The 115343-nt window shown below is 42.5% G+C and carries 110 protein-coding genes, 9 tRNA genes, 6 pseudogenes and 2 riboswitches (1 of these 127 running past the window's edge); of the genes and pseudogenes, 34 read left to right on the top strand and 91 right to left on the bottom strand.

Annotation, left to right across the window (positions count from 1 at the left end):
* From ACFSCZ_RS19765 to ACFSCZ_RS19720, 10 genes and pseudogenes are all read right to left on the bottom strand, one after another.
* On the bottom strand, nt 1-829 hold the 5' portion of the coding sequence (locus ACFSCZ_RS19765) for an amidohydrolase (protein ID WP_380776784.1). Its footprint begins 797 nt before the window's first position; only the first 829 of its 1626 coding nucleotides appear in the window; the start codon lies at nt 827-829; its stop codon lies beyond the left edge, outside the window.
* 54 nt (nt 830-883) lie between these two features.
* The gene (locus ACFSCZ_RS19760) at nt 884-1162 is read right to left on the bottom strand and encodes a hypothetical protein (protein ID WP_380776782.1); all 279 of its coding nucleotides are present in this window, start codon (nt 1160-1162) and stop codon (nt 884-886) included.
* A gap of 29 nt (nt 1163-1191) precedes the next feature.
* Nucleotides 1192-1770 (bottom strand): NADPH-dependent FMN reductase, encoded by a 579-nt coding sequence (locus ACFSCZ_RS19755; protein WP_380776780.1) that lies wholly within the window; start codon nt 1768-1770, stop codon nt 1192-1194.
* A gap of 53 nt (nt 1771-1823) precedes the next feature.
* Nucleotides 1824-3263 carry an NAD-dependent succinate-semialdehyde dehydrogenase gene (locus ACFSCZ_RS19750; protein WP_380776778.1) on the bottom strand — a complete coding sequence of 480 codons (1440 nt, stop codon included), beginning with the start codon at nt 3261-3263 and terminating at the stop codon, nt 1824-1826.
* A 28-nt stretch (nt 3264-3291) separates the two neighbouring features.
* Nucleotides 3292-4380, bottom strand: coding sequence for an LLM class flavin-dependent oxidoreductase (locus tag ACFSCZ_RS19745; RefSeq protein WP_380776776.1), 1089 nt, complete (start codon nt 4378-4380; stop codon nt 3292-3294).
* A gap of 358 nt (nt 4381-4738) precedes the next feature.
* Nucleotides 4739-5374, bottom strand: a complete 636-nt coding sequence (locus ACFSCZ_RS19740) for an ABC transporter permease (RefSeq protein ID WP_380776774.1) — start codon at nt 5372-5374, stop codon at nt 4739-4741.
* Between the two features lie 15 nt (nt 5375-5389).
* Nucleotides 5390-6289 (bottom strand): glycine betaine ABC transporter substrate-binding protein, encoded by a 900-nt coding sequence (locus ACFSCZ_RS19735; protein WP_380776772.1) that lies wholly within the window; start codon nt 6287-6289, stop codon nt 5390-5392.
* Nucleotides 6290-6308: 19 nt separating this feature from the next.
* Entirely contained in the window at nt 6309-6974 is a 666-nt protein-coding gene (locus tag ACFSCZ_RS19730; protein WP_380776770.1) for an ABC transporter permease, read from the bottom strand.
* Nucleotides 6975-8114 carry a betaine/proline/choline family ABC transporter ATP-binding protein gene (locus tag ACFSCZ_RS19725; protein ID WP_380776768.1) on the bottom strand — a complete coding sequence of 380 codons (1140 nt, stop codon included), beginning with the start codon at nt 8112-8114 and terminating at the stop codon, nt 6975-6977.
* A 1166-nt stretch (nt 8115-9280) separates the two neighbouring features.
* Nucleotides 9281-9560 (bottom strand): annotated as a pseudogene (locus ACFSCZ_RS19720) (glutamyl-tRNA reductase); the annotation flags it as partial.
* 250 nt (nt 9561-9810) lie between these two features.
* On the opposite strand from ACFSCZ_RS19720, the gene ACFSCZ_RS19715 reads away from it, so the two are divergent.
* Entirely contained in the window at nt 9811-10212 is a 402-nt protein-coding gene (locus ACFSCZ_RS19715; protein ID WP_380776766.1) for an NADPH-dependent FMN reductase, read from the top strand.
* 809 nt (nt 10213-11021) lie between these two features.
* Here the strand turns inward: ACFSCZ_RS19715 and ACFSCZ_RS19710 are convergent.
* From ACFSCZ_RS19710 to ACFSCZ_RS19700, 3 genes are all read right to left on the bottom strand, one after another.
* On the bottom strand, nt 11022-11156 hold the full coding sequence (locus ACFSCZ_RS19710) for a hypothetical protein (protein WP_380776765.1): 135 nt from the start codon (nt 11154-11156) through the stop codon (nt 11022-11024).
* Nucleotides 11157-11376: 220 nt separating this feature from the next.
* A complete protein-coding gene (locus ACFSCZ_RS19705; protein ID WP_380776763.1) occupies nt 11377-11712 on the bottom strand; it encodes a hypothetical protein in 336 nt (111 codons plus the stop codon).
* 90 nt (nt 11713-11802) lie between these two features.
* Nucleotides 11803-12504: an EAL domain-containing protein gene (locus tag ACFSCZ_RS19700; protein ID WP_380776759.1), complete on the bottom strand. Its 702-nt coding sequence runs from the start codon at nt 12502-12504 to the stop codon at nt 11803-11805.
* A gap of 72 nt (nt 12505-12576) precedes the next feature.
* A riboswitch (cyclic di-GMP riboswitch) is annotated at nt 12577-12661 on the bottom strand.
* 685 nt (nt 12662-13346) lie between these two features.
* On the opposite strand from ACFSCZ_RS19700, the gene ACFSCZ_RS19695 reads away from it, so the two are divergent.
* On the top strand, nt 13347-13736 hold the full coding sequence (locus ACFSCZ_RS19695; protein ID WP_380776757.1) for a sporulation protein: 390 nt from the start codon (nt 13347-13349) through the stop codon (nt 13734-13736).
* 37 nt (nt 13737-13773) lie between these two features.
* Entirely contained in the window at nt 13774-14058 is a 285-nt protein-coding gene (locus ACFSCZ_RS19690; protein ID WP_380776755.1) for a YkvA family protein, read from the top strand.
* Nucleotides 14059-14405: 347 nt separating this feature from the next.
* On the opposite strand, the gene ACFSCZ_RS19685 is transcribed toward ACFSCZ_RS19690, so the two are convergent.
* The gene (locus ACFSCZ_RS19685) at nt 14406-15233 is read right to left on the bottom strand and encodes a serine/threonine protein kinase (RefSeq protein WP_380776753.1); all 828 of its coding nucleotides are present in this window, start codon (nt 15231-15233) and stop codon (nt 14406-14408) included.
* 649 nt (nt 15234-15882) lie between these two features.
* Between ACFSCZ_RS19685 and ACFSCZ_RS19680 the strand changes: the two genes are divergently transcribed.
* Complete coding sequence (locus ACFSCZ_RS19680) at nt 15883-16488, top strand: DedA family protein (protein WP_380776751.1); 606 nt, start codon at nt 15883-15885, stop codon at nt 16486-16488.
* 521 nt (nt 16489-17009) lie between these two features.
* Here ACFSCZ_RS19680 and ACFSCZ_RS19675 read toward each other — a convergent pair.
* Nucleotides 17010-18932 (bottom strand): SEC-C metal-binding domain-containing protein, encoded by a 1923-nt coding sequence (locus ACFSCZ_RS19675; protein ID WP_380776750.1) that lies wholly within the window; start codon nt 18930-18932, stop codon nt 17010-17012.
* Between the two features lie 250 nt (nt 18933-19182).
* Between ACFSCZ_RS19675 and ACFSCZ_RS19670 the strand changes: the two genes are divergently transcribed.
* Entirely contained in the window at nt 19183-19965 is a 783-nt protein-coding gene (locus ACFSCZ_RS19670; protein WP_380776748.1) for a TIGR00266 family protein, read from the top strand.
* 432 nt (nt 19966-20397) lie between these two features.
* Nucleotides 20398-21339 carry an alpha/beta hydrolase gene (locus ACFSCZ_RS19665; protein WP_380776746.1) on the top strand — a complete coding sequence of 314 codons (942 nt, stop codon included), beginning with the start codon at nt 20398-20400 and terminating at the stop codon, nt 21337-21339.
* A 317-nt stretch (nt 21340-21656) separates the two neighbouring features.
* On the opposite strand, the gene ACFSCZ_RS19660 is transcribed toward ACFSCZ_RS19665, so the two are convergent.
* Together ACFSCZ_RS19660 and ACFSCZ_RS19655 are read right to left on the bottom strand one after the other, a co-directional pair.
* Entirely contained in the window at nt 21657-21737 is an 81-nt protein-coding gene (locus ACFSCZ_RS19660) for a putative holin-like toxin (protein WP_380776848.1), read from the bottom strand.
* Nucleotides 21738-22414: 677 nt separating this feature from the next.
* Nucleotides 22415-22858, bottom strand: a complete 444-nt coding sequence (locus ACFSCZ_RS19655; protein ID WP_380776744.1) for a GNAT family N-acetyltransferase — start codon at nt 22856-22858, stop codon at nt 22415-22417.
* A gap of 110 nt (nt 22859-22968) precedes the next feature.
* Here ACFSCZ_RS19655 and pdxR point away from each other — a divergent pair, with 110 nt between their 5' ends.
* Both pdxR and ACFSCZ_RS19645 read left to right on the top strand, forming a co-directional pair.
* Entirely contained in the window at nt 22969-24381 is a 1413-nt protein-coding gene (pdxR, locus tag ACFSCZ_RS19650) for a MocR-like pyridoxine biosynthesis transcription factor PdxR (protein WP_380776743.1), read from the top strand.
* Between the two features lie 64 nt (nt 24382-24445).
* The gene (locus ACFSCZ_RS19645; protein ID WP_380776742.1) at nt 24446-25186 is read left to right on the top strand and encodes a MerR family transcriptional regulator; all 741 of its coding nucleotides are present in this window, start codon (nt 24446-24448) and stop codon (nt 25184-25186) included.
* Between the two features lie 33 nt (nt 25187-25219).
* Here ACFSCZ_RS19645 and ACFSCZ_RS19640 read toward each other — a convergent pair whose 3' ends face one another.
* The 12 genes from ACFSCZ_RS19640 to ACFSCZ_RS19585 all read right to left on the bottom strand — a co-directional run bounded on the left by ACFSCZ_RS19640 (nt 25220) and on the right by ACFSCZ_RS19585 (nt 35360).
* Nucleotides 25220-25936, bottom strand: coding sequence for a hypothetical protein (locus ACFSCZ_RS19640; RefSeq protein WP_380776741.1), 717 nt, complete (start codon nt 25934-25936; stop codon nt 25220-25222).
* Complete coding sequence (locus ACFSCZ_RS19635; RefSeq protein WP_380776740.1) at nt 25936-26688, bottom strand: hypothetical protein; 753 nt, start codon at nt 26686-26688, stop codon at nt 25936-25938. The genes ACFSCZ_RS19640 and ACFSCZ_RS19635 overlap by 1 nt, the downstream gene beginning before the upstream one ends.
* Entirely contained in the window at nt 26660-27571 is a 912-nt protein-coding gene (locus tag ACFSCZ_RS19630) for an ABC transporter ATP-binding protein (protein WP_380776738.1), read from the bottom strand. Before ACFSCZ_RS19630 ends, ACFSCZ_RS19635 begins: the two co-directional genes overlap by 29 nt.
* A complete protein-coding gene (locus ACFSCZ_RS19625) occupies nt 27568-27951 on the bottom strand; it encodes a GntR family transcriptional regulator (RefSeq protein ID WP_380776736.1) in 384 nt (127 codons plus the stop codon). Before ACFSCZ_RS19625 ends, ACFSCZ_RS19630 begins: the two co-directional genes overlap by 4 nt.
* A gap of 631 nt (nt 27952-28582) precedes the next feature.
* Nucleotides 28583-28876, bottom strand: a complete 294-nt coding sequence (locus ACFSCZ_RS19620) for a hypothetical protein (RefSeq protein WP_380776734.1) — start codon at nt 28874-28876, stop codon at nt 28583-28585.
* A gap of 171 nt (nt 28877-29047) precedes the next feature.
* Nucleotides 29048-29650 carry a hypothetical protein gene (locus ACFSCZ_RS19615; RefSeq protein WP_380776732.1) on the bottom strand — a complete coding sequence of 201 codons (603 nt, stop codon included), beginning with the start codon at nt 29648-29650 and terminating at the stop codon, nt 29048-29050.
* Nucleotides 29651-29954: 304 nt separating this feature from the next.
* The gene (locus tag ACFSCZ_RS19610) at nt 29955-30746 is read right to left on the bottom strand and encodes an ABC transporter ATP-binding protein (protein WP_380776730.1); all 792 of its coding nucleotides are present in this window, start codon (nt 30744-30746) and stop codon (nt 29955-29957) included.
* A 12-nt stretch (nt 30747-30758) separates the two neighbouring features.
* Nucleotides 30759-31523, bottom strand: a complete 765-nt coding sequence (locus ACFSCZ_RS19605; protein WP_380776728.1) for an ABC transporter permease — start codon at nt 31521-31523, stop codon at nt 30759-30761.
* Nucleotides 31524-31533: 10 nt separating this feature from the next.
* Nucleotides 31534-32535, bottom strand: a complete 1002-nt coding sequence (locus ACFSCZ_RS19600; RefSeq protein WP_380776726.1) for an ABC transporter substrate-binding protein — start codon at nt 32533-32535, stop codon at nt 31534-31536.
* A 219-nt stretch (nt 32536-32754) separates the two neighbouring features.
* A complete protein-coding gene (locus ACFSCZ_RS19595; RefSeq protein WP_380776724.1) occupies nt 32755-33984 on the bottom strand; it encodes an ABC transporter permease in 1230 nt (409 codons plus the stop codon).
* A complete protein-coding gene (locus ACFSCZ_RS19590; protein WP_380776722.1) occupies nt 33977-34918 on the bottom strand; it encodes an ABC transporter ATP-binding protein in 942 nt (313 codons plus the stop codon). Before ACFSCZ_RS19590 ends, ACFSCZ_RS19595 begins: the two co-directional genes overlap by 8 nt.
* A gap of 130 nt (nt 34919-35048) precedes the next feature.
* A complete protein-coding gene (locus ACFSCZ_RS19585) occupies nt 35049-35360 on the bottom strand; it encodes a cupin domain-containing protein (protein ID WP_380776720.1) in 312 nt (103 codons plus the stop codon).
* 64 nt (nt 35361-35424) lie between these two features.
* Here ACFSCZ_RS19585 and ACFSCZ_RS19580 point away from each other — a divergent pair, with 64 nt between their 5' ends.
* Entirely contained in the window at nt 35425-35748 is a 324-nt protein-coding gene (locus tag ACFSCZ_RS19580) for an MGMT family protein (RefSeq protein ID WP_380776718.1), read from the top strand.
* 185 nt (nt 35749-35933) lie between these two features.
* Here the strand turns inward: ACFSCZ_RS19580 and ACFSCZ_RS19575 are convergent, their stop codons facing one another.
* Nucleotides 35934-37160 carry a M20 family metallo-hydrolase gene (locus tag ACFSCZ_RS19575; RefSeq protein ID WP_380776716.1) on the bottom strand — a complete coding sequence of 409 codons (1227 nt, stop codon included), beginning with the start codon at nt 37158-37160 and terminating at the stop codon, nt 35934-35936.
* 191 nt (nt 37161-37351) lie between these two features.
* On the opposite strand from ACFSCZ_RS19575, the gene ACFSCZ_RS19570 reads away from it, so the two are divergent.
* On the top strand, nt 37352-38311 hold the full coding sequence (locus ACFSCZ_RS19570; protein WP_380776714.1) for a nuclease-related domain-containing protein: 960 nt from the start codon (nt 37352-37354) through the stop codon (nt 38309-38311).
* A gap of 643 nt (nt 38312-38954) precedes the next feature.
* Here ACFSCZ_RS19570 and ACFSCZ_RS19565 read toward each other — a convergent pair.
* The 3 genes from ACFSCZ_RS19565 to ACFSCZ_RS19555 are packed head-to-tail and all read right to left on the bottom strand — an operon-like array spanning nt 38955 to nt 41841.
* Nucleotides 38955-39689, bottom strand: coding sequence for a LutC/YkgG family protein (locus ACFSCZ_RS19565; RefSeq protein WP_380776712.1), 735 nt, complete (start codon nt 39687-39689; stop codon nt 38955-38957).
* Entirely contained in the window at nt 39686-41104 is a 1419-nt protein-coding gene (locus tag ACFSCZ_RS19560) for a LutB/LldF family L-lactate oxidation iron-sulfur protein (protein ID WP_380776710.1), read from the bottom strand. Before ACFSCZ_RS19560 ends, ACFSCZ_RS19565 begins: the two co-directional genes overlap by 4 nt.
* A 17-nt stretch (nt 41105-41121) precedes the next feature.
* The gene (locus tag ACFSCZ_RS19555; protein WP_380776708.1) at nt 41122-41841 is read right to left on the bottom strand and encodes a (Fe-S)-binding protein; all 720 of its coding nucleotides are present in this window, start codon (nt 41839-41841) and stop codon (nt 41122-41124) included.
* Nucleotides 41842-42250: 409 nt separating this feature from the next.
* Between ACFSCZ_RS19555 and ACFSCZ_RS19550 the strand changes: the two genes are divergently transcribed.
* Together ACFSCZ_RS19550 and ACFSCZ_RS19545 are read left to right on the top strand one after the other, a co-directional pair.
* Complete coding sequence (locus ACFSCZ_RS19550) at nt 42251-43396, top strand: MFS transporter (RefSeq protein WP_380776846.1); 1146 nt, start codon at nt 42251-42253, stop codon at nt 43394-43396.
* Nucleotides 43397-43440: 44 nt separating this feature from the next.
* Entirely contained in the window at nt 43441-43707 is a 267-nt protein-coding gene (locus tag ACFSCZ_RS19545) for an alpha/beta-type small acid-soluble spore protein (protein WP_380776706.1), read from the top strand.
* 53 nt (nt 43708-43760) lie between these two features.
* Here ACFSCZ_RS19545 and ACFSCZ_RS19540 read toward each other — a convergent pair whose 3' ends face one another.
* The 8 genes from ACFSCZ_RS19540 to sigW form a co-directional block, all read right to left on the bottom strand.
* The gene (locus ACFSCZ_RS19540) at nt 43761-44615 is read right to left on the bottom strand and encodes a DUF4097 family beta strand repeat-containing protein (protein ID WP_380776704.1); all 855 of its coding nucleotides are present in this window, start codon (nt 44613-44615) and stop codon (nt 43761-43763) included.
* Entirely contained in the window at nt 44602-45168 is a 567-nt protein-coding gene (locus ACFSCZ_RS19535) for an HAAS signaling domain-containing protein (protein ID WP_380776702.1), read from the bottom strand. The genes ACFSCZ_RS19540 and ACFSCZ_RS19535 overlap by 14 nt, the downstream gene beginning before the upstream one ends.
* Nucleotides 45165-45485, bottom strand: a complete 321-nt coding sequence (locus ACFSCZ_RS19530; protein WP_380776700.1) for a PadR family transcriptional regulator — start codon at nt 45483-45485, stop codon at nt 45165-45167. The genes ACFSCZ_RS19535 and ACFSCZ_RS19530 overlap by 4 nt, the downstream gene beginning before the upstream one ends.
* A gap of 159 nt (nt 45486-45644) precedes the next feature.
* Nucleotides 45645-46994: a phosphoglucosamine mutase gene (gene glmM / locus ACFSCZ_RS19525; protein ID WP_380776698.1), complete on the bottom strand. Its 1350-nt coding sequence runs from the start codon at nt 46992-46994 to the stop codon at nt 45645-45647.
* 60 nt (nt 46995-47054) lie between these two features.
* Nucleotides 47055-48296, bottom strand: coding sequence for a CdaR family protein (locus tag ACFSCZ_RS19520; protein ID WP_380776696.1), 1242 nt, complete (start codon nt 48294-48296; stop codon nt 47055-47057).
* Complete coding sequence (gene cdaA, locus ACFSCZ_RS19515; protein ID WP_380776694.1) at nt 48289-49107, bottom strand: diadenylate cyclase CdaA; 819 nt, start codon at nt 49105-49107, stop codon at nt 48289-48291. Before cdaA ends, ACFSCZ_RS19520 begins: the two co-directional genes overlap by 8 nt.
* Nucleotides 49108-49558: 451 nt before the next feature.
* Nucleotides 49559-50176: an anti-sigma factor family protein gene (locus tag ACFSCZ_RS19510; protein WP_380776692.1), complete on the bottom strand. Its 618-nt coding sequence runs from the start codon at nt 50174-50176 to the stop codon at nt 49559-49561.
* Nucleotides 50177-50193: 17 nt separating this feature from the next.
* Nucleotides 50194-50757, bottom strand: coding sequence for an RNA polymerase sigma factor SigW (gene sigW / locus ACFSCZ_RS19505; RefSeq protein ID WP_380776845.1), 564 nt, complete (start codon nt 50755-50757; stop codon nt 50194-50196).
* Nucleotides 50758-50922: 165 nt separating this feature from the next.
* Here sigW and ACFSCZ_RS19500 point away from each other — a divergent pair, with 165 nt between their 5' ends.
* Nucleotides 50923-51087 (top strand): Spo0E family sporulation regulatory protein-aspartic acid phosphatase, encoded by a 165-nt coding sequence (locus tag ACFSCZ_RS19500; protein WP_380776690.1) that lies wholly within the window; start codon nt 50923-50925, stop codon nt 51085-51087.
* Nucleotides 51088-51253: 166 nt separating this feature from the next.
* On the opposite strand, the gene rocF is transcribed toward ACFSCZ_RS19500, so the two are convergent.
* The 8 genes from rocF to ACFSCZ_RS19460 form a co-directional block, all read right to left on the bottom strand.
* Nucleotides 51254-52153: an arginase gene (rocF, locus tag ACFSCZ_RS19495; RefSeq protein WP_380776688.1), complete on the bottom strand. Its 900-nt coding sequence runs from the start codon at nt 52151-52153 to the stop codon at nt 51254-51256.
* Between the two features lie 376 nt (nt 52154-52529).
* A tRNA-Ala gene (locus tag ACFSCZ_RS19490) sits at nt 52530-52602 on the bottom strand.
* A gap of 22 nt (nt 52603-52624) precedes the next feature.
* Nucleotides 52625-52697 (bottom strand) — tRNA-Lys (locus ACFSCZ_RS19485).
* A 1-nt stretch (nt 52698) separates the two neighbouring features.
* A tRNA-Gln gene (locus ACFSCZ_RS19480) sits at nt 52699-52773 on the bottom strand.
* Nucleotides 52774-52840: 67 nt separating this feature from the next.
* A tRNA-Tyr gene (locus ACFSCZ_RS19475) sits at nt 52841-52925 on the bottom strand.
* 22 nt (nt 52926-52947) lie between these two features.
* Nucleotides 52948-53023, bottom strand: a tRNA-Thr gene (locus tag ACFSCZ_RS19470).
* Between the two features lie 18 nt (nt 53024-53041).
* A tRNA-Val gene (locus tag ACFSCZ_RS19465) sits at nt 53042-53117 on the bottom strand.
* 235 nt (nt 53118-53352) lie between these two features.
* Nucleotides 53353-53427, bottom strand: a tRNA-Glu gene (locus ACFSCZ_RS19460).
* A 227-nt stretch (nt 53428-53654) separates the two neighbouring features.
* On the opposite strand from ACFSCZ_RS19460, the gene ACFSCZ_RS19455 reads away from it, so the two are divergent.
* Together ACFSCZ_RS19455 and ACFSCZ_RS19450 are read left to right on the top strand one after the other, a co-directional pair.
* Nucleotides 53655-53750 carry a YjcZ family sporulation protein gene (locus tag ACFSCZ_RS19455; RefSeq protein WP_380776686.1) on the top strand — a complete coding sequence of 32 codons (96 nt, stop codon included), beginning with the start codon at nt 53655-53657 and terminating at the stop codon, nt 53748-53750.
* Between the two features lie 233 nt (nt 53751-53983).
* Nucleotides 53984-54151 (top strand): hypothetical protein, encoded by a 168-nt coding sequence (locus ACFSCZ_RS19450; protein WP_380776684.1) that lies wholly within the window; start codon nt 53984-53986, stop codon nt 54149-54151.
* Nucleotides 54152-54335: 184 nt separating this feature from the next.
* Here ACFSCZ_RS19450 and ACFSCZ_RS19445 read toward each other — a convergent pair.
* The 6 genes and pseudogenes from ACFSCZ_RS19445 to ACFSCZ_RS19420 all read right to left on the bottom strand — a co-directional run.
* Nucleotides 54336-55557 (bottom strand): annotated as a pseudogene (locus ACFSCZ_RS19445) (transposase); the annotation flags it as partial.
* A gap of 194 nt (nt 55558-55751) precedes the next feature.
* Complete coding sequence (locus ACFSCZ_RS19440) at nt 55752-58019, bottom strand: N,N-dimethylformamidase beta subunit family domain-containing protein (protein ID WP_380776682.1); 2268 nt, start codon at nt 58017-58019, stop codon at nt 55752-55754.
* A gap of 3 nt (nt 58020-58022) precedes the next feature.
* On the bottom strand, nt 58023-58418 hold the full coding sequence (locus tag ACFSCZ_RS19435; RefSeq protein WP_380776680.1) for a N,N-dimethylformamidase alpha subunit family protein: 396 nt from the start codon (nt 58416-58418) through the stop codon (nt 58023-58025).
* Between the two features lie 477 nt (nt 58419-58895).
* Nucleotides 58896-59012 (bottom strand): annotated as a pseudogene (locus tag ACFSCZ_RS19430) (SPOR domain-containing protein); the annotation flags it as partial.
* A 45-nt stretch (nt 59013-59057) separates the two neighbouring features.
* Nucleotides 59058-59615 (bottom strand): N-acetylmuramoyl-L-alanine amidase family protein, encoded by a 558-nt coding sequence (locus tag ACFSCZ_RS19425; RefSeq protein WP_380776678.1) that lies wholly within the window; start codon nt 59613-59615, stop codon nt 59058-59060.
* A gap of 38 nt (nt 59616-59653) precedes the next feature.
* Nucleotides 59654-59740 (bottom strand): phage holin family protein, encoded by an 87-nt coding sequence (locus tag ACFSCZ_RS19420; protein ID WP_380776843.1) that lies wholly within the window; start codon nt 59738-59740, stop codon nt 59654-59656.
* Between the two features lie 323 nt (nt 59741-60063).
* Between ACFSCZ_RS19420 and ACFSCZ_RS19415 the strand changes: the two are divergent.
* A pseudogene (locus tag ACFSCZ_RS19415) lies at nt 60064-61062 on the top strand (site-specific integrase).
* A gap of 125 nt (nt 61063-61187) precedes the next feature.
* Here ACFSCZ_RS19415 and ACFSCZ_RS19410 read toward each other — a convergent pair.
* From ACFSCZ_RS19410 to ACFSCZ_RS19400, 3 genes are all read right to left on the bottom strand, one after another.
* A tRNA-Thr gene (locus ACFSCZ_RS19410) sits at nt 61188-61260 on the bottom strand.
* A 1-nt stretch (nt 61261) separates the two neighbouring features.
* Nucleotides 61262-61336, bottom strand: a tRNA-Asn gene (locus ACFSCZ_RS19405).
* 124 nt (nt 61337-61460) lie between these two features.
* Entirely contained in the window at nt 61461-61691 is a 231-nt protein-coding gene (locus ACFSCZ_RS19400) for a hypothetical protein (RefSeq protein WP_380776677.1), read from the bottom strand.
* Nucleotides 61692-61824: 133 nt separating this feature from the next.
* Between ACFSCZ_RS19400 and ACFSCZ_RS19395 the strand changes: the two genes are divergently transcribed.
* Nucleotides 61825-62574 carry a polysaccharide deacetylase family protein gene (locus tag ACFSCZ_RS19395; protein WP_380776675.1) on the top strand — a complete coding sequence of 250 codons (750 nt, stop codon included), beginning with the start codon at nt 61825-61827 and terminating at the stop codon, nt 62572-62574.
* An 82-nt stretch (nt 62575-62656) separates the two neighbouring features.
* On the opposite strand, the gene ACFSCZ_RS20190 is transcribed toward ACFSCZ_RS19395, so the two are convergent.
* From ACFSCZ_RS20190 to ACFSCZ_RS19380, 3 genes are all read right to left on the bottom strand, one after another.
* Nucleotides 62657-63025 (bottom strand): hypothetical protein, encoded by a 369-nt coding sequence (locus tag ACFSCZ_RS20190; protein ID WP_465270192.1) that lies wholly within the window; start codon nt 63023-63025, stop codon nt 62657-62659.
* Nucleotides 63026-63060: 35 nt separating this feature from the next.
* Entirely contained in the window at nt 63061-63267 is a 207-nt protein-coding gene (locus ACFSCZ_RS19385) for a hypothetical protein (protein ID WP_380771685.1), read from the bottom strand.
* Nucleotides 63268-63506: 239 nt separating this feature from the next.
* Nucleotides 63507-64196 (bottom strand): KinB-signaling pathway activation protein, encoded by a 690-nt coding sequence (locus tag ACFSCZ_RS19380; RefSeq protein ID WP_380776671.1) that lies wholly within the window; start codon nt 64194-64196, stop codon nt 63507-63509.
* A gap of 148 nt (nt 64197-64344) precedes the next feature.
* Between ACFSCZ_RS19380 and gerD the strand changes: the two genes are divergently transcribed.
* Nucleotides 64345-64935 carry a spore germination lipoprotein GerD gene (gerD, locus tag ACFSCZ_RS19375; RefSeq protein WP_380776669.1) on the top strand — a complete coding sequence of 197 codons (591 nt, stop codon included), beginning with the start codon at nt 64345-64347 and terminating at the stop codon, nt 64933-64935.
* Between the two features lie 47 nt (nt 64936-64982).
* Here the strand turns inward: gerD and ACFSCZ_RS19370 are convergent, their stop codons facing one another.
* The 7 genes from ACFSCZ_RS19370 to ACFSCZ_RS19340 form a co-directional block, all read right to left on the bottom strand.
* Nucleotides 64983-66047, bottom strand: coding sequence for an Mrp/NBP35 family ATP-binding protein (locus tag ACFSCZ_RS19370; RefSeq protein WP_380776667.1), 1065 nt, complete (start codon nt 66045-66047; stop codon nt 64983-64985).
* A 334-nt stretch (nt 66048-66381) separates the two neighbouring features.
* Entirely contained in the window at nt 66382-67092 is a 711-nt protein-coding gene (gene cwlD, locus ACFSCZ_RS19365; RefSeq protein WP_380776665.1) for an N-acetylmuramoyl-L-alanine amidase CwlD, read from the bottom strand.
* Nucleotides 67093-67425: 333 nt separating this feature from the next.
* Nucleotides 67426-69570 carry a bifunctional diguanylate cyclase/phosphodiesterase gene (locus ACFSCZ_RS19360; protein WP_380776663.1) on the bottom strand — a complete coding sequence of 715 codons (2145 nt, stop codon included), beginning with the start codon at nt 69568-69570 and terminating at the stop codon, nt 67426-67428.
* Between the two features lie 348 nt (nt 69571-69918).
* Complete coding sequence (locus ACFSCZ_RS19355) at nt 69919-70662, bottom strand: YqjF family protein (RefSeq protein ID WP_380776662.1); 744 nt, start codon at nt 70660-70662, stop codon at nt 69919-69921.
* A 106-nt stretch (nt 70663-70768) separates the two neighbouring features.
* Complete coding sequence (locus ACFSCZ_RS19350) at nt 70769-71491, bottom strand: amino acid ABC transporter ATP-binding protein (RefSeq protein WP_380776660.1); 723 nt, start codon at nt 71489-71491, stop codon at nt 70769-70771.
* Nucleotides 71488-72150, bottom strand: a complete 663-nt coding sequence (locus tag ACFSCZ_RS19345; RefSeq protein ID WP_380776658.1) for an amino acid ABC transporter permease — start codon at nt 72148-72150, stop codon at nt 71488-71490. Before ACFSCZ_RS19345 ends, ACFSCZ_RS19350 begins: the two co-directional genes overlap by 4 nt.
* A gap of 124 nt (nt 72151-72274) precedes the next feature.
* The gene (locus tag ACFSCZ_RS19340; protein WP_417774584.1) at nt 72275-73051 is read right to left on the bottom strand and encodes a glutamine ABC transporter substrate-binding protein; all 777 of its coding nucleotides are present in this window, start codon (nt 73049-73051) and stop codon (nt 72275-72277) included.
* 1008 nt (nt 73052-74059) lie between these two features.
* Between ACFSCZ_RS19340 and ACFSCZ_RS19335 the strand changes: the two genes are divergently transcribed.
* The gene (locus ACFSCZ_RS19335) at nt 74060-75256 is read left to right on the top strand and encodes an MFS transporter (RefSeq protein ID WP_380776654.1); all 1197 of its coding nucleotides are present in this window, start codon (nt 74060-74062) and stop codon (nt 75254-75256) included.
* Nucleotides 75257-75687: 431 nt separating this feature from the next.
* Here ACFSCZ_RS19335 and thpD read toward each other — a convergent pair whose 3' ends face one another.
* Nucleotides 75688-76581, bottom strand: coding sequence for an ectoine hydroxylase (gene thpD, locus ACFSCZ_RS19330; protein WP_380776652.1), 894 nt, complete (start codon nt 76579-76581; stop codon nt 75688-75690).
* A gap of 466 nt (nt 76582-77047) precedes the next feature.
* Complete coding sequence (locus ACFSCZ_RS19325) at nt 77048-77755, bottom strand: Crp/Fnr family transcriptional regulator (protein WP_380776650.1); 708 nt, start codon at nt 77753-77755, stop codon at nt 77048-77050.
* A gap of 153 nt (nt 77756-77908) precedes the next feature.
* Between ACFSCZ_RS19325 and ACFSCZ_RS19320 the strand changes: the two genes are divergently transcribed.
* The 5 genes from ACFSCZ_RS19320 to ACFSCZ_RS19300 are packed head-to-tail and all read left to right on the top strand — an operon-like array spanning nt 77909 to nt 81061.
* Nucleotides 77909-78271: a hypothetical protein gene (locus tag ACFSCZ_RS19320; protein ID WP_380776648.1), complete on the top strand. Its 363-nt coding sequence runs from the start codon at nt 77909-77911 to the stop codon at nt 78269-78271.
* 20 nt (nt 78272-78291) lie between these two features.
* Nucleotides 78292-78579 (top strand): hypothetical protein, encoded by a 288-nt coding sequence (locus tag ACFSCZ_RS19315; protein ID WP_380776646.1) that lies wholly within the window; start codon nt 78292-78294, stop codon nt 78577-78579.
* Nucleotides 78580-78594: 15 nt separating this feature from the next.
* On the top strand, nt 78595-80091 hold the full coding sequence (locus tag ACFSCZ_RS19310; RefSeq protein WP_380776644.1) for a sodium:solute symporter family protein: 1497 nt from the start codon (nt 78595-78597) through the stop codon (nt 80089-80091).
* Nucleotides 80092-80112: 21 nt separating this feature from the next.
* Entirely contained in the window at nt 80113-80547 is a 435-nt protein-coding gene (locus tag ACFSCZ_RS19305; RefSeq protein ID WP_380776642.1) for a hypothetical protein, read from the top strand.
* A complete protein-coding gene (locus ACFSCZ_RS19300) occupies nt 80540-81061 on the top strand; it encodes a cucumopine synthase-related protein (protein WP_380776640.1) in 522 nt (173 codons plus the stop codon). The genes ACFSCZ_RS19305 and ACFSCZ_RS19300 overlap by 8 nt, the downstream gene beginning before the upstream one ends.
* A gap of 165 nt (nt 81062-81226) precedes the next feature.
* Here the strand turns inward: ACFSCZ_RS19300 and ssuE are convergent, their stop codons facing one another.
* Both ssuE and ACFSCZ_RS19290 read right to left on the bottom strand, forming a co-directional pair.
* A complete protein-coding gene (gene ssuE, locus ACFSCZ_RS19295; protein WP_380776638.1) occupies nt 81227-81778 on the bottom strand; it encodes an NADPH-dependent FMN reductase in 552 nt (183 codons plus the stop codon).
* Nucleotides 81779-81944: 166 nt separating this feature from the next.
* On the bottom strand, nt 81945-82610 hold the full coding sequence (locus ACFSCZ_RS19290; protein ID WP_380776636.1) for a carboxymuconolactone decarboxylase family protein: 666 nt from the start codon (nt 82608-82610) through the stop codon (nt 81945-81947).
* A gap of 159 nt (nt 82611-82769) precedes the next feature.
* Nucleotides 82770-82879, bottom strand: a riboswitch (SAM riboswitch).
* A 411-nt stretch (nt 82880-83290) separates the two neighbouring features.
* Between ACFSCZ_RS19290 and ACFSCZ_RS19285 the strand changes: the two genes are divergently transcribed.
* The gene (locus tag ACFSCZ_RS19285) at nt 83291-83605 is read left to right on the top strand and encodes a DUF3784 domain-containing protein (protein ID WP_380776634.1); all 315 of its coding nucleotides are present in this window, start codon (nt 83291-83293) and stop codon (nt 83603-83605) included.
* Nucleotides 83606-83907: 302 nt separating this feature from the next.
* Here ACFSCZ_RS19285 and cotE read toward each other — a convergent pair whose 3' ends face one another.
* Complete coding sequence (gene cotE, locus ACFSCZ_RS19280) at nt 83908-84453, bottom strand: outer spore coat protein CotE (RefSeq protein WP_380776632.1); 546 nt, start codon at nt 84451-84453, stop codon at nt 83908-83910.
* A gap of 450 nt (nt 84454-84903) precedes the next feature.
* Here cotE and ACFSCZ_RS19275 point away from each other — a divergent pair, with 450 nt between their 5' ends.
* Nucleotides 84904-85332 (top strand): hypothetical protein, encoded by a 429-nt coding sequence (locus ACFSCZ_RS19275; protein ID WP_380776630.1) that lies wholly within the window; start codon nt 84904-84906, stop codon nt 85330-85332.
* A 175-nt stretch (nt 85333-85507) separates the two neighbouring features.
* Here the strand turns inward: ACFSCZ_RS19275 and ACFSCZ_RS19270 are convergent.
* Nucleotides 85508-85582, bottom strand: a pseudogene (locus ACFSCZ_RS19270) (CotG/ExsB N-terminal domain-containing protein); the annotation flags it as partial.
* Between the two features lie 186 nt (nt 85583-85768).
* Here ACFSCZ_RS19270 and ACFSCZ_RS19265 point away from each other — a divergent pair.
* From ACFSCZ_RS19265 to ACFSCZ_RS19255, 3 genes are all read left to right on the top strand, one after another.
* Nucleotides 85769-86860, top strand: a complete 1092-nt coding sequence (locus ACFSCZ_RS19265; RefSeq protein ID WP_380776628.1) for a CotH kinase family protein — start codon at nt 85769-85771, stop codon at nt 86858-86860.
* 158 nt (nt 86861-87018) lie between these two features.
* Entirely contained in the window at nt 87019-88296 is a 1278-nt protein-coding gene (locus ACFSCZ_RS19260; protein WP_380776626.1) for a splicing factor U2AF large subunit, read from the top strand.
* Between the two features lie 76 nt (nt 88297-88372).
* Complete coding sequence (locus ACFSCZ_RS19255; protein WP_380776624.1) at nt 88373-89038, top strand: DUF2642 domain-containing protein; 666 nt, start codon at nt 88373-88375, stop codon at nt 89036-89038.
* 54 nt (nt 89039-89092) lie between these two features.
* On the opposite strand, the gene ACFSCZ_RS19250 is transcribed toward ACFSCZ_RS19255, so the two are convergent.
* Nucleotides 89093-90451: an arsenic transporter gene (locus tag ACFSCZ_RS19250; RefSeq protein ID WP_380776622.1), complete on the bottom strand. Its 1359-nt coding sequence runs from the start codon at nt 90449-90451 to the stop codon at nt 89093-89095.
* A gap of 577 nt (nt 90452-91028) precedes the next feature.
* Nucleotides 91029-92621 (bottom strand): amidohydrolase, encoded by a 1593-nt coding sequence (locus tag ACFSCZ_RS19245; protein WP_380776620.1) that lies wholly within the window; start codon nt 92619-92621, stop codon nt 91029-91031.
* A 187-nt stretch (nt 92622-92808) separates the two neighbouring features.
* On the opposite strand from ACFSCZ_RS19245, the gene ACFSCZ_RS19240 reads away from it, so the two are divergent.
* Nucleotides 92809-94101: a S8 family peptidase gene (locus ACFSCZ_RS19240; RefSeq protein WP_380776618.1), complete on the top strand. Its 1293-nt coding sequence runs from the start codon at nt 92809-92811 to the stop codon at nt 94099-94101.
* A gap of 39 nt (nt 94102-94140) precedes the next feature.
* On the opposite strand, the gene ACFSCZ_RS19235 is transcribed toward ACFSCZ_RS19240, so the two are convergent.
* Entirely contained in the window at nt 94141-94323 is a 183-nt protein-coding gene (locus ACFSCZ_RS19235) for a hypothetical protein (protein ID WP_380776616.1), read from the bottom strand.
* A 237-nt stretch (nt 94324-94560) separates the two neighbouring features.
* A complete protein-coding gene (locus tag ACFSCZ_RS19230) occupies nt 94561-95178 on the bottom strand; it encodes a YczE/YyaS/YitT family protein (RefSeq protein ID WP_380776614.1) in 618 nt (205 codons plus the stop codon).
* Between the two features lie 455 nt (nt 95179-95633).
* Between ACFSCZ_RS19230 and ACFSCZ_RS19225 the strand changes: the two genes are divergently transcribed.
* Nucleotides 95634-96146, top strand: coding sequence for a CarD family transcriptional regulator (locus ACFSCZ_RS19225; RefSeq protein WP_380776612.1), 513 nt, complete (start codon nt 95634-95636; stop codon nt 96144-96146).
* A 44-nt stretch (nt 96147-96190) separates the two neighbouring features.
* Here the strand turns inward: ACFSCZ_RS19225 and ACFSCZ_RS19220 are convergent, their stop codons facing one another.
* The 6 genes from ACFSCZ_RS19220 to ACFSCZ_RS19195 all read right to left on the bottom strand — a co-directional run bounded on the left by ACFSCZ_RS19220 (nt 96191) and on the right by ACFSCZ_RS19195 (nt 101919).
* On the bottom strand, nt 96191-96628 hold the full coding sequence (locus tag ACFSCZ_RS19220) for a MarR family winged helix-turn-helix transcriptional regulator (RefSeq protein WP_380776610.1): 438 nt from the start codon (nt 96626-96628) through the stop codon (nt 96191-96193).
* A 151-nt stretch (nt 96629-96779) separates the two neighbouring features.
* Nucleotides 96780-97592, bottom strand: coding sequence for a squalene/phytoene synthase family protein (locus ACFSCZ_RS19215; RefSeq protein WP_380776608.1), 813 nt, complete (start codon nt 97590-97592; stop codon nt 96780-96782).
* Nucleotides 97593-97862: 270 nt separating this feature from the next.
* Nucleotides 97863-98912 (bottom strand): MFS transporter, encoded by a 1050-nt coding sequence (locus ACFSCZ_RS19210; RefSeq protein ID WP_380776841.1) that lies wholly within the window; start codon nt 98910-98912, stop codon nt 97863-97865.
* Nucleotides 98891-99124: a hypothetical protein gene (locus tag ACFSCZ_RS19205; RefSeq protein ID WP_380776606.1), complete on the bottom strand. Its 234-nt coding sequence runs from the start codon at nt 99122-99124 to the stop codon at nt 98891-98893. Before ACFSCZ_RS19205 ends, ACFSCZ_RS19210 begins: the two co-directional genes overlap by 22 nt.
* A 193-nt stretch (nt 99125-99317) precedes the next feature.
* Nucleotides 99318-100607 (bottom strand): ArgE/DapE family deacylase, encoded by a 1290-nt coding sequence (locus ACFSCZ_RS19200; RefSeq protein WP_380776604.1) that lies wholly within the window; start codon nt 100605-100607, stop codon nt 99318-99320.
* A gap of 16 nt (nt 100608-100623) precedes the next feature.
* Nucleotides 100624-101919 carry a Zn-dependent hydrolase gene (locus ACFSCZ_RS19195; protein WP_380776602.1) on the bottom strand — a complete coding sequence of 432 codons (1296 nt, stop codon included), beginning with the start codon at nt 101917-101919 and terminating at the stop codon, nt 100624-100626.
* Nucleotides 101920-102161: 242 nt separating this feature from the next.
* Here ACFSCZ_RS19195 and ACFSCZ_RS19190 point away from each other — a divergent pair, with 242 nt between their 5' ends.
* A complete protein-coding gene (locus ACFSCZ_RS19190; protein WP_380776600.1) occupies nt 102162-103610 on the top strand; it encodes a sigma-54 interaction domain-containing protein in 1449 nt (482 codons plus the stop codon).
* A gap of 316 nt (nt 103611-103926) precedes the next feature.
* Here the strand turns inward: ACFSCZ_RS19190 and ACFSCZ_RS19185 are convergent, their stop codons facing one another.
* The 7 genes from ACFSCZ_RS19185 to hsdR form a co-directional block, all read right to left on the bottom strand.
* A complete protein-coding gene (locus ACFSCZ_RS19185; RefSeq protein ID WP_380776598.1) occupies nt 103927-104919 on the bottom strand; it encodes an LLM class flavin-dependent oxidoreductase in 993 nt (330 codons plus the stop codon).
* Nucleotides 104920-105115: 196 nt separating this feature from the next.
* A complete protein-coding gene (locus ACFSCZ_RS19180) occupies nt 105116-105532 on the bottom strand; it encodes a MarR family winged helix-turn-helix transcriptional regulator (protein WP_380776596.1) in 417 nt (138 codons plus the stop codon).
* A 368-nt stretch (nt 105533-105900) separates the two neighbouring features.
* Complete coding sequence (yiaA, locus tag ACFSCZ_RS19175) at nt 105901-106371, bottom strand: inner membrane protein YiaA (protein ID WP_380776594.1); 471 nt, start codon at nt 106369-106371, stop codon at nt 105901-105903.
* Between the two features lie 205 nt (nt 106372-106576).
* Nucleotides 106577-106867 carry a DUF3219 family protein gene (locus ACFSCZ_RS19170; RefSeq protein ID WP_380776592.1) on the bottom strand — a complete coding sequence of 97 codons (291 nt, stop codon included), beginning with the start codon at nt 106865-106867 and terminating at the stop codon, nt 106577-106579.
* A 499-nt stretch (nt 106868-107366) separates the two neighbouring features.
* On the bottom strand, nt 107367-108824 hold the full coding sequence (locus tag ACFSCZ_RS19165) for a restriction endonuclease subunit S (protein ID WP_380776590.1): 1458 nt from the start codon (nt 108822-108824) through the stop codon (nt 107367-107369).
* A complete protein-coding gene (locus ACFSCZ_RS19160; RefSeq protein WP_380776588.1) occupies nt 108817-110289 on the bottom strand; it encodes a class I SAM-dependent DNA methyltransferase in 1473 nt (490 codons plus the stop codon). The genes ACFSCZ_RS19165 and ACFSCZ_RS19160 overlap by 8 nt, the downstream gene beginning before the upstream one ends.
* A gap of 3 nt (nt 110290-110292) precedes the next feature.
* Nucleotides 110293-113532, bottom strand: a complete 3240-nt coding sequence (hsdR, locus tag ACFSCZ_RS19155) for a type I restriction-modification system endonuclease (RefSeq protein ID WP_380776586.1) — start codon at nt 113530-113532, stop codon at nt 110293-110295.
* Between the two features lie 410 nt (nt 113533-113942).
* On the opposite strand from hsdR, the gene ACFSCZ_RS19150 reads away from it, so the two are divergent.
* Both ACFSCZ_RS19150 and ACFSCZ_RS19145 read left to right on the top strand, forming a co-directional pair.
* The gene (locus ACFSCZ_RS19150; RefSeq protein WP_380776839.1) at nt 113943-114875 is read left to right on the top strand and encodes a lysozyme inhibitor LprI family protein; all 933 of its coding nucleotides are present in this window, start codon (nt 113943-113945) and stop codon (nt 114873-114875) included.
* A 180-nt stretch (nt 114876-115055) separates the two neighbouring features.
* Nucleotides 115056-115343, top strand: a pseudogene (locus ACFSCZ_RS19145) (IS21 family transposase); the annotation flags it as partial.

Raw genomic sequence — 115343 nt, 5'->3', positions numbered from 1 at the left:
CTGCAAAAAAAGGGTTATTGCCATTTAAGTAATCGGGAAGGCCGTTTAGGGCTTCTTCAAAGTCTGCCGTTCCGGGCACATGGACGTATACACCAATACGAAGCGGGCTGTTTATTGCAGCCAAATTGCGCAAACTGTTTTTTGTATGACTGATTTCAAATAAACTCGTAACTCCCCTGGCCAGAAAGTCATTCTGAATACAATGCATGTAAGCTCTTTGTTGTTCTTCTCTTGAAGGTTCCGGAATACCTAGCAGATAATGTTCAACATCTCTTGTGACTCCATTAGGTTCTCCTTGTATATCACGCTCGATGATTCCTCCGGGAGGATCAGGTGTGTCCCGTGTAATATTCGCCAATTCTAACGCCTTAGAATTCAGAATTGCCATATGGAAACTTGGTCGATAAACAATTGGATGCACTGTACTTATGGCATCAAGGTCTTCCTTGGTTGGAAATCTATTTTCTTCCAACAAGCTATCTTGAAAATTTACTCCCTGCGCTACTACCCATTCTCCCGGGGGAAGAGATGCCACTCGTTCTTTTATTTTTCGTTGAATCTCAACAATACTCTTGACTGTGGGATATCTGCAATCTACATTGATGTAACGAGAAATGGCCGTTACTTCCAAATGAGTATGAGCGTCCACAAACCCTGGTAGTACGGTTGCGCCGCCAAGATCATAAACGTTGCTGAAGTTTTCCGCTTCTGATGCATTGCCTACCCAGGCAAATGTGCCATCAGTTTCATCAACGATAAAAGAATCGGCGATTGGTTCAGAAGAATTGAGTGTATAAACCTTGGCATTTTTATACAAAACTTTTGTCAAATTGCTCAACTCCTTTTAAAATATAGACATGTTATTATAGAGTGATATGTTTATTTACGAGCACTTTGTTTCTTCCCAATAAGAGTCCAACTCGGCGGATAAGCCCCCGTGGCCAAATTTCCGATACCTGCGGATGTTTTGATTACTTTGTTCCAACGAAGCGAGGAAATCTAAAATAACTTTTCTTCGCTCTAAAATATTTATTATTCCTTTCGTATAAAACCAGTCATCAATCGTGTTATACACACCTCGGTTTATACCATACAGTTCTTGGCAAAGCTGAGAAAACCTCAAATCATTTAAATGGATTTCTTTTTCCTTAATAAGGGCCATTTGAACACTCTCCTTTTTACGTTATCCGATCATGAACTTTCATACAAAAAGGACAGGGCTTGGTTTTTATTTTTAGTTTTCAGAGCATTATGCATGTATACTGCTTGATGGGCTAAATTACTGATTCGTTGCATCAAATCTGGGTCAGAAATTTGCTTTTGGTCGTTGAAATGGGAATCGTGCGCATATACATAATCTGGAACAACATAAGCTCGGTAATAACCAGCAATAGGTTTTAATTGATTTTCAATTACCAAGTAGTGTTGATATGTTCCGCCTGTAGCGACAAAACCCATCACTTTGTTCCGAAACGCTTTAACCGGAACTAGGTCAAATAGATTTTTCAAGGCACCCGAGAGGGAACCATTAAATATTGGTGTTCCAATAATGAAAAAGTCAGCAGAAGAGACAATATCTATTACTTTCTTTGTATCACCCGTGTATAAAGCCGGATCACGCCCATCGCAAAACTGAACATCATATTCACTTAGATCCAATAACTCAACATCAACGTCCAGATTTTGCGCTTTTACTTCATCCAATACTCTTTGTATAACTATTTTAGTTTTTGAACCTGTTACCGTTCCGGAAATACCCAAAAGTTTCATGCTTTGGCCCTCCCTTTGTAATGTCTGGGTGTTGTTCATTAAAGAACAAACTGTTAAATTTGTACTGATATATACTTGATTTGAGTATATTCTTCTACTCCGTAATAGCCACCTTCGACGCCGAAGCCGCTTTGTTTCATTCCTCCGAATGGTGCTTGAACTGCTGCTACGCCTGTATCGTTAATGCCGACTATCCCATATTCCAGCGCTTCACTTACGCGAACTGAACGTGCCAAATCCCGTGTGTAGAGATATGCGGCCAGCCCATATTCACTATCATTTGCTTTCTGAACAACTTCTTGCTCATCATCAAATACCCAGATAGGAAGCACAGGTCCAAACGTCTCTTCACTTTGGATTATTGCATCGTCAGATACATTTGACAGAATAGTAGGTTGATAGAAAGCACCTGTCTGTTCCCCGTTCATCCCCACAGTACAGCCGCCTGTAATCACTTTTGCCCCTTTGGTCAATGCATCATCCACTTGAGATTGAATATGATCTATAGCTTTCCGGTTAATTAAAGGACCGACTTCCACGCCGGAATCAAGTCCATTACCAACTTTTAAAGCGGCTGCAGCTTTTGCAAGTTTAGATGTTACTTCTTCTGCGACCGACCGTTCTACGTATAATCGATTTACACATACGCACATTTGACCTGCATTACGAAACTTGCTATTCATTACACCTTGCACGGCGGCGTCCAAATCTGCATCAGAGAATATAATGAGCGGCGCATGTCCTCCCAATTCCAAAGATAACTTTTTCACCTGATCCGCTGCATCGCGCATTAACAGTTTCCCAACAGCTGTAGAACCGGTAAAGGAAATTTTCCGAACAGTGTTATTACTCATCAATTCTCCAGAAATTTCACTCGCACTACCAGTTACAAGGTTCACAACGCCTTTAGGAATTCCCACTTCCTCGAAAATCTCCATAATAGCAACAGCTGTAAGGGGTGTATAGCTTGCTGGCTTCACTACCACAGTACAGCCGGCTGCAAGGGCAGGACCGATTTTTCGGGTAATCATCATCGCTGGAAAATTCCAGGGCGTTATTGCTGCACAAACACCCAAAGGCTGACGAATGGCTAACATACGCTTATTACTGCTTGATGCAGGAATGGTTTCTCCATACACACGTTTTGCTTCTTCTGCATTCCAAAACAAATAGTCAGCTGATATTGCGATTTCACCAAGGGATTCGGCTAAAGGTTTTCCCTGCTCATGCGTTAACAACATTGCGAGTTCTTTTTGTCTATCCATCATCTTTTTTCCGACTGCCATAAGATAATCAGCACGTTCTTTTGCAGGCAATTGGGACCATAATGAAAAAGCTTCTTCTGCAGCTGCAATTGCCAGACGAGTTTCCGATGCACCTGCATCAGAAACTCTCCCAACGATTTCGGCTGAAGCTGGATTTTCAACGTCTATCCATTGATTTGTTTCGGACGTTATCCACTCACCATTGATAAAAAGCAACCCTTCTTTCATTCTCTTTCCTCCCACGCATCTGTATTCATTAAGCTTTAACAGGACCTTCGAGCGATTTACTTGAACTAAATTCTGGAATCAAGGATCCTAAGCGGCCCAAAGAATTCATTACTTTTTCATGATCACTTCCAAATTGCATGTTTGCCATGAACATAGTGACCCCTTTTTCCTCATAATATTTTAATTTTTTTCGTGCACCATCGATATCAGTCAAAATCGGATCATCGTATCTTTCAGCCAGTTGATCGAGAGCAATATCAATTTTTGCTGGAATTACTTTTCCTTTTTCAACGAGCGTGTCTGCTTTATCGACCCGAAAATCTAAGCCGCCCGTCTCATAAAAAGCCATAAATACTCCCCATTGTTCCATCAAAAGATCCAGTTCCTTCTCGGCAGTCTCGCGGTCCTTTTCAACAAATATTTTTCTTAACACACCAAACTCTTTGGGTTTTGCGCCTGTCTCAAGTAAGCTGTTTTTATAGTGATTGAGAGTATATTCGAAGTCGCTCTCAGTAGAAAATGATCCATACAAAGGACTTGTAAAAACATTAAATCCACGTTCGGCCGCATTACGAAATCCTTCAGGTGTTTGAGCTCCTACCCATATAGGTGGATGGGGCTTTGTGAGTGGTCTAGGCATCGTCGTTGTTTCAGGAAAACTGAAAAATTTACCACTATGCTTAATATCTTCTTCTTGAAGCGCCTTCAATAAAACATCTAAAGATTCGTTCATCATTTCTCTACTATCTTTGATATCTACTCCTAATCGGTCAAACTCGTATTTATTTGCTCCTCTGGCTACCCCTAATTCAATCCGCCCATTACTAATGTGATCGACAAGAGCAAGCTCCTCTGCAAGCGCTAGCGGATGATACCAAGGCATTACAACTACTGCTGTAACAAGGCGAATTTTTTTCGTGTGATTCGCAATGTGAATAGCAAGTGACAACGATGATGGATTCGTAATAAAGTTGACAAAATGATGCTCCGGTATAAATATGGCGTCGTATCCCAACTCTTCCGCGTATTGGCAAAGTTGAACCGTTTCATCCAGCATTTCATGATAGGGTTTGTTTGTATCTGGGTAATACATTGATAAAAAAAGACCGAATTTCATAATATTAAAAGCCTCCTAAAATTGATTTCTTTATGCTTTAAAATTACCATAATGACATTTGTACTTTTTGGTTAAATTTATTTGATTTCATTCTACAAAAAGTATAAATAAGATACATGCTTGTAGAATAGGTCCGTGGGCATAATACCTGTTGACAAACACGTCCATGTTAAAATTCAGGGTAATGAGGGCAAAGGCGACAAAAGATGGCATTGTTAATTAATCCAACGCGAGTGAGTTAATATAGAAAAAAAGTATCCTACATTTTATGCAGGATACAGTAGGTTATCTTTTTTAGTTAGAAATCCAATATATTTATTACATTTTTCCTTCTCATCCATAGAGAACATTGTACGTACTATCGATACTCCAATTTCTTTTGTGCTTTCCCTAACAGGTAGTCGACGAATATGGCGAGACTTGCGGCAACCAAGGAACCACTGTATATTTTCATAGGATCCCGTAAATTGATTCCAGAATAAATAAGTCTCCCCAACCCTTCACCTCCAACGAATGGCGCGAGTGCCGCGACACCGATACCAATTACAGTCGCTATACGGACACCAGCGAGGAGAAAAGGTAAAGCCAATGGCAACTGTACTTTAATGAGAAGCTGAAATGGCGTCATTCCCACTCCTACCCCTGCCTGATTAATGCTAGGGTCTACCCCTTTTAGTCCAATATATGTATTACGAATAATTGGTAACAGGGAATATAGGAATAAGCCAATAACAACCGTATTAAATCCCAGGCCCAAAAAAAGCATTAATATTGCCAAAAGTGCGAGACTTGGAAACACTTGAATAGTGTTAGCAATTGCCAAAATTATGGAGGCCAACCGATCGTTTTTTGCACAGACAATACCCAACGGAATGCCTACAGTTAAGGCTAGGATCATACCGACGATGACCATGAGAATGTGATCGTATGTTAATAAAAGTATATTTGCCCAATTTCCCTCAAGGTATTGTAAGAGCACCTGCATATTCTCCATGCACTTATTCCTCCTCTATTCCAGCAAGCCTTGCTCTTTCAAATAATTCACAGCCACTTCTTCAGGATCTTTTCCTTCAATATCAACCTCGCCGTTTAAGCGTTGGATTGTATCTAAATCAATCCGACCAAGCAATGGTTCAATCGCATCAGCTATTTCTGGATACTCATCAATTGTCTCTTGCTTAACTACCGGACTGGCATCGTACGGAGGAAATAAACTTTTATCATCTTCTAAAATAACTAGATCATAAAGTCGAATACGTGCGTCTGTTGAATAAGCGACAGCAATATCAACATCTTCATTTTTCACAGCATCATAGACAAGACCGATTTCCATAGGTCTTACTTTACCAAATTCAAATCCATATTTTTCGATAAAAGCATCATACCCGTCATTTTTACGCTCCTTCCAATTTGTATCAAATGCAGCTGTCATATCCCCAGCAATGTCTTCTAAATCAGATATAGTTTTAAGATTATATTTTTCAGCTATATCCCTACGTACTGTAAATGAATAATCAATTGCGAAACCCAGCGAATCAAACCATTTAAAGTTAAATTCTTTACCAAAATCCCTTTTCGCCTGCTCTAGCGTGGCCTCGTCACTTTCAGGATTTTCAACACCAAAATATGACTCAAGTGCCGTTCCCGTGTAATGAGTGGACATTTGTATTTCATCTTTATCCATCGCCTCGATAATTACTGGGCTTGTGGGTAGATCTGGTTTAATAGTAACGGATATATCCGTTGAATCTTCAATGAGTTCCTTATACATATGTGCTAAAATTTTCACTTCTGAAAACGTCTGTGTTCCAATCGTTATTGAACCACCAGAACCACTAGAACTTTTTGATCCGCACGCCGAAAGTAATACTAAAACCAACAGTAAAAAGACAGTTGACACTTTTCTCATAATTTGACATGTCTCCTTTTCAAATAATTTGTTGTTGTTCGGAATGACTTTTTTTAATTAAAGATTTTTCCAATAAACTGAGGAGAAAATCAGCAATAAGTGCGAGCGCCATAGACAATACAGCTGCGGCAAGGATGAGCGGCTTATCGTAAACACCCAACCCGCTGACAATCAATTCACCTAGACCACCGGCACCTATCAACGTAGCTAGTGTCGCCCAATTAATGATATACACGGTCGTCAGCCGGATACCCGACATGATATACGGAAACGCAAGAGGAAATTCAATTTGAAATAACCTTTGCATAGGGCTGTATCCCATGCCGATGGCAGATTGAATAATACCCTCATTAATCGATTTAAAACCCGCATATGTGTTACGTAATATAGGTAGGAGTGAGTATAAAAATAGGGCAACAATCGCCGGTAACATACCCACTCCCAGGAGCGGGAGAAGCATGGCCAACAGGGCTAGGCTCGGAATCGTTTGAAAAACATTTGTGATCATAAATGTAGTGGAGTGAATCCATTTTACTTTGGTTCTTGTCAAATACATACCAAGTGGAATAGAAACAAGACATCCGAGAAATACTGCAACTAAGGTTATTAATATATGTTCACCGAGTGAGACAATAAGATCCTGCGAACGTTCAACAAATACCGATAAATAGCCGTAATCCTTCATTTATACAACCACTCCGCTTCTCACGGGGGGATAAATATCACCTAAATATTCGATAATACTTTCTAATGTGATCAAACCGTCTAATGTACCATCATCCTTAACAACTGGTAAATACGAATATTGAAAGTCATTCATTGCTTTTAGTGCCTTTGGTAACAGTGTTTCTGAGTCAACAATATGCCTAAAAGGATGTATAATATCACGCACATGCTGATGTTCACTTTCAAACGACCGTACCACGTCAAAAATAGAAATATAACCTTGTAGTTTGTTGTCTTCATTGACCACGATAAGCAAATATAAATACTTACTCTCCATTATTTTCATTGCTTTGGATATACTGCAGTTTGGAGAAACCGTGATCGTCCCTTTCACCATAACTTCACTAACTGTCGGAATGTCATGGATTTGTTTTAGACGTTTTTGACCGATGAAATTTTCAACAAAATCATTGACTGGTCGTCGTAAAATTTCTTCCGGAGTTCCTTGCTGGACAATTTCTCCATCTTTCATCAGTACGATCTTATCAGCAATCTTTATAGCCTCATCCATATCATGGGTAACAAAGATGATTGTTTTTTTTATTTCTTTTTGCAGACGAACAAGTTCATCCTGCAATTGTTCACGGCTAATTGGATCAAGAGCACTGAACGGCTCGTCCATTAGGATAATTTCTGGCTCCGCAGCAAGTGCTCTAATGACACCGATACGTTGTTGCTGGCCACCGCTTAATTCTGAAGGATAACGTTCCCTATAAGTTTCTGGGTCCAATCCAACAAGATCCAATAAGTCATTGACACGATTTTCAATTCGGTCTTTCTCCCATTTCAACAACTTCGGAACAACACCAATATTTTTTGAAATGGTCATATGTGGAAATAAACCTATATGCTGAATCACATAACCAATGCTTCTTCTCAACTCAACTGGATCTAAACTGGAAATGTCCTTGCCATCTATAAATATGTTCCCTGTAGATGGATTCAATAGGCGGTTCATTAATTTCATAGTTGTTGTTTTACCGCATCCACTCGGACCAATTAAAGCTGTGATTTCACCTTTATTACAAATTAAATCGATATTTTTCAAAGCATTATAGCCGTTATCAAACGTTTTAGTGATTCCTGTAAGTTTAATCATACGTTTGCAATCCTTCCTAGAAAAATACTATGGTCACTACTACTACCAACAATCACAGAAGATACTGTTATACATTTTCTTTTTACCACCTTTGACAGATGCCCCTCCTTATTTTAATACCCCTAGAATGGTAGATTACAAATCACTGTTGTGCAGCAAACCATACCTCGTTTCTATCCTCATCAATTATTACGATACCAACAACAAACCATTTAGTTTTGTCTGAAATAGCATCAACTATTGTTTGTAACATGCTGGAAGAATCAAAATCAAAGTTTGGCATGATTGAAATTTCTGATAATGTGAGAAGTTGTTGTTTACTCAGAATTTCTTTTGATCTTATTAACGTAGGACTTAACATTTCTTATTTAATACTTATATTATTTAAGGGCATTTCATTAATATCTTTTGGTGGAGAATGATCAATTTAGGGGACTTGTTAAAGAAATTAAATACTAGTTCGACTGCATTGCGATAGCCTTCAGGTGTTTGAGCACCTATCCATATAGACGGATCAGGTTTTGTTAGCGGTCTTGGCATTGTCGTTGTTCCAAAAAGTTAAAGTATTTACGGTTTACCACTATGTTATATCTTTCTCCTGAAACGCTTTCAATTATATGTCTAAATATTTATTCATAATTTTTCTATTATCTTTTATTTTTTACTCCCATTAAGTCGAACTCATATTTGTTTACTCTTCTAGCTATTCCTAATTCATTCCGACCATTAACTAATGTGGCTGACAAGAGCAATCCCCTGGGCAAGTGTTAAAGGATGCTAACAAGGCCACACAACAAATGCTGTGCGTATTTTTTGCGTGATTCGCAATAGGGTAGCTAGTGATAGTGCTGATGGATTTGTGACCAAATTACAAAATAAAGTGATGATGGTATAAATTTGGCATCATTTACTAACTCTCCCCGTAATGACATAGTGAACCTTTATACCTTGGACTTCATAGTAAGGTTTGTGTGTCTGGATAAAACATTGATAAAAAAAGACCAAACTTCATAGTATTAATAACCTCCTAATACTTATTTCCTTGTGACTTCAATTTATCAAAATGGTAATCATACTTTTTTGTCAATTTAGTTAATATTTTTACTACAAAAAGTATGGGTGTATAGCAAGCACAAATGCCTTCAATGTTGCTGCATATGAAATAACCTCAATAGTAATTCAGACATTTCTCCTGCTCCAAGAACGAGTATAGAAATATTTTTTTAGAGATGTAAAAGTCTCCTTTGCTACCTCTACTGCAGCATAACTCACTGAAACTACTCTAGACTCTATTTCTGTTTCACTATGCGCCCTCTTTCCAAGGATATCTGCTTTTTTAAACGAATGATTAAATATAGTCCCAGTTGTGCGTTCCATTTGGGCTAGCAAAAAGCTCCTTCGAACTTGTCCTAAAATTTGCGTTTCCCCTAAAACCTTTGAATCAATTCTGTTAAACCATTGAAATTACAAGTAGTTTTATTTTAAAATAAATTATCTCCATTTTGAGATAATAGTAGGCGCAATATTACTTATTGCCAAGTTATTTAGGTATCCCGCTTTGTTACCTTTATCTATTGTAATAATGATAACAGCAATCCTTTTTTTGATTGTAAGTAATATCACGTATTAAATTAAAGTATTTCTTTTGCCAATTTATCTCGAATTTTCAAAATAAAAAGAAGGATGGATAAATAGCATGACTAAAGTTGGTATTATCGTTGGTAGTCTTCGTACAAGTTCTTTTTCAAAACAAGTTGCTGATAACGTAGCACCTTTATTCCCAGAAGGATATGTAACAGAGTTTGTTGAAATCGGCCACCTACCATTATTTAACCAAGATTATGAAGGAGATCTCGGAACTCCTGCAGAATATACAGAATTCCGTAATACAGTCAAAGAATTAGACGCGGTATTATTTGTAACACCTGAATATAACCGTTCAATCCCAGCTGCATTAAAAAATGCCCTTGATGTAGCATCTCGCCCTTATGGAGAAAGTGTTTGGAATGGAAAACCTGCAGCAATCATTAGCCAATCTCCAGGTGCTCTTGCTGGATTCAGTTCAAACCATAACTTACGTCAAGTACTTTCATTTTAAATATGCCCGTTGTTCAACAACCAGAAGCATATATTGGTTCTGTACATGAATTATTAGATGAAAATGGTAAGCTGAATGAAGGAACAGTAGAATTCCTACAAGGTTTCGTTAATGAATTCGTTGAATTAATAAAGAAATATTAATAAGGTATGGAAAGTTGGAGTGTTGTGCAGAACATACTTGCCAAAACTCCAACTTTGTTTTTATTGCAGGTTAACTGGCGGGATAAATATTCATTATAAATTTTTCCCTTCAATGGAAAATCGTTTTGGTTCACTGCCATGGACCAGCTTTCCAAAAGGGCCACATAAAAAGCGAATTCCAAATGGAGGAATTCGTTTTTTGTTCACCTATACGATCTGTTTTTCTTCTTCTTCCTCTCCCCAGCATTCACACCAAATAATATCTAAAAGCTTAGGCCATTCTGATATACAAATGACCATGAACACATACGGGCATTTCCTAAAAGAAGCTGACCAGACTGTTGCAAACAACTTGATAATCTATTTCCATAGTCGCCTTGGGGTTTGCTGGGGCTTATTGGGGTTTGTTTTGGGGTTTAACTTCTGCATATGAACCCCAATTCCATCAAACACATAAAATACACATCTACAATTTGTTAATATATCAACGTTTTCATAACCAAAACTGTTATAAAATAATCCATCTTTCACCATGGGGTGCTAGGAGTCGCAGGTTCAAATCCTGTCATCCCGATAGTACAGATAAGCGCCTAACCCTTCGTCATCAAGGGGTTGGGCGCTTTTTCATTGTTTTTAGCACAAAGATCTTTAAACATATCTTCAAGCCTATTGCTCCGTGCTGATTTTTAAATGAAATACTCCCGCTGCATGATAATATATCCCTCGGGTACTGAAATCCTCCCGATCTGGCCAAACTCTCGGTCGATCGTACCCGGCGAGAAGATGAAACTCATCTAACAATTCAATGCCTCCCGGCTTATTTATATCCTCACCTAACCAGAAAGAAGCGAAACTGGAGTTACGATGGTTTACAATGTCTCTCAGGCTAAAAGCCAATACGTAAATTGAGTAAAGCCACCTCCCTTGGCCATCGGAAACAGCGCTTACTGCATAGCTTTTAGTTGCATTCGGTCACCATGTCCGTATGTCCGGCTATCAACTATAAGCGAAACGATCAACATTATAAATTCATCCACAATTTCGTGTTTTTCAAAGATAGGTCGATCTCTATCTCTTTGTTAATTCCACTTTTATTTTTTAGATAAAGAATGAACAGATTAATATCTTGTATGACCTGGGTAAAAGAAATAATTTCAAATTGTTTTGAACGATGATATTTAAGGTAATCGATAAGGGTTTCTTTTTTTACAAAATAGAGATAATGAATGTTCGTATTCTCGTATAGAAAGTAAAAAAACCTTATGAATGATTGGGTATCGTTCCTATTCATTCGCTGATCCTTAAACGGAAACTGTGATAACAGTAATTCAAATCGTGATATTTTATTACCTGACATCTCTCTTGCTCCTTACAACCAAAACAATGAAAATTCAAACATTCACTCAAATAAGGGTGACTGTGTTTTTTTATTTTCGATTCATATGTATTAATAACTCAATAATGCAGGTTTGCCAAGCAGGTATCCCTGAGCGATCGAAACACCCAATGATTTGGCCATTTCCAGTTCTTCTTCTGTTTCGATGCCTTCTAAAATAAGACTGCACTCCATTTGTTCACAATACTGGAGTAAATATGAAATAAACATCTGTTTTTCCTTGGACGTATGTAAATTTTTTGCAAAATAGCGGTCTATTTTCAAATAATCAGGTTCTAATTCAATAATAGACTTGACGCCAGAGTAGCCCTTTCCAATATCGTCAATGGCAATAAAATAACCAAGCTTCTTAAGTTCGGCAATCTTCTTTTTAAAACTTCGCAGGTCTTCTACCGGCTCAGCTTCCGATATTTCAAAAACAACCTGCTGCCTGCTCATAAAATTACTAGTATCCACTTGATTAAGAAAGGCTTTGAAACCTGGATGTGAAATAGTCGATGGGAAGACATTTACAAACAAAATTTCATTTTTTCCAGACGATTGGTAGGTAGAAATAGCTTTAAAGATAGATCGTGAATCCAATTCAAAAAGCTTATTTTCTTTTTTGGCTATTTGAAAAGCTATTTCCGGATTTGGAAAAGCCCTTGACCTTAAAAGTACTTCATAGCCTAATTTTTCCCCATCGTTTAAATAATAGATGGGTTGAAAAAAATGATAAAATTGTTCCTTTGCAATAAAACGTTTAATAGACAAATGCCACCCCCCCTTCACACTAAAAAAAGGCAGACCTAAAGAAAATAGGCCCACCTCGTTGAGTCTAGTTTCTTCGGTAACTCGGCCACCTTAGCCATCATGCCTTAGGTCCGCAGCTTTGCGCCCCCATCTTTCAATGGGTTTGCCTTTATCGGAACAACGTTTTATGTACATGAATCTTAATTATAACAAATTATAGCAAATTTCGTAGATTTTCGACACAAACATTACAAACTTCCCCTTTTTTGAAACTGCATAAAACAAATATAGGATAAATTGCACTGAAATTCTGTCACACCGGTCACCCCACCCTCCCTGCTTAGAGTAAAGTACTTAGGAAAGGCACCATTTCTCTTTTCTATACGGTCTTTCCCAATATAGTGATAAGAGGAATGGTTATTTGGCGCCATCATGATAAGTTGACATATGATTAAAGATTATTTATGATTAGCTTATAAAGTTGAATAGTTCTCTTCTCCTAAAGGGGAGTAGCTTTTATAACAAAGTCGTCATTACAGAGTTTACTCTCGGCTTTGTTAGCAACATATAGTTGTTAGCGAGACCTTTACCCGGTGGTAAAGGTCTCTTTTGTATATCGGAAAACCTTTGCCACATATCTGGTAAAGGTTTTTTTGCTGTAATGGGTCCTGCCGAATTCTACGGATCAAAAACGCAGTTATCCTCCCCCGGGCAAAAAAACTATAAGACTTTAGTAACACGAAGGAGGTGACATGACCACCATTAAAAAAGGGGCCTTGTATAGTAAAGAATTTCTTAATGATAAGAAATAATGAAACGATTGAGCAATTGATTCTTAAACTACAAGTACAGGAGGATGTTAATTGCTGCTGAGGAAATACATGTCTATGATTGGAATTGGCTCTGCGACGATAGATCTAATGCTTCCCAAGCAAACTTATCGTGCAGGTGAATATATCAAAGGAACCTTCTTGATCAAAGGCGGAATTATTGACCAAAAAGCTAAACGTATTGAATGTGATCTGATCATGGTCCATTCATCGACAGGCGAAGAAAAAACAATGAACACATTAACGATTTTAACATCGAGAGTGATTCAGGCAGAAGAGATTCACAACCTGTCATTTTCCTTTAAAATACCGTCTTCTGTACCCGCTTCGACAAAAGAAAGATCTTACCGTTTTGAAACAAAGCTTTTCTTTACTGAAGGGGTCACAAGCAAAGACCAAGATGCCATTTACATCGTTCAATGACAGGTTTTTTTACTGAAAGCCAGAAAGAGGGATTCTGTTGTTCAAGTATCTTAAAAGAATGAAATTCATGTTAAAATTTTGGAAATTCCTCCCTTTCTTAATCCAATTTTTTACATCAAAAGATGTACAGTTATATAAAAAAGCGCTGGGAGTCTTACTCATACTCGCATATGCCTTCTTTCCTTTCGATATGATTCCGGATTATCTGGCCTTCCTTGGAATCATAGATGATGTCGTCATCGCAGGTTTTGTTCTGGAAAGAATGATAAAAATGGCTCCGCCATCCCTTAAAGAAAAATATAACCTCATAGAAAACGTATAATCACGAAACAACAGGGTATGATGATATGAACTTATCAACGGGTTGATACGGGGAACATGTATTTTTTCCCTTTTCCTGTGTTTCAACGGGTTAAGAAATAGGTGCTATGCGAAACATACCGGATGGTTGTCAAAAGAGGATGTTCATCACGAATTATTGCCAACATCAAAAAGTGAAAAGAGGTAAAATATGCTTAAAAAAATATTGAAACAATTAAAGAATATGTCCCTGGACAGCAGCGCGAGGAGATATAAACATGATCGCCGAGGCAGCAGCAGTCACCGGCGTAATAAACGATCACCCATGAATGGAAGTAACTACTACAAACGAAAGGGCCGAAGCAGCAGCTAAACTTCCTCTGAATGGATGTACTTTTGCTGCTTTAAGAGTGCTGCCTGAAGATCGGTTGAAATTTCACTAACATTGGAGTAAGGTTCATCTATTTGCAGGAGTCTTTTTAGCAAAAATACGGTTTCCACCTCTAAAGAAAGTTCTTCTGTCCAAGGAAGAGCTTTCTTGCCTTTGGGTGAGTAGGTCGTATAAAGCAAATATAAAAGTATGTCCCCCAAATCATAGTAGTCCTGTCGTCTCATCTCCAATAGTTCATTATCAGATAGAGAACCGGAGAATGGGTGGACAAGATCCGCTGAAATTGGGCTCTTTGCCAACCCAAAGTCGATCAAAAAAATCTCGCTGTTTTGGAGTATAATGTTTGGAATTCGGAGATCTTGATGGTAAATATTATGTTTGTGAAGAAAATCAATAAATTCGAGCAGCTGGGAAAGGATAAGCAGGGACTCTTTCTCATTAAACTTTTTTTTGCCACTAAAAATTTGATCTTCAAGATTTTCACCTTCAATGAAGCCCATGACATAAAACAAATGTCCGTTATGCGCGAAAGTCTCATATACGATTGGTATCCTTTGGTGGTTCAGTCTTTGCAATACAGAAATTTCATTCTCAAACATCTCTACCACTTTTTTGTCTCGGCGCTTACTTGGACGCAGCTGTTTGACTACCCTATTCTCCTCCGATTTCAACTCTTTACAAAGATATACGATCCCATAGCTTCCGGTTCCTATCACTTTCAAAACCTCATAATGATCGTTTAACACTTCTCCATTTCCAATAGGTTTGTCTACAAATAATTGAAAAACTTTTCTTATTGTACGCAAAGTTGAAATCCTCCAATTTTCCCATGGCTGCAACAGTTCCAACACCATTATCGTTTAATTGAATGTACGTATCTCCAAGCAAGTCTTCCCTTCTCATATTAGTTGCATCTCTATTATAAAAAGCTTATTGTTATTAATTGAGGTTAATTAGAAACAGTCATTCCATACATACTCACATGTATATATTATTATAAAATGAGAAAGTTCTAATCTTATTGCCGAAAGCAAAGGTCTATAAAAAAATAACAGACCTTCACCGACCGCCGGCAATAGACAATGCTGACAAGGCCAGAGACTCTTAGCCCGAAATGAGATACTCCTCTTTCGAGGATATAACTTTTTTATAATACTATGATTTTATCATTAAAACAGGACCCATCAAAAGTAGTATATACTGGTGAGGAATTCGTTAGTAAAATAAATACACTGGTCCCGCATGGATAAATGATTGATTGCAACAACGGAGTAACAGTGCTTAAAGGGGAAATATAAAGTTGTGAGAGCAGTAAACAACATTTACATATCTGCAGAACATGCTAAAGGTAGACAGGAATACCTGTGGCAATAGTAAATAAAGCGGGAGCTCCTTGAATAAAGGATCTGCTGGTTCAAACAAACATGCTTAATGAATCAAAAACAGGGGGAACATATGGAAAATTGGTTAATGGATATTATCAGCGAGTTCGGTTACATGGGGATTTTGTTTCTCATTGCGTTAGAGAACATATTTCCGCCTATACCCTCTGAAGTCATATTAACATTCGGAGGTTTTATGACAACTGCATCGAACCTTAGTTTTTTTGGCGTTGTACTTTCTGCAACAGCGGGTTCACTGATTGGAGCCATCGTTCTATATATCATTGGTTTACAACTTGATGTAGAAAGGTTAGAGAAGATTATAGGCAGATGGGGACATATTCTTCGCCTTACCGTTAACGACATTCACAAAGCGGATGCCTGGTTCGATAAATACGGTCCTTGGACAGTCTTCTTTTGCCGCTTTATACCTTTAATCCGCAGTTTAATCTCTATTCCGGCCGGTATGTCCAATATGAATGTCGGATTATTTCTATTACTTACAACATTAGGTACATTAATTTGGAATATTGTACTTGTCTATTTAGGTTCTTTAGTCGGGGCTTCTTGGGAAGTCATTGTGAATTATTTGGATATTTACTCAAAAGTGATGTACGTCATTTTGTTTTTGCTTGGGGTTGTACTATTATTTATATTTTTCAAGAAAAGAAGGAAATGATCACTCAATCGGTAATCCTTTGCGTTGGAGCTGAACAGAAACCTTTCAGTTGACTCCATTGTAAAGGATTTTTTGTTGTCCATTCGTTTATACAATATAAGTGATTTACTGCAATTAATTATGTATTGTCTCAATGAGCCTTATCATACTCAAGATAGTCAATGACCTTTTGTGATGTCAAATACTGGACTATGATTGGATTATGGCAGCCCTAATTGTAAAACAATGTATACCGGAAATATCTTGGAAAGAATCTATTCCAGCTTTAGTAGAGAAGCAAAAGAGGCATTCCCCCTATGAGAATGCCTGTAAAAAAATTATTCAGATAACTTGGAATTGAAGTGGGTTCCGGCCGGCTCAGTAATTAATCAGGGCAGGATGTTTAATCTTTCAGTAAAACAGACTTACAGTACATATCTTGACAACTTGGCAGCCGTATAGGACCCAGATCCTAACCTGAAGAAGGTTTTTTAACTAGAAACAACGTTAAAACCCCCGATTATTAGGAATACCACCTTTTCTTAGTCTTCTCCATTCATCCACTCAATCAGATTATCAGGCCACAAATACCCCGATTCAATCACATAGATTTGTGCCTCTTCTTTACTGCCATTGCTATAATTTATGGGGGCACTGGAAGGAAGCCGCTTTTTGCCGGTTAAGTAATCAACGACATGACGATTGGTCTTCTTCGCCCTTTCATACAGTTCTTTCAGATTCCCCGAAGGGCCGTTGAGCAAGTATTCGAGCAGCAATTCATTATAGGACCAGCTTGCGATGCCGAATTCTTCGTATTTCTTTAATATAGAACACGCATTTTGATATTCTTCAAGTTCTATATAAAGGTTAAACAGCTGATATCGGACTCCCAGATTATCCTGCTCGTTCAATTCCAGTATCTCTTCATATTGTTTTTTGGCTTCTTCCAATTCGTCCGTCAATTCCAGTGCTGCAGCATAGTTATATTTAGCCCTCATAAAGGGACGGGTCTCCACAAATCCCCAGAAATGCCCTTTCATCTCCTCAAAAAAATCTGCACCCAACTCTTTTTCCCCGATCAACATTCCACGCTCAAAATAATGTAAGGCTTCCTTTATATTAGGTGTTTCTTCACCCAATATAATGTAGGCATCGACACAAGTCTTATCGATATTCAGCGCCTGCTCCGCAAGCTCACGCCGCTTTCTTCCACTTGAGGCCATCGTTGCTTCGTAAACAAGATTTTGTGCTTGATCTTTTTCTGATTCGTCTATAGTGTCTGGCCCCCCAGAGTTTATCAGTTCACTAACAAATGCATTCCGTTCTTCATCTGATGCAAAATTCTGTTCCTCCAAGACCTTTGTCAAAGCAGCCATCTCCTTTTCCATCAATCCAGGATGAAAAGGGATTTCTTTTTCTGCAGCCAACCGTTCTGCAAACTCTTGACCTATTTCCAGAATGCTATGGAGCGGATCTTCCATTTTTCCTAAAGCCTTCCGAATGGAACTAACACTCACCTCATACATTTCTGCCAACTCATTCTGGGTATAATCATTATGCAAAGGGAAATTCTGGGACATAAAGTAATGAAGACCTGCGGCATATACATCCGGCTTCCTCAATCTGGGTTCCTTTTGCAGACAATAAGTGTTCCACAGCGTGACGGACAAGTCCGCCAGTGTCTCCGCTTCCCCCTCCAAATCAACAAACACCTCTTCAAAAATTTCTGCAACGTCCTTATATAGCGGATCTGTCCAGATCATTTCAGGTTCATCCTTAAAAAAGGCTTTTATTAAGGACGGAAATATCTCTATCATGAATTCCCTATGATCTTCGAATTTACTATTCTCAAAGGCTTTCTTTACATGCAGATCAAAGTATCCAGCCATCTCTTCCGAAAAGTCAAGAAAAGTTAAAAGATAAGTTTCAAAGGAACTGTATGGAAGCAAAAATCCAAGGAGATAATTCCCTTCTTCTAATTCAGGCCACTCTTCATCAAGTTTGACTTTCTTCTTTTGCCCAGTAAAATAATCTTCAACTTCCAGCCATTCCGCATCTATTAAACGAACAACCCTTGATAATGAGGGCGGCGTGCCTGCCCACTTTTTCAACAAGGAAAAAGCGGCAGGACGTACTTCTCCCCTCTTCTTTTCTATAAACCATTCAGCTGCAGCCTTAGAACCAAAGTCTTCATGAAAAATCATCCACATGATTAAAAATACGCTTGCGAGCTTATGGTCTTCCTCGGGTAGATCGTCCAGATGTAAGGTAAAGGTCATACGGTCCAATGTTTTAAAAAACCTTTCCGGATGATTGCTGTCAAAATCATGCATCAGCTCTTCACGCAAGACATTAAGCTCCCGGTTGATCATCTGCCCGAAAGAAATGATATTATTATTCATACAGCACCTCTTATACTTCTTGCCGCTTCCGCATGGACAAGGATGGTTCCTTTCAACATTCATACCCCTCTCGTTCATTTATCGGTTATTTTTACCAATCTAAATCTTGATGGTCCACGGCCTTTGTTCCGTCACCATACCATTTTGAAACACGGTCAAAAGTAATCAATAGCGTCCACCCTTTGTGCCGTTCATTACGTAGCGTTATTGTCGGAATTGAAATGGCAAAAATCAAATCATGTGTTTTTTTAAAAAATTTTTGAATCCAATGACCTATAAATTCGTATCTATATTTAGAAGGATGGTGGATAAAATGAATAATCATGAAATTGACTATCAAATATTTGGCGATGACATGCAATTTGTAGAGGTAGAATTGGATCCGGGCGAAACAGTCGTGGCTGAGGCCGGCAGCCTGATGATGATGGACGACCATATCCATATGGAAACAATCTTTGGTGACGGCTCATCCCGGGGAGGCCTTGTGGATAAATTGCTGGGAGCCGGAAAACGTATGCTGACCGGAGAAAGCTTGTTCATGACAACCTTTACGAATGAAGGCAGCGGAAAAAAGCATGTCTCATTTGCTTCCCCTTATCCAGGTAAAATCATCCCCATGGACTTAAGCGAGTTAAACGGACGAATCATATGTCAAAAGGATGCCTTCCTGGCTGCAGCTAAAGGGGTCTCCGTTGGAATAGAGTTCCAGCGTAAAATTGGAGCAGGATTTTTCGGCGGGGAAGGATTCATCATGCAGAAGCTCGAAGGCGACGGAATGGCCTTTGTTCACGCAGGAGGAACGATACATAAAAAGACACTGCAACCGGGTGAAGTATTGAAAATCGATACTGGCTGTCTCGTAGCGATGACAGGAGATGTCGACTACAATATCGAATTTGTCCGCGGTGTAAAAACGGCATTGTTCGGTGGCGAAGGACTTTTCTTTGCTACTTTGCGCGGACCAGGCACTGTCTGGGTACAGTCCTTGCCGTTCAGCAGGCTGGCCAGCCGGGTCTTTGCTGCGATGCCGGCGAGCGGAGGCTCCAAAGATGAAGGCGGAATCGGCGGACTGTTTAATATGTTCAGCGATCGATAATAAATCGTTATTTGTGTCATCCGGGCAGGTCCTTGGGTGGAGTGGATTTACAGTAGTAAGGGAATTTTTTCCCGTTACGTCGATAAGGAAACAATTGACCAGATCAAGGTCGGTAACTTATAAAATGCAGACTTTATCTGGTTTTCTCCTGAGAGAGGAAACAAATTGCTGGGATGCGTTACCGTTTAAGCGGGTTCTCTTTTGATAAGGGAACGATTCGAGCCAGATGCATTACCATTTGGGCGGGATCTCTTCTGATACGAGAACGCTTTGCACCAATGAATTTACCTACATAAGGAACAAATACTTTCTCCCGCTCAGAAAAGTGTCTTAACAATGTTCTTTTTAAGAAACAGTTGAGCAAAAAAAGGAATGAAGGCTGCTGCAGTTCAGCCTCTTTTGACAGGCTGTACCAAGCCTGAGAGGAGGAATATGAAGAAAGCTGGAATATTTCTAATCTCCCTGGTTGGGGTCTTGGTCCTGGTGTTTACGAGCAGTTTTGTGTATCACCGTATACAATTATCCAAAGAAAAGAATTTGTTTGTACCCAATGGTCAGATGGTTGAAGTGAACGGAGAACAACTTCATGTGTACGTGGAAGGGAACGGGAAGGATACGCTTGTCTTTCTTTCAGGAGGAGGCACAAGCTCGCCTGTACTGGATTTTAAGACTCTGTATTCCCAGTTGAGCGATCGGTATCAGATTGCTGTCGTGGAAAAATTCGGCTATGGATTCAGCGATATTACCGATTCGTCACGGAATATTGACGTGATTTTATCCGAAACAAGAGAGGCCTTGGCCAAAGCAGGTGTTAAAGCACCCTACGTATTAATGCCCCATTCCATGTCCGGCATCGAAGCATTGTATTGGGCGAGACTGTATCCCAACGAGGTAAAAGCCATTATTGGATTAGATATGGCGGTCCCCGAAACTTATGATCACTATAAGGTCAACTTGCCCCTTATTCATTTGAGTGCGTTCGCTGCCCACATAGGGATCCCTAGATGGATACCCAGTCTTGCAACGAATGATGCGATCAAGCATGGAAATCTTACAGAGGAAGAAAAAGAACTGTACCGAGCGGTTCTTTACCGTCGAACACTTACGAAAACCATGGTCAATGAAGTGTCCCTGGTCGAATCAAATGCAAAAAGAGTCCAGGAAACAAAGTCTGCTGATGTACCCATTTTATTATTTTCTTCTAATGGTGATGGGACCGGCATGGATCAAAATGAATGGATAAACATCCAAAGAGAATTTGTGGATAAAGCAAATAACCGCAAATTGATCAAGCTGGATTGCTCCCATTCGATTCATAATCTGAAATATGATCGTATCGCCAAAAAATCAGCGGAATTTATCGATAGCCTGTAATCATTGAGCTTGCGGGGCGCAGGCTCATGATTTTTTTACTCGGTCCAGCCGCTGCTTAGTTCACCGGACAAAAAAACAGTGATGGAGGCACTTCTGAATTTTACCCTTCTCCTGATGGAGTTGGGCAAAATGAGGTTTTAGCCTTCAAGGTATTTTCACAATGGATGTCTTGGGGTATAATATAATGAGGAGCATCATAAGATCAGAAGGATCGTTCCGGTGCTCGGAACACCGAAACGATCCACAATAGCAGGTCCCTGCCGGGGATCAGCACATAGTGTACTAAAGCCGCCTGGAGGGTTCACTCAAGGGCGGCTTTAGTTTTGTTTAAATGACAGAATGGCCACAATCAACACAGCAAAACCGATCATGGACGTAATCGATTCGTATACTGTCATGGCACCACCTCCCTCCTTACGAGAAGTGTGCACCGACCGCCCTTGAGAAACCTGTTCTATTGTTTCTCTATTATACCATTTTTTTAGTAAATGCGAACATATGTTTTCACTTTGTTACTTTAGAACGAGAAGATGATGAATACATCCAGCCATCTGCTAGTGATTGCCGGTACCGGGAGGTGATCCGGTGCAATCCAAAGCGTATCGACTGCAGGAATGAACAAACTCGTTCTTCAAACTGGGGGCTGTCACTTCTAATACACTTATTTTTTAATTATGAAAACGGAGTGCAGCCACGAAGAGACCTCTAGCATGCGATGCTTAAAGTTCCCAGTCTTTGCCTGGATCCATTCAGCCGGCAAGCATCTTTGCAATGTAAAAGAAAGGAAATTATAAAAAGCAGGATGGACATGCGAAGGCTTTACACTTGGAGGCAGGGCAGCTGTACCGGCTTAAAATGGCCTTCTCAAAGGAGTTAACGTCCGTCCCGGACAGACTCCTGTACCGGCAAGTCAAGTCTGGATCCGTCATCAAAATGGAACACCCACTGGCGTACCCATGAAGGAGATAATAGAATCCATCCAAACGATAAACTCCTCCATATTGTAGGAGTCATCGAGCAGTAGGACATACAACTTAAGGCTGCCAGATCTTTTTACAGTCTGGCAGCCTCTTTGCTAGATGGTATAATTCAGCCAATCCCCTTGAATTCCGCCCATTTTTTCATAAAAACGCTGGGCCCGGAAATTATCAGTTGCCGTAATCCATGACATATGAGCATAGTCATTTTCCTTTGAATAGCTTTCACATGCTTTGAACAGCTCTTGCGCTGACCCCTTTCCTCTCTCTTCCTCGATAACATACAGATCATTCATCACGGTAATTTGATCCGCCTTGGTTGTACTATATGTAAAATAGAGTGTTGCAAAGCCCGTCAGCTTGCCCTCTTTTTCGGCTACAAATTGAATCCCTTCCTTTTGTTCGAGCAGCCTGTCAATCAAACTTTGGACTTTTTCAATCGGTGGTCTCGGCCTTTGATAAAAATCCACGATATATTCATACATTAACTCGGTTAACTCTTTTTTATCTTCTTTTACAGCTGTTCTGACTTTTACAGACATCGTCATTCCTCCATTCCTTTTTGTTACTTAAAAGGTTATAGTAAAACTGTACACCTTAAAAGATACAGTTTTATAAAATTTAACCAGTACAGATAAGAGGTGGAGATGGTATGGACATATGCCCCCGGTTGGAGAGTCAATCGCAAGTCCCCTTGTATTTGCAGCTTTATCAGTATTTTAAGGAAGGCATACAGACAGGAGACATTCCGGCCTTTAAACGTTTGCCATCCATCCGCGAATTGGCGAATGATCTACACATAAGCAAAACAACCATTCAAATGGCTTATCAGCAGCTTTTGGCGGAAGGGTATATAGAAAGCAGAGAAAGAAGCGGTTATTTTGTTGTGGAAATTGAAAGGGACCCATTTGGAGATTTTCCTAATGTGCCGCGGCCTTCCGCAGATGACATGAGCCACACTCTCACCAGTGAATGTCTGATTGATTTTTATTTATCCGGCATAGATACCGCTTATTTTCCTATTCAAAAATGGAAAGCATGTGTTAATCAAAGCTTAAGCGAAGAGATACTTACTTATGGTGACAAGCAAGGAGAGCCGGCCCTCCGACTGGAGATCAGCCAATACCTTCGCCGTTCCCGTGCGGTAAATTGTACAGCGGATCAAATTGTTATCGGTTCAGGTACACAGACTGTCATGAAATTGTTATCCCAGTTAATAGGACTCAACGGGCAAAAGATTGCCATGGAAGACCCGGGATACGGTGGTGTACATCATGTATTCCAAGGACTTGGATTCGAGGTTGTGCCCGTAAAGTTGGAAGATGATGGAATTCATTTAGAGGAATTGGAAACAAGCGGAGCAGAGATCGTTTACATTACTCCCTCTCACCAATATCCGCTAGGTATGGTGATGCCGATATCAAAACGGGTACAGCTTCTGCGATGGGCGGAAGAAAATGGAGGGCTTATCATAGAAGATGATTATGACGGCGAGTTTCGCTATCACGGGAAACCCATCCCCTCCCTGCAGGGGCTGGATGCCCACGGACACGTCGTTTATGCCGGGACATTTTCAAAATCCCTCATGCCGGCTATCCGAATGAGCTATCTGGTGCTGCCTGAATCACTATTGAAAGTGTATCGGGAAAATATCAGCCAATATGATCAAACTGCTTCCCGGCTGCACCAGGCAGCCTTGCAACTGTTTATGGAGAACGGAGAGTGGGAACGGCATATTCGTAGAATGAGAAAGATCTATCAAAAGAAACACGACCTCCTGCTTGAAACGATTAAATCCGTAATCGGTGATCATGCAAAAATTACCGGGCAAAACGCCGGGCTGCACATTGCCATTCAAGTGAACAGCGAAAAAAGCGCCGATGAACTCGTTTCTATTGCCGGGCAGTCAGGAGTAAAAGTGTATAGCACCAGTGCCCAATGGATATCAAAACAGAAAGATGACTCCTCTGTCATTTTACTTGGATTTGGAGGGTTATCAGAGAAACAGATTGTGGAAGGAGTAGAAATTTTACATGAGGTGTGGCAGCCATTTTATAAAAAATGAACGTGAACGGTTGACTCTCACGTTACGTCATATCCTATGCTTAATGCAAAGGGAGGCGCACTGAATGAAAGTAAAGGAAGTAGCAAAGTTGACAGGGATCAGCATCCGGACGCTCCATCATTATGATGATATCGGTTTACTCTCGCCCAAGCGGAAAAACGGATCAGGCTACAGGGAATATTCAGATGGTGACTTGGAAACCTTGCAACAAATCCTGTTTTTCAAAGAGCTGGGCTTCCCTTTGAAGAAAATTAAAGACGTGTTGAACAGTCCGTCATTCGACCGGCGGGAGGCGTTGAAGCTCCAGAAAAAAATGTTGCTGGAAAAGCGTGCGCGGCTCGACCGAATGATCGGGCTCATTGATCAAACGATTCAGCACGCCGAAGGAGAGATTCAGATGACAAACAAGGAGAAGTTCGAAGGCTTTGATTTCAGCCACAACCCCTATGAACAAGAAGCGCGTGAACGTTGGGGAGATCAAGCATTCGACCAGTCGAATGCCAAGCTGGCGGGAATGTCGGAAGATCAACAAAAGGCTTTAGGGGTCGAAATGAACGGCATCTATAGAACATTGGCAGATTTGCGCCACGGTTCTTCAGCCTCCGAGGAATCGCAATCCGCTATCAAAGCTTGGTATGACTTTTTAAACACTCATTTTGGAACCTATTCACTTGATGCTTTTAAAGGGCTGGGGCAAATGTATGTGGCAGACGAAAGATTTACGAAAAACATTGATCGGTTTGGCGAAGGGCTGGCACAGTTTATGAGTGAAGCCATGGCTATTTTTGCCGATCAAAATAAATAGAGGGTCCGGCAAGAAATGGACCCTCTTTCATAACTATACCTGTTCCTCCACATCTACATAATTAATAGAGTCCTTCATGGTTCCCTCTTCGATTTTTAAGTCCTTGGGAATCTTCAGGTAAAGATAGTTCATGTCCCGAAATCCTGAAAATCCCGCACTGGGCTTCTGCTCTCCGTTAAATTGTGTGATCACAAATTCCTTTTCAAAGACTGTAAACTTGAAATTCTTATCGGCCCACGTACCTTTTAGATATAGGATATCCTTCTCCAAATTCACATCATAAGGCCGATACTCTTCTGTAAAGTCAATGCCGCCTATAATGGTGCTCGCATAAAAGGTGCCTTCCACCAGGTGGTCATTCTTATCTTTTCTGTCCACAATAATCAGCCCATTGAACCAATCTTCCCCCTTCTGAATGTGAAGCTCATTTCCTGTGTATTCCCATTCCCATGTATGGAGGATATACTTGGGATCAATGTCTTCGGTTTTTCCGCTGAAAATTGCTTGGTCCAAACGCATGGTCTCATCTTCGAATTGCTCTTCAGCCTGAGAACGAACAAAGACATTTTCACTTTTTGGGAGTACCTCAAACGTAAATACTGATGCAACGAGTACAAGGCCGTAAACAATGAATAGGACTTTGACCAAGCTTTTATTTTTCAAAAGATGCTGGATGCCCATACTCCCCTTAATGCCCCAAACCAGAAGGCCTGCTATACCCAACAGCAATAAAAAACCAGTAGCAGCCATCAGTTTCTGACCTCCATTCGATTCGACAAAAACACCGCTGCCGTAAAGGATATAGCGGATAAAACGAGTATTTTGATTACAAAGGTGACTAGGGATGGCTCCGAAAAAATAAAATCAAAGAGGCGTTTGCCCATTTCTCCCTCATTGCGGATTCCAAAGAAAATACCCAGGCCGATAGCCACAGCGGGGAGCAGAAAGATGAATACACTATGGAGCTGTACGATTATCCCGGCCAAATAACCCAACGAAGCAAAGAGGATCATGTATAAAATCACCGCTGTCATTCCCATAAAGAATTCCGCTGGCGCTTCCATCAGGCTGTTCCCTGTACCATAGACAATATCTCCGAAAAAGAAAGTGATGACTTTAAGCAAAAAACCGCTGAGGACCGCCGATGCCCCACCGATCAGGCTTGCTGTCAGCAGAAAAAGAATGTTCGCCATATTTGAGCTTAAACGATTCGCTACAAATGTGAAATCATCATATCTGAAAGCCTTCGTTGTGATCAATACACTTGTTATGAAGATCCATATGATCGTAAAAATGATAATCATATCTGCAGAAAAATATGAAACTGTAATACTGACACCTGTACTGGTTCCGGTACCAACCGAGTAGACACCGCTCAGTGAAAACAAAATACTGATCAGTTGGATCCCCACCATTGATGTAAAAACTCCTAAAAAGGCTCTCAACTTAAATTCATACTGTCTTTTTACAATGTCAGACAAGCTCATGTCGATGAAAGACATTGTCAATTCCCCCCTCGCCCCTGTTTGTCAAATAGACACACACATCACTGGCAGACACAGAAGCCGACTCAATCCCATCCTGCCGCATTTGCTGAAGCTGATCTGGGGAAAAGTCGTTTTTCATCACAATATACGCACGGCCGGGACCAGCTTCATTTTCGTGAATGATTTCCATCCCTTCGGTCCATTTCCGCAAGGAAGATATTTTTCCTGTTAAGCCGACTGCCCACTCCTTCAGCTCAGAAACCGGCAAGTGCAGCCGAACTTTTCCGTCATTGATCAACAGAACGTCTTCCAGAACATCTTCAATTTCATTTAAATGATGGCTGGAAACAATGATGGTACGGGGATAGGCAATATACTCCTTCAGTAGTGCCCTATAAAAATCCTTTCGGACTGCTGCATCCATCCCCGTTGTCGGTTCATCGAAGATCGTAAGAGGACAGCGGGAGGCGAGCCCCAGAATCATATTAAACGTGCTTTTCATTCCTTTGGATAACTGGCCATGATAAGCTCGGGGATCGAACGAAAAGTAGTCAAATAGACGGTTGGCAAGCTCTTCATCCCACTTTTCATAGAAACGTCCCGCCTCTTTCAATATTTCTTGCAGTGTCAAAGCAGCCGGCATGCTCATTTCATCATCTATGAAAATACTATTTGCCGATACTCGCAAGCTGTTAAAAGGATTTCCAGAAAAAACCTTCACCTCCCCTGAAGTGGGACGAATGAACCCTGCAATCAGCTTCAGCAGGGTGGTTTTTCCTGCTCCATTCCGGCCTACAAGTCCAATCATCTTATTTTCTTTAATCGATAAGGAAAGCTGATTCAGCGCCTGAAGCCTTCCGTATCTTTTCGAAAGATCCGTACACTCGATGACACTCATTTTCCATCACTCCCCAGATGTGTATTGACCTCTTTCAGCATATCGATCAAATCTGACTCGGAAACATGTAATCTCCTTGCCTCCCACACCAGTTCTTGAACCAATCCCCGTAACGTTTCATTCTTCCGTTTGCTGATCACTCTTTCCTTTGCTCCTTCTGCAACAAACATACCGAGCCCCCGTTTTTTATATAAAATTCCTTGATCTGCCAATACATTCAGCCCTTTAGCGGCGGTTGCCGGATTGATATTAAACAGATCCGCCAGCTGATATTGGGAATGCACTTTATCATGTACGTTAAAACGTCCGCCGATCATCTCATTCTCCAGCCATTCCGCAATCTGAAGATAAATCGGCTTCGAATCATTCAGTTGGATCAACCTACACATCCCCTCTCCGGATGGGTGCATTACTGTTGTAATGTAGTATATATTATTTCATTAAAAGCAGCAAGGGAAAAAACGGAAAATGTTTGTGCAATTCCCTTCTGGGACAGGCCAGCCTCTCTTATGGTAAAAAAAAAATCGATAACCTCTATGAGCCATCGATTTTTGTTTAATCAAATGTTTAATTAATAGTAAACTTGCCTGAGATATAAGTTATCGGACGTATTCCCAATTCCTCTATTTTTCCAATCAAACATTTGAATAATAATACGGAGGCTTTTTACCCTATGGGATTGGACAGTCATGCCGTTTCGGCTCATATCTCATAGGACATGGAACCCACACCTGTTTCTTCTCTTTATCTCCATGTCTCGGTAAACGTTGCAAGATATTCTTTATTCCCTGAGTTGAACCGCTTGCTGTTGTCTAATCTTAAATTCTTGTAACTCCCCTTGACACCGATCCGAACTGGAAATAAACCAATGGACATCATGCTCCTTTGTAAAAGGCGCCATGTCCGAGAAGATATACTCCAGAACGCCCCATGACACTATATATAGAAAAATGGGTATCCATACTTCGCTCAGTTGTCCTGGATCAATAGCAAAGGAGGTACTCCTTAATTCTACTTTTCTTCGGTAATGACCGTTGCATTGTAAATAATGATGCGTTTTCCATCTAAATCAAACAATATCTTATTTCCATACTCCGTATCCTGAATATCAATTTTCCCTTCATACTGTTCAATCAGTTGGCCGTCTTCGCTGTAAACTTTGACAACCCGTTCCATCCCTCCGGTCGTATCAGATATCACATTTTTCACTGCTCTCTGGCCGGAGGCTGTGTTGAAATACCAAATAATACTTCCGGCTGCCAGGACAATAAATAACAAAGATCCGATCATACCTGCTCTTTTCATGGAATCTCCCCCTCGTATGATCCTTTTTACGGATATAATATAGAAAAGGTTTCGTTAACCAATGGTTTGATTGGGGAGAGGGCTTCCTTGATTGATCAACATATATTGGCAGCAGTGCTGGATAACCATACTTTTAACCAAACGTTTGATTGAATACACTATTGTATAGCTCTATTCATTTCCGGCAAAAAATCCGCTTCCTAGCAAATAATTTCTGACAACGTCTGGATCACCATCAAAAGCATCCGTGACATCCCATTCCCGGTCAATTTCCGCCTGATTCAGATGGTAGTCCAGGTCATGGACGATTCGATGCAGCCAGCGCAAAGACATGCTGTCCCGCTCATGAATAGCAACCTGCAGGAGCGTCTCAGCGTTCCTTATATCATTTTCAATTTTACTCGGTTCTACCGTCTCATATATTTCTTGTATATCCTCCTGCATCTGAGAGAAATTAAGAGAATCCCATTTAATATGTTCGGCATTTCCCCAGCCTAAAAGTTCATTATAAAATTCATGGACTTGTGCAATTTTACGCTTTCCTTCCTCCTCTTTTCCGGACTTCCAGACCACTGCCTGATCATAATTCTCGATATCGGGCACACCTGCCGCCGAAGGTTCTCCCTCTTGTGCTGTTTCGTCTGTTTCATCTGCAGGCTGCTCTACATCAGCATTGCCCGTTGCAGGTTGATTACTCGTATAAACATACAGACCGCCGCCGATCACTACCAAAGCAGCCACTGCAAAAAGAATGAGCGCCTTCTTTTTGTGCATAGTTATCCTCCTCAATTTTTCAAATATTTTCAAAGGTTGAATTATAATTATTATTGTACAACTCAACATTTTAACAGAGCTTTGGACTATTATGTGAGACTTGGCAAAATTGATAGAACAAAAAAACTGACAACTTTCGCCTTTTTTACTAAGGTTCTCATGACCAGCTTACCTTTCCATCTAATCAAACGGTTGGTTGGGAAAATAAAATTGAATAACTCCACACTTCTTCAGCCCATACAAGCAGCCCCCGTCTTTTTGATCATACGTTTGATTAAATAGAAAAAACCGCCCAACGGGCGGCTTATGCTTGCTTCGCAGCGGAGACATTTCGTTTCCCCTGCAACTCTATGATAATTTCACGTTTATATTCTATGAATTCGGTTGTCAGCTGCATATCCCATTCACGGGGACGCGGCAGTTCAACTTGAATCTCTTTAGCGATTCGGCCAGGCCTTGCCGACATGACGTAAATCCGGTCGGACAAATAAACGGCCTCGTCTACATCATGTGTGACAAACAGCACGCTGCATTTTTCTTCTTCCCACACGTGCAATAGCAGATCCTGCATTTCTTTCCTTGTCTGAGCATCCAGCGCACCGAACGGCTCATCCATCAAGAGCAGGCTTGGTTTGTACACAAGCGCCCTGGCAATGGCAACCCGCTGCTGCATTCCGCCGGACATTTGAGAAGGATAGTGATTTTCAAATCCTTCCAGCCCGACGAGTTTAAGAAAATGCATGGCCATTTCTTTCTTTTGCGACTTATTTAAGGATTTTTCCTTTTTCAAAGCAAACGCAACGTTTTCCCACGCATGAAGCCAGGGAAGCAGACTGTATTGCTGAAAAACAACCCCGCGGTCTCTTCCCGCTCCTGTAATAGGTTTGCCGTCTAATTCAAGCTCGCCTCCCGTTGATGTATCAAGACCTGCTACAAGGCGAAGAAAAGTTGACTTTCCACATCCGGAAGGCCCAAGCAGGGAGACAAATTCTCCCGTTTGAATGTTCATATGAACATCTTGGAGGGCAACCACTTCTTTTTTGTTGCTGATAAAAATTTTATTAATATCACTGGCCCTTAAACGAACTTCTCCCATGCTATCCCTCCATCATTCTTTTGCCTTGGCTGATTCCTTCCACGGGAATAAGCGGTGATATAACCATTTAAACAGCATATCCGTAAGGAGGCCGAGCAGACCGATCACCAGAATCCCTAAAATTATCCGGTCTGTCGCCAAATACCGCTGGGCCTGCATGATCCGAAATCCGAGGCCTTCAGAAGCAGCAACCAGTTCTGCGACAACTAGATAAGTCCAGGCCCATCCCCATGTTGTCCGGAATGTATCCATGATGCCCGGGAATGCCGCTCTGAACACGATGTCTTTAATAATTTCAAATTTCTTTAAACCGATCGTCATACCGACTTCAACGAGTGAGCGGTTTACTGATTTACAGTTGTCCGCAATCATGATGACTTCCTGGAAAAATACGCCCAGGAACAGAATAAAGAACTTTTGCGTGTCCGTTGTGCCGAACCACAGAATGGACAACGGGATAAAAGCTACGGCCGGCATATAACGGACCAGGCCGACTACCGGTTCCCAGACCGACTGCCACGCTCTGGATGTTCCCATCATGATGCCGATCGGCAAGGCAAATAGCGTAGATATCAAAAAGCCCATGAGAATCCTGTAAAAACTGACTCCGATATCTGTAAAGAAGATGCCTTCTTCGATTTCCTCTGCGGCCGCGCGCACCACGTCACTTGGCGATGGCAGGAAGAGGGGGTCCACATAGCCCCCGTACGTCACAATACTCCATATTCCAAAAATGAAAAAGATACTTAATGCTGATATGAGTGGATACCGCTTCATCTGAACCCACTTATTCCATATCAAGGATTTCGTCTACATTGATTTCTTTGTCCATGCTGCCGCCTTCCAGCATGAGCTTCTGAATGGTTTCTGCAGCCTCTTTCAGCTCACCGGAGCTGACTTTTTCCGCCTGCTCTTCACTGTTGTAAAACTTCAAGCCGCTTAAGATACCCGGCAGCTCACCTGCAGAAATGCCGCTTCCTTTTGCCACAATTTCGTTTCCTTCTTCATCATTGTCTCTCCAATATTGAAGGGCTTCGTCCCACACTGCGCGAAGTTTTTCTTTCACTTCCGGATTTTCTTCGAAGAACGAAGTTTTGGCTACAACAATGTCACTGATCAAGCCCGGTGAATTGGCGCCGGTATACAGTAAGTGCACCCCTTCTTCTTTTTTCTTATCAAGTACTTCATTGATATAAGGAGCATACGTTACTGCTGTTTTTACATCACCGGAGATCATGGAAAGACCTGCCTGATGCGCCGGCATAAATACGGTTTCCACATCTTCCAATGTCATGCCTTCTTCACTTAATGCCTGCTGCAGAAGCAATTCGGAAGTCGCTCCTTCTTCAAAAGCTATTCTTTGTCCTTTGAGATCATTAACGGACTGAATATCCTCCGTTGCTAATATGGCATCGGCCTCAAGGGATTCATCCATAAAGATAATCGCCTTCATATCCAGGTCCTGATTGGCCTTCATCCGAATCGTTGTGTGAGTCGCAAGGTTGGCAACGTCTACTTTGTCGGAGGCGAAAGCCGCGTTCATATCGGAATCCTGCTCAAAAGAAACCGTTTCTAAATTGATTCCGTGTTTCTCGTCAATCCCCATCTCTTCCGCAATCCAAAACGGTCCGTTTCCTACCCATGGCTGAACGGCCATTTTCACAGAGAGCGTTTCTTCAGAACCGTCTCCGCCCTCTTGTCCCTCTGCTCCTTCATTGGAGCTATTTGAGCAGCCGGCAGCGATGAGCATTAATATAGCCATGCTGATGGCAAACAATCTCAATTTCATTTTTCTTCCTCCCCTTTTTCACTCTACCATACTAAAGTATCATAACATAAAAAAGCCAGTCCGTCAGATATGCTCCGAACGCACTAGCCCTATTGTAAAACAATTCTTTTTATAAGGAAACCGCTTTTTACTGATAAAATTGTGGAATTTATGAACATGCTCAATTATTTCCCATTAAAGAGGACCTGCCGTTCTGCATCATTTCCTTTGCCTAAGCAACTATGTCCACAGCCATTTCCAAATTTCCTTTGGTGTTGCATTTTTCCCATACATTAAAATACCCACTTTAAAGACTTTGCCGGCCAATTTCATCATCACCCAAATACTTATAGCAAGAACTACAAGGGCTAGGATCAGTTCTATCCAAGGCCATTCATCCAGAATAGATAAGCGCATGAGCAGAACACCAGGTGCCGTAAAAGGAATAAAGGATGTAATTTTAGCAATTAACCCATTGGGATCATTAAAGACCGGGCTGATAAATAGCAACGGCAAGAAGGGCAGCATCATGACCATTCCCTGAAAATTGCTTGTGGCTGTCAGATCCTCAACAGTAGCTCCAATCCCTACAAAAATTGCCGCAAATAATAAGTATCCCGCCAACGAGATGAGCAGCAACAATAGTAGTTCAGGAACAAGTAAATATGTTAAAAGCGGTATATCAAATTTCCAAATGAATAACGGAATTGCAACGGCTATCCAGACAGTGACCTGTATGATCCCGAGTATAAAATAACCGACAATTTTTCCTTGCATTAAGTCACCCGGGGATACGGAGGACAAGATAATTTCCGCTACTTTTTCTTTCTTTTCCTGGGAAGCTGATGTAAAGATCATCATTCCTGTCATGACGATGGAAAATAAAATGACGCCGGCAAATATCCCGGGCACTGCCCTTTCCAGCGGGTCACCTGCCGTACTGTCCTTATCTCTTTTTTCACTGCCTGACTTTTCGATAACAGGCTCCAGAGATATTCCCTGATCCATGACAAGTTTTTGTTCCTCCGTTAAACCGATCTGTTCCATTTGCAGCTGTCTGAGTGGCACTTCAAGCAAGTTGGCTTCAAGCAAAAAATCTTTGTCCATATCGGCGCTCATATACACGGGAACTTTCCCCTGTTCTAACGATTGTTCAGTTAAAGGAATAAACACTGTCTTTTTGGTTTTGCTCAACTCACTGCGTACCGAGGCTTCATTGTCAGTCTTTTCTATATCCCAATTCAGTTCGTGACTGGAGACGAGTTCTTGAATGTGGCTCCACAGATTTAGCTCATCAAGTACATAAACCTTTACGGAGTTATTGTTCGGTTCTGAATCGGAATTGAAAAAAGACGGGACCAGAAAGAACACCAAAAATATCAAAGGAGTCATTAACAGAGAAATAATAAAAGATTTATTTGTTACATTTCGTTTAATTTCCCACTTGGCCACTTTCATACTTTTACCCACGTTCTCTACCTCCCTCGAACGTGCCATTCCCGGCATGACGGCCTGTTGCCACATCTATAAAAATTTCATGAAGGGAAATCCGGTCAATGGTAAGTTCCGAAACATTCATTTCATCTGGCAGTCGTTTCAGCCAGCTTGGGATATGCACATCCTGCGCCAAGTATAGGATCGATGTATCTCCATTTGTTTCTACCCTCTGTACACTCGGGACCTGTTCAAGAAGAGCTGCATCATTCCGGCCTTTAACGGTGCATTTGAAATTAGCGTATTTATTTTTGACCTCCTCAAGGGTTCCGTCAATGACTTTGGTCCCCTGGTGAATCATAAACAGCCGATCGCACACTTCTTCCACCATGTTCATTTGGTGAGAGGATAGTAAAATAGCCGTCCCCTGATCAGCAAGTTCTGTGATTTCTTGTTTAAAAACTTCCTGGCTGACAGGATCCAGCCCTGAAAATGGCTCATCCAGTATAAGGAGATCCGGCTCATGAATCACCGCACCGATAAATTGTACCTTTTGCCCCATCCCCTTGGATAATTCCTCAATTGATGCCTTTTCTTTTCCTTCCAGTTTAAACTTTTCAAGATACTCCAGAGCCCTTCTCCTTGCTTTTCTCAATGGATAATCCTTTAGCTCTGCCAGATACAAAATCATTTCCATGACCTTTACATTTTTATACAATCCGCGCTCTTCCGGAAGGTAACCGATTGTATGGCGTGGAATTTCTCCCAAAGGATGATGATGAAACTTTACGAATCCCTCATCCGGATACATAATTCCCATAATATTGCGGATCGTGGTAGACTTCCCTGCTCCGTTCGGCCCCAAAATCGCCATAATTTCACCTTTCCTTACCTCAAAGGAAATGTCTTGAATAATTCGGTTGTGTTTAAAGGTTTTTCCCAAACCTTCTACCGTTAAAATTGTCTGCATCGTGCTCACCCCTACCTCTCTTCCTACGGATGGCCTGCAAAAAAAGTTCCACTTTTTCAGCAACATCTAAAAGGGCCCCGCTGAATGACCAGCTGAGGCCTGGAGCACATACCCTTCAATGATATAGAGTTCAATCCTTTGCCATCACACACAAGATACTGAGCGGTTCATTGCCTGTATTTTCAATCGAAAGCATTTGCTCATCCGTACAATGGATCATATCATTTTGAGACATAAAAAATTCCTTTTCACCAATTGTGCAGGTTCCCTTCCCTTGGATGACCGTTAAATAGATATGAGCATTTGGATGAGGGTGTGGAGGAATGGTTTGGCCCGGCAAAAAATTCAAGAGAAAAGCAGTAGTTTTTCCTTCCTGAAAAAGATTTTTTCTTACAAAGCGGTCCTCATGAAATTCAAGGTATTCATCCAGGTTCTTCATCATACAGACAACCCCTTTCTTATTCATGATTATACCCTTTTGCTATACTGGGGGCGAGGTGTCGGTAATGAAAGATTTCACAAAAAAAGTCATTGAAACCATATCGGAGATCCCTCCCGGACGGGTGGCTTCCTACGGGCAAATTGCTTCCATTGCCGGAAACCCGCGGGCAGCCCGGCAGGTTGGACGGATCCTTCACTCCATGAGCGCAAAGCATAGCCTTCCTTGGCATCGGGTTGTGAACGCGAAAGGTGAAGTCGTCCATTTTAAAGCAGACCGGCAGCGTGAACTCCTTATCAAAGAAGGAGTAGAGATCGATGTCCATGGCCGGATTAAGATGGAACAATTTCGTTGGATGGGTCCGGCAGATGAGGATTGGATTCGGGGGTAAAATGGGTTTGTGGAGAGGCCTAAATACAATGATTAAGATTTTTACAGATTGAAACAACTCGTTTCCCGATCGTGGCCGCCACGAAACACGGGAAGAGGCCGCGTGAGGGATTGCGGCCCTTTTATGACTGGTGCTGCCCGCGTTATCAGCAGGGAGCCTTGGGAGGCACTGGAGTCCCTAAAATCCTACTTCTGTGCCAGGCCCAGAACCGTGTTCAATAAAACATTTGCCCCTTTGATCAAATCTTCATCTTCTGTCCATTCATTCTCATTGTGGCTGACCCCGTCAACGCTTTTCACAAAAATCATTGCAGTCGGAGTGTATGTACTCATATATTTTGCATCATGTCCCGGTCCGCTGTAGAGGTCCATCGCGGAATAGTTTAAATCGTTGACGGCCTCTCGAATCTTTTGGATCACAGATGGATCAAAAGGAACCATATTGTATTCCCATCCTCTATGTACTTCACAGCTTACATTATGCTCCGTTGCCAGTTCATATAAACGCTCTTCTATCAATTGAACAGCTTGATGCCGCACTTCATCCCGGTCATGCCTCATATCGATGACAAACTCAACCAACCCTGGAATTACATTGATGACGTTGGGAAAGTTATCAATTTTCCCTACGGTCACTCTTAAACCTTCGATTTCTTCTGTCATCTTATTGGCGGCGATCATCATATACGCAGCTGCAAGAAGAGCATCTTTCCTGTCTTTCATTCTTGCACCGCCTGCATGGTTCGTAACCCCTTTCACTTTAACATTGACCCTTGTTAGACCTTGAATGCCTTGGACAATTCCTATATCAATATTTTCATTATCTAATATGGGGCCTTGTTCAATGTGGAGCTCAACGAAACTTTTTGCTTCTTTTAAACGATTGGCCTCCTGCCCTTTATAACCGATGGCTGTTAAGGCGTCTTCAAAGCGAACATGGTCGGAATCTTTTACATCATAGATAAAGTCTTTTGTAAGATTGCCCGTTATTCCGCCAGAGCCGAGCATAGGTGGATTGAAGCGTGCTCCCTCTTCATTCGTAAAATTGATCAGTTCCAACGGATAATCTGTTATGATCTCGTGATCATTCAATGTCTGCATGACTTCTAATCCCGCTATGACCCCTAAGATTCCATCAAATCGGCCGCCGCATGGCTGAGTGTCCAAATGCGACCCGAAGGCGATCACGGGCGCATTTTTTATTTTCCCTTCCCTGCGTCCGTAAATATTCCCAAAATCGTCTATGCGGACTTCCAGCTTAGCTTCTTTCAATAGCTCAATATATAGGTCGCGCATCTCTTTATCCACTTCGGTCAGTGTTAAACGATTTAATCCGTTATTTTCTGTTGCTCCTATCGAAGAGCTTTTTGCCATATAACTCAGAAATCTCGCCTCATTAATTTTAAGTGTCATCATTCATTCCCCCTGTAGTCTGCCTGTTTTACAGACTACTCATGCAAATTTTATACCATTTTCATATTGTTGATATGACCTACTTTTGTAAAATGATTGAACAGCACCTTGAAATGGGATGTTTCATAATGTTTCTCTATGGAATGCGCTTTCAAGATATGTTATCATACTTGTAAAGAAAGGAGAAGTATATGAAAAATAGCGAGATCAAACAAAGGGGGAGACCGCTTTTGCTCGAAGGGATTCAAGCATCACTCAAGCGTCTGAACCCAAGACATGAAGCAGTTCCCGTATTATCGGCAAAAGAATTTTCTCTTGTAGCCGGCATTTCAGGTGAAGATCTCTTGGCAAAAACACTTCGCAAGCACAAATTCCCCTTTGAACATAACATCCTTCACGACCTTTCATTATCAGCCGCTCCCCTTTTTCAAATGGACTCTTTATTTTTAACCAGGTTTTACGGTATTGTGTTTGAGGCAAAAAATATTGCTGGCCGTTTGGAATTTAAAGATGATCCTCCCCAGCTGATTCGGACTCGCGATACCGGTGAGGTGGACGGATTTGAAAGCCCTGCTGCGCAAGTAGAACGTACTGGTGACCTGCTTGAGCTTTGGCTTAGAACCAAAGGAATACGGATCCCTATTTACCGTGCCGTCATATTGGCTTACCCCAAGCAGATCGTCGAGAAAGCTCCAGCTGAAACCCCCGTGTTCTTCCCCAGCCATGTAGCTTCCTTCATCCAATCGCTTCCACGCCGGAAAACTTTACTTGACCCGCACACATTCAATCAATTGGCTGATATTTTATTAACAAGTCATGTGCCCTACATTCCCAGACCAGTTTGCGAGATTTATAACATCCCGAGACAAGACATCCGAACAGGAGTCATCTGCCTCCGCTGTGGTGTAATAGGCATGGTAAAAATAAAAAGGAGCTGGCGCTGTGCATCGTGCGGATTGCTTGATCACAAGGCACATGAGCGGACAGTTCGTGAGTGGTTTTTGATCATGGGGAGGGAAATGACAAACCGGGATTGCCGTAAGTTTTTGCGGGTCGATATGAAAACAGCATCAAGAATTTTACGTTCCATGAATTTAGAGACCATCGGTTCCTGTCGCTACCGGCGTTATATCATGGACCTTCATAAGTAATTATAAGTAGAGCTAGTTTGTAAGAGAGTGGGAGCACTTATAAGAGAGGGGGAGCACTTATAAGAGAGTGGGAGCACTTATAAGAGAGTTGGGGCACTTATAAGAGAGTGGGAGCACTTATAAGAGAGTGGGAGCACTTATATGAGAGTGGGAGCACTTATATGAGAGTGGGAGCACTTATATGAGAGTGGGAGCACTTATAAGAGAGTTGGGGCACTTATATGAGAGTGGGAGCACTTATATGAGAGTGGGAGCACTTATAAGAGAGCGGGAGCACTTATAAGAGAGTTAGAGCACTTATAAGAGAGTGGGAGCACTTATAAGAGAGGGGGAGCACTTATAAGAGAGTGGGAGCACTTATAAGAGAGTGGGAGCACTTATATGAGAGTTGGGGCACTTATAAGAGAGTGGGAGCACTTATAAGAGAGGGGGAGCACTTATAAGAGAGTGGGAGCACTTATAAGAGAGTTGGGGCACTTATAAGAGAGTTAGAGCAGTTATAAGAGAGTGGGAGCACTTATAAGAGAGTTGGGGCACTTATAAGAGAGTTAGAGCAGTTATAAGAGAGTGGGAGCACTTATAAGAGAGTGGGAGCGCGCCGGCGCCTCAAAAAAGGGAGGGCGCGCACTCCAATCGGCCATCATTAGGCATCGTCTACAATGATATATGTGGCGTGCACGGGGCCATGCACTCCCAGAACAAGGCTCATTTCGATGTCAGCCGAGTTGCTCGGTCCCGATATGAAGTTGACACAGGAGGCCACCGTTTCTCCGGCGGCGATCCGCCGGTCAATTTCAGCTGCTGCCTGTGTGATCCGCGGAACGATGGTGCTTTTTGAAATCACGGCAATGTAATTTTTCGGCAATAGACTGACGGAACGCCCTTTGTCTTCGCTGGAAAAAAGGACAACGGTCGCAGACTCCGCCAGGGTTATGTCACTGAACGTGATACCAGCGTCAGCCCGTTCAGTTGCAGCGATGCTGGCATCACGGTCACGCGAATCCCATTCGGTCACCTCATAGTCTTCCTGACTGAGCACACCATCCAGTCCAAACTCTGCAAATCTTGGATCCTTCCATGTCACGATGGATTTGCATTGATTGCGATCAAGCGCTTCTTTCATTGCTGCTCCCAGCTGAGCCTTGTCTGTTTCAATCACTTCTGTGTGAACGAGCTGGCATTGGCTTTTTAATACTTCGACCAGTTCGTCAGGCGATAAATCAGAAAATACGTCCCATTGAGGCTTCAGCTTCTCCTCAGGGCGGATCGGTTTTTCCACGATCCGTTCCCTTCCCAAGCTTTTCGCCAAGCGGTCGAGAAAGCCCTCGCGATTGGCAATTTTTCCGCGGGCATCTCCGCTCTTGGTGTTTACACTCATTGCCCTGCCCCCTTCTTCCGTTCCTTATACAGATCCCGAAATCTCTTTTTCCCAACAGAAGGCAGGTCCCGCGACTGTGTCCAGCCTTGGATGGCCTTCGGCCCTTTCCTTGACATACCCGAAATAACTCCGCGCATGACAGTCGCAGATTTGGTACTCACCTTATACAGGCGGCTGGATGATGTCACTGTCCTGAATGTCTTCATCGCCCATTTTTCACCGGCAGGGGCCAGGCCCTCCTCTTGAACAATCTTCTGCCGATGTTTATAGAGCAATTCATGCAGCGGAATCCGCACCGGGCAAACGTCCGTACATGCTGCACATAGGGAAGACGCATAGGGCAGTTCTTTATATTCCTCGTATCCTCCTAATAGCGGAGTGAGCACAGCCCCAATCGGTCCCTGGTAAATGGATCCGTAGGCATGGCCGCCGATATGGCGGTACACCGGACACACGTTCACACAGGCTGCACAGCGGATGCAGTGGAGTGCCGACTGGAATTCCGTTCCAAGGATCTTGGAGCGCCCGTTGTCTACAATGATCAAATGAAATTCTTCCGGACCGTCTGCTTCCCCTTCTGCCTTCGGGCCGCTCAGGCACGTTACATACGTAGACAGTTTTTGACCGACAGCACTGCGGCACAGCAAAGAAACCATCACTTCAAAATCTTCCCATGTCGGAACAATCCGCTCCATACCCATCACAGTAATTTGCGTTTTCGGAACGGTCGTGGACAACCTGGCATTTCCTTCGTTCGTCACGATGCCGACGGTTCCTGAATTGGCTATGGCAAAGTTGCAGCCAGTAATCCCTACATCTGCCGTTAAAAATTCCTTCCTCAGCTGTTCCCGAGCAAACTGCGTCAGCTCTTCAGGCTTTTCCGTGCCCAAGTATCCCCGTTTTTCTGTAAAAATATCCCGAACCTGCTCTTTTGTTTTATGTAAAGCAGGACCGATAAAATGGGAGGGATGATCCTCATCCAACTGGATAATATATTCGCCTAGGTCCGTTTCCACCACTTCACACCCGGCTTTTTCGAGCACCGGATTTAAACCGATCTCCTCTGTGACCATGGATTTGGACTTCACGACTTTTTTTGCCTGCTTTTTCCGAATGACTTCGTCAATATAACGATTTGCCTCTTCAGCGGTTTCCGCAAAATACACATGCCCGCCGCGCTTTGCCACATTCTCGCTTAATTCGTTTAAATAATAATCAAGGTTTTCAATTGTATGCGAACGAATTATTTCACCGAGATCCCGCCATTCTTCCCAATTGCCCAACTCCTCCACTGCCTTGCCACGAACAGATTGTAAACGTTCCTGTGCAGGCGGCACCGCTCTTTGGATATCAGGATCTTGAAGGGCTTCTTCCGCCCGTTCATCAAATGCCAGATTTCCAATTCTGATTCCCATTTGCTCTCTCCTCCCTTTTATTTTTTATTGTTCAACACTTCAGCAATATGCATCACTTGAATGGGCAGCCCTTCGCGCTTGATCCGTCCTCCGATGTTCATTAAACATCCGCAGTCTCCCCCAACAAGGATGTCTGCGCCCGTTTCCTTGATGTGTGCCACTTTTTCATCCACCATAGCCGATGAAATATCACCCATTTTTACAGAGAAAGTTCCGCCGAATCCGCAGCAGTCCTGGCTGCGTGGAAGTGGCTTCATGTCAAGGCCTTCCACATTCTTTAACAGTTTCTCCGGTGCTTCCTCTACACCTAGAAGACGGGTCATATGGCATGACTTGTGGTACGTTGCCCGGCCTCTCAGCGAAGCTCCAACATCTTCCATCTTTAAAACATCTACAAGAAACTGGCTGAACTCATATGTTTTTGCAGCTAACATTTTCGCTTTGCTTTCCCATTCAGGATCACCTTTAAAGAAAGCAGGGTACTCCTTGAACATATAGGCACACGAGCCTGACGGCGTGACGACATATTCGGAATCAGCAAAGGCAGTGATCATCCCCTTCATCGATGCCTTGGCATCTTCTAAATAACCTGTGCTGTAGGCAGGCTGGCCGCAACATGTTTGTCCTTCCGGAAAATCCACTTCACACCCGGCTTTTTCTAATACATCTACGACATCCATCCCTACTTCAGGGTAAAAAACATCGGCCAAACAAGTAATAAACAACGAAACTTTCAATGTTTCCCCTCCATTCCGGCATACTAAATGCTTCAGCGAAAAGTCTTTATTAAAAGAGTAGCACTTTCATGGGTATCATCCAAGAACAAAAGTATCGGAGTGCTTCTGTTAAAATAAGGGATATGGAGCCAGCTTCATGGCGCCAAAAGGCATCGTTTGCCTCCAGAAAAAATTGTCTTTATTCTCCTCGCACCGATGCATCCTCCCGGCGAAACCACGATGTATTCAAACGTCATGTGCATGCTTGATTAAATAAACCGCGAGGCATTGGTATAATGACTGAATTTCCTTTAAGGCTTGGCAATTCATTGATGCCCGGCCCTTCTTCTTTCCTAAGTCTAACTTCTTGCCTAATCAAGCGGAACAAGAGAAAATAGAATTTAATTACATGAACGAGGTGTTCATCTTGATACGCATTTTTGTATACATAATAATTTTCTTTGCTTTTTTCGATCTGTTTTCACAGTTGCCGATTATGACACCGCTCGCCGTTTCCCTTGGCTCCACTCCATTCGCAGCGGGTTTGGCCGTAGGTTTGTACTCCTTTACAAATATGATCGGAAATATCGCTTCGGGTTTTTTAACCGATAAAAAAGGACCTTTTCTACTTCTGGTTGCGGGCCTGCTGCTGACCAGTTTTTCTTTGTTTTTATACCAGCTGGCTTTTGACCCCATCCTATTATTGTTGGTGCGTTTTATCCATGGCCTGAATTCCGGCCTTATTATCCCGGCAGCTTTTACCTTTATGGCGAACACAGCGGGCCAAAGCGAAAAAGGAAAAAGAGCTGCTTTATCCGGGGCGTTTATCGGAATGGCCGCTATTATCGGCCCGGCATTCAGCGGTATTTTGGCCAGCAGGACGAATGAAGTCACTGTACTGCAGACCACCGCTTTAATAATGCTCGCTTTGGCAATGGTTGCTGTCATTCTTTTAAGAAAGGCCCCGGTATCCATGCACCCCTCTTCGCAGGATACCAAGCGTACCGTACATCGTTTATTTCGGAACCCTTCGGTCCTCAAATCTTTCGCCGGAGCCTTTTTTCTCATGTTTTCACAGGGAGTCCTTGCCTACATGCTCCCATTAAAGGTGGACGCGCTTGGCAGCGGCACAGAGATCAGCGGAATATTGTTAAGTACTTTTGGCGTGGTGGCTGTTTTAATTTTTGTCTCGCCCGCCAATCGCCTGTTTGACCGGTTAAGACCATTGAGTACGTTAATATTCGGCATGCTCTTGATGGGAATATGCATGATTGGCCTGGGACTTTCACACAATCTGCCGCTGCTGTTTATCTGCATGGCTGTATACGGAGTAGGTTTTGCTTTTCTCTTTCCATCCATCAATTCACTGCTTATCGAATCCACGTCTGATGGGAACCGCGGGAAGGCCTACGGATATTTTTATGCTTTCTTTTCTATCGGGGTTGTAGCCGGTTCCAGTGTTACAGGCGCGTTGGAGCTGTCTGCCAACGGCGGATTTCTGTTTACCGGTACTTTGCTTTTGATCGTAACCGCGCTGATCAAGTGGTTAAAAAATACAAACCCTGCCAAAGCATAGCCCCTGCCTTCAAGGAAACACTATTCCTAAAAGGAGGTTTTTCTATGGCAAAGAAAAGAATATTGGTACCGGAGGCTCGAGCAGGCCTGGATCAATTAAAGGCCCGGGTTATGAAAGATAAAGGGTATCCTGTAAACCCCTCCAAGCCGGACCACGTAAAATATGAAGTCGCAAAAGAAAAGGGAGTTCCTCTAAACAAAGGATACAACGGCCAGTTGACCTCTGAACAGGCAGGAAAAGTGGGAGGCCCCATTGGAGGCAATATGGTCAGAGAGATGATTAAAATGGCACAGGAGCAACTAAAAAAATAAGGGGAAACAGCAAGTAACCGCCGGTCCTGCATTCACCCGGCGGTTACTCTTTACTATCTGCTGACTGTGATATCTCCATTATGGCTATTTAACGTGATCGTATGATCACCCTTTCCATGCAGGACAGACCCCCGATACGATTCATCAAAAATCTCAATTTTTCCATTCCCCGTACTTACATGAAATGCGGCATTCTTCGGTTCTTCTTTTGTGTAAATCTCAATTTTTCCATTATCTGTCGTCAATTCAATATCGCGGTCTATTTCCTCTGAAGCAAGAGAGACCCTGCCATTATTTGATCCTGCCCGTATCGTCCCTTCCACATCTTCCAGTTCGATCCTGCCGTTGTTTGTGCGGGCTTGGAATGAGGAAGACCTGATATTCCTTGCTTCTATCCGTCCATTGTCAGATTCAGCGCGGACCGTTAAGGCCTCGACATCATCCATTTTGACTTTTCCGTTGTTTGTTTCTGCAGTCAGCTCCTTTGCCGTCATGCTCTTGGTCTCAATTCTTCCATTATCACTCTTTAACTCAATCAAACGATAATCCTTTTCAGGCACTAATACTTTTATCGATCGGTCTGACATAAAGTCCATTTCAAACAATAACTTTCGCTTATCTTTCACTTCTATAACCAATGTGTCGTCTTTTACGTCCGCATGAAAACGATACTTTTTTTCATCCATGCCTGAGAGCTCAGCTGTCGCCGAGTGATTACTAACCGGCAGCAGCTCAATTTTTGCATTATTTGCGTGAACTTTAATATTGGAGAATGGGCCTTCCGGCAAATTCTTCACTTCTGTAACATCTTCAGCTGCCATTTTGGATGGAAGTGTCACAAGACTTCCGATGATTCCGGTGACAAGCAGCACACTTGCTGCAATGACTAATTTTTTAAGCAGGCTCATGTTTCAGTCCCCCTTTGACAAGCCTTGTATTGAATTTCAGATAGCGGACAAATCCCCGAAATATAACTTTTGTCAAGTAATACATGCCGATTCCGATAAAAAGGCCCAATCCGGACAGGAGAAGAGTGAAAAATAGATCAAACCATTCGAACGAAGCCGGAAAGACCACAATACTCAACAAAAACATCAATGGGGTGACAGTGAAAGCCGCTCCTGAAATCCACCCGGAAGCCAAGATTCCCAAGATGGCAAGAAAAGGGCCCAGCACGATTACTACATTGAAAAAACTTAAGCCCACGACTGCCCAAACTGCCCGAAAAACATTTCCTGCAGTAGCTGTTGTTTCCACTTGGTCAAGATGGTAAGATGCCAATATTTCCTTTGCCATATGCTGTGGGGAACCTAGAGATTCGGCGATCTGTTCCTCAGTTTTCCCTTCTTCCAGACCAAAGGCAAAATGCTCTTCTATATCACGGATGATGTCTTCCCTTTCCTCCACAGGAAGCCTTTTTAATGCCAAACTTAGACTGCTGACGAATTGATCTTTCGTCATGACTCCACACCCTCTTTCAATAATTGATTGACCCCATTCGTGAACTCCTTCCACTCCTCGATCAAATGGTATAGATGGTCTCTCCCCTGATCCGTCAGCTTATAATACTTACGGGAGGGACCTTCCGTGGACTCTTTTAAATAAGTACTGAAAAACCCCTCTTTCGTCAACCGCCTCAATAGCGGATAAACGGATCCTTCAGAAATGGCAATCTGCTTGGAAATCTTTTGAACAAGCTCATAGCCATAGCGGTCTTGTTGATCCAATAAAGCGAGAACACAAAGTTCCAATACACCTTTCTTAAATTGCACATTCAACCTTAATCACCCCTTTTGTTCAACATTTACTACTAATCAATATACAGTACTGATACTAAAAAAATATCCTTATGCAATTATAGATTATCATATAGTATTGTATAATGCAAGGTACTGTTTGAAAAATAGATGCATGGAAATCCCATGCATCTTTTAATCCTATTCTTTCAAGCCCATTTCCGCCTCAACCACATCAGCAATCCGCTGCACGAACCGGTGGCAGGCTTCTTCCGTCTGCGCTTCGACCATCACCCGTACGAGCGGTTCTGTACCGGAAGGACGTACGAGGACACGGCCGTTTCCGTTCATTTCGCTTTCCACTTCATCAATGACAGCTTTCACTTTTTCATTTTCAGTTACATGGTGTTTGTCACTCACCTTGATATTGACAAGCTTTTGCGGATATTTGACTATGTCTTTCGCCAGCTCAGAGAGGGGTTTATCCGTCATTCTCATAATGTTGACCAGCTGAAGACCCGTCAGCAGCCCGTCTCCTGTTGTATTATAGTCTAGGAATACAATATGTCCCGACTGTTCTCCGCCCAAGTTATAGCCATTTTTCTTCATTTCTTCTACAACATAGCGATCGCCCACTGCTGTCTGCACACTGTTCATGCCAGCGGCTTCCATTGCCTTATGAAAACCGAGATTACTCATGACAGTAGAAACAACAGTATCTTTCTTTAGCATGCCTTCCTCTTTCATATATTTTGCACATATGTACATAATTTGGTCTCCATCTACAATCTCGCCATTTTCATCCACCGCAATGAGCCTGTCTCCGTCTCCGTCGAATGCCAAGCCGATATCAGCTTTCTTCTCTTTTACAAAAGCAGCGAGAGCTTCCGGATGGGTGGAACCCACACCGTCATTGATGTTCAGGCCGTTTGGAGAAGAACCCATTGTAGACGTGTCGGCGTCAAGATCAGCGAACAAATGGGTAGCCAAAGCAGACGTTGCGCCGTTTGCACAGTCCAGTGCCACATGGATGTCAGTAAAATCATCATCCACTGTCTGTTTAAGGAATTGTATATATTTCTGCCCGCCTTCAAAATAATCATCAACCCTGCCAAGGTCAGCACCAGTTGGACGGGGAAGCTGATCTTCGTCCATATCAAGCAGCTCTTCAATCTTTTCTTCTTCTTCGTCTGACAGCTTAAAGCCGTCCGGGCCAAAGAATTTAATTCCATTGTCAGGAACCGGATTGTGCGATGCCGAGATCATAATCCCTGCATGCGCACCAAGAGCCTTCGTCAAATAGGCCACGCCTGGAGTGGAAATCACACCAAGGCGCATGACCTCTGCACCGATGGAAAGGAGGCCTGCCACTAGCGCTCCTTCAAGCATATGTCCGGAAATCCGAGTGTCCCGGCCGATGATCACTTTGGGCTGCTCTGCGTTTTCCGTCAATACATAGCCCCCAAAACGGCCTAATTTGAACGCCAGCTCCGGAGTCAGCTCCGCGTTGGCTACTCCCCTTACTCCATCTGTTCCAAAATATTTACCCATTTGAATGTATCGCTCCTTCACCAATGTAAATAGTCATTACGGCAACATTCCATATGCTATTTAAGCTGATTTATCTGTTAGCCGGACTTTGGCCTTGTCTACTGATATTTCCCATTTCACATCATCAGGTCCTTTTACTGCCAGATCTACTTCATGCTCTCCAGCCTGAAGTCCCTCCATATTCATGTAGACTTCAAAAGCATCAAGAGATTCCTCCAGCTTCTCTTTCCTGCCCTCAAGCTTGATCGATACCGCCCCGTCTGCAGGAGATAAAAACTCGACATCCAGCCCTTCCGCCAGCCCCCTGCTCTCAATGGGCACGCCGCTGACATTTGTCTCATCAGTATCCTTCGCTTTGTCTGTGACTATTTTTACTTTTACTGTTCCCGGAGTAATATTGTTAATGCCTTCCGGGTTTTTTATCGGAACATCCAACTCAGTGCTTTCCGTTACTTCACTGATATCTACTTCGACTTCGACTTCATCAATAGACTGCAAAACATCTGTCCAGCCAAAGATCATTACTTCTTCAATATCGGTTTCCATCCGCTTAATGACCAGATCATCCGGAGGTGACCCGACTTGCTTCAATTTGATAGGCACCGTTTTTCTCGGATTATTTACCGGAACAGTCACCGATACGTACTCAGGTTCCACAAAGACATCTAGCTTGTTCAAATCTCGGTCAAGGACAGTCACTTTTGTATCTCTTTTTATTGTTTGAGTGATCAGCCCCTTGGCATCAATGGATGCTTTAACGTAGGAGATTTTTTCAAGCGTTTCTTTGCCTCCGGTAATTTGGACCTTATTGGGTTCTACAACCGGTTGCTCCGCTTCAAATCCTTCAGCCAAAATATTATTGTTAAATTCAGCTTCTACCGTAAATTCCTCTGTCACTTTTTCCTGAATAGAAACTTCCACATAGGCCGGATCTACCTTCACTTTCAACTTTTCAGAAAAATCTTTATATAATATAGGAACACGATGGTTTCCGATGCTTAAATCCGACAGGTCCACATATACCGTAAAATCCCGCTGGCGCTTTGCGGCTTCCACAAACCTTCTTTGCCCCTCAATGGTCACCTCGATTGTATCAGGGACGCCGGTTACAATCAGATTTTCAGTATCATAATATTTTTCCACCGGGACATTTGTCATGGTCTCCACTTCATTATTCTCCATATCGTTTGGCGTTGAACCTTGATTGCTGTTCCCCATATCCTGTACGGACAGAAACAAGAGAAGGGCCAGTGCCATCGATACAATTCTGACAAACCAGGGATTATCCATGAATTTATCCATTTTGCTTCTTCCCCTTTCTTTTCCAAAGTACCGAGGAAGCTTTGTTTGCATCCAACTCTTTTTCCAGGACTTCCTGGAATTCTTCAGGCGACAAGTCCCTGAACAGTTCACCGTGCTGTGTGACCGAGACACTTCCTGTTTCTTCCGAAACAACAATAGTCAGAGCATCCGTCACTTCACTGATCCCGACGGCGGCCCGATGTCTTGTTCCCAGCTCCTTTGATATAAACGGGCTTTCGGAAAGCGGAAGATAGCAGCCGGCAGCGGCAATTTGACTTTTCTGAATGACAACCGCCCCGTCATGCAGTGGAGTATTGGGAATAAAAATATTAATTAGAAGCTGTGAAGTCAATTTGGATTGAAGCGGTATGCCAGTCTCTATGTAATCACCCATTCCGGTTTCACGTTCTACGGAAATTAAGGCCCCAATTCTTCTCTTGGCCATATAGCTGACAGCCTCTGTAATGGCCGTCACTCTCTGCTTTAATTCTTCTTCTTCATGAACGCCGCCTCGAGTAAAAATACTTCCCCTTCCCAATTGTTCGAGCGCGCGCCTAAGTTCAGGCTGAAATATAATAATAATGGCAAGGAATCCCCATGTAATAGCGTTTTCCAGAATCCAGCTCATCGTCTGTAAATTTAAGTATTCGCTCACAAATCGGGCGATGATAATTACAAAAATACCCTTTAACAACTGCACTGCTTTTGTGCCGCGAATAATCATGAGCAGTTTATAGATCACGTACCAAACCACAAAAATATCTACGATGCGGGACACGTAGTCCATGAATGAAAGGTCGGCAAACGGCATACTCGTTCCTCCATCTATAATTTAGCGCTAACATATCGTATTACATCAAAACTGCCATCATAACCAGCATATTATAACATAAAAACACTCATGGAGGGCAGTGCAACATACACAGTCAACGGCCGAAGCCAGGAAATTCCCATTATCGCTTTTAAGGGTGTGCAATCCTTAGGATCAAGGATGATTTTTTTGGCAGATGTTCAGCTACAGCAAGCAGCTGACATTCATTTCATATGATAAACATCTGCGGTCAGCTCCAGGAGCTTTTGGGAAAAACTTCTCAATAACCAATAGTGCATGAATACTATCTCCTTGGGACAAATCTCAATACAGGCTGTTCCTTAATAGATGGGCCCGGCTCAAGCGCACGTCCTGCGGTTTGGCAGGAACTCCTGTCTTTCTAAAACCTTTGATCTCTGCTTGTAAAAAAAGACTGCAAGCGCAGTCCGGTTCAAGATTTAAATAATTGGCTTACTTTTTTTCCGCCTTCTTTCATTTTATACCAAATCCATTCAAACATTGCATCTATTTCCTCTATTTCACCTGTCACATTCCCTGCAGATGCCATGAATTGTTCACCATTGATGATCGTAACATCTCCGTGCACTTCCCCTTCAATTCTCAAGTTCCCGTTTTTAACCATAAGGTCACCTTCGACAACTTCATCTTTCGGGACAATGACGGTGTTCTCTTCGACAACAAGGTTAGGTTTTTTCGTAAAAGCAAATTGCTGGTCACTCTTCCAGCCGCTGACCAAGGCACCCGACATCAACAGCAAAAATAGTGATACAGCTACAAGCATAGGATGATGTCTGAACCAGCGCTTAAAACCAACCGTTTTCTTTTCTTTTGGAAGACGCGCCATCACCTGGTTCGTAAAGTGAGCAGGAGCTTCTAATCTTGAGACACTTTTCACTAAGACTTCTGTTCTTTTCAGCTCTTGAAAATAAGCCTGACAAGCCTCGCACTTTTGCAAGTGTCCCTTTAATTCCTTTTCTTGCTCTTGCGCCAGATCCCCGTCCAAATAATCATGCATATAAAGAACGATCTCTTCAGAACAAGTCTTCAATTTCCTTCTCACCTTTCTTACAACTTGTGCAATCTTTTACGAAGCGCCTCCCTCCCGCGGTGAATTCTGGTTTTTACCGTTCCCAAAGGCATTTCAAGCACTTCCGCGATCTCATTGAGAGAGAGGTCATCCATATATCTAAGAATAATGACTGACCTGTATTTATCAGGCAATCCCAATATTTCTTTTTGTACCGTTTCCTGAAGTTCCAGCGTTTCCACCTCGGCATCAGGAGTTTTTTCCGACGCTGCCAGCTGTGAATACAAGGTTAACCCTTCAGTCCCTGCAATTTCCGCATCAAGAAAATAATCCGGTTTCTTCTTTCTGATCCGGTCGATGCAAAGATTGGTGGCAATTCTATACAGCCAAGTGGAAAATTTACGGTTCAGATGGAAGCTTTCAATATTGACGTAAGCTCGGACAAATGCTTCCTGTGCAATATCCTCCGCTTCATGGCGGTTGCCGAGCATTCTGTAGCACAGGGAAAAAATTTTATCTTTATACAATTCTACAATTTCCCCAAATGCCTCTTGATCCCCTTTTAACACTTGCCTAATTCTTTGTTTCACCAGCTCATCCATTCTCATTTAACCCTCCCGCCAGCGCGGTTCTCTTATATACGTACATTTATCTAAAAGGTTTCACGTTTTTATCATATCAAAGAAATTGATGAAAATCGAAGTGGTTTAATTTTTCAAAAAATGGATAAACAAATAACAATTAACAGTATTTGCGAGGGATTAATCATGACTAGCGAACAAGAAAAGCTTTTGGCACAAATAGAAAAGCAAAGAAAAGAAATGGTTGAACTGGGGCTTGCAAGATCTTTTGCGGATGAAAGAGTTGTCAAACTCAGCGATCAACTGGATCAATTACTCAATCAATATCAATTTATTGACAATAAAAACTAAGCAAAATAGGTTTGGTTCCTTTAATATACTGACTGTGTTGGATAATAGAAAATCATGAAGCCCGCCCCAATTCGAGGAGTCAGCTGCACGGCTCCTAAACCACAAAAGCAGCGGTTCATAGGCAAACCGCTGCTTTTAGTGTTAATTCAACTATTTAAATCCTTATTTAAAGCAATTTCTCACCAAGCAAAGATCCCATTAAAGCAACAGCGATTTCTGCTGTTTTATTTTTCTCATCAAGAATGGGATTCACTTCCACAAACTCTGCAGATGTGACAATTTCAGATTCCGCCAGCATTTCCATCGCCAAGTGGCTTTCACGGTAACTGATGCCTCCTATCACCGGCGTCCCGACTCCCGGTGCATCATCCGGATCCAGGCCGTCGAGATCAAGGGATAAGTGAACTCCATCGGTCTTCTCTTTCAGGTAAGCAATGGTTTCCTCCATGACTTTTGTCATTCCCAGGCGGTCAATCTCATGCATTGTATACACTTTAATGGAATGCTCCTTAATTAAATCTTTTTCGCCGCGATCCAAGTCGCGGGCCCCAATAATAACCACATGTTCAGGCTTTACCTTCGGTTGGAATCCCCCAATCCCAGTCAGGTCAGGATGTCCAAAACCGAGACTGGCCGCAAGCGGCATCCCGTGAATATTTCCTGATGGAGAAGTCTCATCAGTGTTTAAATCACCATGGGCATCAAACCAAATGACACCGAGTTTCTTATAATGCTTGGCTGTACCGGCCAGTGTTCCAATGGCAATGCTGTGGTCACCCCCAAGTACCAGGGGAAATCTGTCTTTTTGTATAATGGAATCCACACAATCTGCCAAGCGGGAAGCAGCTTTTATAATAGATTTAAAGTTTCTTAGGGAGGGCTGCATATTTTTATCATCTTTTATAATTTGAATTGTAATATCACCCAAATCTTCTACCTCATAACCAAGGCGCTCCAACCGTTTGACGGCATCTGCGTACCTCATGGCACTCGGTCCCATATCCACGCCTCTTCGTAACTGCCCCAGATCCATGGGGACGCCAACAATCGACAGTTTCTTCCTCATAAGCTCGCTCCTTCTTTCTCTCTTCTCTGCATTTATTCTATCTTTAGAGCGGCCTATGACTCAACTGGACATAAAAGTGAATATATATGCAGAAGGCGCAGCTTGTTCGTGCTCGTTGAACTTCCCTTGGCGACCATTCTTTCTCTTTTAATGCTGGTTCTTCGGTCACGTTGATGCTGCCTTGCGGCCATTCCTTCTCTTTTGAGGGAGTTACTTTATCTCAGGGCTTGAACCTTAGGATTTCTCCACTAGTTGCCTGTCAGCTACTGAGCGTCTTGGCACTTACTCAGGTTGGACTTCCACCAACCAGCAATTAACGGCTTGCCGGGCGCGCGCCAATAAAAAAACCTTGCAAAAAAGCAAGGTTTTCAATGAATGGAGCCTAGCGGGATCGAACCGCTGACCTCCTGCGTGCAAAGCAGGCGCTCTCCCAGCTGAGCTAAGGCCCCGTCAATATATAAAATAAAAAAATGAGCCATGCAGGATTCGAACCTGCGACCCTCTGATTAAAAGTCAGATGCTCTACCAACTGAGCTAATGGCTCTTGGCTGGGCTAGCTGGATTCGAACCAGCGAATCACGGAGTCAAAGTCCGTTGCCTTACCGCTTGGCTATAGCCCATCAATCTAAAAACACATTAAGTATATTACCCGTAATTCTCATGAACATTCCTATTTATGTAAAAAAATGGTGGTGGGGGACGGATTCGAACCGCCGAACCCGGAGGGAGCGGATTTACAGTCCGCCGCGTTTAGCCACTTCGCTACCCCACCTCAAAATTGGCAAAATAAAAAATGGTGCCGGCCAGAGGACTTGAACCCCCAACCTACTGATTACAAGTCAGTTGCTCTACCAATTGAGCTAGGCCGGCATACCATATTTATATAAATGGTGGAGGATGACGGGTTCGAACCGCCGACCCCCTGCTTGTAAGGCAGGTGCTCTCCCAGCTGAGCTAATCCTCCGACATACAGGATGTACCAGTGCATGCGTTGCGCAGGACGTAATAAGGCGCCCTTAGCATACCATCCTTTATAAAATTGTGATGAGCTTCGCATAACTGCGTCAGCTTCATTCGCTCGGTCAGTCACGTACTAATGTACGCTCCTTCCCTCTCTCCATCGCTTCCTTGTTCTGCTCGCTCCTCCCAATTTTAAGGTGAGCGGAGCTTTGTGATGCTTCATCATTAAAAAGTAAGAATGGTGACCCCTACGGGATTCGAACCCGTGTTACCGCCGTGAAAGGGCGGTGTCTTAACCGCTTGACCAAGGGGCCATTTTTTTAAGCACAATAAAGAGTATAGTGAATGCCAACCAACTTGTCAACACATATTTTGATAAATTTCGAGGTTTTTCAGATTGACGGGTAATTCCCTAAGTTTCAAGCACTTTCCAACTGGGTATTCGCACATTTTCCTATCAAATTTTGTCTGATCTGCACTTAAGGCTGGCTCCTTCATAAAATGTTAATCAATCCTACCAAATCAGGGAGGTGCCTTATATATGAGTGCGGGTTATGGTGCAGGATTTGCGCTGATTGTTGTGTTGTTTATCCTCTTAATCATCGTTGGATCTGCATATGTTGGTTATGGCTGGTAAAAATTTATATTAATCAGGGCTCCCGCATCGACGGGAGCCCTCTGCCTGTCTCTAAGCTTCCAGCCGGGCTTGAACCCTTCCCATGATGGGCTCAATGTATGAGTTAACGTAGATCAAATGAGTGTCGGACGGTTTATTTAATCATATCCTGAAGTTATTATACACAAATTTAACTTAATGTAAAACAAAAAATTGGCCGGCATAATTTGGACATGGTTTTGGAGGTTCTAATTATGAAAATGGATGTTGCAAAATTTAATGCAATCCTCCTTGAAGATAAACTTGAACTCACCATGATGCTTATGTCATTAAAAGATGGGGACAACAACGAAAGCCGCATGATCCGATTATTAAAAAGCTTTTTAGTATCCAATAAACATTGTCGCAATCTAGAAAGATAGCAACATTATTCCAATAATTTTTCTGCCCTTTCAAATCTGGCCAGTGAACAGAGGCTTTCAGCCTCAGAGCGAGGCTGGGACATAACTAGCCACACATAAAGAAAAAAGGTTCCGATCATCGGTTTTTGATGGCCGGAACTTTTTTTGTTGGCTTTTGCTCTTTCAGATCGCCTTAGGTGCTCATAGCGGTGAACTTTCTCAAGTTTACCGCCATAAGCGCAAATCCCAATTCATTGTTCACCTTCTTTTTCCCTCTTACGTAGAAACGGGTGAAACGCAAATTAGCCTTCAGGAATCCGAAGACTGGCTCCACGTCGATTTTGCGTTTCCCGTAGATCTCCCCAGTTTTCCCTTCTGAAAGCTGCTGTCTGATATATTCTTTTTGCTGTTCCCATTTTACATTGTACCTGATTTGCCGGTTATGTCCTTCTTTGGCTTTGGTACACTGGGAACGAAGCGGGCAATCTGAACAGTCCTCACACTCTAGACTTTAAACGTCCGGGTGAAACCACGCCGGTCGGTCCGATTGGATAGGTACCGGAACGTCACCTTCTGGCCATTCGGACAGGTGAAAGAGTCGCTTTCCCCTCTCGTATTCCCAGTTGGCGGAATGGAAGGGGTTGTCCTTAAATTTCTTTTTCTTCTCTTTTCGGTATGTATTGTTTGTATCTCTGCTTTCGCTCCAAAAAGTCCTTAAATTGCTTGCGGTATTGTTTAGGGGGTTTTGCGTGTGGAGCGCAAGCGCTTCCGTTCGCTCATATCCTCTATTTTTTTAGTCTTCCACCGTCTCATCGAGCTTTTCGACTACTTCGGCCAATTCCTTGATGGACAGTTCCTCCGATCTTTCCCGTTCAATTTCCGGAATGATCCTCGTGCTCCAGCAATTCCTCATACATTTGATTGGATTTTTCCACCAGGCTGGCACTGTATCTTTCAACAGACTTGCGTCAGACAAACGTAAACTTATTGGCGTTGGCTTCGATTTTGGTGCCATCGATAAAAATCGCCTCTTCATCGATCAGCTTTTCCTGTACAAGCTGGCATCGGAATTGGACAAAGCACTGGCGCAGCAGCTCTTTGACCTCGGGATGGACGCGAAAACGATTAATGGTGCGGTAGCTTGGTTCATACCCTTGGGCCAACCACATCATACGCACACTGTCCCCAAGCAGCCCTTCGATCTTTCTTCCCGAGAAAACAGACTGAGTGTAGGCGCACAGGATAATCTTCATCATCATCCGCGGGTGATAGGCAGGGCAGCCGGTTTCCCGCACAAAAACAGTGAATGCTTCATCTGGAATGCTTTCCACCACATCGTTGACGGCATAGGCAATATCATTTTCCTGTAGTTTTATTTCCAAATCCAGCGGCAAAACAACCTGATTCATGTTATAATCTTTAAACATAAGGATACCTCCGATTAATTATGGTTGTGGTGACTTTAATTCTATCAGAAGGTATCCTTTTTTACTCGCTAAAACACATAAAGAGTGGCATCTACAGCAACTTATGTTGGTGGATGCCACTCTTTTTATTTACTGGGTTTTGTCCCAGCCTCTAATTGCATAATGTGTTTATACTTAATAAGTCTCGTTTTAAGTTAAAGAACTTCTTCAAGAACTTGGTCTGAGCAAAATCTTCGTATAATATTTTCTGTAATTTTAGAAACGCTATTATTATAATTGTTATGAGAAAGACTACCACACCATGCCATTGAAGAAGCGCTAAATACTGCACCACCGTTGTAGGATGTAAAATATGTCATATCTGCCCTAACCAGAGGATTCTCTTTACCATTCAACCCGGGATAGGCAAAATACTGATCTTCTGGGACAAGCATTGCATTTGCTGAGTGTCCGCTTGAACAAGCTAATAGCATCGTATTCGGTGGTGTACCAAGGGCATAATCAATCCTGTCCATTTCTAACCCACTTGCCCCGCCGTTCACTAGACCAAAATCTCCAATGATTTCTTCTTTATTGACCCCATCAAATATCCACTCTAATCGATGATCAGATGCATCCGGCATAGGATAATATCCTACTGAGACATCAAGACCGTGTGACCCATACCCTGTGCCCCAGATCTTTTGTGGAGCTCTAGCACGGTGTCTCCATAGCCCACCACGCTCACCAGTAGTGCTATGATATAGTTCACCTGGTCTAGCACGCCAAGCCTGATCTCCACTTTCTCCCTTACGCACCTCAATGAGCCATGGTTTTTCAGGATGAACGGTCGTTATCCAATAGAATCCATTACCAGCTAGATATAATGCACGCCCACCAGTATTGATATATTCTTCCCAAGCATCTAACATTCCGCCGGTATAATACTCCGGATGTGATCCCGTTACAACTACCTTATATTTGCTTAACAACTCTGCGCCGTCTCTTATTAGATCATGATCAGTAATAACATCACAATCAATATTTATAGCTTTGAACCAATCTATAAGGTGAAGATCTGCAGGAAATTGCCAGACTGATCCAAATTCATGTCTATATGTTGGGCGCATGTTTAATATTGGTCTGCGCCATGTACTATATTGTACTCCTCTACCATCCACGTGATAATCGTAGGTAGAAAGACCATACATGTTTCGTTCATTTAATTCTAAATCTCTGTCATCAAGAGTAGTTATAATTCCCATTATGGCTTGCCCAACAGCAGCATTTTGCATAACCTGTGTGTTAGCATAAGCCATATAACTTAAAGTCGGTATCAGCACTGCTACCTTTGCCGTTGCTGTATCCTGCGGCGGAGTTATAAAAAAAGGAATATGATCAAAATGTCCATCTTTTTCAACTTTCACTGCGTATGCTCCACTTTTAATATCCAAAGGTATTTGCAGTGAGAATGACTTTTGCCACCTGCAATCATCCAGTGAATCTTCATGAAACCAAATGGCTCCGTACTCTTCAGGTGCATGGATAAAATGCTCTTCACGACCTTTCCAGTTCCAACCTGTCATTCCACGGTCAGGTTGATTTATACAACGTCCATGAAGATTTGACCCTGTTACATCATATACTAAATCTGTTGGAATACCATTTTCAGTTATACCCTCTGCAAAATCCCAAGCAGCTACTGCCCCACCAACCGTTGATCCGTCCTGTAGCTGTTCCACCTCTTTATCATTTAGAGGACGACTATACAATTTTGGTGCATCAATCTTTCCGTTATAGTTAGCTACAACTTTATTTGAATTAGAATCTCTAGATAACCCTGCTATGATAACTGGTACTCCTGCATCAGCGGGAATGGTTGTAAACTTTTCTGTTACTTGACCATCCGATTCAATTGCTGCCACTCTACCAACACGGCTATTTACGCTATTAACTTTCGCCACTTGAGATATAGACACTAACTGATTAGCCACATCAAGTCGAACAACTACAGAATACCAAACTTCAGGAAATAAAGGTTGAGGACATTTCACCCGACTTTCATTTTTTCCATCTCCTACTACAAAGACCAAATGTCCGTCCTCAATTAAGAGCGCCCAGCCCTTTCCACTATTATCTGACCACCTACTAATAATACCTTGCCGTTTTTCCGGTGTTGTGGGCCAAATAAAACATTGTAAAGTAAGACCATCTTTACCATTTAATAAACCATTGTTGTCGCTGCATTCAATATAACCACCAATCTGGGTTTCCTGTTTAATACCCCTGTATGTACCATTTATATTAGAATCAATTACAACTTCCTGGTAGCCAGGCCCATCAGGATTTAAATCACCATGGAATAAACGTACTAATTCTGCACGATATTCTCCTTCGATTTCAGTATTGACAAAAAAATCTAAAGACTCTCCGGGAGCGACATTTGGTCGGTCACAATACCCAGTTATAAAAATACGTGACATATCTTACACCTCCACTTTTTCATTTGAAATTATCCCTAATTGCTTTAGTCGCAATAGGAAAACTGCATGTACAGCTTCTTCTTCTGTTGAGTAAATCGGATGATCCGAGATCTTGGCAAGTTCTCCACGTGATGTCATTTCACCAATTGCATATTTTTTGTATGGTTCCATTACATATACAAAGCTTCTTCCTTCTATAGGTGACATCCGCATGTAGTTTAAAATTTCATGTAGCTCATTTGAATGTGGAGCATCTGCACTCCCTCTTGGATTGAGGCGGTGTTCCTCGATAACTTCCTCAGTTAACAACTTTGACAATTCAGCCTGTCTTCTTTTTGCAAAAAATGGAGCCCAATCCTCGGTCTTGTCCCTAAAAGTTTTAGGATCATTAATCGGCATAAAAAATCCTCCTTCCATATTTTCAATTATTTAAATATGCAAAATTCTTGCCAACTGTTCACCCCTTATTTAGGGGTATTATTTATAAAATATTATTCAAATTTGAAATTTTCTTTCATTTTTGAATATATTGCCATAAAAAATATATTTGTTTTATTATAGAAAATATGTTTCCTGAAGTGTATCAGGAACTCAACTTTAAGAAAGGGTTGAAGTCATCCGAAACGTGTCCCCTATGTATTGAATAGCCGCTACCATTTTGGAAAAACGGTTGATACCCTATTTACGGATTCTTTCTTGAAGCTTTAATCTGGCAGTAACAAATGATTTTTTACCAAAAATACAGATCAGCTAATAAAGAAGCCCAGAGATTAAAATAACTTTATCGTCACTTTACAAAATTCATGAGGGAATATTTTTACAGAGAATTGTCCAGCAATCATGAGTAAGAACGCCGATATTATGTATACCAAAAAACTAAGACAGGGAGCGCCGGGCCTGTTTTGTAATATACACGTCATATCCTTTTATCTTTAATTCATTGGCCAACTTCTCGGCATTCTTCTGATCCGAAAATGCTCCAAGTTGTACTCGATGTAGCTTTTTTGATGGAGCTGGCTTTGATGGCTTTGTAGCCGGTTAGGAGTAACCTTTTTTCAGACCAAGCGCTTTTGCCAATCCATTTTGATGGCCCCTGTCCACTTTGTCTAAGAACGCTGATTGCTTTAACAATCTTGCATCAGCAGCATTGTCGATAAAACCTGATTCGGTCAGACACGCCTGCATACATGACTCGCGGACCATATGGTAATTTGCTTCTTTCTTACCTCGATCTTTTAAACCTGTCGCTTTAATGATCTCGTCGTGTATAATGTTTTGATTCCTGTTTGTTTCCGCTTTTCCGTTATAACTGCCGTTGTAGCTGAATGATTCGAATCCTAGCCCTCCACCAGCGTTTATGTGAAGGGATAAGAAGTAATTAGCTCGCCAAGAGTTTGCCATATCAGTACGCTGTTTAAGGTAGAGCGTTTGGTCCCCTGTACGGCTAAGCTTAACTGTTACACATTGGTATCCATTCATCAAAATCAACTCGATGAGTTTAGAGTTATCAAGAGTTAAGTCCTTTTCACGTAATCCATTCTCAACTGCTACTGGATCTTTACCGCCATGACCTGGATCAAAAAATATTTTTGTCATTGTAATTCCTCCCTCTTTAAAATAAAAATGAGCGCAGCTTATGCGTCGCCCTTATCGTTTAACTTTTCAACTGTTTTTTTCAGTACGTCAGGAATTGGCAAACCGGTCTTGCAGACTGTTTCCAAAATACTTAAAAGCTCATTGGCTATTTAAAAAAGATGACCGCATCCCTTATGAGTGTGCGTCTCCCATGATCGTATCAATTGAATAAGCTACCGCTACCAAGGACAGAATCACTACCTTCGGCAAAAAGGTTCAGAGGAAACAACAAATGGCAGCTGGAAATGGATCTCGGCAGCTATGTGGATCCCGGTAACAGGAAAGACGAAACGCAATCGAATTACAGAAAGAAATAGCCAGGGGCTCCAGAGAAGCAGAAACAAAGCTGTCCCGGTTTGTAGCTGAAGTCACTGGCGAGGGTTATTATGACCCTGAAAAGATTAACTTTGTGGAGTTTGTTAATAATGTGTGGATGCCAAAATATGCGGAAAAGCACCTTTCCCACGTCACACTGGAAGGCCATAAGGTTTATTTGGAAGCTAGGATACTCCCTGCCTTCCAGTATTTGCGAATGGATCAAGTGAAGCCTAAGCACATATTGGACTTTCTGCACAATTTAGAGGAAGACGGGATGCGACTGGATGGCAAGCCTGGCAAATTATCTTCATCGACTATCTTTTTGAATTACAGGATCCTGAACAACATATTTAATATTGCGGTCAAATTAGGAATCGTACAGGAAAATCCAGTGAAGCGAGTAGACAAGCCCAGAGTCGAATATAAAGAAGTAGAAGTCTACTCATTAGAAGAAGCAAGTCACCTTTTAAAATGCTTGGAATCTGAAACGGATGTCCCCCACTGGCAGATAATCATTAAGTTAGCTATCACAACCGGCATGAGGCGTTCTGAGCTGTTTGGATTGGAATTTAAGCATATTGATCTTGAAAAGCGCATAGTTCGCGTTAGACAGGCTTTGACGTATTCCAAGGGTAAAGGGTACCAGGTGCACGAAATAAGGAAAGGAAACAAGACCTCGAGCCAAAGGGACATAGTTTTGTCCGAGTCTCTTATAAAGCCGATTAAAAAGTTGCAGTTGCAGCGCAAAAAGGAACGACTTGCTGCTGAGGAATTATGGGAAGGTGGAAAGTACAACTTTTTGCTTGCAGACGAAAACGGCAAGCCGTACCATCCGGAATCAATGAAAAATTGGTGAGAAAGATTTATTAAGCGCCATGGCCTCAAATATATAAACATTCATGCCCTGCGACACACGTCGGCCACCCTGCTGATCAATGAGGGCGTTCATGCAAAAATTATTTCTGAACGATTGGGTCACTCTGATATAAAAACGACAATGAATGTTTATGGACATGCTTTAAAACAGGCAGATGAACTCGCCACAGCAAAATTAGACGATGCTCTTTTCCGAGACAATAAAGTGCAATAAAAATCATCAAAAAACATTTAGTTATCACGTTTCGCCGTCAAAATGTCGGCATTTGGGTCCGTTGGAAAGATAAAAGCGACTCCCGAATTTTCCGAGAATCGCTTTATATCAACGTTTATAGAGTAAGCTTCCAGCCGGGCTTGAACCGGCGACCTCATCCTTACCATGGATGCACTCTGCCAACTGAGCTATGGAAGCATGGCTCCGCAGGTAGGATTCGAACCTACGACCGATCGGTTAACAGCCGATAGCTCTACCACTGAGCTACTGCGGAATATTTGCTTATTAAAGAAGACAACTTTAATTATAATGATTTTATAGAAATATTCAAGACCCCTGTAATAAAAATGGCTGAAGATAATATATCAACTGTTCCTTCTTCGTGTCAAGGAATTTTTTTACTTTCTTTCCTCTATTCCGCGCGCAGGAAAAATATATTTCATACATTCTTTATGGGACGCCACCCGCTTGAACAGCGAAAAAAGTGTTTTGTATCTATCCTCCATTGCCTCTTTAACCATTTTTTCAATATGCTCGTTTCTTAAGTCAAATAAAATTTCATCCATTTCACGTTTAAGCAGGTACACAATTTCCTCTTTTTCCTGCTCGGAAATCAGCATTCCGTGCATGATAACACCTCGTCCGAGATTTTTAGTATTTATAGCTATCCCCAAAATGCTTTGGTTCATACTTCACTTTTAGGCATACAGCCCAACGGTTTCAGCATAGATTGTACAAGGATGGAGGAAAGAGGAGGATCAAATGAATTTTTTCTTAACTGTAAGTGGACGGAAGGTCAAGCAGGCCATCCTGATTGTTATTATTTCATTTTTCACTGCACTCTTTTATTTTTCGCAATCCATTGTTCAATTTCCCGTCCTATCCGCCAAAGAGGAGCCCCGCGCCATCTATAAAGGGGAAAATGGAATTGCCTTGACATTTAATATCGGCTGGGGAGATGTTCAGGCCGAGCCCATTTTACAAGTACTCAAAAAACAAAAGGTTCAGTCTGCCACTTTCTTTCTTTCCGGCGCTTGGGCGGAAAGACATCCGGAAACAGTAAAAGACATACAGGAGATGGGATATGAAATCGGGAGTCTTGGATATGCCTATGAAGATTATACTGAGCTGGAGGATGATCAGATACGGCGGGACATCAACCGTTCGCTGGAGGTGTTAAAAAAACTGGATGTCCAGGAGGTGGAACTTCTTCGGTCTCCGACGGGACACTTTGATAAACGAACGTTGGAAATCGCTGATGATATGGGGCTGACTATGGTTCATTGGAGTCTGAACTCGCAAGATTGGAAAAATCCCGGTGTCCAAAAAATTGTCAAAAACGTCAGCAAGGTGAAAAAGGGTGACATAATTCTCATGCATGCTTCCGATGCAGCAACCCAAACAGCCAAGGCATTGCCTGAAGTACTCGCTTTGATTCAAAATAAAGGGGAAATGGTAACTGTATCCCACTTAATTGCAAATGGAAAAGTAAAAACAACACTCATTCCATAACCACTCTGCATTTCTTGAAGTAGGGGGGTGACTAACCCCCGACCTCTCACACCACCGTGCATACCGGCCGGTATACGGCGGTTCAATTAAGATGGCTGACGCAAAGTTTCATCACGGGATAATAGACTTTTAGCCCTTGGGAACTCCAATAGAAATTTCCAAGGGCTCTGTGTAGTGTGGGGCTTTTGAATATCCTCCAGTAACTTTTACGTGAGTAGCCCGATTCATATGCTTTCACCGGTGGAACACGAGTCCAATGAGCTTTCTCACCTTTGTCTTCGGTTTCTTCCAATTCATCCATACATACATACGAAGCCTTCTTCTGATCCGCGAATCGAAGTTCATGAACACGCTTGGCGTGTCCGCCAAGGCGAAGTAGCCGCACCACCAAATTGGATATTGATGCCAGTCTCTGCTCCACCATCTTGGAGTTCCCCATGGGATTCACCATTTCCTCCTCCTAGCATGCCTTTCGGTTATCTGTGGTTAACACAGATGACTGGAAGCCAAGGTTCTGTTCTCTCTTAATTGTTCAGCTCTTCCCACTTGTCTTAAGCCGGGTGGTACTATGGCGTCTGCTGACTTCTGACTGTTCAGCTGTCCATCACTGGACAGGTTACCAAGGGTACTTGGCGTACCGGCCAGACCTCCCCACGTAAGAACGCAGTCTTTCCCTCCATCTGTCCGCTTCATTTACTTAATATGACCTTCGGCAGAAAGGGCTTCGTTTTGTGTGGCAAACTCACCCGGTCATATCTAGCCTTGTATGAAGTTCGTGTTCCTCGGACCGGAGGTTTGCCGCCCGCTTCCTTCAGATTCCGTGTCGCCGGACACCCTTGCGTAAGGCTAACCGTTACTTCTGCCTTCACGGCTCGGGACTTGCCCCCTATAGACTGCGCCCATGCTGGGCGCACCACCACAAAAGCGAACCTTTACGGACGGTTCGCTTTTTGTGTTGGTTGATTCGATGGTTTGTTGGTCGATTGATTCTTTTTAGCTTCTAGCCTCCGTGTCCGGTCTTCTTCCGATAATCGGTTATATTTCGGCAAGACAAGCAATTGATATGCATTGCAGGCGATTAATGGAAAAATACTTAAAAGCATCCAGTTTTCCTCGTTTGTCCTTAAGATCGGGAGCCACTCCAAAATGGTAATAACAACCATAAAAAACAGCGCAGAGACAAATGTTGTCCTGGAGGTTGTTTTTCCTTTGAAATGGGCAGTCACCCATCCGGCTGCCAAAATAAACAAAGCCAGGCCGACATATGGGAGCAGGCTTTCCCCTTCTCCTGCAAAATTTTGGAAGCGCAAATAAACCAGGTCAAACAGCACAACGATAATCAGAAAAATCTGGACCCCATTCCAAAGTGAAAGCGAGCGGAATAGCCCGAGTCCAAATTGATGGATAAATAAATACGCGAAAAAGCCGACTTGGCTGACAACACTGAATATAAAACCGACACCGACGAGCCAAATAAAAGTGGATAAAATGGCTCCAATCTGAAATTCTGTAAAATAAGGCTGAAATTCGTCCCAACGGATAAAAAATCCTAAGATTCCTGTAATGATTCCGCCAAGAAAAAGGGTGCTAAAGAAAAACTTCAGCCAATTACGGATCGTCACTGGCCTAATCCTCCAATTATTATTATTGTCTACACGATTTTATCAACTCTTATAAAAAAAAGCCATTGCTCACCGAAATGTGCATAAATTCTTCACAAAATCCCATATTAAAAGTAGGGTGCAATCTTATGAAAGGAGCGTTTCTCTTATGAAAAAGGGAGTTATTTTGCTCCTCGTCTGCTCCCTGCTGCTTGCCGCTTGCGGAGGTAACTCCGAAGCCGGACAGCCTGATTATGAACAGACGAAAAACATGATGGTGGATCTTTTAAAAACGGATGAAGGCAAGAAAGCCGTTCGAGATATTATGTCCGAAGAGGAATTTAGACAACAAATGATCATGGATCAGGCCGTAGTAAAAGATACGATTCAAAGTACCCTCACTTCCGACAAAGGACAGGACTTCTGGAAAAAATCTTTGGAGGATCCCAAATTTGCTGAGTCCATGGCAAAAAGCATGAAACAGCAGCATGAGGAGCTTATGAAAAGTCTCATGAAAGACCCGGAATATCAGGGGATGCTGATGGATATATGGAAAGACCCCGCCTTCCAAAAAGATGTAGCCGAGTCGATGAAAAGCAAAGAATTCAGGGAACAGATGCGCGAGGTTGTGACCGATACCCTGGAGAGCCCTTTGTATAAGGCGAAAATTGAAGAGATCGTCAAGAAAACCGCGTCTGAAAAGAAAGAGCAACAAGGAGGCGGTGAAGGCAAGAAGCAAGAAGGCGGCGAGGGGTCTTAAAGAAAAAACGGCTGGCACTTGGACATATCCGGAGGCCAGCCTCTTTATTATTGATCGAGTTTTCGTACGATCTTTTCAGCAATCTTGTGATATACCTGTCCCACCGGATGTTCCTGGTCATAAACAGATGGAGCAAAGTCTTCTTCATTCCAGTCAGGCTGCTGCAGGGGAAGCTGTCCCAACAGTTCTGTACGAAGCTCTTCAGCCAGTTTTTCTCCGCCGCCTCTTCCAAACACATATTCCTTTTCTCCAGTCAACCGGCTTTCGAAATAGGACATGTTCTCAACGACGCCCAAAATCTCGTGGTTCGTACGCAAAGCCATAGAACCGGCACGCGCGGCTACAAAGGCAGCCGTTGGATGCGGAGTCGTCACAATGATTTCTTTGGTGCTTGGCAGCATCGTATGAACATCGAGCGCGACATCCCCGGTTCCCGGAGGCAAGTCCAGAATCAGGTAGTCCAAGTCTCCCCATTCCACTTCCATGAAAAAGTTGTTTAGCATTTTACCGAGCATAGGCCCGCGCCAAATCACCGGAGCATTGTCTTCCACAAAAAAGGCCATGGAAATGACTTTGACGCCAAACCGGTCGACAGGTAAAATTTTCTTTCCTCTGACAACTGGCCGGTCTTCAATCCCCATCATATCCGGTACACTGAACCCGTAAATATCCGCATCGACCAATCCAACTTTTTTGCCCAGTCGTGCCAGGGCCACAGCCAAATTAACGGAAACCGTTGATTTTCCAACTCCACCCTTACCGCTGGCAATGGCAATAAAGGTGGTCTTGCTGTCGGGCGCAAGAAGGCCTCCAGCTGTTTCATCCGGCATATCACCGGCCTTGCGATGTTTCTCAAGCTCCTCTTCCGGCAGATCGGTAAACCGGATTCCGACAGTAGCCGCCCCCGCATCTTTCATTAATTGTACGATTTGGGTTTGAAGCTGCATCTGCTCGGGAGTTCCGGTTTTTGCCAAAGCAATTTTAACGCTGATGTGTTCTTTTTCTTCTTTAACCTTAACTTCCACAATTCCATTTGTTTCTTCTAATGTCTTATGTAAAAGTGGATCCTTTAATTTGTTTAGAATATCCAACGCTTGTTGTTCAGTAACCAATTTTTGCACCGTCCTTTTTATCGATTTACACTTGGTTTCAGTATACCATACTCAACTTTATTTCTAAGTATAGACGCTTTAGAAACATTTTATCGGAAAAAGCGCAGGATAGACTGTAATCACCAAACCATGCATGCGGCACTGAGACATACTCCTTAGCTGAATCCTTTCTTTCTTCATCGGCTTTGATGCAGCTTCTGAAGAGTGGATTTAAGTGGATGATCCGGACCGCTCTTTTTGTACCACTAGTCACCGTGTCACCGTCGGGATCAACATATAAAAACCGCACAGCCTGCGGTCTGCCGTGCGTTTTTTCGGGTGTGAGTCCAGCTGATTATTCGGGTACGGCGTCCTCTGTAAAATACCTCATGATCCCCCGATAAAGGGCTGCAGCTACTTTTTCCTGATAGCTCTCATCCATGAGAGAGGCCCGTTCTCCCGGATTGGATAAAAATCCGATTTCCACGAGTGCTCCAGGCTTTTTTGAGTTTTTGATCAAATAGATGTTCTGAATAATTTTGGCTTCCCGATCTGTATTTTCCAGACTGACAACAAGCTCTTCCTGAATTAATTTTGCGGCGCGTTTATTTTCCGTCAAGTGGGGCGAATAGAAAGTCTGAGCTCCCCGCCAGCGAGGAGAAGGTATGGCGTTTAAATGGATGCTGATAAACAAGTCGGCTTCCGATTCGTTGATCAGTGCAAGCCTTTTTTTCAGATCTGCTGTTTTTCTTCTGCTCAGCCCTTCTATTTCCGGATCCGCCAGATCTGTATCTTTTTCCCTTGTCAGCTGAACAAGTGCCCCCTGGCCCTGAAGGTAATCCCGTAACTTAAAGGCTACTTCCAGGGCAATTTCTTTTTCAATTGCTTCTCCTCCCTCTGCTCCTCCATCAGGCCCGCCATGCCCCGGATCCAAATATATAACTTTTCCCGCCAGCGGGAGGTTCCAAGTATCAAAAGAATCCCGCGGAATAAATTGATATTGGATGATTAAGAAAATGAGTGCTGCCCCGATCAGATAAAAGATGATTTTCGTTTTCCTTTTCATGCCATCATCCCCTCTGTATACTCCCCTCAAAAATACATATGGGACATGACCTCTATTTAGAACAGCACATCGACTATGGAAGGTATGATTTTCAAGAAAATACCTGCATTTTTGCGGGCTGATCTTAAAAAGGCCTGGGGCATTTGACTGATCCCCTAAAAAATGGTTAATACCGAGAATGGGCAGGAGCAGACTGCCAAGCAAGTCGCGATGAACCCTGAGTGACCGGTAAGAGAAAGGATTGGCTGTCTAACGGCCTGAAGATTTACGTCAGAGACATGGACTTTATAGTAAAAAAAGGAAAGGGATCCCGGTCCCCTTCCTTTTTTGTATTTATTTAGAAAACAGCATTTGAGAGTTTTCAAGATAATGTTCAAAAGTTTCATGGGAAACAGGCTTACTGAAAAGATACCCTTGCCCCTGGCTGCAGCCTCCGCTGTTTAACACTTCCAGCTGCTCCTTGCTTTCTACCCCTTCTGCAATTACATCGATTCCCAATGTACCGGCAAGCGTTAAAATAGCATCAACAATCGCCTGGCTTTCCGCATTTTGATGAATATCTCTGATAAATGATGAATCTATTTTCAGTGTATCCACCGGCAGGTGCTTAATATAGCTGAAGGAGCTATATCCTGTCCCAAAGTCATCAACCGAAATTTTCACACCTAAGCTCCGGATTTCTTCCAATAGCGCGGACGCATTGTCCAGATCGGCAAATACACTCTCCGTTACTTCCAGTTCAAGCCACTGCGGCTGTAAGCCGGTATCATGAAGAACTTCTTCAATTTTTTGAAGCAAACCTTTCTGCTCCAGCTGACGCACCGAAACATTGACTGAAACGGTAAGAGGCGGGTATCCCATGTCTTGCCACTTTTTATTTTGCCTGCAGGCTTCTTGAAGAACCCACTCCCCAATTTGTACAATCAGACCGGTTTCTTCCGCGATCGGTATAAACTTATTGGGCGGGATTTTACCCAGTTCCGGATGATACCACCGGACCAGTGCTTCCATGCCAACCAGCGTTCCTTTGGAAAAGTCAGTTTTCGGTTGATAATCCAGGCAAAACTGTTCAAGCTCTATGGCTTTTCGAAGTTCTATTTCCATTAAAATGCGCTCAAGCGACTTTTCTTCCATTTCGGCATTAAAAAGTGAAAAACCACTTCTTCCCCGTTCTTTCACTGCATAAAGCGCCGTATCTGCCCGCTTTAAGAGTTCGTCTGCCGTTTTCGCATGATCCGGATAAATTGCAGCACCTATACTGCAGGAAATGAAAATTTCTTTCCCTGACAGATGGAGAGGTTCCTCAAACACTTTGTGAATTCTTTCCACAAGAAATTTCACATCTTCTTCATTTTGGATATTGTCCAAAAGAACAGTAAACTCATCCCCGCCGATTCTTGCGACAAAATCAGAGGAACGAAGAGACCGCCGGATTCGATGGGCTGCCTCCATTAAAATATAGTCACCTGTGTCGTGTCCCCATGAATCATTAATATCCTTAAAGCGGTCCAAATCCACAAATAAAACTGCTGTTTTGAAAGACTTTTTGGGTCTTGATAACTTTTGTTGGAGCTCATTCATAAACAATCGCCGATTAGGCAAATCAGTGAGCGTATCATGGAAAGCAAGGTGATAGATTTTGTCTTCGGACCGCTTTCGCTCAGTGATATCCCTTGTGACAAGGAGTACCTTTCGTACCTCTCCGGTATTGGATAAGATTGAATTCATTTTTGCTTCCGCATGAATCCAGGAGCCTGTCTTGGTTTGCAGCCGGAGCTCAAGCTGGGAGGAAACCTTTCTCTTTTCTGACAGGCGAATGATTTCCTCCTTTACGCTTGACCGGTCCCTTTCATGAATAAGATCATATATAGTTCCTTTTTTGATCTCATTCAACCCGCGGCCCAGCAGGGCTTGATGAGATGGAGAAATATAAAGAAATTCCCCTTCCCTATTTACAGTGGCGATCAGGTCGGAAGAATTTTCAGTAATCAGCCGGTATCTTTCTTCACTCCTTTTCACTTCTTCTTCCATTTCCTTGCGTGCCGTAATATCATTACGAATCGCTATATAACGATAAGGGCGCCCCTGTTCATTTAAAAATGGAACAATGGTTGTATAAACCCAATAATAAGATCCATCCTTCGCCCGGTTCCGGATTTCCCCTTCCCATACGTTTCCATTTCCAATGGTTCTCCACATTTCCTTGAAAAATTCCTTTGGATGATAATGGGAGTTAAGAATACGGTGATCCTGACCGATTAATTCATGCCGTTCGTATTTTGAGATTTTACAGAGCAAATCATTGACATATTGAATCTTCCCTCGCTGATCTGTAATCGCAACGATGGAGGATTGGTCCAGCGCATATTTGATATCAGCCAATTCCTTCAGCACTTCTTCCAAATCCGACGGATCGGAAAGCTCCCATTCATGAAGGTGCAATACTTCTTCTCCTGTGATTGGTCGTTTATGGTCCATAGTGGTGCCTCCAAATATTCCAATTTCCGGTACTTACAGATACTACCATCATAGCATGTGAGGAAGATATCCGAACACTTCTTCCTGTTCCTGCACAATCAAAAAATTGTAGATTTTCACAATCCTGTCATTTTAAGAAAAGTGGTTGGCCACTTCACACAAAACAATACAGTCGATCCATCAGGGAGGAGAAGGTCAGACGGGGCCGGAGGGGCCGCCCTGCATATCCCTTTGGATCACTCCAGCCCGGGCATGGAGCCTCCTTATTAAGGGGGAAGTACCTTTCAGAGATGCGGATTAATTGAGGCATTTTTTATGCAAAAAAAGCCGGAGGCATCAGGCCCCAGGCTATCTCAGTTTTTTTATCGTCCAGGCGAAAGCCTGTTTCTCTTTGGATAAGTGGACCATCGGCTTTTCCTGAAAGTACCTTCGAGGGAGAAAGGAAACCATTGTATTTTGGTGAATCATACATTCAGCATTACACACACGCCAGCGATCATGATGGATATCCCCTCGAAACAGCCTCTTCCCTTTTTTGATAAAGAAGCAGTAACGTTCATATAGAAAAAATTCCAATGTGCCCCGAATAGGAATAAAAGTATCTGATTCGGGCTTGTAACTGACTGAAAAGCGTTCATCCGGCTCTCCGGGGTGCGTTCGTTTACTTTGAAAATGGACCGTTTCTTCTTCCTTTGAGAGTTTCATGGACGCATGTTGATATGGTAGCAGCGCTGCCGTTTTAGCCCCCAGTACAACCGGCCAGCTGTTTGCGTCCAGGCTTAGAAAGTAGATACCGGGCGCTCCTTTATATGTCACATACACCCGCACATTCAACTCCAAAAAGGAATGCAGGGCCGGAGGTGCCGGAAGCCCCCTTATCCTTGTTTTAGAAGCCTTAAATGGGGTTAGCCCGATCCACGATGTCCCGTCAAATAGATCTATTTCAAGTTCCTTGGGAACATATTCTCTTAACATTTCTGGCGGAATACGCCAATGGCAGAACAGAAGATGATGCCATTCCTGTGTCATCACCCAAGGGCGCGAAGGGAGGGAAAACGGCCGCTGGGATGTCTCCGAAAACTCCTTGTGCATGAATTAATAACCCCTTTCCATACACAGCTTTCTTAACTATTCCCTTTTATTGAGTGCATTAAAGCTGTAATACAGAAAAGAAGTGCTTTTTCTATTCTCTACTTTTCTATAAAACTTTATTTAAAAATTCCCTTGTTCTCTCGGATTTAGGATTGGTAAAAATTTGGGAAGGAACATCTTCCTCCATGATCACACCTTCGTCCATAAACAGCACTCGATCTGCTGCCTCTCTTGCAAATCCCATCTCATGGGTGACTACAACCATAGTCATTCCTTCAAGAGCCAACTGCTTCATGACTTCCAGCACTTCACCGACGAGCTCTGGGTCAAGAGCAGAAGTGGGCTCGTCAAACAGCATGACTTTCGGCTGCATGGCCAGTGCACGGGCGATCGCCACGCGCTGCTGTTGTCCTCCTGACAACTGTCTCGGATAGCTGCCCGCTTTATCTGCAAGACCTACTTTTTCCAGCAGCTCCAACGCCAATCTCTTGGCCTCCGCATTACCAATTTTTTTAACTTTTAAAGGTGCCAGAGTAATATTTTCCAGAACGGTTCTATGAGGAAACAGATTAAACTGTTGAAAAACCATTCCTACTTCTGTACGTACGGTGTTAATATCAGTTTTCGGGTCATTGAGATGATGACCATTAATCACAATATCCCCGTCCGTCATTTCTTCCAATAAATTTAGGCAGCGAAGAAAGGTGCTTTTTCCGGAGCCGCTCGGTCCAATCACACAAACGACTTCCTGTGGATGAATGGTACATGTAATTCCTTTTAAAACTTCCAGATCGCCAAATTTTTTATGTAAATTGTTCACCTGTATCATGACATTTCCAACCTTCTTTCAAGCAAACGTAAAATGAGCGACAAGCTGAATGTTATGACTAAATAAAATAGCGCTACGGTCGTATAAATTTCAACGGCGTTAAAATGGTTGGCTGCAATTAATCGCCCTTGGAAAATCAATTCCGGAACGAGGATGACCGACAGTAACGACGTATCCTTGATACTGATAATAAATTGGTTTCCCAGGGGCGGAATCATGCGCTTAAAGGCCTGCGGCCAAATAATATAGAGCATCGTCTGCCGGTGACTGAGACCCAGGGAACGTCCCGCCTCCATCTGCCCTTTGTCGACCGACTGAACCGCTCCCCGCACAATTTCAGCAATATAAGCCCCGGAGTTGACGGCAATGACAATAATACCTGCCGTAATGGACTCCAGGTTTTGTCCGATAATTAAAGGCAGGGCAAAATAGATCCAAATAGCCTGAACCAGAACAGGAGTCCCGCGAATGACCTCCACGTATATGGAAGAGATGGTATAGAAAATTTTATTTTTCGCTACACGTCCAATTCCAAAGATGGCGCCCAGAGCAAAACCGATGAATAATCCGACGACCGAAATAAGCAGCGTGTAATACAACCCTGTCATGAGATCCGGCAGAAAGTCGATGACGCCCGCCCAATCAAATCTTCCAATCATTGTTTCACCTCTATTACTAAAACGTATGTAAATGTAAAGAAAAGTCTCCCGCTTTAGCACGGAAAGCAGCCTGCCGTCCAAGCAGGAAAAGGGTGTAACAAAGTCAGGTTACACCCTTTAAAAACTATGATTCAGGTCTTTCCCCAAACCATTTTTCATAGATTTCATCATACTTTCCATTCTCTTTTAACGCAGCCAAGGCCTCGTTGACCTTTGTTACCAGCTCATCCTGGCCCTTTGCAAAGGCAATACCGTATTGCTCAGCCTGATACAGATCGCCGACCAGCTTTAAGCTGTCTTTTCCCTTTGTCTGAATATAGTAAGCTACGTTCGGGGCATCATAGAGAATTGCGTCAGCGCTCCCGTTTTCAACCGCCATGTACGCCTGGTCGAGCTGTTCAAACTGGCTGGCTTCCGCTCCTTCAATATTTTCTTTAATATAATCTGCACTCGTTGAACCAAGTCTGGTGGCTACCGTTTTTCCTTCCAGATCTTCGATCCCATTGATGTCATTGTTATCCACAGCGACACCGATCCGAAGACCTGCATCATAGTATGGATCACTGAAATCAACGGTTTTCTTGCGATCCTCTGTTATTGTGATCCCCGCAATCGCCATATCAAACGACCCTGTCTGCAAACCAGGGATAATACCATCAAAATTTGTGGTTTCGAGCTTAATGTCAAAACCTACTTCATCTGCAATCGCATTGATCAGATCAATATCAAAGCCTACATATTCTCCGTCCTCTTTAAACTCAAACGGAACAAAAGAAGTGTCGCTTGCTACCGTATAGACATCTTTCAAACCTTCCTCGCTGCTGCTTTCATTTTCAGTGCTGTCAGACTCACTGCCCGTACTCTCCGATCCTCCACCGCCGCAAGCCCCCAGCACTGCCATGAATGTCAATAATACAATTCCCCAAAGACTTCGTTTCACAATCAGCACGTATCATTGCCCCCTTGTTTTTGTTAATGTAAGTGCTTTCAGGATTATGCTAACTATACCAAAATTTCCGAATATAGGAAAGTGTTTAAATACTGGAAGCCGGAAGATTCAAAGGGTTCTCCTCCCTTTTTCACTCTGATCGCACTGTCATCCTTCTTTTTTCTGGCAATAGCTTACATATGCTGGGAGATCTGCTTAAAAGGACGTCCGTATGCTCATTCATCAATATGCATTTTGAACCAGAAAAATTCTTAGGGGGCGTGGGCCGGTGTATACATTTAAGCACCCATTGGCGATTTCTGTCTTAACACTCTTGACTCCCGTTTTCCTTCGTTGACAGACGATTAGGCAGCTTTGAACTACTCTATGCCACCGCTTTAGTATATAAACTCTTAATTCAGGAGCATTTCCAGGGTCCCATTTTACAGAATTAAACTCTCATTTGGGTGCATTGAACTGCCCTTGATTAGCACTTCCTATATCTATTCCACCTTTTTCTGCCTTAATGTGACTCCATTTCTCTTAAAGGAGTGGAATCACTCTTCTTCCCCCAACCCCATTTGCAATATTTCGTGTCTCGAAGTATAATAGTATAGTCGTATGTAAATATTGGAGGCAACTTCATCATTCCCCTGATTTACGAAATGGTGAGCAAAGTGTATGTTGCCTTGCATAGTCATCGGCTGTTCGCTTCCCAGTGGACAGTTTTATTTTGCTTTTATCAGCATGATCTTATATAAAAACCCGTGGAAACACTCACCATTTCTCATAATGGCAAGCGGCCGTAGGAGCCTAATCAAATGCGAGTCACAATTGGCGTGGGAAAGTGGTGGGCCATTTGAAAAAAATTCTGTTTGCCCGCATTTGCAAAATCCATCACAACTTTTGAGAGAAATGGTGATAATCAGGCTCCCATACCGGAGCCTCTGAAGAGGTTGGAACTGGAAGGAAGATGATAGATTGCCGAAATCCCAAGCTATTTGGACGAAATCGTTTATTAGTTTATTTTGCACGAATTTATCTGTATTTATTGTTTTTTATGGTTTAACAGCAACCCTACCATTATATGCTACAGGACTTTTAGGAAAGACCGATCAGGAAGCGGGACTGCTCATGTCGATCTTTCTGCTTTCTGCTATTGTCGTGCGGCCTTTTACGGGAAAAATTTTAGACTTGGCAGGAAAGCGGAAAATGCTTTGGCTCAGCCTTATTTTATTTTTGCTCTGTACTGTTTTGTATTATTTTATTGAACCCTTTGGCTGGCTGCTCGCCCTCCGCTTTTTCCACGGAATCTGGTTCAGCATAGTAACCACCGCCTGTGGATCAATTGCAGCGGATACAGTTCCTGCAGCTAGGCGGGGTACCGGTCTCGGATATTTTGCCATGTCGACAAACCTGGCGGTTGTGCTCGGCCCGCTGATTTCCTTGACTCTGATCCAAGCGCTCTCCTTTGATCTGCTGTTTGTTGTTCTCAGCCTGTTAATGGTTATTGGAACGTTGTGTGCACTGACGGTGACCTCTCCTCAAATAAAAACATCTGCAAAAGTAAAGAAAAACCTGTCGTTAGGTGATTTATTTGAAAAAAAAGCAATGCCTGTTGCCTTTATGGCATGCCTGATCGGCTTGGCCTACTCCAGTGTTCTGTCGTACCTGTCGATTTATGCTCAAGGAAAAGATCTCCTTGAGTGGACCGGTGCTTTTTTCTTTGTATTTGCTGCAGTCATGCTGCTGGCAAGGCCTTTTACAGGAAGAATATTTGATTTAAAGGGGCCTCATTATATTTTATATCCAGGCTTGATCCTGTTTATCACAGGCCTGATATTGCTTGCTTTTACAGATACTGCTCTAACCTTCCTGACCGCGGGGGCATTCATTGGGCTAGGATATGGCTCCCTTGTGCCCAGCTTGCAGACACTCGCTGTTCAATCGACAGACATCGCTCGGAGCGGTTATGCTACAGCTACCTTTTATACACTTTTTGACGGCGGAATTGCCTTAGGATCTTACTTGTTTGGTGTCATTGCGGCGGCTTCCGGCTATCCTTCGATATATTTGATTTCCGGTTTGATCACCGGAAGTGTCATTATTCTGCTCCTGGTGTTCGGAACGAAAAAGCAAAAAACAAAAGAAGCCGTACAAGAAGTAGAAAGCTTTTGAATCGGCGGACCGTATCTGGTCCGTATGTTTTTGGTGCAATTTGGCCAACTCCAACGGGCAGGAGCTAACCTTTAATCCTGCCGGCACCAAGCCTTCTTTATGATTACCCTCACATACCTGAAGCGCTAGGAGTTTTTAAGGACTTGTTCGTACGATGTAACGGAAAGCCGTCTCCCCTTCTTTTCCCGCTCTGTTTCATCCGTTTACCGTCTGCAGATGCACATAGTTGAAACTGTTCCCATTTGTGTTGCTGATGAAAGCGATTTTGGAACACATCTCAGGCTTTAAAATGGGGACAAAACCATGATAGACAAAGGAAAATCCGAACGTTGATTCCATGTCTTCCAGAAGACATGGAATCCGTTCGGATTTTCTTGTTGATTTATTATTTTTTCATTTTTCGTCTTGGAGATGGATCATGATCCCGGAGTTCATTGACCCACCGGAATTCCCTGTCTGGCCGCAATATATTCCGGACGCGGCTTTCCTCCTGAAAACGGCTCCACCAAGCGGTTTTTCACACTGTTGTACACGAGAAAAATATTGTTCCGCCCATAGGGAGTAATGTTGCTGTTTGAACCGTGCATTGTATTGCATTCAAACAACAGGATCGAACCCGCTTTGCCTGTCGGAACGGAAATCCCGCCCTGATCCGCCAGCCAGCGCAAATTGTCATTGTCGGGTACGCCGAGTTCCTGTTTTTGCAACGATTTTTCATAGTGATTTTCCGGTGTTTCCCCAACACACGACACAAAGTGCATATGCGAACCCGGGATCATCATCACCGGCCCGTTATACACATGGTTGTCCGTCAGAAGAACAGAGACGCTGACTGCTCTCATTCTCGGCATGCCGTCCTCCACGTGCCAAGTTTCAAAATCAGAGTGCCAGTAAAATTCTTTACCGGTGAAACCTTCCTTATAATTAATACGGGATTGGTGAATATACACGTCGCTGCCCAGCAAAAACTGTGTAATATCCTGCAGTCTCTGATCATCCGCTAGATCTTTAAAATACCTGTTCAATTCATGCGGTGCAAAAATAGACCGGACCTCATCCGTTCCCAATTCGCGGATGACTTCCTTTCTGTCTGACACGCTGTATTCCCTGCGCATTTCCTCAATTTCATTTCGCATGCTCCTTGTCTCATCTTCCGAAAAAAAGGAGTCCAGCAGCAGAAAGCCGTTTTTCTCATAGCTTTCCAATTGCTCCTTAGACAAAGGGCTGCTCTGCTCGTATGGATTCTCAGTATGAATTACCGGATCCTGCCTCTTCGTTACAAATGGTCTGCTCCCCGTTCTGGAAGGATATAGATCATAAGTCATCAAATAAACACTCCTTTATTGATAGTAATGGCTTTCTCTATTCCTCTTTCCCTTCGAGCTCAAACGATTTGGCCCCGGTCTGCCGTTTACACAAAGAATTCTCCGTGTCAGTATGTACTTACGGATAAAAGACCTTGGCATGATATAAGAACAAAAAATTCTATATTCTTGCCACCTCTCTTTCTACCACACTATAACATATCTACCAAATTGTGTGAAAATATGAGCTTACAAACCTGATATAATATGCCAAGAAAGCCAATTGGTTGTCCTGACATGGGTGCCCTTAAAAGAAAATCGAGATCATATACGACTAAAACAACAGGGTGGGAGGTTAACGGCCCTCACAATGCACCAGTACAGCAATTAGGGAGCTATGTAAGGTAAAGTCAAGCAGAACCCTCATCCAGATGAAGCGCCAGTGTCCCCGCCTCTTTTCGGCCGCATCATGTCACCTCACTAAAGCCTACTCGCTGCTCATATAAATTTTCAGCAGCGCTTCCTTGTCTTTTATATAAAAGAAGCCGTTCTTTCTTTCAAGGATGCCTTCCTTGCTTAACATACTCATAATTCTTGAAACACTTACTCTGGATACGGCAATTAAATCTGCCATTTCTTGATGTGTAAAAGGAATAGAGATTTTCACCCCTCCTTCCGTTTGTCGACCGAACCTGTCCGCTAACTTTAATAAATGGGCTATAACCCTTTCATCGGAATTTAAAAATGAAATCTCTTTTAATTGGTATGTCACCCTCATGAACATTTCAGCTAAATAATGAGACATTTTTATGCTTAAGCGGTGTGACTCTTCAATTTTTTGGATAAAACGTTCATAGGGAATGCGGGCCAGCCTGCAGTCGTTATTCGTAATGGCCGTAACAAGATAAGGCGACCTAATTACGGCAGACTCCCCTCCTATAATCGTTCCTTCCGAATAAATCAGTACTGTTTTCTCTTGCCCCTTATCATCCGAAATAGAGGTCCTCACCCTCCCCTCTTTCACTAAATAAACAAAACTCAAAGTTTCCTCCTGGCAAAAAACGATTTGATTTTTTTTAAATGACTGTTCGGGTGCATCTTTAAAAACTTCGGACCAATCTTCAGAATCAGTAAAATACCAAGGTGAGTTTTTAATAGAGTTATGCAGATCAGACGGAAGTTCAAATATATTCATCGCTTTTTTACCCCTAGTTTCATTTTTCATAAATTGTATCACAGTTTACAGAATTCATGGAAAATATAAAGTATTATTACAAAAAACAGGCGGAGGTGTTGATAACCGGCAGTATCGGAATGATTGACAAAATATGCAGGAGAGGGGTAGACCGTGAACAAAGACGTCTTAAATCCTAAAATAACAGAGCCTCTAAGAGTCATTTTTCTTTTTGAATCTACACGGGGATGGTATGAAACAACAAGCAGGGAGAAACACGATGAAATACTGCCTATTCTCCAAGAGGCATTTCACGAGTGGAAAGAACAAGAGGCACAGTTAATTGCCACTATTGATGCGGACCTTTTTAGTGCAGGTGAATTACCGCGTCTAGGCTGGCATGCATGTTTTTTATACAATGTAAAAGATGTTAATGCGGTAAATTCCATGGTCCACATTTTCCGTGAAAAAGAATTGGACCGATATTTTAAAATTGAAGCAGTTATTGGGCGTAAATTCCTTCTTCTTGAACAGTAACTTGGAAAGGAGCAACACACATGTCGCTACAAAAGGCTGACCCGAACAAAGACATGATGCAGGACGATAAAGAAGAAGCATTGGAACTGATAAAAAAACATACTTATCTGCTTCCTCGAACTACACTTGGCCGGATTTTGACAGCTATTGTGGTTATCGCATTCCTGATGGTGTATCCCGGAATGATTTGGGCCAATACAGCTGATCCCTTTATATTTGGAATGCCGTTTACCTATGTTTGGTTAACATTCTGGGTTCATGTTATCTTGGCCGCAGGCATTTATGCCGGATTTAAATTATGGGTTTAAAAGGAGGAGCTTTCCATGTCTTCAGCACTTACTTCAACTATTATATTATCCGTATTTACTTTTATTGTTCTGGCCATCGGATTATTTGGCTGGGCAAAAAAGCTGGATAAAAACGCAGAAGACTTTTTTGTAGCCAGCAGGACATTGGGCTTTGCCGCTCTATTTTTCACCTATACCGCGACCTACCACAGCGCATCAGCCTTCCTCGGAACAGGTGGATTTCTATATGCACATGGGATTAGTTACTGGGCGATTGGGCCCTACACTCAAACGCTGGGCGGAATTTTACTTTACCTTATTGGAAGCAGGGTTTGGTTATTAGGAAAAAAATATAATTTTATGACACCGGGAGATTTACTTGGGGAATTTTATCAAAGTAATTTTCTCAAGATTTTGACCGGTATTATTTTAGCCGCATTTGTCATTCCTTATATACAACTGCAGCTAGCGGGTGCCGGATGGATTACCGAGTTTGCCACAATGGGTGAAGTTCCATATGTTTGGGGAGCTTTGATTTCAGGACTCGCAGTGTTAATTTTTGTTTACTTGGGCGGGATGCGATCCGTCGCATGGACTGATATATTTATGGGCGTATTTATGTTTGTGGCCATGGTCGCCGGATGCTGGTACTTAACAAATAAGTTATACGGCGGTGCCGCCAGCACCTGGTTAACTGTTGCAGAAAAGACCCCAAATCAGCTTATTCTTCCGGGAGATGCCAACTTTTTTTCATTGCCCATGGCGTTTTCATGGACAGTCATCATTACCATTGGTTTAAGTGTTGCAGCACCGCATGTCATTATGAGGATGTTTTCGGCGGGATCCATTAAAATCTTGAAATGGGTTGCCCTGATATCCCCGCTATATTTAATTTGGATTTATATTTCTTATATTTGGTTTGGTCTGGGAACAAAAGCGGAATTTCCCGGAATTGAATTCCCGGACGAAATACTGCCAAGATTTCTGTATGAACATACCCCTGTCGTTTTCGCTGCGATAGTTTGTGCAGGCGGGTTAGCTGCTATCCTTTCTACTGCAAACTCTCAGCTTCATTCAGCAAGCGCTTTGATTACAAGAGATGTATACCAAACGATGAGTAAAAAAGCCAATGATAAAAATTTGGTAACCATCAGCAGAATTGCAATACTCGTTATTTTTATCTTTTCATTTTATGCTGCCATCGAAAAACCGCCGTTGCTCGCCATGTTAATTGCCCTTGCCACAGGAGGAATGGCGCAAATATTCCCGATGCTCATCGGCGCGTTGTTCTGGCCGAGAGCTACAAAAGCTGGTGCGTTGTCAGGCTTCATAATAGGAACAATCATCATGGTTTGGTTTACTCTCGGTGACATTGCCTTGTTTGATATGATGGCTGGTTTTTGGGCACTTCTCATCAATGTTATAGTGTTTGTAGTCGTTAGTCTGTGTACACCTCCACAATCTGCTTCTGTGATTAAAAAGTTTCATGGCTTCTTAGACTCTGATGAAGCAAGAGGGATGTTAAAGCTATAATCATTATAGGAGGATGACAAATTGAGCCAAAGTATTGAAATATACTGGCCAGATTTTAACCAGACAATCAAAGCTGGTTTGCTCAGTGAATTAAACGCGGAGTTATGCACTCAATTCTTAAAGACCCTCCCTTTTAAAAGTATACAAAGCCACGCGGTAGTGGCCGGAAAGCAAATGTATTTTCCTTATCGATTAAACGGAAGTTCCAAACATTATTCAGAGGCCATGGATAAGCAGCCGATCGGAAGAATCAACATTGAGCTTGATTTCCAATATTTATCTATCAACTATGGACCTATGACAGAGCCGGTGCCGGCCGTCCCGGTTGCCCAGGTTGACGATGGAGATATAGAACTGCTGCAGCAAATAGGAGAAAAGGTTTGGCATAATCTGTTATTTGAAGACCGCTATTTACAGGTGCACGTCCGCTGGGCAGGAGATGATGTATATGAGTAAAGTAACCAGATTCATAGAAGCTGTTGAAAAAGAAACCGAAAACATCTGGCTTAACGAACCGGAGGACATCCACCTGCTGAAAAAAGGGGTTCTTTTATCCGGGGCAGGCATTTATGACCAATACTATTCCGTTCTTGTCATGCTGGGCGGAGAAATGAGGGCTTTAGGAATTCACATCTTTGCGGATCTCCTTGAATTTAGCAAGGAACCGGCGTTTGACGCAGCTATGTTAAAAAAGATGGCTAAGCGTATGCTTAAAATTGATGTAGGAGTCATCAGCTATTTTGGCCTCTTTCACTATGGAAAGTTCCTGGAGGAATTATATGAAGTCCTGGAAGATGTAACCACGAAAGAAGAGTTTACCCACCTTACCCAAGCGATGTTTACTTTTACAAACCGCTACCAACTATGGATGCATCAAATATTCCCATGGAGTGTCTCTGTGTTTTTCAAACAGCAAACACCTGAAAATCTGGAAGAAATGAGGGATCGCTTAAATAGAGTTAATAAATAACGGTTGCTTAATACCAGGAGGCTTATACATGTACACTTCCGCTCCGGCCGGCGGAAGTTTCTCAAAAATTTTTTTTCACTTTTAGAAACAAATACAAAGGGATGAATCCGAAAAATCCCGGTTCCATCCCTTTTAAAGTGCTTCACGCGTCGAAGCTATTTTACCTTATAAAGCGGCTGAGAGCAGTGATTTTTGAATGCTTATTTTTTCTATTAAAGCATCCAGCTGTTGTTCTATACGGAGCAACAGCTCCTCATCCATAATGGGAATTTGTGCATCCCTGTCAATTTGACTATCCAGAAAATAGACACCTTTTAAACTTTCTCCTTTTAATGTCGCAATTAAAGGCTTCAATGTATACTCAATGGCTAACAGATGCGCAGGGGTTCCTCCCGTCATTACAGGAAGGACAGGCGTGTTCTCCAGCACGTCTTGCGGAAGAAGGTCAAGCAGTGCTTTTAATACTCCCGAATATGCTGCCTTATATACAGGAGATCCGATGATGACTCCCCGGGCATTTTCAATGAGTGATGAGATCCTTTGAATGGCTGGACTGTCAAACTTTGCTTCGAACAAGTCTGTTGGCGGAACATCCCTGACAGAAAGGTGAGTAACTGTGAATTGTTTTTGTTCAAGTAAACTCCCTAAGTACTTCAATATTTTTTCTGATCGGGAATGTTCAGATGGACTCCCGGATAATATAACAATTTCACTCATGATTCTACCCCCTCCTTCTCTTCATATTTATCAATCGCTTGTCCTGATAACAAGGAAACTTCATAACTTACATATGAGATATTTAGCCTGTGCTTCCTCCTCAGCATATCCGACTATGGAAACAATGGTAAATATCGTATGGATTCAAAACTTTGCGCAAATCCCATTACTTCATATAAGCTTGTAAGGCATTCACACCATGTGCGAAGGCAGAACCGGCTTTTAAAGCTACAGCAACAAAAATAGCCTCTGTCACTTCTTCAAGTGTTGCGCCCGCTTTTTTCGCTCCATTGACATGTATATCAATGCAATATGGACATCCTGTCACATGCGCAACGGCTACAGCAATTATTTCTTTCTCTTTTACGGTCAATTCTCCAGCCTTCAATGCCTGTTGATCAAAGTCGATGAATGCTGAGAAGTTTTCTCCGCTTAAACGGGCAAATTCTTTGATTCGGTTAAAATAAGAGGCCTTATATAGCTCCTCATCCCCTTCTCCATCAAATGCATTCAATGCATTCACACCATGTGCGAAGGCGGAACCAGCCTTTAAGGCGGTGGCGACAAATATGGCTTCTGCCACTTCTTCTTTATTGGCCCCCGCTTTTTTAACATCATTTACATGAATTTCAATGCAGTACGGACACCCGGTAACATGGGCCACTGCAACAGCGATCAATTCTTTTATTTTTACTGATAGCTTTCCTTCGGCCAGTGCCTTGTTGTTAAAATCCATAAAAGAGGAAAAAGCTTCGGGAGCATAGTCCTTTAACTCACCTAATCTGTGAATATTTGATTTTCTATATAGACCTTCTTCAGTTATTTTTGTCATTTGTGATTCCTCCAATTTTTATAAAATTCCTACTAACACGAGAAATTAACTTGGTTTAACGGCTTTAGGATGAATGGGTACTTCCTCTGGCTGCTCTTAATGATGGTAATAAATAAACCCCCTTCCAAGAAAGGAAGAGGGTTTATATATTCACGCTCTTCCTCATCTTTCAAGCCGGATGGCTTGCTGGAATTGGCACCTTATTACTATTTAGTAATGGTTGCCGCAGGATCGTCGGACCAGATTCCTCCCCTGACTCTCGATAAGGAAATACATATTGAAGTTTTATTGAATATCTTTACCATAACTTGAGCGGTGTGTTCTGTCAAGTATGTTCTTTTTCAATGAAAAAACATCTTCTTTTTATATACGCTTTGTATGCTGCCGCGATATGGCTCTCTGGGTTCCGATGAGGAGTTCTTCGAAGTACTCAGGAAAACATTCCAGCCGACTCACCCGCCTGATTTAAATTGAACTTTACCGGATTACCTTGGAATCACTCGATGAAAGGTTGAAGGCATTCTTAGAGTCGTAAAGTGTGATTACTCGGACTTCAGCTTTTTTCTCCCATGACCCCATTATTTTATAATTTCTCCATCCAACCGGGACGTCTGCTGTTTTAATTTTACGTTATAATCAAAGCAGTACATTCAAAGAAGGTATGTTTATGACCGAGGGCAATGGTTCATTTTATTATTATCATCCCTTTTCTGATTTTCGCAATCGTGTTGTCAAAAGGAAAAGGAGCCTTTTTGATTGCCGGATATAATACGAAGTCAGAAGAGGAAAAAGCCAAATATGATGAAGTGGCCCTGTGTAAATTCATGGGAAAAGTATCGTATGGTATTTGTTTTTCCATATTTTTAGGGGCACTAAGCGGCATGTTTGGCCTCCAAATTCTATTGATCATCGGACTCATGATATTTTTCTTGCTAATTATTTTTACGTTCGTGTATTTCAATACCGGGGATCGATTTATTCGAAAAAAACAATAGAAACTCTCTCTAAAAACCCACGTCACTCAGAACGATGATTCATACAGAAAATCACTCTATATTGTAAAAATCAACATTTGAATCGGCGGATTGTTTTTTCGTGGAGATGGGAATTGGCAGTTTTTACCGCCACTCTCAGCCTCCAAACCATCTTGTTCATAGGAAGCCAGGCTTTGCCGGAAGACACCCTTCACCCTTTCTCATACGCTTATTTCCTTAAGGGCTCAGCCTGAATAAATTGTAACTTGGACTGATATACTTCCCGAGCACAAAAAAACCGGGAACTCTCCCGGACTTGCCATTTATTCTTCTTCATGTGCCACAAGAAAATTCGGGTCGATTTCCTCAAATTCTTCGTCATCCAATTCCTCATTCCAATCATCATCCTCGCCGGAGCATTTGTCAGAATGTATGGCCACACATACTTTTGTTTCTCCAATGACTTCTGCAAGGAACTCCCTTTCCAAACTTACGAGTATCCTGTTTCCATCCTTTGAAATTTCTGCTTCGACGCAGTTGGGCTGTTGAAGAACTTTTACAGAAACTTCTTTATCACCTAGAGAATCCGGGTCGCGGTAATTGACCTTCACGGTATCTTCATAATCAATCGTTTCTGTGACCACAGAAGTTTTCGTGTTGTCATTGTAGGAATACCAAACATTAATATCAAAGGACCCACAAATTTCTATCTTTTTGCCAATCTTCCTCGCATCGTATTGATGGTTAATAATCCAGCAGCCTAAAATGCTCGAAGGATTGTGCGGTGGGCAGATCGTTTGGTTGGTCTGTTTATATTTACGTCCTTTCGCAACGACTGCTTTGGCAATAATTTCTCTATATTCTGCCATTCGAGCGTACCTCCTCCTTAATAATCACTTCATCGTATGCACTTTTCCGAACCCGCGTGCTAATTTTCACTTTGCTTACAAAACCTATATGGGCAAGTAACTATAGGTTAATATCATATGAGAATTAGAAAAGAAGGTTCATTTATTCTGAAAAAACATCGAGGTGACATGGATAGGAGGAATTTTTGCGGTTCAGTGCTGCCTATTCTTGAGGATTTATTTTTATTATTTTCCATTATGTGTATTCAATAAAAAAAGACGAGGGAAATGAAATTCAATTTTTCATTTCCCTCATCACTCGTACCTTATTTTCCTATCAGTCTTCATTGGACAGTGTAAAAGACCACATATTGCCGTCCTTCCACATTTTTTGTTTCTTACTAAATCTTTGCGTACCACGTACTTCGCATTGACTGTTTCTGCGGTGCCTTGTTGACCGGCGGCGTCTGGATGAACGACGGCAAGTACTCCTTCGACGAGTCGAACGACGACATCTGGATGAACGGCGGCGAGTACCCCTTCGGCGTGTTGAACGGCGGCTCCTGGAACCTCGGCGAGTGCCTATTCGATGTGTCGAACGGCGGCCCCTCGATGAACGGCGGCGAGTGCCTCTTCGATGTGTCGAACGGCGGCCCCTCGACGAACGGCGGCGAGTACCCCTTCGGCGTGTCGAACGGCGGCCCCTCGATGAACGGCGGCGAGTACCCCTTCGGCGTGTCGAACGGCGGCCCCTCGATGAACGGCGGCGGGTACCCCTTCGGCGTGTCGAACGGTGGCCCCTCGACGAACGGCGGCGGGTACCCCTTCCATGTGTCGACCTGCGACCCCTGGCTGTATGGCGACGCGAACTCCTTCGATGGGTGGATCTGCGGCGTCTAGATGAATGACGGCGAGTGCTCCTTCGATGTGTGGATCTGCAGCGTCTGGACGTATGGCGATGCGAGCTTCTTCGATGGGTGGATCTCCGTCTGGATGAACGACGGCGGGAGGAACGACGTTTGCCTGATCTTCTATGACATTCCGAGCTGCGGTTCTCGTGGCCCGGATCATTATACATAAAATCACCTAATCCTGATGACTTTAACTCATCAGCTGCTTGCTGAATATCTGAAGCTGAAAATTGACCCATTTAATGAATCCTCCTTGTATGCATGAAAAGGAAAAATCAATTTATCAAGCCTTTTCTTATAATAAACTACGTAAAATAATTCAATTTGATTGGGTCAACAACATATCGGCTGAAAAATAGTTAAATATCTTGTGTCACTCATCCAGATATAGACATAGGAATAAGAAAAAAGAGGAGGATTTTCTTATGTCAAGATTAAACCCTCCCCCAACTTATCAATTATATATACACCCCAAGGATATCATCGAATTGCGAAAAGACATTTGGTCTGATGATCCCGTTCCAGGAACATTTACCCTAAACAAAAAAAAGTATTTGATTGATATTGTATATCGCGGGTCACATATCCGTAAACTGCCCAAAAAGTCTTATCATGTTTCATTTTATAAACCGAGTTTATTCAGAGGTGCCAAAGAGCTGCACTTAAATAGCGAATACAATGATCGATCTTTGATAAGGAATAAATTGTCATTGGATTTTTTTTCAGAAATTGGCGTATTGGCTCCCCATTCCCAACATGTTTTACTAAAAATTAATGGTAAAATGAGCGGGCTTTATTTGGAATTAGAGTCTGTAGACGAACACTTTCTCAAAAAGCGACAGCTTGCAGAGGGTGCCATTTTTTATGCAGTGGATGGAGATGCCAATTTTTCATTAATTAGTGACCTGGATAAGGAGACAAAAAAGTCCCTTTCATTGGGTTACGAAAGAAAATACGGGACAGTTGATGATGGTTTTTATCTTGAAAAAATGATCTATGATATCAACACACTCTCCAATCAAGAATTTAAAAAAGAAATTAAGAATATTATTCACGTAGATAAATACTTGCGGTGGCTTGCAGGAATTGTTTTTACACAAAATTATGATGGTTTCGTCCATAACTATGCACTCTACCGCAACAAGGAAACAGGGTTATTTGAGTTAATCCCCTGGGATTATGATGCTACTTGGGGTAGAGATGTAAACGGAAGATACATGGACGCAGGTTATGTCCCGATTGAAGGCTACAATACTTTAACTGCACGGATCCTGGATGTGGATGAATACCGTAAGGATTATAGAAATCTCATTAAAGGCATGTTAGATCAGGAATTTACATTGGACTTTTTACAACCTAAAATCGAAGACTTGCATCAATTCATACGGCCATATGTCTTAATGGATCCTTATGTAAAAGATAAAATCGACGATTTTGATTCAGAGCTGCAGTTTATCGTTCAATTTATCAAGGACCGGAGAGACTATCTAACCAGCAGACTGTATAAATTGGAATAACAATTAACCTCATACATGATGGACCCCTGTTCCTTTTTTTAAACTGGGCAACCGCTGATTTTATCATAAATGGGCCTTTTCCTAGTTCAATGTCACACCATGACACGTATATATGCATTATAAATACCCTGTATAGATAATTGACAAGGAGGATCATAATGAAAAATGGTAATGTAGATCCACACCATATAAAAAGCTCGCCAAAAAAGCCCGGCAAACACACATACCTGGAAGGGCTCAAAGGCAGGTTGGTTACCTTATATCGTGGAGGACCTGAATCAAAATCTGGTATGCTGCTTGATGTTAAATCGGACTACGTCACCTTATATTCTCAAGACAATCAAAATGAGAATAAAGAAGAAGATAAAGAGAAAGACAATCAAAATAAAGAAAAGGAAAATAATCAAAAAGAAGATAAGAATAATGGCAATCCTGTAATCTATTATAGACTGCATCATTTAAAAAGTATCAGCGAAGATACCAAAAGTAATTCAATCCAATCAAGCTATGAAAAGGAAGATTATGAAATTGACTTTTTAAAGGCAAATACTTTTGCTGAAATCATAAAGCAGCATGAAAACAAATATATACAGGTAAACCAAGGAGGTCCTGAAGCGAAACAAGGCCTGTTAGTCCACCTGAATAACGATTGTTTGACTCTGTTTACAGAGGATGACGGAATTGTCTACTATAATCTCCATCATATAAAAAGCCTTTGTGAAGTCCAATCGGACTCGGATGAAGACCATAATGAAAAGGATGAACAAGGCCAAACACAACGTAAGGAAATGACATTCCCCTCATATGTAAAAGCACAGAGTTTCAAAGATGTCTTTTCACATATGTCACATAAATGGGTCTCCATTAACCGGGGAGGTCCGGAAGCCATGGAAGGTGTGCTTGTTGAAAGTTCAGACGGACATTTTACCCTGGTGAATAACCAAGAGGTCATCCGCATTGCGTTATACCATATAAGAAATATCAGCAGCGGACCGAAAGGATCCTTAAAGAACAATCAAAACGAAAACAATCAGTCACAAGAAAGTGAAAAAAGCAGTGACGGTCAACAGTCCCAGGGAAGAGATTCAAGGCAATCTCATGACAGGGATTCCAGAAGGTCACATGATCGCGATACCAGGCATTCCCGTGACAGGGATTCCAGAAGATCGTATGGCCGAGATACCAGGCATTCCCACGGCAGAGATACCAGAAGATCACATAGCCGAGATACCAGGCGTTCCCACGGCAGGGATACCAGAAGATCGCATGGCAGAGATACCAGGCGTTCCCACGGTAAAGATACCAGAAGATCGCATGGCAGAGATACAAAGCGTTCCCATGGTAAAGATTCAAGAACCCATAGACGCGATACCAGGCGTTCTCATACCCGCGAACATGTAATCAAATCGATAGATTATGTTTGGAAAGTTAAATGAACAGACAGTTACTGACTTATTCCGGTGCATTAGTAAACCAAACTGATGCACTTTTTTTATAAAGGAGGAGGGAGAGTTGAATGGGATTAAAGACCTTATAGGCAAGGAAATATGTATGGAAATATCAGGAAAAATAAAGTTTGCTGGAATACTCATCGATGCAGGCATGGACATAATAGTCATATATGACGGCGAAAGATATTTATATTGCCCGCTTTTACATGTTCACAATGTTAGAATCAGAGATGAATTGGACAGTATTCAACAACCTCTGGAGAAATCCTCGATAGAAGACGAATCCAACTCATTTTCTTATCGAAAAACATTAACGAATGCCAAAGGCCGCTTTGTTGAAATATTCGTAACCGGCAACCGATCGATTCACGGCTACATTACAAGCGTTTTAAATGATTATATCGTATTTTATTCGCCTGTCTATAAAACAATGCTGATTTCTATGCACCACTTAAAATGGTTAACTCCCTATCATCATCAATTAACACCATATACACTAAGCAACGAAATGCTTCCGGTCGTACCAACCAATATTACATTATCACGATCCCTGGAGGAACAATTACAAAAATATAAAGGAAAGCTGCTGGTCTTTGATATGGGGGATAATCCCGACAAAATCGGCTTATTAAAAACAATCCAAAACAATATTGTTGAACTGGTCACAGCGGAAGGGGACACTGTCTTTTGGAAACTGTCACACTTAAAAACTTCTCATTTTCCGTAGCATAAGTTTGGGGAGGCGGGAATCTATTATATATATCCCGCTTCCACTATATTTTTAACCGGCGTACACTAATCTAATCCAATAGTACAAACAAATTAATGTAAATACAACGGTTGGCGGAATCACGATGAACGAGACCTTCATATACCTCTTCCAAGTGATTTTTATTTTATGTTGCTTGAGTATATGCATCCATATTAATGTGGCCAAGGTTCCCATTGGAAGCAAGAGAGAGCCCATGTCACTTCCGATAATATTTGCCAAATAAATGGTTTTTAACACGACTGGATCTAAGTTCATTTCAGTCAAAGTCAACGTTCCAATCATTAGAGCAGGATGATTATTAAACATATTGGATAGAGCTGATAAAAGGATGCCCATTGTCATACTGGCATGAAATAAACCTTGGGAAACAATCGGTTCAAACCTTTCAACCAAGTATGCTGTCAGCCCGATATTATTGAGCCCATAGATGATCACATACATGGAATAAGCGAAAATAAAAATGTGCCACGGCGTTTTTTTCAATACATCCATCGGGGAGGCTTTTAACGAAATCCACCTCCAGACTAACAAAATGATGGAACCAAGGACTGCAACGATCGGAACAGAGATGCCGATGTACGATGCGGCGAAAAGACTGATTCGAATCAGGAAGACAAACAGCAAAATATAGACCATTTGTTTTGTTTTTGGCTGCATTTGTTCGTGAGCCGGACTACTTTCCAGTGGATGATAACGCCTCTGCTCCCAAAAAGCAATATTTTTTTCCGTTCGGGGAATGGTTCGCGGAATATCCTTTTGCAGGACCAAATACAATAATCCCGAGAGAAACAACAGGCCCACCGTTCCTGGCAATAACATCAAAGCTGTGTGAAGATAAAGATCAATGCCGATGATTTCCAATGCAATCAGGTTGACGATATTACTTACTCCTATGGGTGCGCTTGAGGCTGTTGCTATAATAGCACCGCTGATTAGATACGGAAACATCTGACGCTTCTTTAAACCCAAATATTTTAATAAAAGGATTAATATAGGTGTTGTTATGAGTATACTGCCATCATTGTTCAAAAAAAGTGTCATGAAAAAACAAAGGGAATTTGTTAGCCAAAAAAGTTTGATCCCTGATTGTTTGGCTGCTTCCAGAAGTTTAGAGGCCATCCAGTGGTAAAAACCAAAACTTTCCAGTGCAATAGCCATGACAATTGTTGCCATGATCGTAATCGCTGCCCCGGATACTCTCTGACTAATTACTGCTAAATCGGATAGCGATACAGCCCCTAATATAAAAATGACTGCCGCCCCTGCTGCCGCGGGTATTGCTTCGTTTACACCCTTGGGACGCCATAATATAAAAATCATCGACAAGAGAAAAACAATCGGTGTAAACATGACGATGAATTCAGACATTTGTTCACCTCTTTATGAGTCATATCCATTGATGCCGACCCTTGGCAAATATCATCAAGAGATAGTAGTACTGTATATATACGTGTCCTCATAATGAGTTGTACTAAACGAATCCATCAATTAGAAAAAAGTCCATATTTGTCATGGCGATAAATGCCCAAATATCTCGGATTTTTTCAAAACAAAAGAGCGGATCCCCTTAAAAGGAACCCGCTTTTACTATTGAAAAAATACTAAATGCAGATTTTATGATCATTGTCAGTTTTTAATATGTCTTAAATGGGTCCGAATGTTCAACTGATTCAATAATTGGTGGCCTTGAACAGGCTTGATGACCTGAATGCCGGCCCGTTCCTGAATATGGCATTCCCAGAAAGTTTTGGAAGCCCAAATGGATGTCTGATTCAAAAACTGGCAGGCTTGAACAGGTCTTGATGACTAAACCGGCAGAAGCCTCTCCCCAACAGAAATTCTTTCATTATAGACAGGGTCTCAGTAGACCGGCTTAAATGTTGGAAAGCTAAAAAAACACAGTGTGCTCCAACGAAATGAAGCCTGTGACTTTCTATTCGCTTCCTTATTTCCGATACACACAGACTCCGCCCATATACGTTTCTTCCACGCAGATCTGGCGGATATCCCCAATACCAGATGCCAATAGATCATTGTTCAACACAACAAAATCCGCATGGCAGCCCGGAGCAAGCTGGCCAACTTGAGGCATCCGGGTGACTTCCCGTGCTGCTTTTGTATACATTTCAATCACCGTTTCCATCGGAATTTGCTGATCCTGTCCAATGTCTGTGCCATCATAGGCCTGTCTATTAACGGCAGCTTCCATTCCGACAAACGGGTTCACTGGATCACTCCACGCGGTTGCCGGCGCATCCGATGAAAAAGCGGTTTGGATGCCTTTTTCAATCATGGTTTTCACCGGATAGGACTTCCTCGTACGTTCTTCCCCAATGCTTTTCAAATAGCTCTCAATTTCGGCATACAAAAAAATCGGCTGGGTTACAAAGGCAATTCCTGATTCAGCCGCCCTCTGCATTGCACGCCCGGTAGGCAACGAAACATGTTCTACCCGAACGGATGGCCCGTCTTGAAGCCAATCGGCTTTTTGATAAAAGTGATTGACAACCTGATCAATTGCCTGCTCTCCCATTGCATGTACAGCCAGTTGGATGCCATATTTTTTAGCTGTTTCCCCTGCTGCACGGAGCTCCTCATCGCTTGTTGTAGAGATCCCATTATTTTTTCCCTCTCCAAGATAAGCAGGATTCACCCAAGCAGTTTGGCCTGAAATGCTTCCATCTGCAAATAACTTGATGCCCGCGATATAGACCGGGTTTGTTCTGTCAAACAACACTGGATCACTTACATCCAGCCGCTGGAACTCTTCCCAATTATAATAAAGGGCCACTCTTTGTTTCAGGCCTTTTCCCGCTGCAGTCAAGTAAAGATCATAATGATCAATAGGCTTGTGGTCTCCCATCATTTCTGTGATTCCTGTAATTCCGTACTTCAGAAAGGTGGCGCTGTATTCCGCCAGCATCTCCGCCTTTTCTCCCAGGCTCTTTGATGGAATGATACTTTTAACTAAATCCTTTGCACTTTCACGCAATATCCCGGTTGGCTCTCCTTGTTCGTCACGGTCAATTTCCCCGCCGGGAGGGTTTGGCGTATCTTTTGTAATCCCTGCGATTTCAAGGGCTTTGCTGTTAACTGAAATAATGTGGGTACACGTACGAGTGACAACGATTGGGACATCTTTGGCTGCTTGGTCCAAATCATGCCGGTTGGGCGTCCGTCCTCCCCGTAACTTTCCCTCATCATACCCCCAGCCCTCGATCCATCCATCCCGGCCCGCTTGTTCACGCAGACCTTTTAACGATTGAACCATGTCCTGAATGGAGTGAACGTTTGGAGGTGTGCACGCAATTTGCTTAGATGTTTCTGCCAGCATCAACGGATGAAGATGTGCATCTATGAATCCCGGAAGGACACGGCGGCCACCTAAATCAATTTTTTTACCCTCTACAGCCGGCATATCCTTCTCTCTTCCAATCCAATAAATCCTGCCATCAGGAACGACCATGGCATCTGCCGTCTGATTTTGCGGATCAACTGTAAAAATATTTCCGTTTATGAAAATACGAGTCGAATTCATCCAAAAACCCCCAAACGCTAGAATGGTTGTGATCTATCTATTATACCAGAGGATTATCGGTACTTCGTCTAGTCAATGCCGCTAGTTTTTCGCCTCTTTTGCAGTATATGTACGATTGAATCACTCCCCTTTTACAAGCTTTGCGTACGATATCTTGTACGAAATTATTTGAAAGGGAGTGAAATCCATGTTTGGATATTCTATGATTCAGATGGTTCGTCGAAACGGCCATAAAATCGACAAGGGCGTACGCCAGCAGTTACTCCAAACCTATCACCCTTTTCGTAAAATTCCATGCATATTTCACAAGCCTTTGGAGTTTTTCGCCAAAAAGATCAAAAGAATCCCTATTATTATTGAGTTCGAGAAAGATGCCTTTCATTTGGGGATGACGGACGTCACCCATACAAACTGCCGCACTACTTTCGAATTCCCTTCCATTTCTTGTTGCTCAGCCAAGGTAACTATCAACCAGTTGGAGAAGTTACTAGATCACTCTCCCCATATCAAAAAAGTCTACTACGACCGAAAGGTACAGGCATTGTTAGACCAGGCAACACCTTCCATACGCTCCGACCAGTTGCAGGAATCCGGTGTAACAGGAAAGGACGTAACGATTGCAGTTATTGACACTGGCATACACCCCCACACTGATTTACAAGGAAGGATTATAGGTTTTAAAGACTTTGTGAATGATAGAGTCGAACCATATGATGATAATGGACATGGTACCCATTGTGCTGGAGACGCAGCCGGCAATGGTTCCTCATCCGGCGGCCAATATAAGGGGCCTGCACCTGAAGCAAGCGTAGTCGGCGTCAAGGTATTAAATAAAAAAGGAGCCGGCTCACTTTCCACGGTAATCGCCGGTATAGAATGGTGCATTCAGCATCAGGCACAATATAATATTAAAGTCCTTTCCTTGTCCTTGGGCAGTGATGCCACGCAGTCACCCGAGAGTGACCCCGTTGTCTTAGCTGCAGAGAAAGCATGGGATCAAGGAATCGTAGTCTGTGCAGCCGCCGGCAATGCCGGAAGTGCCCAGCAGACCATTGCCAGCCCTGGCATCAGCCCGAAAATTATCACAGTGGGTGCAGCCAATGATTTCAATAATGCGGACCGTAGTGATGATCAAGTCGCTGACTTTTCCAGCCGCGGACCAACCATTGCCGGAGACATGAAACCTGACCTGGTAACGCCAGGGGTCAATATTGTTTCATTACGGGCACCGGGTTCATTCCTGGATAAAACGAATCCAGGGGCACGTGTCGGATCAGACTACTTCTCTCTTTCCGGAACCTCCATGGCCACGCCTATTTGTGCAGGGGTTGTCGCTCAGCTGCTGCAAATGGAGCCCGAGCTTGCACCAGATAAGGTCAAACTCCGGCTATTAAATGCCTGTGAAGATATGGGGGAACCCGATTATGCTCAAGGGCGCGGTTATTTAAATACAGCCAACCTTAGAAAAGGGTCAAGTTGATTTCCCGCCATCCCCGTCTTGAAAAAGATGGGGATTTTTCTATTGCTTTGTGCGATTTAATTCCTCTTCGATATGCTTGAGTAAAAATTTACACTCATCTACCTCGTGATGATTTTGATCTTTTTCGAACCACTTTAGGCAGAACAAAACATGTTTCTTCCAAGCCTGCAGTTCTTCAACCGTACAGTTTTTTATCTCTTGAACGACCTTTTCGCGATGCATGTGAATCCCCTCTTTATTTTAAAAAGTGCAGAAGCTTATCCTTACCTTAGTCAACGGTGGTACTGTACTATGCCGGGCTGCCGTTTTATCCGATTGCATGATCAATCGGGTTTTTGACGTGCCTGGCTACTTTTTTCCATTTGCAGGACCAATTGGCTTTTTGAAACGCGCTTGGCTACCTTTTTATACATCTGCATGATCATTTGGACTTCTTGAAACGCGCGTGGTGCAGTTTGTTTAAATCTCAAGCGAATCCGTTTGACCATAAAATACTTTTTTTACAAGACGATTCACAATGTATATAATCCTTCCCAAACATAGGGCGGTCAGCAATGTGCCCAGACCGACCGGACCTCCTAATAGATACCCAAGCATAGCCCCTGTTCCTTCAATGCTCATTCGGGATCTGCTGTAAGTCCAGCCGAAACGATTGCTAATAGCCACCATCAGTCCATCTATTGGGGTCTTAGGCAGTTGAGCTTCCATATAAATTCCAATCCCTATTCCCCCTAAAAGGAGCCCTGCGCAAAAACACAATAACTGTGACTCCCATGAATAAGAAGAGTCCGCATCCTTTAGTACAAAATAAAACCAAAAGTCCAAAAAGCAGCTCCGGATCATGATTGGAATTAAAGATTCAATTTTAAACCGGGTTTTTTCAAGTATCCACGTAAGCCATGTAAAAAACAGCTGGCTGATTATCGACCACATACCAATAGTTAAACCTAAATGACGAGTTAAGCCCACCGCAACAGCGTCCCACGGGCCGGCACCCAACAGGGAAAGAATGATTAAAGCAATTCCAAAGGCCGTAACTGCCAATCCCCCTATATACATTGCCAATCTTTTCCCCATGGTGACACCAGCCTTATTCTTAAAGTTCTTCCATTATAACACCATGGAGGCTATTTAAATATCTTCCAAAAAGCCAACAAGCCGAGCTTCACGTATGAACGGTTAAGCATCCTTCGTATTTAACACACTTCATATAAATAAATGCTGCACCAGCTTTGACCGCAAATTCTTTCGTCATATTCGTCACTGCCTTATATATTGGGGTTTACCAAATAACGCTATTAAAATACCTGACATGAAGATTAATGCCATGGTCCGGTTATTATTAAACTCGTCAATCTCCTATTCATCTACCTCAAAAGTTAATTAATGTCTCATTTTTTTCATCGATTGTCCATCCCTCGAAGTACACCTCCAAACATTAACCGTGAAAATCCTGATCGTCAACTAAGTTGACGAATCTTTTTTTAGTATGCTATAATAAACTTAGTTGACATACGTATAAGGAGGAACACATGTTCAATAAAGGGGATTTCATTGTCTATTCTACCCATGGTATTTGTAAAGTTGATGATATTTGTGAAAAGACTGTATTAGGTATTACTAGACCTTACTACGTCTTACACCCGATTGATCAAAAAAACCAATTAACCATAAGCACTCCTATTGATAACGATCAAGTAGTCATGCTTGAGTTGATTGACAAGGGGAAAGCTGTAGACATACTTGAATCGTTCAAAAGTACCGGCTTGCATTGGATTGATAAACCAAACTTGCGGCACAGTACTTATACCGATATCATCAACACGGGGGATCGAAAACAGATTGCCGGCATAGTAAATACATTAATGAGGAAAAAGTTTGAACTGGAACGTCAGGAAGGAAAACTTTATGAACAGGATCGCAAACTTTTAAGCAATACACAAAAAGTTCTATTCAAAGAATTGGCTATTTCACTGGATACCAGTTTTGAAGAAATTGAAGAGTGGGTTACCAATCTAATCACAAAAGAATGTAACAAGTCATAAAAAAAGCCCTTTTGGCAAACAACTTTGACAAAGAGGGCTTTTTTTTATTCTATTTTCCAATCTGATTTTAGTATACTCTTAAGTGTGGTGACCCGATCGATTCCTATGGTCTCTGCGATTTCAGCTTCAAGCTGTGCCTTCAGCTCCATGTTCCTTTCATAGCATTCTTCCCCTAAAGCAGTCAATTGTACACATTTTTCTTTCTTGTTGTTTTCTACATTTTGAATATCTACCAAGCCTTTTGCAGCCATATTCTTGATAAACTTATGGATCGCTTGACGGGTAATTTCTACATTTTTGGTCACATCTGATATGGTTGGACGCTTTTTGTAAATTCTGGCCATGATATACCATTCGGAATTTGAAATATAAATGTCACTTTGCTCATTCCATGCTCTCTCTGCAACTTTTCTGACCAAATTGTGCCGCTCGCTTAATAAATCAATCAGATCTAAATTTTGTAATTCAGAATTTCGGATCACACCGCTCGCTCCAATCCCAATTTTCACCACACACTATACAGAACTTGCTATTTATTGTCAATTTAGTTAACAAGAAAGGAAAGTAACAAAAAGTCTGGATGGCTCGACAGATGAAGCAATGGGAAGATGATTTTCTCCCCTGTGCAGAACCCTAATCGATTTCAACTTCTTCTACGGTTTGTTCTACTTCTGCACGTGTCATTTTTTCCCGCCCCTCTTTCATCGCTTTTAATGTTTTGTGTGCCAATGCGAGCGGGAGACGGCAGAATAATAAAATGCTTTTCTTTTGGAGTGACTTCATATATTCATCCGCTTTTGCAAGGTTTTCATCAGCATATGCGAATAGATGTGCACGATTCCAGCCATCTGGTACGAAGCTTACCCCCCGTTCATCCAAATCTTCCTTCTCATTACGTAAAATATTTACGGCCTGAAGCCCGCGCCCATAACCGATGGCAAGCTCCCGGTCTGTTTTCTCTCCGGCATAGTGCTCCCAAAGGTCGGAAAGCATCACCCCAACGAGTCCGGCAACATAATACGTATAATCATCCAAATCTTCACGTGTACGAATATCCCAATTTACCTTTGCCCATTTTGCCATTCCATAAGCCATCTCATTAGCAGCATCCGTAAGTATAGGCAGGGCATCTTTTGGACAGGCCTGCAGCCAATCCTCCAAACGAAGTGTCACTTCGGGCATTTGATCTTTGACCGGTCCAAGAATTCTTATATATTCTTTGTTATCAAACGGTCGTTTAAATAATTCACTGACCTGCATTAAAATCGAAGATTTCACACCATGATCCAACTCCTCGTGGTCTTCGATTTCATCAATGGCCCGAAATACTAAGTAAGCAGAAGCAACCGAATACTTTAACTCCTTGTGCAAAAAAGTAATCGGAATATAAAATGTACGACTTGTCTCTTTCAGTACACGCATGGCGTCTTTAGGAAACGCACTCATTCTAATTTTCCGCCCTTCCCTCATTGAAATCTTACTACATACCATCGTAACTTAATTTGTAAAAAGATACACTAAAAAATACAAAAGTAACAGGCAACCAATGGAGGGACTGTGAATTTCAAGCGCTTTCCCTTATGATATTCCAGCATTTGGCACTCCACATTGCTTCTCTGAAGCAAATAGGGCTGTCCAGAAACAGTAACAACTAATTTCTGTGACAGCCCCCGCTTGCCTTATTTAACATGTGATGTTAAACCGTCATACATTTTGTTAGCTGGCCACATCTTCCTCATCCATATACGTAGCCTTTTTCAAGTTGGCAACAGCTATTATTGCAGCCACAGAACCAATAATCAGATAGAGGCTGATCGGTACCGTGCTGTTAAAGGTATTTAATAAATATACACAGATCATTGGTGATAGTCCTTGAATGGCAGCCGAAAGCTGATAGCCGAGTGAAGTTCCGCTATACCGAATCTCGGCAGGGAAACATTCGGAAATTAACGCAGCTAGAGGACCATAGACAGTCCCGGCCCCAATAATGGCAAGACTCATCGCGAGAACAACCAGACCTGCGACCCTTGTGTCAAATAGCCAGAAGAACGGGAAGGCCATCAATATGGTTACGAGCGCTCCGGCATAAAATATCGATTTTCTGTTGTACTTGTCCGATAAGTGAGCGGCATAAAAGATGACAAGGATCTCAACTACGGATACAACCATAAGCGTATTTGTCAGAAACTGTTCTTCTAATTGCAATTGTTCTGATCCATAGCTGATGGCAAAAGTCGTAAAGATATAAAAAGGGATTCCTTGTGCTAAACTCGCTAAGATGACCAAGAAAATTGTTTTAGGATATCTTTTAAATACATCCCGAACAGGTTGTTTGGATAGACGATTTTCTTTCTTCATTTTGGCAAATGACGGCGAATCCGCCACACCGCGTCGAATAATAAAACCAATGATCACAAGGATCACACTAACAAGGAAAGGAATTCTCCAACCCCATACATGGAAATTATCCCCTGTTAAAAAGATCGTGGCGGACACTACACCTGATGATAAGAGCAGGGCAATAGGTGATGCAACTTGCGTCATACTTCCCATTAAACCTCTTTTTCCTTTAGGGCTCCACTCAACAGAGAGAACGACGGATCCTCCCCATTCACCGCCGGCACCGAACCCTTGGCAAAAACGGAAGAATACTAACAGAATGGTTGCCATAACACCCCAGGTTTCGTATGTTGGCAATAGTCCGATAAGCGTACTGGCGATTCCCATTAACAGGAGTGTCGTTACTAACGTAGCCTTACGTCCGATCCTATCTCCAAAGTACCCGAAAAAGGCAGCCCCAGGTAAGGATCATCTCCCCCGAAAAATAAATCAGGAAAGACCAAGGCGGCCATTGTTCCAAATAAGAAGAAATCATACCATTCAATGGTTGTTCCAACCAAGCTGGCAAGCCCGGCTCTTCTAGCCATGCTTTTTCGTTCTTTTTCAGTTAAATTATCGTGATTTATTTCAGTAGACATTTTTTCGTTTCACCATCTCTTTAATTAAAATTTTTTGGCTATATTGTTACTTATCATTCCATGAATACCGGTGACTAAAGATCCCAAATTTATCCCCTGGATATATTTCTTTCCATACCGCTGATTGGAATGAACCTATCATAGCAAAGCGGGAGATTATCCGGCCTTTTGGGCTGGGTACTCCCCGGGCTATTTAGTTACTGTAGCCGCACCACTTGAGTAAAAATGCAGCATATGTTTTTGTGACCGTTTTGACACTGTCAAGATCCACCCATTCATTTGGAGCATGGAGGCCATCGCCTGTTGGGCCATAGCAAGTGGATGGAATATCGTAGTACAGGTTATAAAATCTTGCATCTGTTGTAGCTGTGAATGATCCCGTTTCCAACGGTTCGTTTACTGCCGCCGTATGGGCCTCACCTAAAATATCAAAAAGCTCTTGGTTTGGATCAATTGAAAATCCTTCCGCATGGAAGCCGTAAAATGAAATTTCCGGCGGATTTTCTTTTAACCACTCGTCTTTTTCAGCAGCTGCCAACAAATAAGCCTTTAACTCGTCCTTTACATCCTGCGGGTCTACTCCTGGAGGAAATCCGACCCTCGCTTCAACAATACATTCGGAAGGAACTGATGAAGGCCAGTCTCCTGAATGGATTTTTCCGATGTTGACGTTATATGGATGGGGGTGATCAGCAAAGTCCTTATGTCTCTCTCTGCTGTTCAGCTCTTTTTCGTAGTCCAAAAGGGCATTGATCATTTTATAACCTTCCATAATGGAGTTTACAGCTTTGTCAGCCCTTTCAGTATGCGCACCCAAACCTTTGACTTTCACTTTGACCCATATTACCCCGACTTGAGCAGTTAATCCTTTTTGACCGAGTACAGGTTCAGGAATGAGAGCGGCATCAGCTTTAAATCCTGCTTCTATCGCTGCAAGTGCACCATTTCCCGTACACTCTTCTTCTGTCACTGTTTTGACAATAACGTCGGATGAAAGCTTGACTCCTGCGTCGCGGACAGCTTTTAACGCAAAGATCATCGCAGCAACGCCCGATTTCATATCTGCTGTTCCACGGCCATACATTTTATTTCCGACGATCTCGGCACCCCATGGATCATGTTTCCAAAATGAAACCGGCTCAGGGCTGACAACATCGATATGGCCCTGAAAGATCACGCTTTTGCCTTTCTTTTCACCCTCGGGACGGTATTCACCGATGACAACCGGCCGATCCTCATATGACCAGTCTGCTTCTGAATAACCGGGGTGAGAAGATAGTTTTTCCGGATCAGGAATCACTTTTGTTACATCCAATCCCACTTCTTTTTCCAGATAATCAGCTATGAAATGTTGGACAGGTCCCTCATTGCCAAGAGTTGACGGGAATTGACAAATCTTTTGCAAAAAGTCAACTTCTTCTTCCCAGGATGCATCTATTTGTTTAAATACTTTCTCTAAAGCTGAATCGGTTTCTTTTTTCATTACGATTGACTACTCCTTACCTTTTTAATTCTTCTTTATGATTGGCAAATCGCAGTACCAGTTCAAGCAATACTTGAACCCCTTTGGCTATATCTTCATCTGTGCTGAATTCCTCTTCACAGTGGCTGACACCGCCAATGCTCGGTATAAAAATCATTCCGGAAGGAGCCAGTTGGTTCATATATTTGGCATCATGGCCGGCTCCGCTGATCAATTTCATGGAACGATATCCAAATTTGTCTGCTGCTCTTTGGATTTCGCTTACAATGTCTTCGGAGAATTTTTCTGCTTTTACGTCCATGAGATCCTTCATATGAATGTCTACTTGATCAATGAGGGCCTTTGTACTAAGCTTTTCCTTCAGCTCATGGGTGAACATCATTCTCATGGCATCATCCGGATGACGAATATCAATTGAAAAAATGACTTGTTCTGCAACCGAATTGGTGACGTTGGGTAGCGCCTGGATTTGTCCGATTGTAATCAGCAGGCCGGGAACGCTTTCAGCCGACTGATAAATATCCTGAATCATTTTTCCGGCAGTCCGCATGGCATCTTTCCTATTTTCCATTGGGGTAGTGCCCGCGTGGCTAGTCCTTCCCTTCACGCAGACTTCCAGTACACTGATCCCTTGAATACCTGTGACGGCCCCTATACTTTGATCGTTTGTTTCCAGAACCGGCCCTTGTTCAATATGCAGTTCAAGATAACAATACATTTCATGAAGCCGATTGCGGGCGGAACCTTTATAACCGATCTTTTCCAACTCATCTACGAAACGTATTTGATCTTTATCTTTAATTTTTAATATCTCTTCCGTCGGAATAACATTGGCTGCGACCCCTGAGCCAAGCATGGAAGGTAAGAACCTGGCTCCTTCTTCGTTGGTGAAATTTACAATCTCAACGGGTCTTTCCGTCTCAATGTCATAATCATTGAGCGTACGAACAACTTCCAGTGCGCCCATCACGCCTAAAATGCCGTCGTATTTTCCGCCGATTCGCTGGGTGTCAAGATGAGAACCAATAACAACCGGCAGCGCATCGGGATTTTTTCCCGGCCGTCGCCCATACATATTTCCAACATCATCAATTCGGACATCAAGATGGGACTCCTTCATCCATTCCTTAAACAAATCCCTGATCTTTTGGTCTTCTTCACTCAGTGCAAGTCTGCATAGGCCTCCATTAGGAAGCGTACCGCAGCCGGCACTCGTATCTATGGTGGATAACAGCCGTTTTTTATTAATGTTGCATACGTCTTCATTTAAGTTTGATTTATTGGAGCGTGATACAACTTTTTCGACATTCAATTATACGTCACCTCCCAACACTCTTTTTATTATTGCAAGAAGCGTGCCAATATATTAGAGATAAAGTGGGTTGTTTACCACCATTTCATCAAAATTTCATTGAAAATCTCGACTAATAAAAGTACAATTTTAATATATTCAATTCACCTGATTCGTAATCAATTCGATTTTATGTGGAATATATGTCTTTTTTACCGGATCGATTCGAAATAGACTCGGTTTCTTAGATGGGGGAGATAAATTTGGAGAAGTTATTGGAACTAAGTCGCCAAAATTCGACATTATTTGCTGATATTTTAGAGTCTATTCATGATGCCATCTATATTTCGGATCATAAGGGAACGACGCTTTGGCTTAACTCCGCCAGTGAAGCGATGAACGGTGTTCCAAGAAATAAACTGATTGGCAGAAATGTAAGGGACTTGGAAAAAGAAGGTATATTCAGACCTTCCGTACTGCGGATGACTCTGGATGAAGGTAAAAATGTCAGTACCGTACAAACGGTTGGTAAAGAAAGAAGAAAATATATAGCAACAGGCCATTTAGTCAAAAATAAAGAAGGACATATTGTTGCTGCGGTTGCACATTTGCGTGACATTACAGACGCAGTAAAAAACACATCCAAACTGCAGGAAATTGAAGAGTTATTGGAAAAATACAGTGCTCAAATCAGAAAGCTCACAAAGATGCAAACAAGTAGAAATGATGTAGAACGAGTCAATTTGGGCGGAAAAAGCAATAGCCGTATAATGGCTAAAAATATTATTGAAAAAATTTCCGCAGTCGATACCACTGCATTAATTATAGGTGAAACCGGTACGGGTAAGAGTCTGACAGCGGAAAAGATTCATATGTTAAGTAAAAGAAAACATGGGCCTTTCGTTCAAATTAACTGTGCTTCCTTACCCGAATCCTTGCTGGAATCTGAATTATTCGGGTACGAGAAAGGATCATTTACGGGGGCAACTTCTAAAGGAAAAGCCGGCTTGATTCAAGCGGCAGAAGATGGAACTTTATTTTTGGATGAAATCGGAGAAATGCCTTTGCACTTGCAGACGAAAATTTTACATTTTTTGCAGTCAAAGACTTATATGCCGATTGGTGCACGTGAGCCAAGGCATGCGGATGTCCGAATTATTGCAGCAACAAACAGGGATCTGGAACAAATGGTGGAAGAAGGTACATTCCGTTCCGACTTGTATTACCGGATGAACATATTAACAGTGAACATGCCGCCTTTACGGGAAAGCCGCGATGATATTGAGGATTTAGCTGCCTATTTTTTAAACAAGTTCAACGGGAGATATAACAAAAACAAACGCTTTTCAAATGAAGTGCTAAATAATTTCAGGCAATATTCCTGGCCAGGCAATGTACGTGAATTGGAAAATTTAATAGAGCGCCTGGTGATCTTATCAGAGGATGAATTTATTGAAGAAAAGGACCTGCCTCAGAAAATGGTGGATCAAAATATACATTCCAACTCCCCTTATATACCCCAAAACGGTACAATGACAGAAGTACTTGAAGAGATGGAGAAGAAGATGATTATCGATGCTCTTGAAAAAGAAAAGTCCACTAGAAAAGCCGCCAAATTTTTGGGAGTAACTCAGTCGCTGCTCATGAGAAGAATCAAAAAATATAATATCCAGCTGATCGTAGAAGAGAGCAAAACATTTGTAAAAGTATAAGCCGGGACAAAAAAAGATTTAGTAAGTGACCCCGAAAAACTTCGCTTTCTGCAGGAGGCTGGTGACCCTTCGCACTGTGGAGTGCACCGGGTCTTTCCTCCGCTGGAATCTGTCGTGTAGAACTTGTTCAACCCTTGATCAATCTATTTACTTTTACTGAGCCATTATATTTAAGTCGCACCCCTACCAGAAAAAGCGCGACTTTTTTTGATATTAAAAGTACGATACTCCTGCACTCCTCCAACCGAATCTGCCGATTTCCCGCATCCGGCTTTTCCTGTGCCCATTTCCGAATCAACTTTTCCTTCCCCCAAATTTACAACAATTCTCGGGCCAATAATCGATAGACCTCCAGACGTTTCTCTTGAGAATGAGGAATACTGACAATCATAGCTTCATCAAATCCATAACGCTCCTGTTCCTCCTGCAGGATCTTTGCTATTTCTTTCACATCTCCGACCAAATGAATTTTGCGATTCTCCTTGATCATCATTCGATCCATCTCTGTCAATGGATACTCACGGGCCTCCTCCGGCGTTAACAGTGGAGCAATTCTGCCTCTCATAAACAGCAAACGCCAGATATCTTGGGGCCCGGCTTGGAATTCAGCTTCTTCTTTTGTTTCGGCGGTTGTCACCATATAGGAAACATTAATTTGCGGCTTTTCCATAAAAGCCGAGGGCCGAAAGTTATTTTTATACGCATCCAATATCGGTTTGGACAACTCCCCGTTAAAAAACTGGGCAAATGAATAGCCGACTCCCCTCACCCCTGCCTGTACCGCGCTATTTCCGGTTGACCCCAGCAGCCAGGCTTCCGGCAGTTGGACATTGGATGGGGAAGCGATCGTTTGACTGTACAACCGATCTTCAGGCACTTCGTCGTTAATCAATTGCAAGGCTGTATCAAACTTTTCATATAAATGAGTAACCATCGGCTGACGGCCTTCCGATAAAGCATAAATCGAATAGTTATCCCCTCCGGGGGCCCGCCCCACCCCAAAATCAATCCGGCCCGGTGATAGGGCACTTAATGTCTTAAACACCTCCGCCAGTTTTAAAGGAGAATAATGCATCATCATCACTCCACCGGTGCCGATCCGTATGTTCTTTGTTTTAGCAGCCAAATGAGCGGCCGCCACTTCTGGGGCTGAACTCGCAAAATCTTTCGTTCCATGATGTTCTGCCATCCACATCCGGTGATACCCCAATTCATCTCCCAAGACAGCCAATTCTTCTGCCTTTTTTAACGCATCGGCAGCCTGATTTCCCTTCGTAACAGGGGCTTGATCTAAAATGCTCAATTTCATATGTAACAACCTCCCAGTAAATTCTTCCTTACCAGCCCATCCATTTGATTTAGTTAACAAACAGGATCCGTATCATCGAGGAATTGACCACATTGCGCCGCAACATGACCGGGAATCGCAAATATTCATATGTCATCTCCCTGATAGTGTCATGGTTCTGCCCGTTGATTTAACTGATCATAAGTATGCTAATGATTTACGAAAGATTTTTAGCCATCTTTCTTAGTATGCCTTTTAACAGCAAAAGTTCATCCGAAGATAATCCATCCAATAACTGTTTCTGATGCTTAGCCCAAACTTCTTCAATGGGCTCTTTGATCTCTCGGCCTTTAGGTGTTAAATAAACTCTATTTACCCTGGCATCTGATGGATCTCGTTGTCTGTATATTAAACCGTAGTTTTCCAGTGCCTTTAACATATTTGCGACAGTTGGCGGTTCACAATGTAAACGTTCGCTTAATTGGTTTTGTGTAACACCGTCCTCTTTCCATAATTGGCATAATAATTGATCTTGACCTATATGAAGACCTAATTGACGCAGCATTTCCGAGTAACTTCTGCGATTTTTTGTAGATATGTCATTCAGAACTTCACGAATTTCATCCTTTATCAAAAAGCTCACCTTATTTCAGCAGGAACTAGTTAATATGCTAAACATAACGATAAATGATATAAAGTACAAGCCATTTGTTTTGTCAGTGTACTGATATAGGATGAACTGTATGTTTCACAGGAAACAGGGAAGATGTATGGTTGTTTATCCAAGCATCTTAAACCATGCCTTGATACAGTATGCAGGGTACTTATACCGCCGTATCAAATAAAAAATCCCCTCATTTTCAAAAAACCGGGGAAAACGACGAGATAAATGGCTTAGGACCATGGATAACGTAATAAGCTATCAGCTGGGGGCATTTTAACTGCTTGTGATCTTAGTTGCCGGCATGTCATCGACTTCTGCTGTCCAATCCGGTTGGATATTTATTCTCCTTCCCTTGCCTGTTGCGTATCTCTAATATTCTTCTGAACGGTAATAGCAGCAAATAAACTTAGAACAAATGCCATACCATAAAATCCTTTTTCACTTAACACAATACTTTCTGCATTGTATAAGCCAATGGCCATTAAAGAAATAGAAACAATCAGTGCAAACCAGCTAATACCATAATAAATGGCAGTAACCGGTATTCCCTCATCTTTATCCCTTACGGCTTTTTGTAATGATACTGCTGCATAAAGTCCAAAGATCAAAACAGCAAAGTAATACCCTTTTTCATTCAGCTCCATGGCCGCGTTAAATAAGCCTATCAGGTAAGATGCAGCCCCCACCAACAGGGCTGCCCAGGAAGCCCCTTTAAAAGCTGCAGTGGGTTCCCCTTTTTTTCTTTCTGCTTTTACTTTTGTTGCATTTTCTTTTCGCTGTTCCAATAAAACCTTATTTTCATTGGACATGGATGTCACCCCACTTTTCCAAAAATTAGGCACTCCTATTACCAGGGCCTTTCCCTCATCTACATTTATTATATTAGACTCCCTTTTAAAAAGTAGCTAATTATCGGAAAAATTGGTCAATTTGGTTGACAACCCTGCAGGCTGGTTGCTTTTCTGATCATTCTTTTTGCTGTTGATGATGAATAAGCGCTTAACTCCTCGCCATTTACTTTGCATTCTTCACTTCAATCAAGCCCACATGAAAATCCCCAACTTCTCCTTCGTTATATAAGTTGGTAATCGACGTATAGTACTCTTGAATGGCTCCTCTGAATTCCAACCCTTTTTCAGGAACTTTTACATCAAAAATCCCTTCATATAGCAGCGTCGTCATATCATGATAATCATCGCTTGTCACTTTAAAATCCACTTCAATGTTCAATAAACCGTCCTGCCGATTTTCTTTATAGTTATATACCTGTATGACTGTCTGATTTAAAACAACGTTTGAGACCAAAGAACTCGACTCCTTTCGGATTGAATAACATGCTCGAAGGCACATAGGCGTACATATCAATTCTGGAAAATGGTGTGCATATGAAAATATCCTAACAGACTTTTATATATTTTGTTACCTTTTCGCTTGATTATCTCATAAGTAACGTAAAGGTGATGTTAAAACAGCGCTGATTGGTGTAACAGGCGACTGCAATTTTGCCAACGAGAATGGACGGAATCCCCTGAAATGTTTTTTCTCCGGAGTCACCGAACAATACGGCTGCCCAGACGAAATACAAGATATACCAACGGTAAAAAGTATACCCAAACGACTTCAAAAAACCTCTTCCCCAATCTTGCGGGAAGAGATTTTTTGATTTCACCACTGTATTACCGTTTAAGAACTTTGATACACGACGGGCGCTATTGAGAACCATTTGTTACGTTCTTTTTATTGATAAGAAAACATTTTAATGGGCTTTCTGTGTGCTATATGGACTGTTAAAGAAAATAACTGCTTACCTGTTTTGTAGCACTTTTTTTAATAACTCAATGGCACTTTCTTCTGCAGGTTCATTGGTGCCCAGTTCCCCTCGGAAGGCCTGTGATAATATGGATGACTGCAATGATTCAAAATCAATACTGCTCTCTACCCTGCCAAGAGCTTTTTGTTCTTTTTTCAAGAATGTATGTACCGACTCTACAATAGCTTTTTGTTCCGGGTAACTGACCAAAGGAATCGGTATTTCTTTTAGCTGCGGCATATTTATATATGGTTGATCACTGCCTAAAAGTCGTTTTTGGATTTCATTAAGGAAATAACCGGACGTAAATAACAGGTATAAAAAACTGGGATCCAGCTCCTCGGAGACAGGTCTTAAACAACCTACTCGCTGATATAATATAGCAGGCGTATCTTCATCCTTCAGCATTCCAACCTTTAATTTATTATTGGTAATAGGTCTATTCAGCGCAATAAGGATATCCTGTGGATGTAATACAAGTTTAGCCTCAGTCTCTAAATAATGATCTGGTAAGCAGGATACATCTGACCAATCAATTTTTCTATAAGATACGTTTTGGATTTTTAAGAGCTTAACTCCTTCGTCTGTGTATTCCGCTTTTTTAAATCCTTTTCCAGAAAGTAGAGAGCAAACATCTCCTAATCTTACCCATTTCCATTCACTTGGAATGTCGTAAGGGGCCTCTGCCAACGCACTATCACTTATACGGGGCAGTCGAACTTCGGGATTCTCCTTACGCCACTCCTCTGTCAGCTCCCCACGAAAAGCTTTATCCAATATAGCGGCCCGCCGAAGCTCAAACGTTTCCTTTGCTTCCTCAATGAACCGCTTGGCCTCGTCAATTTTATATAGAAGGCGTCCGGCTTTGTCTGCAATTCGTATTTGCTCATTTACATTTGGGACCGGCATAGTAAGTTGTGTAAGGTGTTCTTTTTTAATATTATTTATATTACTCCCCTTGGCCAAGGAAACGATTTTCTCCCTATAAAGGTGTGATAAGAAATACATCCCAAAGTAAGAATAATGAATCCCTTCATTAGGTCTAATCATTGTAATAAATGCACCAAAACTGGTATCCTCATCATCTTCTTTTATAATACCAGGCTTACCAATGACCTTGGAGCTGCCGGTAGAAGAAACAATGACCACATCGCCTTTTCTTATAAACTGTTCATTCCTTACTAACTCCTTTGGCACATATACGTTATCTTTTTGATTGACGATCTTTCCATCTTGAATATTCCCGCCCCTAATAATAAAAGCGTTGGAATCATTCAAATCGGTGGTTACTTGATGTTTCTTGTAGGACACACCTCTAATAATTTCTGATATGGAGCCCAATCTCACCCACACCCAATTTTCAGGCACCTTATACGGCTGCTCTTCCTCAGGCACCAGCGCCTCTTCAAGCAGTTCTTCCATCGTTTTCTGTTTCTTCTTTGCCTTACTCATTCCCGCTCACTCCTGCTGGTTCCGCTGCTTTGCGGTTTTCTCTGTTATTATCAGCTGTATCAATAGAACGCAGTTCCTCCACGACTTCACTCAGTAATCTTGCTGCCTGCTGAAGTTTGGCAATGGCTTCTTCCGCAGATTCAATAGGATCCGGCAGGTTTCCGTAGACGGATAGGGATTCATCGGCAATAAGACCGATGTCCAGGCTGTTGTCTTTCTTTTGAATGTCCTCACGGGTGAAGACGCTGAAACGTTCATCTTCCACTTTTGTCCGGTCTTCTGCATGATACGCCTCCATGAAGCCTTTAAAATGCTGCTCTGTCAGCGGCGTCCGTTTTCCGAAACTTGGCATATTTGTCCTGAGGTCGTAGACCCACACTTCTTTTGTGTTGCCTTTATCCGTTTTGCCTCTTGTAAAGAAAAGGACGTTTGTTTTGACTCCCTGCGCATAGAAAATGCCCGTCGGCAAACGCAGGATCGTATGCAAGTTACACTTGTCCATTAGGTCTTCACGGATTTTTGCTCCCACGCCGCTTTCAAACAGCACGTTGTCCGGCAGGACGACAGCGGCTCTCGCCTTGCCATCCGGCTTCAAGGCCCGGTAAATATGCTGCAGAAAGTTAAGCTGCTTGTTCGTAGAGATAAAGGTCAAGTCATCCCGCGTCGGCCGCTCTCCCCCCTGCTTTGTCCCAAACGGAGGATTTGTCATAATCACGTCAAAGTTTTTCAGGTCCTTCCCTAAATCGGACAACGTATCTCCTAAAACAATATCCCCTTGAATATCATGCAGCATCGCATTCATTAATGCCAGACGGTGCGTATCCCTTACAAGCTCGACACCCGAAAAAGCTTTACGCGTCTGGAATTCAGCTTCTTTTTCACTTAGATCGAAATAATCATCTGTTTTCTCGCGAATATGACGGTCAGCAGCGATCATGAAACCAAAGGTTCCTGCCGCCGGGTCATTGCAGCGCTCCCCCGGCTGTGGATCGACCAGTTTGACAATCACATCAATCAATACGCGGGGCGTAAAATACTGGCCTGCCCCTGACTTTGTCTCACTGGCGTTTTTCTCCAGCAATCCTTCATACAGGTCTCCGAGGCCTTCTTCCTTTGCACTGTACCAATCCAATTCATCAATGGATCGTACAATCTTTTCCAAGTTCTTCGGCTCATCAATATTCGTCTGGGCATTCGAGTAGATCTGCTTTAAAATCTCATTACTTTCATTGCCCAGATCAATCAAGAGCTTTTGATAGTGGGTTTTTAAATCAATCCCGTGAAGGCGGATCAGGGAATCCCAGCGATATTCCTTCGGAATCGCCTCTTCCGACCCCGTTTCCTTCATCATCTTCAAAAATAATAGATACGTTAATTCCGTTACGTATTGATGATAGGTAATGCCGTCATCACGCAGTACATTACATAAATTCCATAGCTTCTGTACAATCTGTTGGTTGCCCATCTGTTATGCTTGCTCCTTTTCCTCGCTTACATATAATGCAGAGTTGATGTTTCTTACAATGCTGTCGAGCTGTCCTTCAAAAATTTTATTTAATTGTCTGTATCCCCCGCGGCTTTTAAAGGGCTCAACATCAAATGCCTGTTCAGGATCAGGATCCAAGACGGATTCTTTCAACAGTTGTTTTTCAATCCGCTCAAGCCATGACCGTTGGGCTTTCGTCCAAGCACTCATCTGATAAATCTTCTTCATGGCGTTTTTAATCCGTTCTTCATGATCGATCAACGGGTCACCCAATGCCTGCCGGCGGATAAATCCGATAATATCGGCTGCAATTTCCTCGTTTGTGGCGTCACGCCATGCGGTCTGAAGCCCTTTCTCTGTAAAACCTTTTTGATCGAGCGTGATTTTCAATTCCCTTAACTGGCTGCGGGTCAGATCTTTCGGGCGCGTACACACCACTTTCAATGCAGGAATCAGGTTTATATTTTCCTTAATAAACTGCTGGAAACTTTGCAAATAATCCTCCGGTTTTTCTGCATTTCCATATCCGCGGGTAACCGCCTCTACCTGATCCTCGTGTGTCGAAATATACTGCAAGACCGGTCTTCCCTTATTTTCATCCAAATACTGAAGCAGGTTCTGATTGGACATAAACCGGTCCACAACCTCTTTTGCATCGGATTCTTTCATCCAGTCAATAAATTCATTGATGGATTTTCCGCCTGAAAGAACCTTAAAATCCTCCTGGTCCTTTTCCTGCCACCGCTGTTTCCGCCGCTGTACCTTGGCAATCAGCTCTTCCTTGTGCTGTTTTTGCAAATCTTGATCATCCAGCTGCTCCAGCTCTTCCACCAGCTGACGGACAGTGATCTTTGGATTGGTCACAACCGGCTTCATCGTCGAATAAGGTTGTAATGATTCATAGATACCGACTGCATCATATATGGAGAAATGATCCTTACCAACATCATCCGCTCTTCGAGTTGCGCGTCCGAGCATCTGCTCATACAGGATCCTGGAACGGACCCGCCTGAGAAACACAAGATTGACGATCTCCGGCACATCAATTCCGGTTGTCAGCAAATCTACCGTGACCACAATATTCGGAAGCCGCTCATTTTTAAACAGTTTAATCGCTTGAGAGGGATCCTTAATGGAACCGGTAATTTTCATCACAGCATTGTCCTCAATAGGTCCGTGAACTTTCTCCAGCTCTTCTTTAAACATCCGGACGACCATGTCCGCATGATCATCTGTTGCCGCAAAAATCAGGGTTTTTCCAAGGCTTGTCGGGTCAATATAATGTGCAAGCTCCGCCAAAATCACTCGGTTAAAAGACTCTGTAATCACCTTTTTATTAAACTGGGTGACTTCTACATTGACTTCATCTTCAAGACGCTCTGTCTCAATTTCACCGGTTTCCGTATTGTAGACATCAACGGTTTCACCCACTTTCCAGTGAATTCCGTTTTTCTTTAAGGTTGTTTCAAATTGATACGGCGGTTCGTGGTCAATGAGCCACCCGTCAATCACTGCTTCACGATAAGAATATGTAAAAACAGGATCGCCGAAAATCTCCGTTGTATGGAGGGCCGGTGTTGCTGTCAGCCCAATTTTCACCGCATCAAAATAGTCCAGCACCTGGCGGTATTTGCTTACATAATCTTTGTGATCCCTGAACAGCATCTCCACTTCAGTCATTTCCCTGTCCAATGTATAGCCTCTGTGCGCTTCATCTACAACAATGCAATCATACTGGTCCACGGTCGGCTGCTGATGATCGTCAGAATAAAACAGCCGCTTCAGCATTCCCTGAACGGTGGCAATCTGCACTTTCGTTTCCGGATTAGGTGTTACATCCGTCAACGACTGCAGCTCAAAGATTTCCGTAAAAGAATGGTAGTTTTCCAGCTTGGAATCTTTAAACGCCGCTTCGGCCTGTTCACCAAGTGCTGTACGGTCCACCAGGAATAAAATCCGTTTAAAGCGGTTATGCTTGATGAGCCTGTAAATCAGCCCAATGGCCATTCGTGTTTTCCCTGTCCCTGTTGCCATCGCAAGCAGCATTTCGCGCTTCCCGTTTTCAATCGCACGTTCGACAGCCCTGATGGCATTCTCCTGGTAAGGGCGCAAACCAAGATAACCAAGATGTTCATCACGAAGTTTCTGATGAGACTGCTCAGCATCCTGCTTAAGAAGCTCTTTCAGTCCTTGAGGAGTGTACCATTGCTGCAAGGGACGCGGGTGATTGGTCGGCTTTCTCGCATCCAAGAACCAGATGCCTGACTTTTCCTCCGCCTGCTTATGATACGGCCTGCCGTTTGTTGCAAATAAAAAAGGAACATAATAATCCCCATATGGCCTGTGAATGATTTCTTCTCCTATTTGCTCGGCCAAACGGGCATAGGCTTTGGCTTGCTCGATATCCGATAAGATATTTTTGCTTTGCCTTTTGGCCTCTATAATACCGATCAATTCCAGTCCGGCAAACAAGGCATAGTCTGCAAAACCTTTTTTTAAAGGCCACTCGGCAATAGCCAGGTTCCTGCCTTTTTCAGGACGGGTTCCCCTGCCATAACGCAGCTCTTCCGTGTCGGCTTCCCAGCCGGCAGCACGAAGCTGTTCATCAATTTTGGCTCGGGTTTCTTCTTCAGTTAATGCAATATTGCTGCCATATTTTTGGGCATCTTTTTTGCGCTGAAGCTTCTCTTTATCGGAGACGTACAGCTGCTCCTGGCGCAGGCGTTCCAGTTCGCTTTCCAGCTTTTTCACCTTATCTTCATAAGCAGCAGAAAGCTTGTCCAGCTCCTGCTGATCGACAGTTTGTACGCGGACAGGTTCCCGATATTCCGGCTCTTGAAAGTCCCAGTCACCGTACACCTGCATAAACCAGACACCCAGCCTGAAAGCCATATGGAGCAGGGCTTCGGCATCCTTTTGGGATCCGTATCCTTCATGCATCGCCCTATTGCCTTTTTGTCTGATTATATCAAGGATGTCTTCCAATTCCTTTGTAATCAGCTCATCCGCCCGTAAAACACGGATGCGGTCGATTAGCTTTGTATCATACGTTTCTTTAATTTCTTCAAAGGCTAATACATATTTCGTTAACGTCTCTGCGAAGACGCGAAGTTTCATCAGTGTAGTATTAGGGTCAGTAAAGACGTTTCTTTCCGCAGTTTCACCCAGGTTAGCCAGGATGTCCCATTTGCCGGAAAGAAAATGGAAATTGCTTGTTGGCATCAGATTGCGCTCCTCCTATTCACGTCCTACCTTTATTATAACGAATACAAGGAAGCAGGAAAATGCTCCTATATGTTTATATAAACTTTATTAAATGTATTCATTGTTACACCGATAAGAATAATGAATACTAACGTGACAGAGAAAGAGAATATAAATATAGTTCCCATCAGCTTTTTTCCGGCAGCAAAATCCTTTTAAACAGGACATTTACGGAAGGATCCAGCTCCGGATTGTATGTCCTGATTCTTTCCTGCGTATACATCTCACCAGGTAAAAACACACATCAGACGTACTAGGATTTTTGTTGCAGAAATTTGGTAACATTTGTTTATTATAGCAGGCTAAATGTCTCGCTTTGTTATATAATCATAGTAATAATCTTAGAAGGAGTAAGAACATTGAAACGAATGATTTTATTACTTGGCATGGTATGTATTCTGGCCGGATGCAGTTCTGCGCATAAGGAAATGGTCGCTGAAGCCGAAGCTGCCTTAGAAAGTGGAGATTTTGAAGATGCACTTAAGTTTTATCACCGGGCTTTAGAAGAGAAATCAGATAGTTCGGAAGTACAGGATATGATAGCTTTATTAAATGATTATGAAACTTTACAGGAGAAAATGGAATCCCTCGAGTGGACAGAAGCGTTTGACTTAGCGAAGGATATGTTGAAGAATGATGAGATGTCCCCGTCTCTGCAAAAAGAATTGAAGAAATTATTAACAACGATTGAAGAAGAAAAAGATAGAGAAGAGCAAGTCGCCGGCGAACTGAAAAATATAGAAAAGCTAATTCATCATGATGATGTTGAACAAGCTTCTTCGAAATTAAATGAAATAGAAAATAAAATACAATCGAATGCATTTGATAGTGAATTAGAAGATTTATACCAGCAGTTAAAAGTGGCGGAAACACGTCTTGCGGAAAAAGCGCGTCTCGAAAAAGAAGTAGAGAGGATGCGTGTAGAAGCAGAAGCAAAACAACACGCTGCTCAAGCGAATATTTTGAAGAACAACTATCGGCAGAAGGCAGATAATCTTGAGAGCAAAATACAGAGAGAGGCCAAAAAATTATTTGCACATGATATAGCGCAAGGTTTCTATGGGCAATACTATAATGAATGGGATCAGTTATTAAACGAAGTTTGGGGCGTTTTAAAAGATACGATGCCGAAAAACGAATTTGAAAAATTAAAATCAGAGCAAATCGCCTGGATTCAAATGAAAGAGAAAAATTTTGCTGAAATTCCGGATGAACCAGCTTCGTCAAGAGCCATGGGAATGGATTATCTGGCAAGTGTAACTGCAGAAAGAACTTACTATTTAATTGAGAATTATATGTAGAAGCGGCAGAAACCAAATGAAGGTTGCATTCTGAATAAAGACATCGGATAATACCACCTCTGCCATATTTTAGAGCCACCTATGACATGATTTAGAGCCACCTCTGCCACAACTGAGCCACCTCCTATATAATTGATTTGCACTTCAGTGTGCAAATCAATTATATAGGAGGTTTTTTTAGTGATTAAATATCGTGAAATCCTTCGGCTTCATGCCCAAGGAGTAAGTCAAAGGGGGATCGCTTCCAGCTGTTCCAGTTCAAGGAATACCATAAGTGATGTCTTGAGCCGGGCACGGATTCAAGGGATTAGCTGGCCCTTCGAAAAGGATATGTCAGATGCCGAGCTTCAGGAACTTTTGTACCCGGAGAAGGATGTTACTTCCGGCTTTAGGAGAAAACCAGATTGTGAACATATCCATAAGGAATTGGCTAAAAGTGGAGTCACTCTTTCTCTTCTATGGGAGGAG

Source organism: Siminovitchia sediminis (genome assembly GCF_042680885.1).
Classification (GTDB): domain Bacteria; phylum Bacillota; class Bacilli; order Bacillales; family Bacillaceae_C; genus Siminovitchia; species Siminovitchia sediminis.
This window is presented reverse-complemented; position numbering and strand designations above follow the sequence as displayed.

Bases quoted from the DNA above. Each gene is read 5' to 3' on its own strand.
- ACFSCZ_RS19760 (WP_380776782.1), bottom strand. From the start codon at position 1,162: ATGGCCCTTATTAAGGAAAAAGAAATCCATTTAAATGATTTGAGGTTT.
- ACFSCZ_RS19755 (WP_380776780.1), bottom strand. From the start codon at position 1,770: ATGAAACTTTTGGGTATTTCCGGAACGGTAACAGGTTCAAAAACTAAA.
- ACFSCZ_RS19750 (WP_380776778.1), bottom strand. From the start codon at position 3,263: ATGAAAGAAGGGTTGCTTTTTATCAATGGTGAGTGGATAACGTCCGAA.
- ACFSCZ_RS19745 (WP_380776776.1), bottom strand. From the start codon at position 4,380: ATGAAATTCGGTCTTTTTTTATCAATGTATTACCCAGATACAAACAAA.
- ACFSCZ_RS19740 (WP_380776774.1), bottom strand. From the start codon at position 5,374: ATGGAGAATATGCAGGTGCTCTTACAATACCTTGAGGGAAATTGGGCA.
- ACFSCZ_RS19735 (WP_380776772.1), bottom strand. From the start codon at position 6,289: ATGAGAAAAGTGTCAACTGTCTTTTTACTGTTGGTTTTAGTATTACTT.
- ACFSCZ_RS19730 (WP_380776770.1), bottom strand. From the start codon at position 6,974: ATGAAGGATTACGGCTATTTATCGGTATTTGTTGAACGTTCGCAGGAT.
- ACFSCZ_RS19725 (WP_380776768.1), bottom strand. From the start codon at position 8,114: ATGATTAAACTTACAGGAATCACTAAAACGTTTGATAACGGCTATAAT.
- ACFSCZ_RS19715 (WP_380776766.1), top strand. From the start codon at position 9,811: ATGACTAAAGTTGGTATTATCGTTGGTAGTCTTCGTACAAGTTCTTTT.
- ACFSCZ_RS19705 (WP_380776763.1), bottom strand. From the start codon at position 11,712: ATGTCAGGTAATAAAATATCACGATTTGAATTACTGTTATCACAGTTT.
- ACFSCZ_RS19680 (WP_380776751.1), top strand. From the start codon at position 15,883: ATGGAAAATTGGTTAATGGATATTATCAGCGAGTTCGGTTACATGGGG.
- ACFSCZ_RS19675 (WP_380776750.1), bottom strand. From the start codon at position 18,932: ATGAATGTTGAAAGGAACCATCCTTGTCCATGCGGAAGCGGCAAGAAG.
- ACFSCZ_RS19670 (WP_380776748.1), top strand. From the start codon at position 19,183: ATGAATAATCATGAAATTGACTATCAAATATTTGGCGATGACATGCAA.
- ACFSCZ_RS19665 (WP_380776746.1), top strand. From the start codon at position 20,398: ATGAAGAAAGCTGGAATATTTCTAATCTCCCTGGTTGGGGTCTTGGTC.
- ACFSCZ_RS19660 (WP_380776848.1), bottom strand. From the start codon at position 21,737: ATGACAGTATACGAATCGATTACGTCCATGATCGGTTTTGCTGTGTTG.
- ACFSCZ_RS19655 (WP_380776744.1), bottom strand. From the start codon at position 22,858: ATGTCTGTAAAAGTCAGAACAGCTGTAAAAGAAGATAAAAAAGAGTTA.
- pdxR (WP_380776743.1), top strand. From the start codon at position 22,969: ATGGACATATGCCCCCGGTTGGAGAGTCAATCGCAAGTCCCCTTGTAT.
- ACFSCZ_RS19645 (WP_380776742.1), top strand. From the start codon at position 24,446: ATGAAAGTAAAGGAAGTAGCAAAGTTGACAGGGATCAGCATCCGGACG.
- ACFSCZ_RS19640 (WP_380776741.1), bottom strand. From the start codon at position 25,936: ATGGCTGCTACTGGTTTTTTATTGCTGTTGGGTATAGCAGGCCTTCTG.
- ACFSCZ_RS19635 (WP_380776740.1), bottom strand. From the start codon at position 26,688: ATGTCTTTCATCGACATGAGCTTGTCTGACATTGTAAAAAGACAGTAT.
- ACFSCZ_RS19630 (WP_380776738.1), bottom strand. From the start codon at position 27,571: ATGAGTGTCATCGAGTGTACGGATCTTTCGAAAAGATACGGAAGGCTT.
- ACFSCZ_RS19620 (WP_380776734.1), bottom strand. From the start codon at position 28,876: ATGAAAAGAGCAGGTATGATCGGATCTTTGTTATTTATTGTCCTGGCA.
- ACFSCZ_RS19615 (WP_380776732.1), bottom strand. From the start codon at position 29,650: ATGCACAAAAAGAAGGCGCTCATTCTTTTTGCAGTGGCTGCTTTGGTA.
- ACFSCZ_RS19610 (WP_380776730.1), bottom strand. From the start codon at position 30,746: ATGGGAGAAGTTCGTTTAAGGGCCAGTGATATTAATAAAATTTTTATC.
- ACFSCZ_RS19605 (WP_380776728.1), bottom strand. From the start codon at position 31,523: ATGAAGCGGTATCCACTCATATCAGCATTAAGTATCTTTTTCATTTTT.
- ACFSCZ_RS19600 (WP_380776726.1), bottom strand. From the start codon at position 32,535: ATGAAATTGAGATTGTTTGCCATCAGCATGGCTATATTAATGCTCATC.
- ACFSCZ_RS19590 (WP_380776722.1), bottom strand. From the start codon at position 34,918: ATGCAGACAATTTTAACGGTAGAAGGTTTGGGAAAAACCTTTAAACAC.
- ACFSCZ_RS19585 (WP_380776720.1), bottom strand. From the start codon at position 35,360: ATGATGAAGAACCTGGATGAATACCTTGAATTTCATGAGGACCGCTTT.
- ACFSCZ_RS19580 (WP_380776718.1), top strand. From the start codon at position 35,425: ATGAAAGATTTCACAAAAAAAGTCATTGAAACCATATCGGAGATCCCT.
- ACFSCZ_RS19575 (WP_380776716.1), bottom strand. From the start codon at position 37,160: ATGACACTTAAAATTAATGAGGCGAGATTTCTGAGTTATATGGCAAAA.
- ACFSCZ_RS19570 (WP_380776714.1), top strand. From the start codon at position 37,352: ATGAAAAATAGCGAGATCAAACAAAGGGGGAGACCGCTTTTGCTCGAA.
- ACFSCZ_RS19565 (WP_380776712.1), bottom strand. From the start codon at position 39,689: ATGAGTGTAAACACCAAGAGCGGAGATGCCCGCGGAAAAATTGCCAAT.
- ACFSCZ_RS19560 (WP_380776710.1), bottom strand. From the start codon at position 41,104: ATGGGAATCAGAATTGGAAATCTGGCATTTGATGAACGGGCGGAAGAA.
- ACFSCZ_RS19545 (WP_380776706.1), top strand. From the start codon at position 43,441: ATGGCAAAGAAAAGAATATTGGTACCGGAGGCTCGAGCAGGCCTGGAT.
- ACFSCZ_RS19540 (WP_380776704.1), bottom strand. From the start codon at position 44,615: ATGAGCCTGCTTAAAAAATTAGTCATTGCAGCAAGTGTGCTGCTTGTC.
- ACFSCZ_RS19535 (WP_380776702.1), bottom strand. From the start codon at position 45,168: ATGACGAAAGATCAATTCGTCAGCAGTCTAAGTTTGGCATTAAAAAGG.
- glmM (WP_380776698.1), bottom strand. From the start codon at position 46,994: ATGGGTAAATATTTTGGAACAGATGGAGTAAGGGGAGTAGCCAACGCG.
- ACFSCZ_RS19520 (WP_380776696.1), bottom strand. From the start codon at position 48,296: ATGGATAAATTCATGGATAATCCCTGGTTTGTCAGAATTGTATCGATG.
- cdaA (WP_380776694.1), bottom strand. From the start codon at position 49,107: ATGCCGTTTGCCGACCTTTCATTCATGGACTACGTGTCCCGCATCGTA.
- sigW (WP_380776845.1), bottom strand. From the start codon at position 50,757: ATGGATGAGCTGGTGAAACAAAGAATTAGGCAAGTGTTAAAAGGGGAT.
- ACFSCZ_RS19500 (WP_380776690.1), top strand. From the start codon at position 50,923: ATGACTAGCGAACAAGAAAAGCTTTTGGCACAAATAGAAAAGCAAAGA.
- rocF (WP_380776688.1), bottom strand. From the start codon at position 52,153: ATGAGGAAGAAACTGTCGATTGTTGGCGTCCCCATGGATCTGGGGCAG.
- ACFSCZ_RS19455 (WP_380776686.1), top strand. From the start codon at position 53,655: ATGAGTGCGGGTTATGGTGCAGGATTTGCGCTGATTGTTGTGTTGTTT.
- ACFSCZ_RS19450 (WP_380776684.1), top strand. From the start codon at position 53,984: ATGAAAATGGATGTTGCAAAATTTAATGCAATCCTCCTTGAAGATAAA.
- ACFSCZ_RS19440 (WP_380776682.1), bottom strand. From the start codon at position 58,019: ATGTCACGTATTTTTATAACTGGGTATTGTGACCGACCAAATGTCGCT.
- ACFSCZ_RS19435 (WP_380776680.1), bottom strand. From the start codon at position 58,418: ATGCCGATTAATGATCCTAAAACTTTTAGGGACAAGACCGAGGATTGG.
- ACFSCZ_RS19425 (WP_380776678.1), bottom strand. From the start codon at position 59,615: ATGACAAAAATATTTTTTGATCCAGGTCATGGCGGTAAAGATCCAGTA.
- ACFSCZ_RS19400 (WP_380776677.1), bottom strand. From the start codon at position 61,691: ATGCACGGAATGCTGATTTCCGAGCAGGAAAAAGAGGAAATTGTGTAC.
- ACFSCZ_RS19395 (WP_380776675.1), top strand. From the start codon at position 61,825: ATGAATTTTTTCTTAACTGTAAGTGGACGGAAGGTCAAGCAGGCCATC.
- ACFSCZ_RS20190 (WP_465270192.1), bottom strand. From the start codon at position 63,025: ATGGTGAATCCCATGGGGAACTCCAAGATGGTGGAGCAGAGACTGGCA.
- ACFSCZ_RS19385 (WP_380771685.1), bottom strand. From the start codon at position 63,267: ATGAAGCGGACAGATGGAGGGAAAGACTGCGTTCTTACGTGGGGAGGT.
- gerD (WP_380776669.1), top strand. From the start codon at position 64,345: ATGAAAAAGGGAGTTATTTTGCTCCTCGTCTGCTCCCTGCTGCTTGCC.
- cwlD (WP_380776665.1), bottom strand. From the start codon at position 67,092: ATGAAAAGGAAAACGAAAATCATCTTTTATCTGATCGGGGCAGCACTC.
- ACFSCZ_RS19360 (WP_380776663.1), bottom strand. From the start codon at position 69,570: ATGGACCATAAACGACCAATCACAGGAGAAGAAGTATTGCACCTTCAT.
- ACFSCZ_RS19355 (WP_380776662.1), bottom strand. From the start codon at position 70,662: ATGCACAAGGAGTTTTCGGAGACATCCCAGCGGCCGTTTTCCCTCCCT.
- ACFSCZ_RS19350 (WP_380776660.1), bottom strand. From the start codon at position 71,491: ATGATACAGGTGAACAATTTACATAAAAAATTTGGCGATCTGGAAGTT.
- ACFSCZ_RS19345 (WP_380776658.1), bottom strand. From the start codon at position 72,150: ATGATTGGAAGATTTGATTGGGCGGGCGTCATCGACTTTCTGCCGGAT.
- ACFSCZ_RS19340 (WP_417774584.1), bottom strand. From the start codon at position 73,051: ATGGCAGTGCTGGGGGCTTGCGGCGGTGGAGGATCGGAGAGTACGGGC.
- thpD (WP_380776652.1), bottom strand. From the start codon at position 76,581: ATGACTTATGATCTATATCCTTCCAGAACGGGGAGCAGACCATTTGTA.
- ACFSCZ_RS19325 (WP_380776650.1), bottom strand. From the start codon at position 77,755: ATGAATATATTTGAACTTCCGTCTGATCTGCATAACTCTATTAAAAAC.
- ACFSCZ_RS19315 (WP_380776646.1), top strand. From the start codon at position 78,292: ATGTCGCTACAAAAGGCTGACCCGAACAAAGACATGATGCAGGACGAT.
- ACFSCZ_RS19310 (WP_380776644.1), top strand. From the start codon at position 78,595: ATGTCTTCAGCACTTACTTCAACTATTATATTATCCGTATTTACTTTT.
- ACFSCZ_RS19300 (WP_380776640.1), top strand. From the start codon at position 80,540: ATGAGTAAAGTAACCAGATTCATAGAAGCTGTTGAAAAAGAAACCGAA.
- ssuE (WP_380776638.1), bottom strand. From the start codon at position 81,778: ATGAGTGAAATTGTTATATTATCCGGGAGTCCATCTGAACATTCCCGA.
- ACFSCZ_RS19290 (WP_380776636.1), bottom strand. From the start codon at position 82,610: ATGACAAAAATAACTGAAGAAGGTCTATATAGAAAATCAAATATTCAC.
- ACFSCZ_RS19285 (WP_380776634.1), top strand. From the start codon at position 83,291: ATGGTTCATTTTATTATTATCATCCCTTTTCTGATTTTCGCAATCGTG.
- cotE (WP_380776632.1), bottom strand. From the start codon at position 84,453: ATGGCAGAATATAGAGAAATTATTGCCAAAGCAGTCGTTGCGAAAGGA.
- ACFSCZ_RS19275 (WP_380776630.1), top strand. From the start codon at position 84,904: ATGAACGACGGCAAGTACTCCTTCGACGAGTCGAACGACGACATCTGG.
- ACFSCZ_RS19265 (WP_380776628.1), top strand. From the start codon at position 85,769: ATGTCAAGATTAAACCCTCCCCCAACTTATCAATTATATATACACCCC.
- ACFSCZ_RS19260 (WP_380776626.1), top strand. From the start codon at position 87,019: ATGAAAAATGGTAATGTAGATCCACACCATATAAAAAGCTCGCCAAAA.
- ACFSCZ_RS19250 (WP_380776622.1), bottom strand. From the start codon at position 90,451: ATGTCTGAATTCATCGTCATGTTTACACCGATTGTTTTTCTCTTGTCG.
- ACFSCZ_RS19245 (WP_380776620.1), bottom strand. From the start codon at position 92,621: ATGAATTCGACTCGTATTTTCATAAACGGAAATATTTTTACAGTTGAT.
- ACFSCZ_RS19240 (WP_380776618.1), top strand. From the start codon at position 92,809: ATGTTTGGATATTCTATGATTCAGATGGTTCGTCGAAACGGCCATAAA.
- ACFSCZ_RS19235 (WP_380776616.1), bottom strand. From the start codon at position 94,323: ATGCATCGCGAAAAGGTCGTTCAAGAGATAAAAAACTGTACGGTTGAA.
- ACFSCZ_RS19230 (WP_380776614.1), bottom strand. From the start codon at position 95,178: ATGGGGAAAAGATTGGCAATGTATATAGGGGGATTGGCAGTTACGGCC.
- ACFSCZ_RS19225 (WP_380776612.1), top strand. From the start codon at position 95,634: ATGTTCAATAAAGGGGATTTCATTGTCTATTCTACCCATGGTATTTGT.
- ACFSCZ_RS19215 (WP_380776608.1), bottom strand. From the start codon at position 97,592: ATGAGTGCGTTTCCTAAAGACGCCATGCGTGTACTGAAAGAGACAAGT.
- ACFSCZ_RS19205 (WP_380776606.1), bottom strand. From the start codon at position 99,124: ATGTCTACTGAAATAAATCACGATAATTTAACTGAAAAAGAACGAAAA.
- ACFSCZ_RS19200 (WP_380776604.1), bottom strand. From the start codon at position 100,607: ATGAAAAAAGAAACCGATTCAGCTTTAGAGAAAGTATTTAAACAAATA.
- ACFSCZ_RS19185 (WP_380776598.1), bottom strand. From the start codon at position 104,919: ATGAAATTGAGCATTTTAGATCAAGCCCCTGTTACGAAGGGAAATCAG.
- yiaA (WP_380776594.1), bottom strand. From the start codon at position 106,371: ATGTCCAATGAAAATAAGGTTTTATTGGAACAGCGAAAAGAAAATGCA.
- ACFSCZ_RS19165 (WP_380776590.1), bottom strand. From the start codon at position 108,824: ATGAGTAAGGCAAAGAAGAAACAGAAAACGATGGAAGAACTGCTTGAA.
- ACFSCZ_RS19160 (WP_380776588.1), bottom strand. From the start codon at position 110,289: ATGGGCAACCAACAGATTGTACAGAAGCTATGGAATTTATGTAATGTA.
- hsdR (WP_380776586.1), bottom strand. From the start codon at position 113,532: ATGCCAACAAGCAATTTCCATTTTCTTTCCGGCAAATGGGACATCCTG.
- ACFSCZ_RS19150 (WP_380776839.1), top strand. From the start codon at position 113,943: ATGATTTTATTACTTGGCATGGTATGTATTCTGGCCGGATGCAGTTCT.